Source organism: Candidatus Nitrospira neomarina (genome assembly GCF_032051675.1).
Lineage (GTDB): Bacteria > Nitrospirota > Nitrospiria > Nitrospirales > UBA8639 > Nitrospira_E > Nitrospira_E neomarina.
Genome location: NZ_CP116968.1, coordinates 3,286,089 through 3,401,431 on the forward strand (window position 1 = coordinate 3,286,089; position 115,343 = coordinate 3,401,431).

The 115,343-nt window shown below is 49.5% G+C and carries 97 protein-coding genes and 3 tRNA genes (2 of these 100 cut by a window edge); 48 read left to right on the plus strand and 52 right to left on the minus strand.

Features of this window, described 5'->3' with window-relative positions:
* Both glgP and PQG83_RS14105 read right to left on the minus strand, forming a co-directional pair.
* Positions 1-1,525: the 5' portion of an alpha-glucan family phosphorylase gene (gene glgP, locus PQG83_RS14100; protein ID WP_312742274.1), read on the minus strand. The gene continues 629 nt to the left of window position 1, outside the view; the window shows 1,525 of its 2,154 coding nt (coding positions 1-1,525); it begins with the start codon at positions 1,523-1,525; its stop codon lies beyond the left edge, outside the window.
* 118 nt (positions 1,526-1,643) lie between these two features.
* Positions 1,644-2,504, minus strand: coding sequence for a hypothetical protein (locus PQG83_RS14105; RefSeq protein WP_312742276.1), 861 nt, complete (start codon positions 2,502-2,504; stop codon positions 1,644-1,646).
* A 165-nt stretch (positions 2,505-2,669) separates the two neighbouring features.
* On the opposite strand from PQG83_RS14105, the gene PQG83_RS14110 reads away from it, so the two are divergent.
* The 8 genes from PQG83_RS14110 to PQG83_RS14145 all read left to right on the plus strand — a co-directional run bounded on the left by PQG83_RS14110 (position 2,670) and on the right by PQG83_RS14145 (position 10,901).
* Complete coding sequence (locus PQG83_RS14110; RefSeq protein WP_312742278.1) at positions 2,670-4,682, plus strand: ATP-dependent helicase; 2,013 nt, start codon at positions 2,670-2,672, stop codon at positions 4,680-4,682.
* 4 nt (positions 4,683-4,686) lie between these two features.
* A complete protein-coding gene (locus tag PQG83_RS14115) occupies positions 4,687-5,595 on the plus strand; it encodes a hypothetical protein (protein ID WP_312742279.1) in 909 nt (302 codons plus the stop codon).
* Between the two features lie 149 nt (positions 5,596-5,744).
* A tRNA-Arg gene (locus PQG83_RS14120) sits at positions 5,745-5,820 on the plus strand.
* Between the two features lie 217 nt (positions 5,821-6,037).
* Positions 6,038-6,113, plus strand: a tRNA-Lys gene (locus PQG83_RS14125).
* A 568-nt stretch (positions 6,114-6,681) separates the two neighbouring features.
* Positions 6,682-7,935 carry a glycosyltransferase gene (locus PQG83_RS21170; protein ID WP_502572808.1) on the plus strand — a complete coding sequence of 418 codons (1,254 nt, stop codon included), beginning with the start codon at positions 6,682-6,684 and terminating at the stop codon, positions 7,933-7,935.
* 165 nt (positions 7,936-8,100) lie between these two features.
* A complete protein-coding gene (locus tag PQG83_RS14135) occupies positions 8,101-9,264 on the plus strand; it encodes an SGNH/GDSL hydrolase family protein (RefSeq protein WP_312742284.1) in 1,164 nt (387 codons plus the stop codon).
* A gap of 56 nt (positions 9,265-9,320) precedes the next feature.
* The gene (locus PQG83_RS14140) at positions 9,321-9,695 is read left to right on the plus strand and encodes a UDP-N-acetylglucosamine 2-epimerase (protein WP_312742287.1); all 375 of its coding nucleotides are present in this window, start codon (positions 9,321-9,323) and stop codon (positions 9,693-9,695) included.
* Positions 9,696-9,872: 177 nt separating this feature from the next.
* Entirely contained in the window at positions 9,873-10,901 is a 1,029-nt protein-coding gene (locus PQG83_RS14145; protein ID WP_312742290.1) for a glycosyltransferase family 2 protein, read from the plus strand.
* A gap of 60 nt (positions 10,902-10,961) precedes the next feature.
* Here the strand turns inward: PQG83_RS14145 and PQG83_RS14150 are convergent, their stop codons facing one another.
* Complete coding sequence (locus PQG83_RS14150; protein WP_312742292.1) at positions 10,962-11,660, minus strand: sterol desaturase family protein; 699 nt, start codon at positions 11,658-11,660, stop codon at positions 10,962-10,964.
* Between the two features lie 724 nt (positions 11,661-12,384).
* On the opposite strand from PQG83_RS14150, the gene PQG83_RS14155 reads away from it, so the two are divergent.
* Together PQG83_RS14155 and PQG83_RS14160 are read left to right on the plus strand one after the other, a co-directional pair.
* Positions 12,385-13,200 carry a hypothetical protein gene (locus PQG83_RS14155; RefSeq protein ID WP_312742293.1) on the plus strand — a complete coding sequence of 272 codons (816 nt, stop codon included), beginning with the start codon at positions 12,385-12,387 and terminating at the stop codon, positions 13,198-13,200.
* A gap of 232 nt (positions 13,201-13,432) precedes the next feature.
* Positions 13,433-14,248, plus strand: a complete 816-nt coding sequence (locus PQG83_RS14160; RefSeq protein WP_312742294.1) for a CPBP family intramembrane glutamic endopeptidase — start codon at positions 13,433-13,435, stop codon at positions 14,246-14,248.
* Here the strand turns inward: PQG83_RS14160 and PQG83_RS14165 are convergent.
* Positions 14,245-14,907, minus strand: coding sequence for a CPBP family intramembrane glutamic endopeptidase (locus PQG83_RS14165; protein ID WP_312742296.1), 663 nt, complete (start codon positions 14,905-14,907; stop codon positions 14,245-14,247). The two genes, PQG83_RS14160 and PQG83_RS14165, sit on opposite strands and share 4 nt — an antisense overlap.
* Before the next feature lie 337 nt (positions 14,908-15,244).
* Between PQG83_RS14165 and PQG83_RS14170 the strand changes: the two genes are divergently transcribed.
* On the plus strand, positions 15,245-16,288 hold the full coding sequence (locus tag PQG83_RS14170; RefSeq protein ID WP_312742298.1) for a hypothetical protein: 1,044 nt from the start codon (positions 15,245-15,247) through the stop codon (positions 16,286-16,288).
* Positions 16,289-16,417: 129 nt separating this feature from the next.
* Positions 16,418-16,567 (plus strand): hypothetical protein, encoded by a 150-nt coding sequence (locus tag PQG83_RS14175; protein ID WP_312742301.1) that lies wholly within the window; start codon positions 16,418-16,420, stop codon positions 16,565-16,567.
* Here the strand turns inward: PQG83_RS14175 and PQG83_RS14180 are convergent.
* The 4 genes from PQG83_RS14180 to PQG83_RS14195 form a co-directional block, all read right to left on the minus strand.
* A complete protein-coding gene (locus PQG83_RS14180; RefSeq protein ID WP_312742303.1) occupies positions 16,559-16,858 on the minus strand; it encodes a hypothetical protein in 300 nt (99 codons plus the stop codon). The genes PQG83_RS14175 and PQG83_RS14180 overlap by 9 nt on opposite strands.
* Positions 16,830-17,711, minus strand: coding sequence for a hypothetical protein (locus tag PQG83_RS14185; protein ID WP_312742306.1), 882 nt, complete (start codon positions 17,709-17,711; stop codon positions 16,830-16,832). Before PQG83_RS14185 ends, PQG83_RS14180 begins: the two co-directional genes overlap by 29 nt.
* A gap of 562 nt (positions 17,712-18,273) precedes the next feature.
* Positions 18,274-19,005 carry a hypothetical protein gene (locus tag PQG83_RS14190; protein WP_312742308.1) on the minus strand — a complete coding sequence of 244 codons (732 nt, stop codon included), beginning with the start codon at positions 19,003-19,005 and terminating at the stop codon, positions 18,274-18,276.
* 305 nt (positions 19,006-19,310) lie between these two features.
* The gene (locus tag PQG83_RS14195; protein WP_312742310.1) at positions 19,311-20,978 is read right to left on the minus strand and encodes a hypothetical protein; all 1,668 of its coding nucleotides are present in this window, start codon (positions 20,976-20,978) and stop codon (positions 19,311-19,313) included.
* 1,091 nt (positions 20,979-22,069) lie between these two features.
* On the opposite strand from PQG83_RS14195, the gene PQG83_RS14200 reads away from it, so the two are divergent.
* The 3 genes from PQG83_RS14200 to PQG83_RS14210 all read left to right on the plus strand — a co-directional run bounded on the left by PQG83_RS14200 (position 22,070) and on the right by PQG83_RS14210 (position 28,974).
* On the plus strand, positions 22,070-25,501 hold the full coding sequence (locus tag PQG83_RS14200) for a GH36-type glycosyl hydrolase domain-containing protein (RefSeq protein ID WP_312742312.1): 3,432 nt from the start codon (positions 22,070-22,072) through the stop codon (positions 25,499-25,501).
* Positions 25,502-26,261: 760 nt separating this feature from the next.
* Entirely contained in the window at positions 26,262-27,818 is a 1,557-nt protein-coding gene (locus tag PQG83_RS14205; RefSeq protein WP_312742314.1) for a HEAT repeat domain-containing protein, read from the plus strand.
* A gap of 763 nt (positions 27,819-28,581) precedes the next feature.
* Positions 28,582-28,974 carry a hypothetical protein gene (locus tag PQG83_RS14210; RefSeq protein ID WP_312742316.1) on the plus strand — a complete coding sequence of 131 codons (393 nt, stop codon included), beginning with the start codon at positions 28,582-28,584 and terminating at the stop codon, positions 28,972-28,974.
* A gap of 84 nt (positions 28,975-29,058) precedes the next feature.
* On the opposite strand, the gene PQG83_RS14215 is transcribed toward PQG83_RS14210, so the two are convergent.
* The gene (locus PQG83_RS14215; protein WP_312742319.1) at positions 29,059-29,193 is read right to left on the minus strand and encodes a hypothetical protein; all 135 of its coding nucleotides are present in this window, start codon (positions 29,191-29,193) and stop codon (positions 29,059-29,061) included.
* Positions 29,194-29,240: 47 nt separating this feature from the next.
* Between PQG83_RS14215 and PQG83_RS14220 the strand changes: the two genes are divergently transcribed.
* Positions 29,241-30,104: a glycosyltransferase family 2 protein gene (locus PQG83_RS14220; RefSeq protein ID WP_312742322.1), complete on the plus strand. Its 864-nt coding sequence runs from the start codon at positions 29,241-29,243 to the stop codon at positions 30,102-30,104.
* 411 nt (positions 30,105-30,515) lie between these two features.
* Complete coding sequence (locus tag PQG83_RS14225) at positions 30,516-31,535, plus strand: adenosine deaminase (RefSeq protein ID WP_312742324.1); 1,020 nt, start codon at positions 30,516-30,518, stop codon at positions 31,533-31,535.
* Positions 31,536-31,838: 303 nt separating this feature from the next.
* Here the strand turns inward: PQG83_RS14225 and hpt are convergent, their stop codons facing one another.
* On the minus strand, positions 31,839-32,387 hold the full coding sequence (gene hpt, locus PQG83_RS14230; RefSeq protein ID WP_312742326.1) for a hypoxanthine phosphoribosyltransferase: 549 nt from the start codon (positions 32,385-32,387) through the stop codon (positions 31,839-31,841).
* Between the two features lie 684 nt (positions 32,388-33,071).
* Between hpt and PQG83_RS14235 the strand changes: the two genes are divergently transcribed.
* Positions 33,072-33,698, plus strand: a complete 627-nt coding sequence (locus PQG83_RS14235; protein WP_312742328.1) for a transglycosylase SLT domain-containing protein — start codon at positions 33,072-33,074, stop codon at positions 33,696-33,698.
* Positions 33,699-33,752: 54 nt separating this feature from the next.
* On the opposite strand, the gene PQG83_RS14240 is transcribed toward PQG83_RS14235, so the two are convergent.
* The 4 genes from PQG83_RS14240 to PQG83_RS14255 form a co-directional block, all read right to left on the minus strand.
* Positions 33,753-34,790, minus strand: coding sequence for a GAF domain-containing protein (locus tag PQG83_RS14240; RefSeq protein WP_312742330.1), 1,038 nt, complete (start codon positions 34,788-34,790; stop codon positions 33,753-33,755).
* 93 nt (positions 34,791-34,883) lie between these two features.
* Positions 34,884-36,584, minus strand: coding sequence for a SulP family inorganic anion transporter (locus PQG83_RS14245; protein WP_312742333.1), 1,701 nt, complete (start codon positions 36,582-36,584; stop codon positions 34,884-34,886).
* Between the two features lie 620 nt (positions 36,585-37,204).
* Positions 37,205-37,987 carry a hypothetical protein gene (locus PQG83_RS14250; RefSeq protein ID WP_312742336.1) on the minus strand — a complete coding sequence of 261 codons (783 nt, stop codon included), beginning with the start codon at positions 37,985-37,987 and terminating at the stop codon, positions 37,205-37,207.
* A 294-nt stretch (positions 37,988-38,281) separates the two neighbouring features.
* On the minus strand, positions 38,282-40,084 hold the full coding sequence (locus tag PQG83_RS14255; protein WP_376753529.1) for a GAF domain-containing protein: 1,803 nt from the start codon (positions 40,082-40,084) through the stop codon (positions 38,282-38,284).
* A 540-nt stretch (positions 40,085-40,624) separates the two neighbouring features.
* Between PQG83_RS14255 and PQG83_RS14260 the strand changes: the two genes are divergently transcribed.
* Complete coding sequence (locus PQG83_RS14260; protein ID WP_312742338.1) at positions 40,625-40,996, plus strand: response regulator; 372 nt, start codon at positions 40,625-40,627, stop codon at positions 40,994-40,996.
* Between the two features lie 259 nt (positions 40,997-41,255).
* Here PQG83_RS14260 and PQG83_RS14265 read toward each other — a convergent pair whose 3' ends face one another.
* The 6 genes from PQG83_RS14265 to ppnN all read right to left on the minus strand — a co-directional run bounded on the left by PQG83_RS14265 (position 41,256) and on the right by ppnN (position 50,293).
* A complete protein-coding gene (locus tag PQG83_RS14265; protein WP_312742341.1) occupies positions 41,256-43,388 on the minus strand; it encodes a spermidine synthase in 2,133 nt (710 codons plus the stop codon).
* Between the two features lie 535 nt (positions 43,389-43,923).
* Entirely contained in the window at positions 43,924-44,247 is a 324-nt protein-coding gene (gene rbp / locus PQG83_RS14270; protein ID WP_312645020.1) for an RNA-binding regulator, read from the minus strand.
* A gap of 667 nt (positions 44,248-44,914) precedes the next feature.
* On the minus strand, positions 44,915-45,892 hold the full coding sequence (locus PQG83_RS14275) for a lipase family protein (protein ID WP_312742343.1): 978 nt from the start codon (positions 45,890-45,892) through the stop codon (positions 44,915-44,917).
* 780 nt (positions 45,893-46,672) lie between these two features.
* Positions 46,673-47,290: a hypothetical protein gene (locus tag PQG83_RS14280; protein WP_312742346.1), complete on the minus strand. Its 618-nt coding sequence runs from the start codon at positions 47,288-47,290 to the stop codon at positions 46,673-46,675.
* A gap of 126 nt (positions 47,291-47,416) precedes the next feature.
* The gene (locus PQG83_RS14285; RefSeq protein WP_312742348.1) at positions 47,417-47,824 is read right to left on the minus strand and encodes a DUF4168 domain-containing protein; all 408 of its coding nucleotides are present in this window, start codon (positions 47,822-47,824) and stop codon (positions 47,417-47,419) included.
* A gap of 1,059 nt (positions 47,825-48,883) precedes the next feature.
* On the minus strand, positions 48,884-50,293 hold the full coding sequence (gene ppnN / locus PQG83_RS14290; protein ID WP_376753530.1) for a nucleotide 5'-monophosphate nucleosidase PpnN: 1,410 nt from the start codon (positions 50,291-50,293) through the stop codon (positions 48,884-48,886).
* 463 nt (positions 50,294-50,756) lie between these two features.
* Between ppnN and PQG83_RS14295 the strand changes: the two genes are divergently transcribed.
* Positions 50,757-50,903: a globin family protein gene (locus tag PQG83_RS14295; protein WP_312742353.1), complete on the plus strand. Its 147-nt coding sequence runs from the start codon at positions 50,757-50,759 to the stop codon at positions 50,901-50,903.
* A 123-nt stretch (positions 50,904-51,026) separates the two neighbouring features.
* Here PQG83_RS14295 and PQG83_RS14300 read toward each other — a convergent pair whose 3' ends face one another.
* From PQG83_RS14300 to PQG83_RS14310, 3 genes are all read right to left on the minus strand, one after another.
* Positions 51,027-51,788 (minus strand): tetratricopeptide repeat protein, encoded by a 762-nt coding sequence (locus tag PQG83_RS14300; RefSeq protein WP_312742355.1) that lies wholly within the window; start codon positions 51,786-51,788, stop codon positions 51,027-51,029.
* Positions 51,789-51,917: 129 nt separating this feature from the next.
* The gene (locus PQG83_RS14305; RefSeq protein ID WP_312742357.1) at positions 51,918-52,106 is read right to left on the minus strand and encodes a hypothetical protein; all 189 of its coding nucleotides are present in this window, start codon (positions 52,104-52,106) and stop codon (positions 51,918-51,920) included.
* A 74-nt stretch (positions 52,107-52,180) separates the two neighbouring features.
* The gene (locus tag PQG83_RS14310) at positions 52,181-52,471 is read right to left on the minus strand and encodes an HU family DNA-binding protein (protein ID WP_312645035.1); all 291 of its coding nucleotides are present in this window, start codon (positions 52,469-52,471) and stop codon (positions 52,181-52,183) included.
* Between the two features lie 335 nt (positions 52,472-52,806).
* Between PQG83_RS14310 and PQG83_RS14315 the strand changes: the two genes are divergently transcribed.
* The gene (locus PQG83_RS14315) at positions 52,807-53,409 is read left to right on the plus strand and encodes a hypothetical protein (protein ID WP_312742360.1); all 603 of its coding nucleotides are present in this window, start codon (positions 52,807-52,809) and stop codon (positions 53,407-53,409) included.
* A gap of 31 nt (positions 53,410-53,440) precedes the next feature.
* Here the strand turns inward: PQG83_RS14315 and PQG83_RS14320 are convergent, their stop codons facing one another.
* Positions 53,441-54,748 (minus strand): metal-dependent hydrolase family protein, encoded by a 1,308-nt coding sequence (locus PQG83_RS14320; protein WP_312742363.1) that lies wholly within the window; start codon positions 54,746-54,748, stop codon positions 53,441-53,443.
* A 449-nt stretch (positions 54,749-55,197) separates the two neighbouring features.
* Between PQG83_RS14320 and gcvP the strand changes: the two genes are divergently transcribed.
* A complete protein-coding gene (gcvP, locus tag PQG83_RS14325; RefSeq protein ID WP_312742365.1) occupies positions 55,198-58,050 on the plus strand; it encodes an aminomethyl-transferring glycine dehydrogenase in 2,853 nt (950 codons plus the stop codon).
* Positions 58,051-58,123: 73 nt separating this feature from the next.
* Positions 58,124-59,383, plus strand: coding sequence for a dicarboxylate/amino acid:cation symporter (locus PQG83_RS14330; RefSeq protein WP_312742366.1), 1,260 nt, complete (start codon positions 58,124-58,126; stop codon positions 59,381-59,383).
* Between the two features lie 198 nt (positions 59,384-59,581).
* Here PQG83_RS14330 and PQG83_RS14335 read toward each other — a convergent pair whose 3' ends face one another.
* The 4 genes from PQG83_RS14335 to PQG83_RS14350 form a co-directional block, all read right to left on the minus strand.
* Positions 59,582-60,508: a tellurite resistance TerB family protein gene (locus PQG83_RS14335; RefSeq protein ID WP_312742367.1), complete on the minus strand. Its 927-nt coding sequence runs from the start codon at positions 60,506-60,508 to the stop codon at positions 59,582-59,584.
* Positions 60,509-60,705: 197 nt separating this feature from the next.
* On the minus strand, positions 60,706-61,113 hold the full coding sequence (locus tag PQG83_RS14340) for a CBS domain-containing protein (protein ID WP_312742368.1): 408 nt from the start codon (positions 61,111-61,113) through the stop codon (positions 60,706-60,708).
* Positions 61,114-61,568: 455 nt separating this feature from the next.
* A complete protein-coding gene (locus tag PQG83_RS14345; RefSeq protein ID WP_312742371.1) occupies positions 61,569-61,955 on the minus strand; it encodes a response regulator in 387 nt (128 codons plus the stop codon).
* Positions 61,956-62,081: 126 nt separating this feature from the next.
* Positions 62,082-62,453, minus strand: a complete 372-nt coding sequence (locus PQG83_RS14350) for a response regulator (protein ID WP_312742374.1) — start codon at positions 62,451-62,453, stop codon at positions 62,082-62,084.
* Positions 62,454-63,021: 568 nt separating this feature from the next.
* Here PQG83_RS14350 and PQG83_RS14355 point away from each other — a divergent pair.
* From PQG83_RS14355 to PQG83_RS14365, 3 genes are all read left to right on the plus strand, one after another.
* The gene (locus tag PQG83_RS14355) at positions 63,022-63,672 is read left to right on the plus strand and encodes a 2OG-Fe(II) oxygenase (RefSeq protein ID WP_312742377.1); all 651 of its coding nucleotides are present in this window, start codon (positions 63,022-63,024) and stop codon (positions 63,670-63,672) included.
* Positions 63,673-64,129: 457 nt separating this feature from the next.
* A complete protein-coding gene (locus tag PQG83_RS14360; protein WP_312742379.1) occupies positions 64,130-64,699 on the plus strand; it encodes a 2OG-Fe(II) oxygenase in 570 nt (189 codons plus the stop codon).
* 5 nt (positions 64,700-64,704) lie between these two features.
* Complete coding sequence (locus PQG83_RS14365) at positions 64,705-65,598, plus strand: SDR family oxidoreductase (protein WP_312742381.1); 894 nt, start codon at positions 64,705-64,707, stop codon at positions 65,596-65,598.
* Between the two features lie 224 nt (positions 65,599-65,822).
* Here the strand turns inward: PQG83_RS14365 and PQG83_RS14370 are convergent, their stop codons facing one another.
* The 7 genes from PQG83_RS14370 to PQG83_RS14400 all read right to left on the minus strand — a co-directional run bounded on the left by PQG83_RS14370 (position 65,823) and on the right by PQG83_RS14400 (position 71,706).
* Positions 65,823-66,347, minus strand: coding sequence for an NUDIX hydrolase (locus PQG83_RS14370; protein ID WP_312742384.1), 525 nt, complete (start codon positions 66,345-66,347; stop codon positions 65,823-65,825).
* 41 nt (positions 66,348-66,388) lie between these two features.
* On the minus strand, positions 66,389-67,486 hold the full coding sequence (gene gcvT / locus PQG83_RS14375) for a glycine cleavage system aminomethyltransferase GcvT (RefSeq protein WP_312742385.1): 1,098 nt from the start codon (positions 67,484-67,486) through the stop codon (positions 66,389-66,391).
* Positions 67,486-67,824 (minus strand): FKBP-type peptidyl-prolyl cis-trans isomerase, encoded by a 339-nt coding sequence (locus tag PQG83_RS14380; protein ID WP_376753596.1) that lies wholly within the window; start codon positions 67,822-67,824, stop codon positions 67,486-67,488. Before PQG83_RS14380 ends, gcvT begins: the two co-directional genes overlap by 1 nt.
* Before the next feature lie 119 nt (positions 67,825-67,943).
* Positions 67,944-69,185 (minus strand): FIST signal transduction protein, encoded by a 1,242-nt coding sequence (locus PQG83_RS14385; protein ID WP_312742389.1) that lies wholly within the window; start codon positions 69,183-69,185, stop codon positions 67,944-67,946.
* 129 nt (positions 69,186-69,314) lie between these two features.
* The gene (locus PQG83_RS14390) at positions 69,315-70,604 is read right to left on the minus strand and encodes a DmpA family aminopeptidase (RefSeq protein WP_312742391.1); all 1,290 of its coding nucleotides are present in this window, start codon (positions 70,602-70,604) and stop codon (positions 69,315-69,317) included.
* A 66-nt stretch (positions 70,605-70,670) separates the two neighbouring features.
* Positions 70,671-71,177, minus strand: coding sequence for a GNAT family N-acetyltransferase (locus tag PQG83_RS14395; protein WP_312742394.1), 507 nt, complete (start codon positions 71,175-71,177; stop codon positions 70,671-70,673).
* Between the two features lie 7 nt (positions 71,178-71,184).
* Complete coding sequence (locus tag PQG83_RS14400; protein WP_312742397.1) at positions 71,185-71,706, minus strand: DUF502 domain-containing protein; 522 nt, start codon at positions 71,704-71,706, stop codon at positions 71,185-71,187.
* Between the two features lie 315 nt (positions 71,707-72,021).
* On the opposite strand from PQG83_RS14400, the gene PQG83_RS14405 reads away from it, so the two are divergent.
* Complete coding sequence (locus PQG83_RS14405; protein WP_312742400.1) at positions 72,022-72,327, plus strand: Trm112 family protein; 306 nt, start codon at positions 72,022-72,024, stop codon at positions 72,325-72,327.
* A 61-nt stretch (positions 72,328-72,388) separates the two neighbouring features.
* On the opposite strand, the gene PQG83_RS14410 is transcribed toward PQG83_RS14405, so the two are convergent.
* The 11 genes from PQG83_RS14410 to PQG83_RS14460 all read right to left on the minus strand — a co-directional run bounded on the left by PQG83_RS14410 (position 72,389) and on the right by PQG83_RS14460 (position 84,920).
* Positions 72,389-72,619, minus strand: coding sequence for a hypothetical protein (locus PQG83_RS14410; protein ID WP_312742402.1), 231 nt, complete (start codon positions 72,617-72,619; stop codon positions 72,389-72,391).
* A gap of 76 nt (positions 72,620-72,695) precedes the next feature.
* Complete coding sequence (locus tag PQG83_RS14415) at positions 72,696-73,064, minus strand: hypothetical protein (protein WP_312645104.1); 369 nt, start codon at positions 73,062-73,064, stop codon at positions 72,696-72,698.
* Between the two features lie 126 nt (positions 73,065-73,190).
* Positions 73,191-73,526, minus strand: a complete 336-nt coding sequence (locus PQG83_RS14420; protein WP_312742405.1) for a fibroblast growth factor — start codon at positions 73,524-73,526, stop codon at positions 73,191-73,193.
* A gap of 450 nt (positions 73,527-73,976) precedes the next feature.
* On the minus strand, positions 73,977-74,978 hold the full coding sequence (locus PQG83_RS14425; protein WP_312742408.1) for a 4Fe-4S dicluster domain-containing protein: 1,002 nt from the start codon (positions 74,976-74,978) through the stop codon (positions 73,977-73,979).
* A gap of 379 nt (positions 74,979-75,357) precedes the next feature.
* Positions 75,358-78,795 carry a molybdopterin-dependent oxidoreductase gene (locus tag PQG83_RS14430; RefSeq protein WP_312742411.1) on the minus strand — a complete coding sequence of 1,146 codons (3,438 nt, stop codon included), beginning with the start codon at positions 78,793-78,795 and terminating at the stop codon, positions 75,358-75,360.
* Between the two features lie 628 nt (positions 78,796-79,423).
* Positions 79,424-80,080, minus strand: coding sequence for an endonuclease III domain-containing protein (locus PQG83_RS14435; RefSeq protein WP_312742414.1), 657 nt, complete (start codon positions 80,078-80,080; stop codon positions 79,424-79,426).
* 76 nt (positions 80,081-80,156) lie between these two features.
* On the minus strand, positions 80,157-80,351 hold the full coding sequence (gene rpsU / locus PQG83_RS14440) for a 30S ribosomal protein S21 (RefSeq protein ID WP_312645163.1): 195 nt from the start codon (positions 80,349-80,351) through the stop codon (positions 80,157-80,159).
* Positions 80,352-80,526: 175 nt separating this feature from the next.
* A complete protein-coding gene (locus tag PQG83_RS14445; RefSeq protein ID WP_312742416.1) occupies positions 80,527-81,918 on the minus strand; it encodes an NAD(P)(+) transhydrogenase (Re/Si-specific) subunit beta in 1,392 nt (463 codons plus the stop codon).
* Positions 81,919-81,923: 5 nt separating this feature from the next.
* Entirely contained in the window at positions 81,924-82,202 is a 279-nt protein-coding gene (locus PQG83_RS14450) for a proton-translocating transhydrogenase family protein (RefSeq protein WP_312742417.1), read from the minus strand.
* A 25-nt stretch (positions 82,203-82,227) separates the two neighbouring features.
* Positions 82,228-83,385 carry an NAD(P) transhydrogenase subunit alpha gene (locus PQG83_RS14455; RefSeq protein WP_312742419.1) on the minus strand — a complete coding sequence of 386 codons (1,158 nt, stop codon included), beginning with the start codon at positions 83,383-83,385 and terminating at the stop codon, positions 82,228-82,230.
* Between the two features lie 263 nt (positions 83,386-83,648).
* Entirely contained in the window at positions 83,649-84,920 is a 1,272-nt protein-coding gene (locus tag PQG83_RS14460; protein WP_312742421.1) for a hypothetical protein, read from the minus strand.
* Between the two features lie 264 nt (positions 84,921-85,184).
* Between PQG83_RS14460 and PQG83_RS14465 the strand changes: the two genes are divergently transcribed.
* Genes PQG83_RS14465 through PQG83_RS14475 form a run of 3 tightly spaced genes read left to right on the plus strand, consistent with a single transcriptional unit; the run spans position 85,185 to position 88,105 of the window.
* Positions 85,185-86,240 (plus strand): alkaline phosphatase family protein, encoded by a 1,056-nt coding sequence (locus tag PQG83_RS14465; RefSeq protein WP_312742423.1) that lies wholly within the window; start codon positions 85,185-85,187, stop codon positions 86,238-86,240.
* 19 nt (positions 86,241-86,259) lie between these two features.
* Positions 86,260-86,691 (plus strand): hypothetical protein, encoded by a 432-nt coding sequence (locus tag PQG83_RS14470; protein WP_312742425.1) that lies wholly within the window; start codon positions 86,260-86,262, stop codon positions 86,689-86,691.
* Positions 86,692-86,716: 25 nt separating this feature from the next.
* Positions 86,717-88,105, plus strand: a complete 1,389-nt coding sequence (locus PQG83_RS14475) for a HEAT repeat domain-containing protein (protein WP_312742428.1) — start codon at positions 86,717-86,719, stop codon at positions 88,103-88,105.
* A 63-nt stretch (positions 88,106-88,168) separates the two neighbouring features.
* Here the strand turns inward: PQG83_RS14475 and PQG83_RS14480 are convergent, their stop codons facing one another.
* On the minus strand, positions 88,169-89,851 hold the full coding sequence (locus tag PQG83_RS14480; RefSeq protein WP_312742430.1) for a glycine/sarcosine N-methyltransferase: 1,683 nt from the start codon (positions 89,849-89,851) through the stop codon (positions 88,169-88,171).
* Between the two features lie 473 nt (positions 89,852-90,324).
* Here PQG83_RS14480 and PQG83_RS14485 point away from each other — a divergent pair, with 473 nt between their 5' ends.
* From PQG83_RS14485 to PQG83_RS14515, 7 genes are all read left to right on the plus strand, one after another.
* A complete protein-coding gene (locus tag PQG83_RS14485) occupies positions 90,325-91,803 on the plus strand; it encodes a glycine betaine uptake BCCT transporter (protein WP_376753597.1) in 1,479 nt (492 codons plus the stop codon).
* A 121-nt stretch (positions 91,804-91,924) separates the two neighbouring features.
* Positions 91,925-92,374, plus strand: coding sequence for a hypothetical protein (locus PQG83_RS14490; RefSeq protein WP_312742434.1), 450 nt, complete (start codon positions 91,925-91,927; stop codon positions 92,372-92,374).
* 653 nt (positions 92,375-93,027) lie between these two features.
* Complete coding sequence (locus PQG83_RS14495) at positions 93,028-93,393, plus strand: hypothetical protein (RefSeq protein ID WP_312742437.1); 366 nt, start codon at positions 93,028-93,030, stop codon at positions 93,391-93,393.
* A gap of 139 nt (positions 93,394-93,532) precedes the next feature.
* The gene (locus PQG83_RS14500) at positions 93,533-94,630 is read left to right on the plus strand and encodes a HEAT repeat domain-containing protein (RefSeq protein ID WP_312742439.1); all 1,098 of its coding nucleotides are present in this window, start codon (positions 93,533-93,535) and stop codon (positions 94,628-94,630) included.
* Positions 94,631-94,645: 15 nt separating this feature from the next.
* Positions 94,646-95,737, plus strand: a complete 1,092-nt coding sequence (locus PQG83_RS14505) for a HEAT repeat domain-containing protein (protein ID WP_312742442.1) — start codon at positions 94,646-94,648, stop codon at positions 95,735-95,737.
* Between the two features lie 14 nt (positions 95,738-95,751).
* The gene (locus tag PQG83_RS14510; protein WP_312742443.1) at positions 95,752-96,522 is read left to right on the plus strand and encodes a HEAT repeat domain-containing protein; all 771 of its coding nucleotides are present in this window, start codon (positions 95,752-95,754) and stop codon (positions 96,520-96,522) included.
* Between the two features lie 61 nt (positions 96,523-96,583).
* A complete protein-coding gene (locus tag PQG83_RS14515) occupies positions 96,584-97,252 on the plus strand; it encodes a HEAT repeat domain-containing protein (RefSeq protein ID WP_312742444.1) in 669 nt (222 codons plus the stop codon).
* A 152-nt stretch (positions 97,253-97,404) separates the two neighbouring features.
* On the opposite strand, the gene PQG83_RS14520 is transcribed toward PQG83_RS14515, so the two are convergent.
* Positions 97,405-98,736 (minus strand): UDP-glucose dehydrogenase family protein, encoded by a 1,332-nt coding sequence (locus PQG83_RS14520; protein WP_312742447.1) that lies wholly within the window; start codon positions 98,734-98,736, stop codon positions 97,405-97,407.
* 152 nt (positions 98,737-98,888) lie between these two features.
* Here PQG83_RS14520 and PQG83_RS14525 point away from each other — a divergent pair.
* Positions 98,889-98,963 (plus strand) — tRNA-Gly (locus tag PQG83_RS14525).
* 48 nt (positions 98,964-99,011) lie between these two features.
* Here PQG83_RS14525 and PQG83_RS14530 read toward each other — a convergent pair.
* Positions 99,012-99,164, minus strand: coding sequence for a hypothetical protein (locus PQG83_RS14530; RefSeq protein ID WP_312742450.1), 153 nt, complete (start codon positions 99,162-99,164; stop codon positions 99,012-99,014).
* 121 nt (positions 99,165-99,285) lie between these two features.
* A complete protein-coding gene (locus PQG83_RS14535; RefSeq protein WP_312742453.1) occupies positions 99,286-100,593 on the minus strand; it encodes a hypothetical protein in 1,308 nt (435 codons plus the stop codon).
* Positions 100,594-101,022: 429 nt separating this feature from the next.
* On the opposite strand from PQG83_RS14535, the gene PQG83_RS14540 reads away from it, so the two are divergent.
* From PQG83_RS14540 to PQG83_RS14550, 3 genes are all read left to right on the plus strand, one after another.
* Positions 101,023-101,922 carry a ChaN family lipoprotein gene (locus PQG83_RS14540; RefSeq protein ID WP_312742456.1) on the plus strand — a complete coding sequence of 300 codons (900 nt, stop codon included), beginning with the start codon at positions 101,023-101,025 and terminating at the stop codon, positions 101,920-101,922.
* Positions 101,923-101,969: 47 nt separating this feature from the next.
* Complete coding sequence (locus tag PQG83_RS14545; protein WP_312742458.1) at positions 101,970-102,215, plus strand: CDGSH iron-sulfur domain-containing protein; 246 nt, start codon at positions 101,970-101,972, stop codon at positions 102,213-102,215.
* Between the two features lie 239 nt (positions 102,216-102,454).
* Positions 102,455-102,622, plus strand: a complete 168-nt coding sequence (locus PQG83_RS14550) for a hypothetical protein (protein ID WP_312742459.1) — start codon at positions 102,455-102,457, stop codon at positions 102,620-102,622.
* A 77-nt stretch (positions 102,623-102,699) separates the two neighbouring features.
* Here PQG83_RS14550 and PQG83_RS14555 read toward each other — a convergent pair whose 3' ends face one another.
* Entirely contained in the window at positions 102,700-103,362 is a 663-nt protein-coding gene (locus PQG83_RS14555) for an arylesterase (protein ID WP_312742462.1), read from the minus strand.
* 251 nt (positions 103,363-103,613) lie between these two features.
* Here PQG83_RS14555 and PQG83_RS14560 point away from each other — a divergent pair, with 251 nt between their 5' ends.
* The 3 genes from PQG83_RS14560 (at position 103,614) to PQG83_RS14570 (ending at position 107,934) form a co-directional block, all read left to right on the plus strand.
* Positions 103,614-104,288 (plus strand): ABC transporter ATP-binding protein, encoded by a 675-nt coding sequence (locus PQG83_RS14560; protein ID WP_312742464.1) that lies wholly within the window; start codon positions 103,614-103,616, stop codon positions 104,286-104,288.
* A complete protein-coding gene (locus PQG83_RS14565; RefSeq protein WP_312742467.1) occupies positions 104,285-106,942 on the plus strand; it encodes an ABC transporter permease in 2,658 nt (885 codons plus the stop codon). Before PQG83_RS14560 ends, PQG83_RS14565 begins: the two co-directional genes overlap by 4 nt.
* A gap of 554 nt (positions 106,943-107,496) precedes the next feature.
* Positions 107,497-107,934, plus strand: coding sequence for a response regulator (locus tag PQG83_RS14570; RefSeq protein ID WP_312742469.1), 438 nt, complete (start codon positions 107,497-107,499; stop codon positions 107,932-107,934).
* Positions 107,935-107,980: 46 nt separating this feature from the next.
* On the opposite strand, the gene PQG83_RS14575 is transcribed toward PQG83_RS14570, so the two are convergent.
* Positions 107,981-109,846 (minus strand): AsmA family protein, encoded by a 1,866-nt coding sequence (locus PQG83_RS14575; RefSeq protein ID WP_312742472.1) that lies wholly within the window; start codon positions 109,844-109,846, stop codon positions 107,981-107,983.
* 149 nt (positions 109,847-109,995) lie between these two features.
* Between PQG83_RS14575 and polA the strand changes: the two genes are divergently transcribed.
* The 4 genes from polA to PQG83_RS14595 all read left to right on the plus strand — a co-directional run.
* Positions 109,996-112,854, plus strand: a complete 2,859-nt coding sequence (gene polA, locus PQG83_RS14580) for a DNA polymerase I (protein ID WP_312742475.1) — start codon at positions 109,996-109,998, stop codon at positions 112,852-112,854.
* Between the two features lie 41 nt (positions 112,855-112,895).
* On the plus strand, positions 112,896-113,183 hold the full coding sequence (locus PQG83_RS14585; RefSeq protein ID WP_312742478.1) for a hypothetical protein: 288 nt from the start codon (positions 112,896-112,898) through the stop codon (positions 113,181-113,183).
* 462 nt (positions 113,184-113,645) lie between these two features.
* Complete coding sequence (gene xth / locus PQG83_RS14590) at positions 113,646-114,413, plus strand: exodeoxyribonuclease III (RefSeq protein WP_312742480.1); 768 nt, start codon at positions 113,646-113,648, stop codon at positions 114,411-114,413.
* 274 nt (positions 114,414-114,687) lie between these two features.
* On the plus strand, positions 114,688-115,343 hold the start of the coding sequence (locus PQG83_RS14595) for a phosphoglucomutase/phosphomannomutase family protein (RefSeq protein ID WP_312742482.1). 772 nt of this gene lie beyond the right edge of the window; 656 of the gene's 1,428 nt are visible here — the first part of the coding sequence; it begins with the start codon at positions 114,688-114,690; the stop codon falls past the right edge of the window.

Genomic DNA, 115,343 nt, shown 5'->3' on the forward strand with positions numbered 1-115,343 from the left:
ACAACGTGGCCCGCTTATAGGAGGCAAATCGCCTGGCAAAGCCCAGCGTCATCGAATGCGGTTCAAGAAATGCCCCGCTCGCCAACACCTGGATAGGCTCCATCGTCCCATCCATCCATCCCATCCGGGCGCGCTGACGGATAAACGTCAACAGCTTTCGTTTCAAAAATTGCCGGACTTCCCAAATTTCCCCATCCGGCACTTCTTGCATGCCCTGCCACATGCTCGGATCGTCACACCGTTCACGCCAATCAGAGCCAAGATATTTTTGATACAACACATCCATTTCCTGGGCAATCCACGTGGGGACATGCACCCCATTGGTGACACTGTAAATAGGCACCTCCTGCAGTGGGCGTTCCGGCCACAGAATATGAAACATTTTTTTTGAAACCTGTTCGTGTTCCTTGCTCACGCCATTAATGAACGACGCCAGGCGGATAGGTAATGTCGTCATATGGAATTGATCCGCTGATAATTCCGGATGACGCCCCAACGCCATAAAATCTTCCTGCGTGAGCCCTACCTCCTCCCACCACCATTGACAATGCTCACGAATAAGGTCTCCCGAAAAGACATCGTGCCCGGCCGGGACAGGCGTATGGGTCGTAAACACGGTGCTCTGGCGAACCTGAGCGGCCGCCTCCGACAGGGACAGCCCCTGTTGAAGTTGTTCCCGCATCCGTTCGACCAGAAAAAAAGCCGGATGTCCTTCATTGGCATGCCACACATCGGGATCACGCCCCACCGCACGAAGGGCCCGTACACCACCAATGCCCAACAACAACTCCTGACAAAGCCGTGTGCGATGATCTCCACCATAAAGCCGGGCAGTCAGATGACGATCCTCTGGTGAATTTTCCGGTGTATCGGTATCCAAGAGATACAGCGAAACCCGGCCCACCTGGATTTGCCAGACCACACATGCGACCATTCGAGAACCCAATTGGACTTGAACCTTTGCCAAATCCCCTGCCGGTGTCCGTGCCAACTCAATCGGCATCATCATCGGGTCGACGGAATCATACACGGCTTCCTGCCAACCGTTGGTATCCACGACCTGACGAAAATAGGCCTGGCTATACATAAATCCGACAGCCACCAGCGGCACTCCCAGATCACTGGCTTCTTTAAGATGATCACCAGCCAGAATCCCTAATCCCCCGCTATACAAGGGAACGGAACGATGCAAACCAAATTCTGCGGAAAAATAGGCAATTGTGCGATCCTGCCACTGAGGATACGTTCGCCCAAACCAGTGGTCCTTGGCTTCCATATAGACATGAAACGCCTTCATCGCCTCGCGATACAGGGAAAGAAACACGACATCCTGTCCGAGAGCCTCCAACCGATCAGAGGCAATCTTCTGCAACTGCTTAATGGGATCGTGATACGTCAATCGCCAGAGGGTGGGATCAATATACGAAAAGACGGCCCGGCCTTCAGGAGACCAACTCCACCACACATTTTGAGCTAACTCAGAAAGATTACGAAATTCTTCCGTCAACGTACGAGTTTGATTCATAGGATATACTCACAAAAAAATGGCCTCATCCAATGGTAAACAGTGAAGGATCTTCACCAACCCTGGACACATGTTGAAGTGGTCAAAGAGAACACGCAGAAGAGTCAGTTAGAGAGGGTTAGGCATTCCCAACAGGTTGATTTGGATTTGTCCCCGCTTGCGCCAATGAAGCCACAACCGCAAACCGCTCGCCAACGATACGGGTCGCCCGGTTCATGTGCTTGGCCAATTCCTTGGCTTCATCAGGGGGAAGGTCGCGGCGAAATTGTGGATGAAGCCCCCACCAGGATTCGACTTCCTCACCCTGTGCGCGAGACACCACGCTGATTAATTTGATCAGATTTTTCCCCGCTGTCTCCGGACCACCGGATTGTGTCGAAGGGCTGCCTTTTTCATCAGCCGCAGACGGCGCCGGTTGGACTTTGGGTTTAGTCGCATCTTCAAAGAGGCTTTTGAGAGCCGGGACAACCGCGCTTCCACACAGAAATGCCGCAGCGGTAATTTCCTGCTTGCCCGGGGCTCCGGCTTTAGAGGCAATGCGTTCCGAAAAAAACTGGAAATATTGATCCCGCTCTTTGGTTTGATCTGTGACCACAAACTTAAATTTTTCATAGGTTTTTCGACTATCCGCCACCACCTGGCCAACGGACAGCGTCACTTCCATGTCATCGACTTCACTTGAACTCAATGAGGGGGCCAGGACCGTTTTTAATTGGTGGGCCACAGAATCTTCCAAACTGTTCATAAAGTCTTTTTGGCCCTGAATCGGGATATAAAATCCAGACAGGCGATCCACCAGATTGAACAGCATACGCAGAAATTCCAAATAAATTTCCCATTCCTGCTTCCGCTGCAGCTTCATGGCTAGCTTTTGATCAGACCGTTTGATCAGGCCGACCGATTCCCGGGCCACACTCATCATGGTATGAGCAAGATCCTTCAGCACACTCTCGTAATTTTCTGCAGATTGTTTGGCCATTTTCAACTCCGTAATTGTGTTAAAGTATAACCGAGGGCCCGCGACCTGTCCAAGCCTAATATCGCCCGCGTTGCAACCCACCACCACGTATGCTATACACGGCCAAAGGTCTTCGAAAGACGAAACTCGGGTGCATATCTCCCCTTAATTCCTGCCCATGGATTCATGGATTCCACGTCGCCATCATCTAAAGTTTATGTCCTGAAACGTCCCCTGGAGGAGTCCACTCCGCCGAAATTATCGCGTAATTACGCGGAAGAATTGAACCCCCAACAACTCGCCGCCGTGGAAGCCGTGCAAGGCCCGGCCCTTGTCATCGCCGGGGCGGGCAGCGGGAAAACACGCACCCTCGTGTACCGGGTCGCCAGGCTCATCGACCTGGGCATTGTCCCCAGCTCAATTTTACTTCTGACCTTTACCCGAAAAGCCTCACAGGAAATGCTCAGCCGGGTCGGACTCCTCATCGGACTCCGCGCCCAGCAGGTCGGCGGTGGAACCTTTCATTCGATGGCTAATATCCTCCTGCGGCGTTATGGCCGCCCCGTCGGACTGGAACCAGGGTTTACGATACTCGATCGGGGAGATTCCGAAGATCTGTTGAGCCTCCTCCGTGGTCAATTGGGGCTGAACGACACCGGCAAACGGTTCCCCCGCAAACATACCCTGGCCGAAATATTCGGCAAAACGGCCAACACCTTGGAAAGCCTGGAAGACATTGTCATCAATGAATACAGCCACTTCGGGGAGTATCTGGGAGAACTTCAGAAACTCCAGGCCGCCTATGACGCAGCCAAGCGCCAACGGCAACTGGTCGATTATGACGACCTCTTAGTCAAACTCCTTGAACTCCTGGTCATCGACCAACAGGCCCGGGAAACCATTAGTCAGATCTTTCGCTATATTCTGGTGGATGAATATCAAGACACCAATCGCCTGCAAGCCTCACTGGTCCGCAATCTGGCGGCTACCCATGACAATGTCATGGTGGTGGGCGACGATTCGCAATCCATCTATGCCTTTCGTGGCGCCACCTTCCGCAATATCATGGAATTTCCCGACCTCTTCCCGGGTGCGACCATTTACAAATTGGAGGAAAACTACCGGAGCACGCAACCGATTCTCCAACTGGCAAACAAGCTCATTGAAGCGGCACCCGAAAAATACAGCAAAACGCTCTTCACACGAAAAGGAGAGGGACCATTACCCACCGTCGTGGAGGCCATGGGAGAGAACGCCCAATCGCGATTCATCGCTCAAAAAATTCTGGAATTACGGGAAGAAGGTATCCCCTTACATGAGATCGCCGTGCTGTTCCGATCCAGCTTTCATGCCTTTGACCTCGAATTGGAACTCACCCGGCGAAACCTCCCCTTCATAAAGCGAGGCGGGTTCAAATTTATCGAAACCGCCCATGTCAAAGACCTCATGGCCCACTTGCGGATCATTCACAATCCTTTGGACACCGTCAGCTGGAACCGGCTCCTCTTGCTCCTCGAAGGGGTCGGCCCCAAAAAAGCCAAAGATCTGATCGCATCCATTCTCCAGGCCCATGGCCAGTATGAGATCTTGAAACATAGCACCGGCCGCTCCGCCTCCGGATTGCGTCACCTGGCCGCCACACTGGACCAATTAACGGAAAATCCCCTCACCCCTGCCGTACTGCTCGGGGAAATGATGGAATACTATGTCCCTCTCCTCAAAGATCAGTATGACGATTACCCCAAACGGATTCGAGACCTGGAACATTTATCCGTCATGGCGGAACGTTACGAAAGTCTCAACGACTTCCTGGCCGATCTCACGCTTGAGCCCCCCAATGAAAGTGTGGTGGACGTCGAAGCACCCGATCGGGACGACGAGCGGCTGATTCTTTCCACCATTCACTCGGCCAAGGGATTAGAATGGCAATGCGTCTTTGTCATCTGGCTTGTGGACGGACGGTTTCCCTCAGCCTACTCCTTTATGGGCCCCGAAGAACTGGAAGAAGAGCGCCGACTGCTCTACGTCGCGGTCACCAGAGCCAAACATCACCTCTTCCTCACCTACCCCATCAATGTATACGATAAAATGACAGGGTCGGTCCTCACGAAACCCTCACGGTATCTGGATCACATCCCGCCATCCTATTTCGACACCTGGAGTTTAGTTGAAGAAGATCAAACCTATTCCTGGAGGTAAGAAAGTGTCATATTTCGGTCGGACGTTGGGCCTGGCCATTCTGGTCAGTCTGATAAGTGTGAACATGCCAAGCCAAGCCTGGTCTGCTGAGGACACCAATTCAAATCGTCCTAATCCTCGTCATCCGTGGCCTGCCCTCCTGCAGCAAGCCGACACCCTGGGGCTGCCAACGGGGTTCCTCAAACACATCGACCCCAAATTTGTCACCGTACACTTTGAAGACCTCCGCACATACGCCGCAGAATATCACCCACACGATCACACCATGATTCTCAACCTGCGGCTGTCCTTTAATGAGGCCGGCGGCGCGTTGGCCGACCTGGCCAGGATGACCCATCATGATATTGCCCTTCTCTATCATGAACTCCTGCATGCCTATCTGGATTACCTCTATGCCACCGACCATGGACAAGCGCTGACTGCGGAGGACCAGCAGGTCTTGGATGTAGCCAACAACCAGATGGCCTGTCATTACCGCTTTGTCCGGATCAATCCTATTCGCCAGCTCAAAGGGGCCACCGAACTGCGATTTCTCTCGGATCAGGATGCGTGGGAAGTCATGAATGAAACCTGGGCGGTCTTTGTCGGCTGGGTGCTATGGACCAAATTGGAACTCTTCCAGGATCACCTGAGCACAAAAAGCTGGACTCCGGCACTCATTGAGCAATGGACCCAACGATTAACAGATGCGGTGAACTCCGGTGAATTATTGGGCTACTACGAACCCGATGATCCGGAAGAACGCCAGGTCGCCCGTAAACGCTTCATTGCCCCTTCCAATGGCCTCACCCCGCAAGATGTCGAACTATTATTAACCACCGTCCTAGGAGAACCACCCGAACTGGTCCAAGCCTCCACCGCGGTGTTTGAGCAGTATCAAACCACCATGGAACCGGCTCCCTCTTGCGACTAAATTCAGGGCCTCCGGCAGGTAGACATCACCTAAACATCCATGCTAGCTTCAGAACTTTTCCGGGGCAGTTGCCCTCTGTTTTTCCTCTCCCAGGGCGGAGACGCCACAAGAACTAGAGGCCGGATGTAATTGCACATGAACACAATCTTGCGCCTGTAGCTCAGTGGATAGAGCACTTGCCTCCGGAGCAAGGGGCCACAGGTTCAAATCCTGTCAGGCGCACCATGCACATAGGTCATTCGACTTTCCCCTTTCTTTAAAGGAAAGGGCCTAAAAAAGGTAGTTTCGAAATTCTTTCTCCTTATGTAAGTTGGGCAAGGGAAAAGAGTTCAAAATCCCCCTCCTTTGTAAGGAGGGTCTAGGGGAGGTAGAATTCTTCGATATCCAGCCGTGGTTCTGGAAAAACCGTAAATACTTTCATAAAATATCCTGCATCTCGGTGGGGCCGTTAGCTCAGTTGGTAGAGCAGCTGACTCTTAATCAGCGGGCCGTAGGTTCGACCCCTACACGGCCCACCATATTTCTCTTCACGAAAAAATAGCTTATACATAAATTTCTTTGAGAATATATTCTCAAGAAAAATTTGTAGGCATAGAGTAGGCTTTGATGAAAAGCCCAAAAATCAATAAAAACTCACACTTACCAAATAGAATCTTCACCAACCAACTTCTGGTTACACACCCTTTTCTTCCCTCCCTAATGTGAAGTCCTTTGATTCAGAAATGGCTAGTCTTTATTCCCTAGTCTGATTTCTCCTCGGCATAAGGCGAAGCAATTGCGTGGTGCTAACTCCCTTGAGTAGCTTGCCCTACTGGATTTCCATCTTCATCAGATCCAGAAGGACGGCCAGTCTGTCCGGGGCGTAGCCAACGTGTCTCCACGACAGCGTTTGGCGGAAGACGCTATGTTTAGGTTCACGTGTATCTTGGGTCTCAGGTTCAGAACGCGCCGGGGTGATACTCCGCCCACTGAAGGGTGGATGAAGTGTATGGTTCTGAACCGAATGGTAAACTTTGGCATCCCAAAGTCCGAGAGAATGTTATAAAGCGACAAACCTTCCAGGAATCCTGTCTGGGTGTTTGAATGATGCAACAACGCCCATTAAATAAGCACGTCCTCATTGTCTCGTACGATTTTCTTCCCTGTCCTGCAATAGGAGCGGCAGTACGCTCGAGCAAGTTTGCGCATTATCTTCCAGAATTCGGCTGGCGCACTACAGTCATAGCACGATTACAATCTGAGTCTCCCAATGACGCCAAAACCGAAAATGTGGTCCGCATATCGGCACCGAAGTTCCCCTTATCTTACCAGCTAACCGCTTGGCTCTGGACAATCAAAGCATGGTTTAGATTGAAGGACATGATCCGGGAAAAAGACTTTCACTTACTGTACATTAGTTGCCCACCTTTTCCCCTGGGTGTGCTTGGTATCGCACTTGCTAGAAAAGCGTCACTGCCTTTGGTAGTCGACTTTAGGGATCCCTGGTCACTGGACCCTTACAGGCCAAGATGTCGTGTGAAGGCTAGGCTGAAAAGCTTACTTTGTAAATGGCTGTGGCCCTGCGTTGAAGAAAAGATTCTAGCGACGACTGACTGTTTTCTGGTGACTACTAAAAGTGTGAGAGATGCATATAAACCCCATGTCCCCGCCGGCACAAGAGGCCCGGTTTTACTACCAAACGGCTTTGACGAGAGCGACTTCAAACCCGTTGACAGCTCACAAACAGGGAGCGTTCACCGAGTGCCACATCCCTATCTGGACTTGTTGTATTGTGGCCGTTTTGCGGGAGTGGGAGATCGCTCCCCTGCATGGTTTTTCCGTTCGCTGCGGTCTTTAAACGACGAAGGCAAGTCTGTGCATTTAAGAATTATTGGTGACGATTCGAGAGAAATTAAACGTTTAATTCGGGAAACCGATACTGAGGATATTATCTCAGCACTCCCCATGATCGACCACCAATCTGCAATTGAAAATATGAGAGATTGTGATGCGCTTTTGGTTTATCAAGAGGCAACCAGTGCTGAGCTTTCTTCAGTGGCCGGAAAGACTTATGAATATCTCAGAAGTGGAAAACCCATATTAGCAGTCGCACCTCAGGGAGATAACATCGAACTCATTGAGAGTTTCGGGGGATATTTTATTGCCTGTACTGAGCACAACCATGAGGCGATCATGGGAGCTCTTCGAACACTTCATAGTAGATGGCAGAGTCAATCTCTACCTACATTTTCATTTCCCAAAGCAGAATATCTTAATCAATATAATCGCCGCGCATTGACCGGTAGACTCGCCGAGATTTTCGATGAAGTACTACAGGCACGTCAAAAGATGTCGAATTGAAGCCGGGCCTAAGATGGTTGGAGCAATCAGCATTCAATGATCTACTGGACTTTCTATTAACCTGGGGCGTCCCGACGAAATGTCGCTCCATAAGCCTACCTTCTCTTACCGAACGAGCTTCACCAAAAATTATGCAAGCCAAAGGCAATCCTGACAGGCGAGTCGATGAGGATAGACCATACCCACTACAATAAAAAGATAGGGAGTCTATTGAATGTTTTACTTGCCTTTACCTCCATACTGGTCACGTACTCAATTCTAGAACTCGCCTTACGGATTGTTGGATTTGAGCCGCTTGCTCAATTCATGGATGGGCGCGAGTTGATCATAAAGCCCTCTGATATTGACGAGAGACCATATATATTGAATCCGAATACAGAGGGAAACGCATGGGGTACTTACATCAAGGTGAATTCGCATGGTTTTCGAGATCGTGAGTTTAAGGTCGAAAAGGAGCCCGACGTCTATAGGATCATCACCCTCGGGGATTCAATCACATTCGGTAAATCATTGGCGGTTGAAAAGACCTTTCCCAAACAACTCGAAGGGCTGCTCAACGAGAAGGGCAATCGAGTCGAAGTGCTCAATTTGGGTCACGGCGGTTACAACACGTTGCAGGAAGTCGCCACCTTGGAGCAAATTGGGATTAAATTCAAACCGAATTTGGTCATTCTCGGCTATTGCATCAATGACCTGTGGGACATCTCTCCCAGCGCCGAATACATTAAGAAGGTAGAAACATATCGTTCGTCTTTCATATACCACTCGAGGTTAGCTCAGCTTATTAGAGTAAAGATCGATAGGATTCAGACGGCCCTGCTCAACACCCGCATCAATACTGAACCAGCCTTTGTCGGGAACAATAAACCGTATATCGTAGACGTATCTAGAGATCAGGCTCTACGGAGTCTGATGGCCAACTTGGGGCAGTTAATGCCTGCCGATGGAAGCGGCGGCTTCCAGCAGTATGTAGGAATGTACGCCTCGCTCCCGTACATAGGACGACTGAGGTATGCTTTCGAACGTCTAAAAGAGTTAGAGCGAGAACACGGGTTTGAAGTTATTGTGGTACTGATTCCATATCTCCTGGAGACCTCTGAGACCAAAGATGCCTATCACGCAGTTTACAAAATTGTAGAGCACGAGCTGTCGAGACTAGATTTTCGGAGTATTCCTGTTTACGCTAAGTTTGAATCAGTCGGTTTCAAAAATCTCCTAATGAACGAGAAAGATGGCATACACCCCAATGCTCTAGGCCATAGATTAATTGCGACACGTGTAACCGAGGAACTCACCATCCCTTCGCTTGCTGGATCGGATCGCCGCTGAACGGCGGTGAGTCTTTGACGAAAATAGTTCTTGTCGCTGGGGCACGACCGAATTTTATGAAAAATGCTCCACGCATGGAGGAAATGGAAAATTCTTCACTGATTTCTTCTTTCCTCGGGCACACCGGCCAACCTTATAATGCAAAAATGTCCCAGTATTTTTTCGATGACCTGGGCATTCCCAAGCCAGACATGAATTTAGAAGTTGGCTCAGAACCTCCTATTGAGCAAATGGCAACCTTTATGCGGCGGTTCGAATCTGTTGTTCTTAGGGAAAAAACAGACATGGTCTTGGTCGTTGGAGATGTGAATCCACCCTCGTTTGTCGAAGTTATGCTCGCTCGATGCCACAAGAAATCAATCGTGTCTTCACTAATTGGGTTTCAGATTATTTATTCATTACCGAAGAAAGTGCAAAGGAGAATCTTCTGAGCAAGGGTATTGTCTAGCGACATTACACAGACCAGGGAATGGTGACACCTGAGCACCCTCTTATCATCTCCCATGGAACGAATAAGCTTATTGGAAATAGTAAGGACGATATTATTCGAGAAGCCCTTTCTCACACCAAAGGTAATGGAAATGATCAAGTGACCACACCGTTATGAGATGACAAAGCAACTGAGAAAATCTTGCAGGTTCTTTGTCAGAAATAACAAAACGAATAAAGGTTCTATCGACACCCTTCTAAAAAGTGCCTCAGTGGAAACCAATTTTCCCAGTTTTTCCATCTTTATAGAAACCGCCAATCTGCGTCTTGCCAAGGTGGGACGGCTTCGGACTGCACTCGAATCAATTTCCAAACAGAAACCATCGCCACATTGCGCGGATCAAGTCGCGTTGCTTGAAGATGGCAACCTGCCGGAGGGGGTTCTTGAAGAACTATGTAGGGAATTCTCCTGGCTGAAGATCTATAGAATTCCTGAGGGCCAAACCTATGGCGATCAGAAAGCTTTGGGTGCCAACAATCTGGAGTCTGAGGTCATCGTTTTTGCAGACCCTGATTGCATATATCGACAAGACTGGCTTTTCTCCCTTCTTCGGACCTTTGTAGAGTACCCCGAGGTTGGAGCCGTTGCAGGAGAGACAACGATCCCAATAACCGGACCGTTTACATTTTCAGCTGCGCTTTTTTACTTTTTCCCAAGGTTTTCGAACGATCGTGATCCTGCCCCAGCACGTGGGATGTACTTCAACAATGTGGCTATTCGCCGGCAAACCCTTGCCACCTGTCCTATCAATATGGGCTTGCAGCTTCGCGGAGGCCAGAACGTTATTTACTCGCGTCAATTAATGACAGCTCACATTCCGATACTGCGTCAGCCCCTAGCCCAATGCGAGCACGCACCGCCGGAAAGTGTCTGGATGGCCATGAAAATTTTGTACTGGACCGGGCGTGATACCGCACGATTCGATAACATCATTCTAGCTCACATTCCCTTTGCCGGTGATTATGAACCTTATCATTATCCTGGCGGGCGTCTAACGAAGCTTATTTTAAGATTAAAGGACATATCACGACACGAGTCGGCCATGCTGCTATGGTTCCCAATGGCCGTGCCGATCCTTGGTCTTGTTTTTGGCGCATTCTTCGCCGGGAGATCTGTTGAGCGATTACTCAAACTAACCGGCAAGTGACATCTAACTCTGACGAATGGCTGGTTTTTTTTAAGATTCTGTTGGCAGGGTTATGAAATCTCAATACGCGGTTCTATACGCTGCTACCAACTTTCGAAAAGGATAAACATACTGGCGGACCACCTGGCGAAATAAAGCTAACGGATGTGCCGATGTTTCTTTGGGATAATCTGGATCGGGAATTCCTGTTGATGGGTAAAGATCATTACGGGGACACCAGGTACCGAACATTTGATCCCAAATCACCAACCTTGCTGAGAAATTACAGTCATAATATTCCGGGTCCACAGAATGATGGATGCGATGATATTGTGGGCTAACTACAACACGGCCGATCGGGCCAAAATTCCAATGGATGTTTGAATGAATCAGGTGGGACCATAACCAATTGAAACCACGAACTGCGACCCACGTTGAGTAACCCACTCCGAGGATAGCCAGAGGGAGAAACTGGATTCCATCCTCGATGAAATCTTCGATAAAGTGAGTACGATGTGTTGTGAGTGGGTTTATGTTTTTTTGGCTGTGATGGACGGCATGGAAGTACCACAATGGCTTGACTTTATGCATCATCACGTGGGTTGCAAAGACCATAAAATCACCCGCCAAGTAGCCTACAACAAGCTGCACACCCAACGGCCACTCTCGTGCAAGATTCCACGTTTCTGGTGGGAACAGTATTTCGTAGAAATCCTTGTATAAGGCGGCATACACGAGGAAGGCCGGCAAAAACACCCACCGTTTGAACACCGCAAACACGAAATCCTCTGCCAATTCCCTGGTAAGCAGTGGCCTCTTATATACGTAGAAGGCATATTCAAGGACAAGGCAAATACCCAGGACTGCGTAGGCCTTCCAACTAAGGAGGTAGGTGGGCAGCAGGTCTATGTACATCTGGATGAATTCCATCGGGAGGGTATTATACAGCTACTTGACACTGGGGCAAGTAATTCAAAATGGCTATAACACAGTTCTCACACAGTAATAACGATGGGGTAAGCGGGCATGCGACGAGCGCTCGAACCAACAACTCTGACACATTACGGGAACGGTTGTAACGAAAGTTACTCTTCCGCACGTGCTATCCGTATGGCCAAAATCACCGAATGTAATGCATCCAAAATTTGACCTCCTATCCAGACTCCATTTCCCACAAAACCTGTTTTTGATCTGTTTTCTGAAAATGAGGCGATGGCATCATTGAGGCATTAAATTCTCGTGTCCAGCATGCCGGATTTATTCGATAGGATCCTGTCGATCCCTTCTGGGAGTGTTGATTAATAAAGATGTTCAATGGCAAATTTGCTCAGAATTAGATAACTCATCAAAGGCTCCGGGTCGGTTAAAAAAAAGCATGCCCTGGGTCTTCCCGAAGGGTCAGTCCAGTCCTGCCCTGAGTCATGTCCAAGGGAAGGCCGCGCATGGGTTAGCGTATCCCGCAGGGGACCTCCCTTGCTTTACGCACGGAGCGTACGCTTAGTAAGTGATCACGGAAAATGGCGACCTGCCTGCGCGAAGCCGCTCCGGCGAAGGCAGGGAACGCCGCTGGCGGCTTTTTCAACCGACCCCTCTGCCCGGCTTGCCCTCAGGATTTTACATCTCTATCCTTTTCCTTCCCATGGGATCTGAATTGAACAGCTCTGCATCCGATCATTCGAACACATCTCCGCTTGGGGGAGTTCTCTCAGCTATCCTTCCAGGACTTGGACTCCTGGTCCGGGGATATCCCGTTCAGATGATCTGGGTGCTGATAGTGGGAGGGCTGCTCGGGGTCGTCACGTGGGCTCTGGGAGCCGTCGGGGGGCCGGGAGCGGGTTTGTTCTTTAGCATGTTAATAATCTTGCCGTGGTGGTGCCTGCAAGCCTATCAAGCCTATCTCCCAGCTCCCCAAGGTCAATTGGCCACATTACGCCATGCCTGGAAACGTGGTCACGACATCCGATTTCTTGGCGGGTTATTTCTGTGGACAGCCCTCATGGACCTGTACATTATTGTGGCGAACCCTGAATACCACCTGTCCGTCTTTTGCACCAAACCTACCGGCATCTTAGGTCTGTTATTCAAAGTGCAATCACCCACGCTGCATGTTGCCATCGGGTATGGCTTTCTCAAACTGCGTCGTTGGGCCTTGTTTGTCTACCTGGCCTATGCCGGATTCGGCATTCTCAATGCCACCTCCAATTTCGCCTGCTTTGGATACGGACGCATTCGCACCGTGTTCTTCATTTCACTCCTGGCCTTTACGGCATACGTCATTTGGCGTCGAGACTGTTTGGTGACACGATCCCGACGATCGTAGAAATGGGAGTTGGATCACAAACGTTCGCCCAAGCTTCTGGCTAGACTTTCTGCGTTTCTCCATCTCACGTCCCCTTGGCTCGTATGGTGCTATTCAGATGAGTCCACTAAATCGGAGATAAACCAAACTCACTCTCATCTAACCGGTAAGGGTTCCCCAAACCCCGTTTTCAATCTTCCTGGGAAGGTTTGTAAGAACTTCATTAAAAGAAGACAAATACCGACACGAGGGTATGGCTCACTCCTCTGCCTTAGAGTCTTCTACCTCGCCCTTTTCTTCCACTGAACCCAATCCCTGGTTCGGAGCCAAGGGGGCGTTTCTCGTTTTATTAGGATTTATTCTCACCCGTGAGCTTCTACAAGTTTCTTTAGATTTTAGTTTAGGGTTTTTCGTTGGATTCGGCGAAGGGATCGTCGGCACATTTTCTGATGCTTTTTTGATTGAATTGAACCTATGGACGGCTCCCTTTTTGGCCATAGTGAGTATGGTAGGGGGAGCTTGGGCAGGATTTTGGATTATTTATAAGCGGACAAAAAACCAAAGTTTATTTCAATGGTTCATAAAAATGGTATGGAAGCCAAATCATGATTCGTTTTTCATGTGGCCATTTTTTATAGGGTTAAGCCTCAGTCTTGGCTGGGGCTTGTGTTTTTTCTATTGGTTTTCTCCAACCCAGACTTTACCCAGGCCCTTCACTTCCCAAATGCTGAACGCTCCCTTTATTCCGCAATTATTCTGGATCATATTATTCGTGGTAATCGCTCCCTTCATAGAAGAATGTTTATTTAGAGGTATCCTGTATACCGGATTTTCACAAACATGGGGCCCCCTTCTGGGAGGTATAATAGTTACCGGCATGTATGTGGCACTGCATTTTCCCAAAATCTACGTTTATCCCCCTGCAGCTTTAGCCATTCTCTGCTTGGGCCTTGCCACACTTTTGTTACGCTTGAGAACCCACGCTCTTACATCAGGGATGGTTTGTCATATGTCCTATAATGCTTTTTGTGTTATGGGAATGTTCTTGTTTCATTCTTCTGTAGATTAACGCGACAGCAACACGGCCATTGTATTATTAAAAATATGTAAGAGAATAGACACGCTTAATCGACTGTTCATATAGGCCAAGGTAAATACGCCTGCTAAGAAAAAATGCCAAAAGATATAGAACCAGGTGATATCCGAGTGCCAGTGTAAAAGGGTGCCGATACAGACGGTAACGACTAAGGCTGCCGTCCGCGAGTATAAAGTAGCGAGCATTTCGTAAAAGTATCGCCGAAGAAAGACTTCCTCTAGCAAAGGCCCAAAGAGAGTCAGCGCCAAAACAATAAATCCATACTGGTACCCCGTGAGAATTTGCCAGTCAGGGTCTGCCTTGATTCCCTCACGCCCTATAATTAATCCAAATGCCCAAAATATGATCAGTAACCCTATGGCTAAAACGGCATAATCCTTACCACGAGGTACAAATTCTGACCATTTGATAGGCCCATATTGTTTAAGGCAATAAAGGACTAATAAAAGGTTTGCAAGTAACACCTCTCGCCGGTCAAACTCCTCAAGAGAAAGCAGGAGATTGGTGCCCTCAAGCACAATCGACATAAAAACTGAAGTAACCAAGCAAAGGACAAATAAGGAAAGAAAGGCCACTAGAATGAACCAAGGTTCCCACGCATTGACTGAATGAATTTTTATCCGTTCTTCCATATGTGTTTTCGAATATCCTCTGCGTTCAATCTTTTTTATTTCTTTTCGGTTATTTGGAAAGGAAATAAAAGCAAGGAGAACTTGGCCTTGAAAACCGGGATTAACTGACATTGAATATGGGAAGAACAAAATGAATTGTAAGGCAAGATTGAGGAGTCCCTGGTCAAATTATGATTCGGTCCCCGCCTCAAAATCACTTCCTCTACTTACAAACCCTCCCACATGACTTGCATTGTCTGTAGGACCTGTCAAACGGATTACGAGAGGCCAACGCCTATTATGGAAGCTAGAAACCTGAACCGTGTTTCACATAGATTCTGGTCGGAAGGCTGACGACATGGACCTTTATCGTGTATTCCTCATCGCGCTGTTGTGGTGTGGGTTGGGCGGACTCGTCCACCCACCACAAGGGAAGGCGGGTGATATCCCAACGACCGTGGGGCTGGATCTGGACACCATGTACTTAGATGTGGTCTCCCCTCCTGAACTGAAAGATCGTTTAGTGGTCCAAGCGCGTGACCTTTTTACTCAGTATGAATTCTCTCCGCTTGCGGGGAAACCGCTGGGTCACCACCGATCAACGTTGCAGCTTCACCTGATGGCGGAACCAATCGGAGCGTTATGTCCTGACGCGTTGTTTTATGAACCCATGATAACGTTGACTTCGGCGGTTTTGTTGGAGAGGAAGCCCCGTCCCATTCAAGTTCAGGCTCTAACCTGGTCCATGGAGGCACCAGCTCATACCATAGAAAAGAGCAATGCCCTCAAAGTGATAGAGGCGGATGGGAAAGAATTCATCGAAAAGTTTATTGGGTATAATCGGCTCAGTCGTGCCGCCTACCCGGATTATTACACAAAGCCTCCCACCGTACCCTTAGCGGGAGAAAATGAATCATCCTCTCCTAATCTACCGGTCCCAACCGAACAGGCTATTTTAGAAGGGCTGGAACTTGATCAACTGGAGTTTACTGTGGGGGGTCATGGTCCGTTAGAAGCGTTTAGTATGGATCGTGCTAAATATGCAGCATGGACAGAACAATACAAAAGGAAATTTAAGAGTTTTGTTCAAAGTCAGAATCAGGACTCCGGATTGTCCTTGAGCCAGAGCCATTCAGGGACCATAAACAAACGACTGCTTTTGAGTTTGGAAATGTGGCCCGCGCAAACTGCGTGTCCTCATCTCCGCATCTATGAAGCCTCCATGCGATTATCGGAACCGGTGCAGATCAAAAGAAATGGGCTGTCATTTACGACGGATACATGGATCCGAAGAAAGGTGTCGGTGGTCAGAGAGGTAGACAGTAAACAATTGAGTGCTGAGGCCGATGCCTTAATGGCCGAATTTATTTCAGACCACAAGGCTGCTAATCGAAAACCTTAATCATTCTGGCTTGGGTGCAAGTGTCTGAAGACGACAAATATTTATCTTGTCTTACGTTTTATCCCTGTGGAAACTCACATCCATGATTTTGCACTCATACTTAGTCTTGCTTTGGGTAGGGGGTAGATAATGCCACATCAGGCAACGCATCAGCGGCAGAGCGCACGCGTGGTGAGTGGTTTTCCAGACTGCATGCGCTTGTTGGTCCACACCTCGCTCTACGTCACGAATCTTGCCGGTGTCACCGGCCTTCGTCCACGGCCACAGCGATTACGATAAGAACCGCATAGTCTTGCTTCTTGCAGCCCTCCACTGAAGGCATCGCCCCACCTGGAGTGCAGGAAACGCAGCCTTCTGCACGTTTGCCGGAGAACACGAACCCTCACTGCTCGTCGGTGTATAGCGCGCGGAGCGGCACCTCAGATGCGTCACGTCATAGAGCGTCGCCTGTGCATTGAGCTCCCAGCGGCTATTTCCATCCTTGTCGGGGGGATGAATGGTCAGCACGGTCGTGACCTCGCGGTCCCCCTTGACGCTGGCATCAATTCGTTGATGGAAAGTAGGACGCATACTCGCTGTACTGGACAAAACCGGTATCCTTGGTCGCCAGAATTGCATTGGCCACGGCCGTGGGGATCGGGGTCCAATAGGCAGGCATGTATGCCGCGATTTCTGGTTTCAAGGTGTAGAGCAGGGCGAAGTTGGTCAGCCAGAGAGCAGGCGCCATTGACATCCCTACCTGCGTGCTTACGTCATCTTTGGTGTTGGTCACAAGTTGCCACGGGTCCGAGATGGTTTGGGCATGGTTGCCGTACAAGGCTTCCGCCGTGTAGGCCGAACTGTAGAGCTGGACCAGGGAATCCTTCGCGTCATTGGCGAGGAACCAGGTATTGATGTAGCCACACAGGGGCTTCTCAGGGCAGGCAGCGGCCGGCGTCAATAAGACGTTCGCTATTCGTGTCGGTGCGATTTGGTTGGCCAAGCTCATTAGTAGACCATCTTTGTTCACGAAGAGCCCGTAACTGGCGAGCACCGATTGCGTTGGGACGCCGTTGACATTGGAAGTCAGCGGGCGCCCATTCGTATTGGTGAAGATTTGGACGCTCCTGTCCGCCAAAGCCGCGCCCTCCTTGCTGCCCTGGTTGCCCCCGCCCGTGATGAAGTCGCGAAACTGCTCGTCGGTGAGAACATCCTCTCTCTTCAGACCCAACCACCGCGCAATCTCATCGGCGCGCCGTAGCCCGATTGGCACGTTGATCTGACTTGAATCAGTGGCTTTCGTGGGTGCCAAGTACTCGTAGGGTTCCGGTCCAGAAAACGGTTTCGAAAACCCGGTGTCCGTCAAGTTCGGGGGCGCAGTCGACGCACACCCCACAGCGACCAAGCAGATCAGCAGTCCGGCAGCAACACCGAATCGTGTCATGAACGTTTCTCCATCTCTCCGTTGAGGAATAGGCATTATAAAGGATTTTTTTGACTGGGCCGGAAAGTACCAAAGACCTTATGAGGAATCAATCCCGTATGGTCAAACAATGATCTGCCCTTACATCTCATTTCAATCCCGGCCCGTTCCACCAGGTTCTAATACTAATTTCACGACGTTGGCCAACGAAACAAACCCTTCACCGGTAGGGACTTTTCCTGCACAGGCCCACTGACTGTGAAACAGCTGCTCTCTTCTTTGCCTCGGGAAGGACCATTCGTTCATATTCGAAATGATGGCCTAAATTGACCTCCGGTCAGGAGCAGCAGGGATAGGATAGGGAGGGAAACCTACAGTTTTTGTAGCTTCACATCCTGCCTGGGTAATAGGTCGGCATGAAAAATATTGCCCTCACGGCTTACACATCCCCCTACTTTGGGTTGGGAGTGGTTCAGGCCATACCACCCAATGCATCAGTCTCAGACCGAAAGCGTAGTAAGTGGTTTGCCGGACTGCATGCGCTTGTTTGGCGACATCTCGCTATACGTTACGAATTTCGGCATCACCGGCCTTCGTCTTCCACGGCCACAGCAATCACGATGAGAACCGCATAGTCCTGCTTCTTACAGCCCTTGACTGGCGGCATCGTCCCGCCTGGAGTGACAGGAAACGCAGCCTTCTGCACGTTTACCGGAGAACACGAACCCTCACCGGTCGTCGGTGTATAGCGCGCGGAGCGGCACCTCAGGTGCGTCACGTCATAGAGCGTCGCCTGATCATCAAGCTCCCAGCGACTATTACCATCCTTGTCAGCGGGATGAATGGTTAGCACGGTCGTGACCTCGCGATCACCCGTGACCAGGTATTTGCCGGAAGGGACCGGAAATGTCGGCTGCTCCATGATGAGGCCGTGTTCCTCCAGCCACCAGTCTGTATGGTCGAATTTCCAGCGTGCCGGGGCGACGCCACCCGCTTCCTCCAACTCTTCCAAGCGGCTCAACCGCACCCCCCGTGGGCCCGGATCCAGCGGCCAGAGGCCCCACGACTCCGCGCCATTCCCGGAGGTTGCATCCGGATCACCTAATGCTGCGATGTACTGCGTCGAAATGCGTTGAAACTTCGGCTGACCTCCGCCTGCGGCATAAACCGATTGACCTAAGCCGGCCATCATCACGAGCATTGCCGTCGCAAGGCATGCGCGACCAATCAGGAGCATCGTTCCGAGAGTCGGCAACCAAAGAGTACTTTGCTGTAAAGGGGTTCGCACTCTGAGTATCCTGGTACTTGAAATCATAAATTGACTTTCCTCCTTGGATGGGAAGGAACTCCCCGAATAGGTTAGGCTATATAGCCTAACGCCAACTATAACGAACCGACAAACTTGTGCTGCGAGTTTGTCAGTCCGGGTTGATTATTTTGTTATGCGGTCCTCTCGGCTTTATACCGCCCACCATTTAAATTAACCATTTATATCATCCTAACTGAAGCGTGCTAGAAAGGTCGCATTAAATCCAGTCTGACCCTATTTTTGTAATCTGTACTGGAGCATTTATTAAGGCAAATCCTGCCTGTCTTCTACCCGTGGATTAAATACCTTATTTACGCACAATGGATCTCGGAATTTCTATACCGGTTTAAGTTCGAGGATATTTGCCGCTGTATACTGCCACTATTCGACCAATGCGCCTGATCCAGTAGTTTTTTGGCATACATAGAATCACCGTGTCTAGCCAACGCCCTTAATACATATTGTTCGTATGGGCTGGCGCGCTCTTTGTGTAACTCATTTGATGTGATCAAAGGCCGTAACACTGAAAGAATGTCCTCGCTCCAACGTAGTTCCGCTCGGCACAGTCCTTTGATTTGGGCTGCCGTATATTGTCCGGGGTTCTGTAAATTTATTGAGCCAAGAATCGGGATTGGATTTATACCGATCTTTCCAACCACATAGAGCAATTGTTCACGGGTTTCTCCAGGACGTGATTGCATGAGCTGAAGAATCCGATTGGCATGAGGTGCTAGTAAATCCGCGTTGAGATACTTGAGTGCAAACCCTCCCTTGTATGCCGCATTTTGTTGACGATCGATCCCTTTGGCCTCAATCGTGTCCAGCACATCAGGAAGGAGCGCTTTTGTGACCTCTTTATGCCGTCGAAAGATTGTATCGAAATTGGACGCAAATGTGAGACGGGGGTCGCGAATAATCTTGCGAAGAAACGCAATACGTTCTGGCGTCCATTCTTCATACCCACTCGCCCGTGCAATCCAGTCACTAATGACCCGGCTTTGCTCTTGGTTGAAGGGTTCATGGCCTGGCTGCTCTAATATCCACAGTACAAGCTGGCGTTGTTCCTCGGTCGGAGGTCCTTTCAAGTCTTCAGAAGTTTGTCGCTTGGTCTTGCCTTTTTCGATACCTGACAGATCATAACCAAGATCCTTCAAGATCGCGCCTAAATTGATGGCATTATAATGTTTTCCGATCGACCACATGACTGTTGTGCCGGCGCTGCTCGTTCCCGAGCCTTCCGGCTGAAACACCAAAGGCCTGAAAATCGTTTGAATCGTCGATTCAGATTGGCGAAATACTTCTTGGTACGCATTGTCTTGACGATTCTGTATGCTCACCATTCTCCACCTCACGGGCTTGATCAGCCAAAACGCATCAGGTTCAAAAGGGAAAGTTCTCTTCATGTCATGGAAGAGGATTTGGATATCCGCGACCAAATGGGGATCTTTCACTAGCCGTATACAGTGTTGTTCGGCTTGAACCGGAAGACCGGGAATTTGACAATGGTAGCCCTTCACAGGCTCGAAGTAGGAAGTCTTTTGAACCTCTCCAATCTTTGATGGGGTTAAACCATCTTGATGTGTAGAAAACCGTATCCAATCGACTTGTCCGCTTATAAGGAGCGTTTCCCACACTTCTCCCCAAGAGTCTTTCGCAAACGGTCGCCAGGCGACCTGAGGTGTGTAGTCGCTCTCACGGATGATCTCTAGACTCCGTCCCGTAACGGGAGCAGTGGCACGAAAATCATTCACCGTAATGCGTTCGGTCATCCACGCTGCTCGCTTTTCAGATAACCAGCTTGGAAGAAACGCCACCGCTGTGCATAAGACTAGTGAAAAGAGAACCCCTGGCCATAGCAGGCGTTCTTTGTTCCAACACACGACTAGCGGAGCTAGGCAAGCAAGATAGACGAAAATCGTGGCAGAATATAACAGAGGGACAATGAGTGGACCGACGATGAAGATGCTCCATGCGAGCATTATGGCCACATCTTTGATACTCAGTACTACAGCCAAAACCCCAAAGATGAAGAGGCTGATGAAATAGATACGCAATGAGATCTCCCAGATTTTTCCAAACTATTTCCTACCGACATACTTGACAGCTCTCCTTGACCTATTTTCTAGGCCGTAAACCACAGTGACCGCTATCCATGGAAATCTGTTCCGATGATCCGACCAATGTTCATCCCTGGGAATTGTTCCAAGCCACCGCTGCAGGCCATTCTTTCACGTTGTTCACCAAGTCCAGGTGATGAGACCAAGCCCCAAGATCTGGCGGATTCCTTCGACTAGCCTTCTAATATAGGTAAAAATTTCAATTGATCGGTAAAGGCCATCAAGGCGGCCAGCATGGCTAGACTACCAATCAGCTGTGATAGCTCCCAGATTAAGGAATTTAGGAGGAAAAAGCTTACATGGTTCGGAGTTCGATCATAAAAAATCCTTCACCCTTACCCTGCTTCTGATGACTTTGCTATCGAAAAATAAAGAAGACAAAGGATTCTTTAAAAATCCTTTACTTTTTCGGTTCAAACTCAAGGTGGATTAAGGATAAAACGTTTGGTCGGAGATGGGGCACACGTTCGGACAAGGCTCTTATATTTGAAACAGGAGGGTTATTAAGGAAACAGCACACCAATTCGACCGACCCTCCTTGTCTAGGTGAAGAGGTCGGAACCGTCTCATCCCAAAAATGGTTCCAGAAGGAGTGTTTCCAAACTCGTATCGGAAATGAGCATCCAAAATACTGGATTTATGCGGACTTGGAATGAAGGAATTTGGTGTTCATTAACCGGATGGTTTTGGTGGTGGAGAGGAAATAGATGTAAAGTTGCCAAAAGAATCACCTTGGATACTAGCCGCAGTGTAATCGGTAAAGAATTGGGCTTTTAAGGCAACGGCATTCAATAAATGAGTGCTAGCGAGGATCAAGAAGCAGATGAAGATGTTGGTGTGAGACAAGTCATCTCATGCTGAGATATTCTACGCCTTCGCTGCCTATTCATTAGAATCAGTGCGATCCTTTTCGTCTCGAACGCTTGTTTGCGTCAGAACCATCGGGAGACAATATGTCGACATTTCGATCACGAAACGAGCTTGAAACGATTGAGCTAGCCAACTCAAGCGGCCTTGTCTTTGAATTTTTTCAGAATGGCGGGTTATTCCGGGCCATGTGTCATGAGGTGATGATTAATCAGATACTGGGCAACCCGCTTGAAGGATCATTGAACAATATCTATTTACGCCTCCGTACGGTTGATTCAATCACGTTCGTCCCGCTGATCGGACCCTCGTCACCCAGTGCGTTCGCGTACGCACCACACCAAGCCAGATGGCAAGGGAACTGGCAGGATCTGGCTTATACGTGTTCACTGACGATCCACCCGGAGGCCACGCTGTGGTTTTGGACTATCGACATTCGCAACACCGCCTCGACGGATCGTCTTTGCGATGTGATCTATACCCAGGATATCGGCCTGGCCCACGAAGGGGCGGTCCGAAACAATGAAGCGTATTGCAGCCACTACATTGACCACCATGTTCTGACCCACGACAAATACGGTCCTGTCGTCTGTTCACGCCAGAATCAAGCCTGCGGAGATCACCATCCCTGGTTGATTCAGGGGAGTACCACCCATACCAGAGGCTTCGTGACCGATGGTCTGGCCTTTTATGGATTGGCGTATAAACACACCAATACCCCGGTTGGACTCACACAGGATTGTCTCGTGAGTGTCAAACAACAATATGAAATGGCCTTCTGCGGTTTGCAATCCGATATCCTCCGGATTGCTCCTGGTGAGTCCCGATCGGTCACGTTTTATGCCGAATATGTGCCGCACCATCCGGAGCCCAGCCAGGCCGCTGATGCCGATCGTATTCGGCCCACGATAAATCGTATCGAACAATTACAAGAACAACCACCCGATCGCGTTTTCACGCCGCAACCAGCCGCCGACTCGATCTTGCACAACCTTCAGATGCTGACCGGACAGGATGTAACCGAGGACGAGGTCCAAGCCCTATACATGGATCGGCGACGCCATGAGGAAGGCCAGGATGGAACATTGTTGTCGTTTTTTTATGCGGATGCCACCCACGTGGTATTAAAAGCCAAAGAGCGGCTCGTCGAACGCCCCCACGGCCATATTTTGCGCAGTGGGAGCGCCAGAATTCCGCAGGACGATGGGCTGAGTTCCACCACGCATATGGCCGGCGTCTTTCACTCTCATCTCACCATTGGCAACACGTCGTTCAACAAACTGTTATCGATCACCAGAACTCCATTCAACATCTTCAAAACGAGCGGCCTGCGCATTTTCATCAAGCGAGGCGCCACGTATCATATTCTCGGGATGCCGTCGTGTTATGAAATCGGCTTGCACTCCTGCCGATGGCGTTACAAGACCGATCAGGGATGGATTGTGGTCGATGCCTGGGTCAGCCCCGAAGACGCCGCAGCGTTTGTGAATATCGAGTCCGATCAGGCCAATACCTTCGTCATCCTCGGCAATCTGGTTCTGGGTAACCATGAACTGGATCATCAAGGCCAAATCGATATTGATGCCCGGACAGCCACCGCCACCTTGAGGCCACATGCCAGTACGGAGATGGCCCAACGATATCCGGATTCCGTGTTCTTTCTCACCACGTCAGAGCCGGCCAAGGTCGAGCACATCGGGACAGATGAAGAATTGTTTTCCGATCACCAGTCCCGTGAACTTCCCTATCTCACATTTCGTACAAAACCGGTGCAGACGTTTTCTTTGGCGATCACCGGTTCAATCGTCAACGCGGATCACGCCAAAACCCTATGCAAGAAATATCAGACTCAGTCGGCAAATCTGAAGCTAGACCAACAAGCCGGCTGGTCATTTTGGCAATCACTTGGAAGACAATTTCACCTATCCCTCACCAGGACGAATCCGCTGTGTGACAAACTCAATGACATCTTTTACTGGTACGTCCACAATGCCATGGTGCACTACACGACCCCCCATGGCCTTGAACAATTTTCCGGTGCGGCATGGGGTGTCCGCGATGTCTGCCAAGGCCCGATCGAACTCCTGTTAGCCACCCAACACCATCCTGAAGCGAAACAGATCCTGTTAACGGTCTTTGCCCAGCAATATGAGAAGACGGCTGATTGGCCACAGTGGTTTATGTTTGACCGGTTCGCCAACATCCAGCACCCAGAGAGCCATGGGGACATCATCCTTTGGCCCTTGAAAGCGTTGGCGATGTATCTCGAAGCCAGCAATGATTTCAGTATCCTGGAAATTGAGTTGCCCTATACCGACATAGCAACGTTTGTTCGCAGTCCCACCAGTTCGACTCTATTACGCCATGTTCGGCGCACGATTGACGCCATCGAATCCCGCTTTATCCCGGGTACGGCGTTATCAGCCTACGGCGCCGGGGATTGGGACGATACCCTTCAACCGGCTCAATCCGCTATGCGCGAGCATATGGTCAGCACCTGGACGGTCGCCTTAACCTATCAAGTTTTCCAACAATTGGGTACCGCCTTTAAGCAGGCCGGGCTCCATACAGATGAACAACGGCTGCTCCAGTTAGCCGGGCGCATCAAAGCAGACTTTAATCAGCATCTTCTACCGGATGAAGTTGTCAGCGGATTTGGCTATCGTCACCCCGATGGGCGGATAGAACCCATCATTCACCCAAGCGATACGCGCACGAAGATTCACTACCGGCTGCTGCCGATGACCCGCAGCATGATTGGCGAGTTATTTACTCCTGAGCAAGTGCAAGCTCACCTGCAGCTCATCGAATCTCATTTACGGTTCCCGGACGGTGTCCGCCTCATGAACACACCCGTGTCCTATCAAGGCGGGGTGCGGGTGCTATTCCGTCGGGCCGAAGAGTCGGCTCATTTCGGGCGTGAGATCGGTTTGCAATATGTCCACGCCCACATCCGCTATATCGAAGCGATGTGTAAAATCGGCCAAGCCGAAAAAGCCTACGATGGGATCCTGCAGATTTTACCGATTACGATTCAGGATCAGGTCTCCAATGCGGTCACACGGCAAAGCAATGCCTATTTCAGTAGCTCGGATGCGGATGTGCGTGATCGTGATGAGGCCGAACAGCTTTGGGATGCGCTGCGGGCAGGTCACGTTCGGGTGAAAGGGGGTTGGCGCATCTACTCCAGTGGACCCGGCATCTTGATCAATCAAGTCGTCAGCAATTTTTTGGGCTTGAGACTGTCGTATGACGATGTCGTCATCGATCCCGTCCTGCCGAAACAACTAGATGGATTACGCTTTACCTTTGTCATCGATGGAAAACCCATCACTGTGATCTTCTCCATTGCCGGTGATGCACCAGCGATGGTGCAAACCGTGACCATCAATGGAACCGAAATGGGATTTAGACGCGATCACAATCCCTACCGCCCAGGCGGGGTCCGGATACCCGGCGCGAACGTTTACCCCCTTCTGACCGACGGCCCCAACCGCATTCTCATCAGCGTAGCCTAAAGCGATTTCCGGCGAAAGACTTCCGGCGATGGGGTTTTCGGAATGGCGGAGTCCACCGATTGTTTTTTTTTAATCCAATCTTTACTAACCAAAAACAGGCTCAGTTTCCCAATTCGTCCCTACGTTCATGACCCAATCTCATTTTTTGGGTAGGGTGGGTGCCTACGGAAACGAAGCAAGTCCATGTGCGACTTAGCATAGAACAACAGACGTAATCTCTAATTTGGATTTTTACAAAACAGCCGGATTTCAAGTTCGGGCATCATGCGAAAAGATATGATGCCTAATTTGAGCCGATTGGGATCCGTTTGTTGTTTGTCGCTTTTGAGCCCGCTAAGGATCAAGTCTTTCTCCAATATTGCGATCTTTCTTGCATCTCACACCCAAAGACTAACTATTTTTCGGCGCCGATGGACACAAATCTTTCGACATTTTAGTTTAGATATTCATTGTCTGATGGAAGATTTTTTCATGCCTGTTTCAAAGACTCGACTGAAGAAACGTGAGATATGTCTTTTAACAAATGTATCCTTTTGTGACTTAATCGTATCTCATTAGATAATCTCCCCCCCTTTCCATTTCTGGTTATACGAGATCGCTATTCTTCAAAAAATTAAATGAAATGCCTAGATAACCTCAAGAATTAGGTACCGAGAAAGAGGCACAGAGCTTGCGTGACCATAAAGCGTATCTCAATGCTAACAGGGAGGTTGTCATGAAAATGATTACATCAAAGCTTCTAAGGTGGCATTTTGTTCTTATGATAATGGTGAGTTTTACGGGTCTTACCCAGGTTGGTGCAGAGCCCCTGTCCCCTCAATCTTATCAACCCACGTACTTAGTGATTCTCCAACCTGATACGCCGGAAGAAGAATTTGAACAGTGGCTCCAAAAGGAAGTCTTCCCCAAACTTGAAATTTTTCAACGGAATGTTTATGGCGTAACCCACGAACTGTTTAAAACCAAGGGCCAGGAAGGGAACCCTCGCTACCTCTGGAGACCGAACATTCAATTTATTGGAACACCCACACATGATTTGTATGACCGATTGTCTGCAGAAATGACCAAGTTGTTAGGTGAAAAAGCCCACATTCTGCCAAAGTTCTCCTTCGTATCGGATCAACCAGGAAATGGAGAAGGAAAAGATCATACGCACCTGGTAGTCAGGAAAACACCGTATTACCTAACCAGTCCTCAGCAAGGCCTGCCTCCTGATGGTGAATGGGAACCTGGAACACAAGTGGCACTCCTGGAGGAGGAGTCAGGTAGTTTTCATCTCGTGCGTGGCAAAGATGGGGTTCAAGGCTTTGTCCAGGCAGATGATATTCAGCCACTTGGGACACACGGGCCTCAAGTTTCTGCCCATATGAACGCGCTACAAGAACAAGACGTCCCCTCACGAATACGCGCGGCCCAAGCCTTGGGCGGAATCGGCCACCCTGCGACTCCAGCCGTTCCCCTATTACAGAAAGTTGCAGAAAAGGATGTTGATGAATATGTTCGCCACTTTGCTAAAGAGGCTGTGGGCATGATTCAACAACCCAATCCTTTAGAACTCGGCATCCACGGTATGTTAGTGGTGAGTCATCGTTCCCCAGAAGCGACCTCCCCAATTTATCTTAGTCATCTACCAATGTATGTGGCCCCTCATCGATTCCAGGGTATTTGGGAAGTATCCTTAGACAAAGAAGGTGAAGACAGCTATCGCCATGCCCAGATGTTAGATAATCGAGGAGGAAAGCCTCTCTACCCCTATTTCACCCTGGTGCCAACCGAACGATTTGCCTTACGGGAATTAAACAATACTCGCACAACCTTTCAAGCCAAATTATTTGGGGGACATTTTGAACGGTCATCTGGCAAGTTTCTGAAAGTCGTAGACGTGACGATTAAAAATCCGGTGTATTGGAGCAAACTACATCCAAAGGGAAAACGGCCCTCTTCCTCAGAGTTTATCGCATTTGGTCAACAGTCAGACGATGAGAATAATCCTGTAGGAACCGCTTTTTTTTCCCATAAAATTACCATTCCAGAAAATTATGACCAAATTTTGAATGTGCGCGTGATGACTGCCCCAAGTTCACTGCCGATTAACCCGGTCTTACAAGATGGGACAATCGTCACGGCCAAAGGACGCGATGATACTAAAGCACGTAAGTTTGCTTCGAGTGACAAACATTCACCTGCATTTACCAAACACATTTCCGCAGGTTCATCAGATACGGAAGCCCATCAATATGTCTTAGGCATACTAGGTCAGTACTACTTAGAAGAAGAGGAATTACGTGAAAATCATCTGGCCGAAAATATGCCATAAGGGATACAAGCCGGAAAAAAAATAGGAGAAGCCGGGTGAATCTCTAAGGTAGAGGGGTCACCCATGAGCAGCCTCTGTCAAGTCGGCGCACTCCTCCGTTGTTGGTCATTCATTTTTTCAGCCTTCTTTTCTTCTCTCTCTGCGATCATGAACCTGATTCGCACCTGGGCCAACATTGGATTCAGTGTCGCCTTCGTGGCCTGAGGCGCACCAGTCACCCATCAGGATTAAGGCCATGGAAGCCGGGTCATATGACTCGGCCGGTGGCCCTTGGCACGTTCGTGCCCCAGAAAACCGTCAGTGCCCGACGAGTGTCTATTCCAAAGGATCACAAATCGTCTGGTTTACCGTGCCAGCGGTGTGGCTTCTCGGCCCCTAACCCCTTCGTGGCTCATCGTCGAGGCGACTCAGGGCCTCCCTGCCGCGGGAGAAAACCAGGGGTGCGAACGTGGCCAATCAAATCTGATGGTTCCAAGCCAATCCCTATTCAAGCTCACGTTCACCAGACTCGTTGCATCTTTGATGGGCAACACATAATGGGTCAGACAAAGCTACTAGACGTGGTGCAGAACTGACGGGTCCAACAACCGGCATGCCGTCGTTTCATGCCGTTGACTTCACCTCTTTCTGTATGCGAATTTTTTAGTGGGTCGCACGCAAATCGTTTCGGAAGAACCATTTTTAACCTTATTGATTGAGGAACATCATGGTGGTGAAAAGATTTCTCCGGTCTTTCTCCTTGGCGAGGGCAGCTTCTATCATAATGACGTGGGTCTTGTTGCTCTATGGGAGCGGTGGACAAGCGGCAGGCGCGGCCTCTCCCGCCACGCAACAAGCCCCCGTAGTATTCCCGCCGGGCTATTCCCCTCCCGGCTATAATCCGCCTCAGCCAGGATACGAATACGTTCCCAACCCGCAGCACAATTTCTACAGACCCTTTGAAGAAAATTATGGAGGGCCGACCTACCTTCAACGGAAAGCTCAAGCTCCCTACGTGACACAATATGGGGAACCCGTTCTGGAGGAATGGCAGTATTCCGGTGGCTACCAGGGAGCATTAGACCGTGGAGAAATCCACTATCAACCCGGGACCGGGTACAACCCCCCACTCAAGTCAGGGGGCAATGAACGGGCAGGTGTTGTCGAACACTCGTAATGAGGATCAACAAACCCGTTCAGTCTTCCCATCTACTACCCCTTCTTTCAAAAATTCATGACTTCATGGCCAGGATGAAACCGTTCAAGGATCTGCAATGTCGGTGGCTACTACAGAAGATGCGGCTGGATGTGGATCGGGCATAAGACGTTTATTATTCGTTTGGCCTTCGACATCAGGAAGGGAGATGTCGATGGCTGTGAATACATCTTTGATCACTAGACAGCACCGTTATTTCCTTTTACCTGTCAGGTCATTGGCAAATTATGATCAAGGTTTCTGTCATCGTTCCTTTTTATAATTCAGAGCGGTATATCAAGGGATGTATCGAAGGGTTGCTTCAGCAAAGCTATCCTCGGGAACAATATGAAATTCTCATGATCGATAATAATTCTACGGACACCTCCGCTGAAACCGTGCGACAATATCCCGGCATTCAATTGCTGCACGAAACGATGCAGGGCTCGTATGCCGCGAGGAATCGCGGGCTTCGGGAAGCGAAAGGCGAAGTTATGGCCTTTATTGATGCGGATTGTGTCCCCTCCCATGATTGGTTGCACGAAATCATGCTGGCCATGGAGAAGCCGGATCTCAGTATTGTTCTTGGTCGAAGGACATTTGCGGGAGACTCTATTCTTCTGTCTCTGTTTGCAGACTATGAGGATGAAAAGCACAAATATGTGTTTACTAGCGACAAGCAAGAAATCTATTACGGGCATACGAATAACATGGCGGTGAAGAAACAACTCTTTGATGAACTCGGTCTTTTCGTGGAGCGGCTACGGGGAAGCGATACGATCTTTGTTCGACACGCTGTCAATACCTATTCCTGTGAAGTCGTTCGATATTGTCCGCGGATTCAAGTCCGGCATTTGGAAATTGAGAATCTCCAGCAATTGTTCCAAAAATTTTCCATATACGGGCGTACAAACATTGGCACTAGACATGTCGTGTGTCAAAAAACGTTAACCGCTAAGGAAAAATTTCATGTGTTTCGCAACGTCGTTCGCCATCAAGAGTACTCATGGAAAGAATCCATCGTCCTCATGGGAGTTCTGGGGATGGGTGTTGTTTACTGGGTCTTGGGGAAGATCAAACTCTCCGGACGTGAGCGAGATTCAGTAGAATAAAGAAAATTGGATCTCTGACAATGGCGAAAAGGCCTGATTCCCCGTGAGGGCCATATTTTCGATTCCTACAAATTTCACCAATCTTTCAAGGACTCTGTAAAAGTGTTAGCCTGGTAGTTCCTGAGGATCTGATATTTTGTGATAATCCCTCCTGTAAGCTTGCAGAGGAATGATGGGTACACCGATGGATCGGGATCGAGGGCCGACACCATCGTCTTCACACCTTCTTTACATCTACCGCCGTTTGCACTAATCGGGCGGCAACGGTGGAATTGCCAAATGGGTTCTACACGGATACATAACTCAGTATTCTTTCAGCATTCTTGTTGCTGGCATAAAATAAAACATCTGCTCAATTCGTTTTGGGAAGATCATGTCAGGACGGACCAATCCCCAATTACCGGTTAGCCTATGAATCAGAACGAACTCGAACAATGGATTCTTCAACTTCCCAAAGTAGAACTTCACCTTCATATCGAAGGGACCCTCGAACCGGAGTTGATGTTCGATCTCGCGAAGCGTAACGGCCTCTCTCTTCCCTTTGCGACAAGTGAGGAGCTGAAGCGGGCTTACAACTTTCAAGATCTCCAGTCCTTCTTAAATCTTTACTATGAAGGCTCACAGGTTTTACGACATGAACGGGATTTCTTTGATCTGACCTGGGCCTACCTGAAACGCGTGGAGAAGGAACATGTCCGCCACGTGGAAATCTTTTTTGACCCCCAGGCGCATATGAACCGTGGGGTAGACTTTCACACCGTCATTTCAGGAATTCACGCCGCACTCGAACAAGCTCGCACCGAGCTGAAAATCACTTCCAAGCTGATTCCCTGTTTCCTTCGCGATCTCCCTCCCGATTCTGCCAGGCAGACGCTGGATATGATCCTGGAATATCGCGACTGGGTATGTGCGGTGGGGCTCGATTCTTCCGAGAAGGGACGTCCCCCGGAGCTTTTTCTGGATGTCTTCGACCGCGCACGGACCGAAGGATTGCTGACCGTGGCTCATGCCGGGGAGGAAGGCCCTCCGGAATATATTTGGCAGGCCCTCGAGCTACTCAAGGTCGTCCGCATCGATCACGGAATCCGTTGTCTGGAGGATGAATCCCTGGTCCGGCATCTGGCTCACACCCAAATTCCTCTTACGGTTTGTCCACTCTCCAATGTGAAACTCAAAGTGTTCCGCTCACTGGATCACCATAATTTAAAGGTGCTTCTCCAACGAGGTTTATGCGTGTCGATCCACTCCGATGACCCTGCCTACTTTGGGGGGTACATTACCGACAATTATCTCGCCGCCCAGCGCGCGCTCAATCTCCAGCCCACCGACATCGTTCAATTGGCCAAGAATGGCGTGAAGGCCAGTTTCCTGTCAGACACAGAAAAGGAAAAACTCATTGGTGAAATTCAGGACCATGCCGGAAGACTGTAGCATTGGGAGTTTTTAGATCGTACAGAATATAGGGTCTCCGTCCTACAGCCCCCATCATTCTGAGCAGATGAATCCTGATGGAGTCCATTAAACGTCTGATAATGACAAAAAATCGGTGGGAGACACCCTCAACAAAATGGTCATGCTGAGCCCCTCAATTCCGTTCAGGGCAGACGCCCGAAGCATTTGGCTGAGACATGGCGTGGTTGGGCTGGGCTCAGATCCTTCGTTGCTCTCAGGATGACAAGGAGTGGCACAGAGAAGGGCTCGAACTATAATTTCCGTATGATCCTTCTCAACACCCTATTTGTGGCCTTCCTGGCCCTCCCGCTCAACTGCCGCTAAATAGGGTAATGCCCGTCCCTCACCTCCTAAATCCAAACCATACCCAATGATCCAGACATCCGGAATCTCAAATCCGACGTAGTCGGCCCTGAGAGCCACCTGATGGCGGTTTGGCTTATCCAAGAGGGTACAGAAACGCACCCAGGCCGGTTTCTGTTGCTTCAGATGTTCATTGACCGCGAGCAATGAGAACCCCGAATCGAAAATATCATCGACGACCACTACCACTTCATCTGTGATATGAGGGAGCTCCTCCTTCAGAAAGCTGACTGACCCGCTGGCCTCACTGGTGCCACCATAGTGCGAAACTTTTATGAATTCGACTTGGGGCTCGATACCATGGTGGGAAAGGTGTCGCACGAGATCAGCCAGGAAAACAAAGCTTCCGGTCAACAATCCAAGCAGGATGGGTTGTCGGGACGGCAAATCGGTTGCGATCAGTTTGGCTAATTCGCCAACCCGCGCCTCAATGGTTTTCTCATCAATCAGGACTGAATGAGGAAGCACGAAGTCCCTTCTATCCATTCGTGTGTCATGTAATTCTTTGACTATTATACATAGCCACCGCTAGACAAGGAGACAAAAAAAGTCCCCATGCTTAGAAAGGCATACCCTTAGGATCTGTCTGAAACAATACAGGCTCTTAATATGGCTGGGCTTAATCTGAATGTGAGAATGTGCCATCACGAAACCGGAGCAAAACCATACGGTTTATTCGCGCCAAACACATCAATCAGGCTCAGCTTCTCGAAAACTGCCCACTAAGCCTTCGGACGCTCTCCACGTGTCTTTCCTTCACAGGCCGGTTCCTAAAACTTCACTCCAAAAGGAGAAGGATTGCCAGGGTAGTAAAAATTACTGGAGGGTACATACAAGGAAGGAAGATATAGAACCACGCAATCTCGCCGTCGAAAAAATATTCGCACCATTGATATACTGACGATCGTGAGCCCCATGCGTTTAAAGACCATGCGAGGGTCAGATGAAGGACGCTGAACCTGACGATGTCGTTGAGGGGCGCCATTGTTGGAAAGGACTTTTGCTACCGACAAAGCTGGCACTGACAATCGTCAGCGTTTTTGATTGTGCACCCATGCCGAGGAATCGCCCGACTGACTCGTCGAATGCCCTGTGGCGTTCGAATTGCACTTACACAAGATATCCATTTTAATCCAAATTCCAGGCAACCATATGAATTCAACGCGGATGATTCCTTGTCTTCTTGCAATGGCCATCGCACTCTTGGCGGGATGCGCGGCCATGCCCCCTAAACATCAGGAGAATCTGTGCACCATTTTCGATCAATACCCCGAGTGGTACGATGCGGCCAAAGAATCCCAGGAAAAATGGGGCACACCACCCCATATTCTCATGGCTTTCGTCAAACAGGAGTCGGCGTTTCACCACGACGCCACGCCCCCATGGGATTGGTTCCTGTTTATTCCCCTCGGACCCCTATCGTCGGCGGAGGGCTATGCCCAGGCTAAGGACGAGACCTGGGAGGAGTATGAGGAGGAGGCCGGGGATTTTTTCAATAGCCGCTCATCCATGGAGGACGCCCTGGACTTCATCGGCTGGTACAACCATAAAAGCAACAGAGAGCTCGGCATTTCCAAATGGGATCCCAAGCGCCTGTATCTCGCTTATCATGAAGGTCGCGGGGGCTATCGGCGTGGGAGCTACAAGAGGAAGCCGAAGATCGTGCGTATCGCGAATCGTGTGGATTGGCAAGCCAGGGAATATGGGGCACAGCTGCGCCAATGCGAACATCGGTTTAGATGTCGACACTGGTATCAATTCTGGCCGTTTTGCAGCTGATAATCCAGCTTCTGTTCAGGGCAGGGTATTATAACGGGGACATTTAGAATCGAGTTATCGTAATTCGTCATGAATGCCTTCGGCGGTTCTCTTGTGATCACCCGGCACGTTTTCGAGTTCCCGCACCGCTTTGATCCGGCCGTAGAGACGTCTCAAGTGGTCCTCATATTCGCCTCGTTTGAGACCGGCGTGATCTCGTTCAAAGATACGACCCAACAGGTAGCCGATGATTTCCATGACGTCCAGAAGCTTGCCGTCCGGCTCCATCGCTTCTTCCGAGAAAAACTCCATCACCGCCACCACCTTCGGTCCAATAAGGATGGGAAAGGCAAAGCCGGCCTTCACGCCTATTTCCTTGGCAAGGCGGGCGCGAGGGAAATTGGGATCCTTCGTCACATTTTTAATCCAGGCCACCTTTCCACTGGCCAACACCCGACCTGGCAACCCCTCTCCAGGAGCAAATTTCGTCGATTCTGTCACCTGTCGAAACGTCTCGAATTTCCCCCAGTCCCTCAAAATCCAAATTTTGCTTGGATTCAAGAGGTCCTTATCGCCGTCACGAATATAGAGATGGGCGACCGGCCACCCCGTATAGTCGCAAATGATTTTCATGGCACCTTTTAACGCATCCTCTACCGGGTCATTGGTATTAGATAAGACAGCAATCTCCTGATTTAGTTTCAGAAAAGTCGTTTCCTGTTTCAAGAGTTCATAGGCCATTTTCATTTTTTCCGATTCCTTCTGCTCTTCGATAAACCGCAATTGTCCTAGGGCAAACACGGCGACCAGCCAGATGACAAAGATAGAAAGCGCCCGATTGATTTCTGCCATCCATAAGGCCACGCCAGGATCGGAAATAAACGCCCCTTCTAAGGTCAGAATCGTCCCGGCAATTGCCCCGCCATAGATCAACCGCTTGTCTTTTGCCATGAAGCCCATTAAGACCAAAATGGTATAGGCTTCGCCAATTGACACACCCAACGGCAACATGCCATCCACGAGAGAAATGACCAGGGAAACGCCGACCATCAGAACGACATAGCCAACGATCGGGATCGAAAAACCGGAAAAGTTTAAAAAGGGTTTTAGCATAGGGTACCTGCGATCCTTACAAAATGCGGTTGTGGTTCGTGAGCGTTGTCATTTCCTTGCCGACACCTTCATTTTGGAATCGACTCCCTAGAATTAAATCACCCGTGGATTCAAGGTCGTTTTGTCTGAGACAAACTCTTCCTCCAGCCATCGTACGCAATCAAAAATATCTTCAAAAATATGGTGTTCCGGAACGATTCTTGGCGTCAGATCAACCGCGCGGAGCATCTCTAATGGTTGAGGGTTAATGTTGGCCAACAGGACTCGAATACCCCGCTTTTGCATGTATTCAAAGACTAATTCCAGGGCATGTGCGGCTGATTGGTCGAGATACGGTACGCGATTCATCTCAAAAATCAGAATGTTGACCGTGGGTAATTGTTTAACATTATCGATTAAAAAATGAGAAAAGCCGAAGAAAACCGGACCGGTAAATGTTTTGATATACACGGTATCTAAATAATCCTGTGGTAAGACAAACTCTTCCCTCAGGTCGCAAGGTTTTCGAATTTTTAGCGACCGAAGGGGAAACAGGACAATTTTTTCTTCTCCGATGTCCCCCATTTTTTTCATGAACACAAAGACGGAGAGAGTCATCCCTGCTCCGACGGCTGTGATCAAATCGACAAACACGGTCAGAAACAACACGATGAAGAGGATGGCGCTTTCAGCCCGGTCCACTTTCACCACTTCCTTGAGCCCCTTATAGTCGATAATGTCCAAACCGACAGTAATGAGTATGGCCGCCAGAACGGGAATGGGCACAAATTGAACATATGCACCCAGGCCTAAGAGCACAGTCAGCAGAAAAAGACTGGAAACCACCCCGGCGAGCCGTGTACGACCTCCAGCCTTTACATTGACGATCGACGACATGGTCGTTCCCGCACCGGGTAATCCACCAAAGAGCGCCGATGCCACATTGCCCATACCCTGACCAATTAATTCCCGGTTACTCTGATGCTTGGTTTCGGTAATTTTGTCGACAATGACGGCGGTCAAGAGGGTGTCGATGCATCCCAAGGCTCCAAGGGTCAGCGCGGCGGTGATGATAAATGACGGTTGGGAAACGTCCACATTCAATAACCGTTCAAATTGAAAGGAAGGCAAGCCCTGGGACACCTCCCCAATCAGTGGAACAGACAAACCGGTCGCCAGTGCCAGGAAGGTTCCAACCAACAAGGCCATCAGCGCAGCCGGAATGGTGGTACTGACCTTAGGGGCCGCATACAGAATCACCAGGGTCAGGCCCCCCAACGCAAGCGCTTGGATATTCATGTCGCGTAAAGCCTGCGCCGCCCCCGTAAACACTCCATAGATGGTGGAGGGCGCCGACAAGCCCATTAACGGAAACACTTCAAATAAGATCAGAATAATCCCAATGCCGGTCATAAATCCGGAAAGGACCGGATAGGGAATATATTTGATATTGCCGCCAATTTTGAGAAGTCCGAAGACGATTTGCACCACACCCGCTAAGATGAATATTCCGATGATCGTCCCAAGGGCCAATTCCAAGCTCCCGGCGATACTGATGGCTTGAGACACAGTCAACGCGGCGACCACCGTCATGGGGCCGGTTGGAGTACTGATGAGCGTGCGCGTGCCGCCAAAAAGAATGGCAATGGCCCCCAGCAGAATTGCACAATACAGCCCGGAAACCGCTCCCAGTCCGGATTGAAGGCCAAAGGCCAGGGCCAAGGGTAAGGTCACCACTCCAGCGGTCAACCCACCGAGAACATCTCCCTTGACATGATGGAAATTAAATTGTGATTCCTGCGCGGCGTATGTCATAGGAAATTGGGGGTCACCTGTTCAGAATTTCAACCCTTCACCCGTGCATTGTGTGTAAACGCCGTCCGGAGCCTTGCCGGCTAATGAATGTGTGTTTCGCGCTACACCAGCTAAAGACGAGATAGTATAGGCTATGAGCCAAATGTTTTAAACCCAAAGCTGGCTTGCTGGAAGGTGCGAACGATGTCCGATCTCAGGGAACACGATGGAGGGAGGACAATATGACAAATCGGGCTCGCTTGGCCCCCTTCTCGGAACAATATTCAGGAGGCTTTTTCGCTAGGAAGAAATGAAAGATTGCGCATGTTTTCGGGATACAATCGTGTCCTCAAAAAGACATCCTCCGCGTTAAAACATTTGGCTTTTCTCAATAATCCCGGCGGCCTTTACCTTAATATTCCTTACTTCAATGGGCCGCGAATACCCTTCTGGTGAAATTCCATATGAGCCAACAACTCCTTCTTGAAAATTCCCTCTGCAGCCACAGCTTTGAATTTTGACCCGGTCGTGGAGGAGCCAATAGCCAGACTCGGATACCGTCAATAATCTCCTCTGACCTTTTAAGGGAAAATCGTCGGATGAAAGGCCTGTTCAATTTTCGTGAGGTTGACAATACCGTGCTATGGTCTATGCGCGGCCACATCGACTTCTTTCAACGTCCAGCCGAGCTTGGCAACTGTTTCTCTATTCAGCTTCCCCTCCCGGGTCAGGATGCCATTGGAGATCAATAGCATTCTCATAGTCTTAATCGTGAGATCATCTTTCTTCGCATAGGCGTCTTCAAAATCCGCTGCTCGTTTCTGGTCTGCAGTGAGGTGGGTGTTCGGCTGGATTGGCGCATGCCCTTCAAAACCGCCCCGCTTAGCCGTGATGAAATAATCGAACTCATAGGTGCTTGTTACTCCTTTGAGCTCCCGCACTTCAATGTGTTCTTTTGTTACGCCAATCGCAGCAAGGCCAAACGTGTCCGTGGAGCGTGGCGTGAACTGCACCGTGATATCTTCATCCTTACCGGCCACAACTCGAAAGTGTTCAGGCGTCTCGATGGTAGCGCGTCCATCGACCAGCCTAGCCTTACCTCTCAGAAAGACGGCATGCTCGGGACCCTCGAAAAAGGCATAGACCACTTCTTTGGCGGGATCGGATGGATGTGGCTGGACAAATGCACCTGACCCTTTGGTGAGACTACCTGTGATATTGACATCCCCGTTAAAAGTAAGGTCATTGGATGAGAAATCGCCGTCAATGAGGGGACTCGTGGTTTGAGAATTATTAATATAGAGCTTGTTGGAACCGGTCGCGGTATACCCTGCCCGATAGCCATTAAAGACATTGGAACTCCCCCACTGATTGGTGTAGCCGACATAATCTCCCATGAAGGTATTGTAAATTCCGGTGGACATGTTGTAGCCAGTCCCGTATCCAAGGAAAATGTTGAGGGCACCAGCGGTGTTATTGAAACCGGCATATCTTCCGACAAAGGTATTATAGGGACCTGACACTCTGTGATAAGATTGCTGGGCATTCTCAACTTAACTCAGATTTGGTTCCGGCAACGCCTGGAACTTGGATCCCGATCCCTGACCCATCAACAGATGATGTCCAGGCAAATTGTTCATTCGGAGTCGAATATTCGTTTACGTGACAATTCCCTCGCCTCTCTTATTTAAGCGTAGCCATTGGCTCTTTCGCTGGGTCTATTTCAGGCCCCTTAGAAGCTCCGTCTCAACCAATTTCCCCAGGTCTCTCAAGAGGTTGATCTTCCCGCCATCAAGATGGCGGGGGCGTGAGTCAATGAGGCAAAGGGTGCCAATCAGATATCCATCGGGTAGCCTGAGCGGACAACCGGCATAAAACCGAATACGCGGCTCGCCCGTCACCAAGGGGTTGTCGGCAAAACGCGTGTCGAGGAACGTATCGGGAACAATCAGCACTCGATTTTCTAAGATGGCATGAGCGCAGAACGCCATGTCGCGCGGGGTTTCTTTTACGTTGAGACCAATACACGCTTTGAACCACTGTCGGTCGCGATCAATGAGACTGACAAGGGCGATTGGAACATTGAACGCTTCAGAAGCTATTCGGGCTATTCGATCAAACCGTTCTTCCGGCTCGGTATCCAGAATCTTCAGTTTTACCAGAGCGGCTAGTCGGGCTTCTTCATTTTCCGGCCACTGCGCTCTAATCCATCGACAGGTGGTTCGCAAAATCCATGCACGTATCCGTGTACGGGCATACGGCTGTGAAAAAGGTCTTAGCATCCAGTCTGTAGCAAAATCAGCTAAGGCCGAGGCTGTATTTTCCCTGTCAGCCACCACCACAATAGGTGCTTGGGGAGTCACGCGCGTGCCTAATGCTTTCACCCTTCGACATACAGCAAGTGCATCACCTCCTACCGATTGCTCGTCCACGATGACCAGCGATGGTGGCTCTGCTTCTATGGTTTGTATTGCGTTTTGAGTACGTGTCGCTGAAATCAAACGCACATCTTCAGCTTCTGCAGCACCCTTAATCACCTCAGCGGTTTGAGCGTCCGTCGCGCCTAAAAAGATCAAACTTTCTGAAAGAACTGGCGCAATTGGGGTAACAGCTGAAAATTCTTTGGTGCCCTTCGTTGTCTCTCTGTCGGCTCTGGATTTTAGTTTAATGGTCTCCCCTTCTGCAGCCGCGAACACATGAAGAGGCTTGTTCGTCAATTTCAATCTAGCCCTCATCGCATGGACAATCTGATCCAGACTTTCGTCATCGCGCGTCGGATCATGATGGGTCAACGCTAATTGCTTGACCTCGGCGGCATGACATAATTCAATCGCATACTCAGCCGGACTGTGGCCCCAACCGATCTTCTCGGCATATTCCAAAGCGATATATTGGGCGTCGTGAATGACCAGATCAGCTCCCCGCATGAACTCTGCATGTTGACGGTCCTGCTCGCCGACCTCGATCCGGTCAGTCGATGACTTGCGGGAAAAGGGTTCGTGATCGCATGCGTACACAATCGAAACACCGTCAGCGTCAAGTCGGTAGCCTAGCGTCAAAGCCGGGTGATTGAGATAGCGAGACCGAACGGTGATGTCACCGACCTCGAACATGCCCTCCACCAGGTCGTGATAGGTAATGCTTGCGCCAAGCGCTTCAATGGTCATCGGAAAGTAGGTGTACTGCATCTGTCCAGCAAGCGTATCTCGAATCGACTCCCTCAGGCTGTGGGGTGCATATATGTCCCACTCATTACCGGATGCGAACAACGGCGCGAAGAAAGGAATGCCCTGAATGTGGTCCCAATGCGTGTGGCTGATTAGCAGATGACCGCGTAGGGGTTGTATGACCTCGGCCACCAGCGATTGGCCAAGACCATGGGCCCCTGTTCCGCAATCGATGACGACCAGCGTTCCTGAGTCGGAGCGCACCTCAACACAGGACGTATTGCCGCCGTAACGAACGGTGCTTGGACCCGCTTTGGCTATGGAGCCTCGTGTGCCCCAGAATCGAACGCGCATGGTTCATTGAACTCCATGACGTCGGATTAACAGAGGGGTGAGCTTAGCCCTTATAGTGGCGATAAGAAAAATGAACGCCATTTTTGGACAAACAGATCATCTTGAAAACAACAATCTTCCCAACCACATTCGACCTAGGGAAGATGTGAAATACTACTCCTTCCAGCTTAATAATCAACATCTTCTCAAGAAATCGGGAGAGAAAATCGAATGGGAATAAAACGAAAAAGACAGGTTTGTTCATCCGACCTTCTCAGAGACGAATGGGGACCTGGCATTTAACGTTTATGAGTCATGCCAAAAGTCACAATATTACAACATGTTATTGCGCTGAGAGCCAGGTTTGGACACTTATCCCATCTGCGGGAAGTCTGCATGTGTTAAAGCTGCCATACTCCGCCCTCACAGCTCCTTTGAAATTATTGAAAGAAGAGAATACAGTAATCCCGTTCCGGTAAAGCTCACTCCGATCGGGGAGATTCGGTCTTTGCTTCATTAAGGATAGAAAGGTCTTCACCTTTCTGGAACAGGTCGTCCCTCATGAAACGCATTCTTCTTGTCGATGATCATGAGATGGCCAGGAAAGCCATGAAGCATTTTCTTGAGCATCATGGGTATGCCTGCGAGGAAGCCGAACACGGAGCCGTCGCCCTAGCTAAATTGGAGCAAGGACCGAGCATAGATCTCATCGTTTCCGATAACCACATGCCGGTCATGACCGGCATGGATTTACTCCTCCAGGTAAAGGGCAACCCAAATTTTGGCCTTATCCCTTTCATTCTGTATTCGGGAAATGTCACCGACGAGATGTACCAACAGGCCAATGAGGCGGGAGCTCTGGCTGTACTCAACAAACCGTACAATTTTTCAGATTTTGTCGGGATGGTTAATAATGCTCTTCAAACGCCGTAAATCGTAGAGAGGGCACTCCCGGCATTCCTCATCTCCAAAAGATTGTGATAGTTGAGCTTGTCCGTGAGCTGACAGGTTTCACAGAGAAGCAATATTCAGCCTGGAAACCGGGCTCTTTGAAGTAGGGAGAGGAGAGTACAGTCAAAAAGAATTTGATCGAAGCACCAATACGGTATTGGAAGGGATCTGTGAACCATGCTCTGACATGATCAATCACCCGCAATCATGAGGCAAATGGAAAATCCTGCCAGAGGACAGGTCAAGGCGCTACTACTTGAAAAAGATTACTGTAGTCGTCTGTCCAGAGGATTTCTTCGAGTGATCGCCAGGGTGCAATCCGGAAGTTGACGAAGGGGTCTTTTACAAACGCCTGGTTGTTCGTGACCAGGATCCAATCACTATAGCTATTCCCTTTCTCAGGGTCGGCCACGTCCTTGATCCAGAGCGCCTGTTTGCCGAACTCTCGGGCCAGGGCCCGGACCACGGGGCTGAAGTCAAAGTGGCGATTCGAGACATGGAGGGCGAGAATCCCGTCGGGTTGTAAATGCTCCCAGTAGAGAGCAAAGGCCTCCCTCGTCAGCAGGTGAACCGGAATGCCGTCCCCACTGAAAGCATCCACCGCTAAAATATCGAACTGTTGTCGATGTCCGTTCTCCAATTCCCGCTCGAGAGAAATTCGTCCATCTCCAAGGACAATCTGCTGGGATCCCTTGGCATCTTTGAGAAACGTGAAGTACTCCCTGGCCATTTGATCCACCTCAGGATTGATTTCATAAAATCGATACATATCGCCGGGCCGGGCATACACTGTGGTGGTTCCAACCCCCAACCCGATGTTCCCAACCCGCAAGCCCCCTTGCCCTTTTCTGTCCTTGAGCGTGTTCAACTTCAGTTGTTGAGGATGACGGCTGATGGCTAAGCTGATTCCACTGAAAGGCCCGTAATAGGCAGTGGGATACGAGTGCCGGGAGGGAGTCAGGAATTGCCGGCCATGGTTGATGCGACCGTGATAGAGGAAACGGCTGGCGGACTTCGTCCCTTGGTCCGTCTCCTTTATTCGCAGGACACCATAAAAATTACGCGATGTCAGGATAGTACTCGCTTGCTGCTCGTGAATATGCAGTGCCAGAAAACCTATAAGAGTGGCAATTCCCCCAACAAACACAACTCTTTCTGACCAGAAGATGAGTGGCGATCTGAGTGGATCCTTCGTCCGAAACAGGCAGATTCCCAGAAGCATCATCGTGGCCACCAGCCCAAAATGAAATTCCCAGTATCCTTGAAAAAGAACGGGTGCGACCAGGTTGACAAACACCCCACCCAACGCTCCCCCTAACGCGACCATGAGATAGAAGGATGTGAGAAATCTGGCGGGAGGCTTCAAGCGAACCAGTTCGCCATGGCACACCATGCAACAGGCAAAAAGGACCGCCGAATAGATGAAAATCTGGAGGTAGATATTGATCTCCGTTTCCGCATATTCCTGATGCAGCAGGTAGACAACCCCGGAGAGCAATACCAGCAACACGGGTACCCAGATTCGTCGGTGGTACCATCGCGGGTGATCGAAACAAAGAATGAAAGAAATAAGGTAGAGACCCAGCGGGAGAACCCAAAGAAAAGGGATAACCGCGATATCCCGGCAAATCTGATTCGTGCTTGCGAGGAGGACCACTGATCCGCAAGCTGCAAGAGCGAGGGTCAGAAGGCTCTCAGGCAAACCCGGCTTCTTGGCCGGTCCATACTCAAGATTTTCTGAGAATCCGCTCTTTGTGGCTAATCGAAACAGCGGCCTGGCACCCCACGCACATATGACCGCATATAGGCCGTACCCGCCCGACCAGAAGAGGGTCTGCGTATGCAAACCCAGTTGCGGCTCGATAAAAAAAGGATAGGAGACCAATCCCAAAAGTGAGCCAAGATTCGATAAGGCGAAAAGTCGATACGGAGAGACAGTGGGATGGACTCGATTAAACCAATGTTGCAGGAGAGGGCCCGAAGCCGAGATGAGGAGAAACGGCACCCCAATGGTCACCAGGAGAAGAAAAAGAATCGCCAGCATCGGATTTTGTGTGCCATCCGGCTTCCATCCCTCCCCTGGGGTGATAGGGAGAAAGACCAGAGAACACACCACCAGACTCAGGTGAACCAGCGCCTGGTGCCGGGGGGAGAGGTGGCTTGCGAGAAGATGGGCATAGGCATACCCGACCAAAAGACAGACCTGAAAGAAGAGCATGCACGTCGTCCAGACCGCCGGGGTGCCTCCAAACCAGGGAAGAATATACCGGGCGATAATGGGCTCTACTTGAAACAGCAGAAAGGCACTGAGAAAGATCGCAACGGCATACGGGAGGACAAACACCCGTGGCATTTTTGATGGGAAAGAAGTCATGACCTTCATGTTGACAGACGGTGGCGATGGGGCATTGTTCATACATGCAACCGATTTGGCATGGTCATTGAGAGATGAGTACTATCCTGGCTCGAATACGGCCTGGTATCAACTCTTTATTCAGTTCATATCCATGCACTCGATCCAAGCCCTGTCCTATAAATGAAGTGTTGAATAATAAAGATTTTCAAGGGAAAATTTGCCCAGGATTAGATTACTCATCAAAGGCTCCGGGTCGGTTCAAAAAAGTCCGTCCAGCAAGGCCGCAGCCGTTTTTACGCACGGAGCGTACGCTGCTTAGTACGTGAGCACGGAAAAATGGCGAGAACGCCGCTGGCGGCTTTTTTCAACAGACCCATAAAACAAGTGGCCTAAATGTCGGGCATCATACTATTCTTTTTCTAGACGATCCACGCTCCCCAGGTCCAATGTGGCATATTTGGATTTGACCATACATTCAAACTGCTGAATTTTGACAAAAAAAGGGAGAGATCGTATTGACCTCTCCCTTTTATGAAACGTATTGGTGGTCTGGTTAGAACCGGCTGCGACGTTTATCGCCGCCAAAATCTCCACCGCCGCCGCCATACCCTCCACCACCCGTTCGTGGAGCTTGGGGTTTAGCTTCGTTGACCGTCAATGTGCGGCCACCAAACTCGGTAGAATTCAGGGCTGAAATCGCGGCTTGCGCTTCCTCTCCCGAAGACATTTCGACAAATCCGAACCCGCGCGATTGGCCGGTAAACTTGTCGCTGATGACATTGGCTGACTCGACGGTGCCGTGTGCCGAAAACAAGTCGGTTAATTCTGCTTGAGTCGCGGAATACGGCAAACCACCTACATACAATTTTGAACCCATGGGGGTCCTCCTTTTGAAAAATGATATTGTCTTAGGCTCGAGAAAGGGTAAAACCTGGAGAAGGAGTAGGCCGCGGACGCTGCATTCATGCGACAGTGGACAGACACTTTTCGAGTAATCTCTCGGGCAAAACAACACCGGTTACGGGCTTTGGTAATTTGATTGCTCATCGCCAAGCCCTAGGCGTTAAGTTCATTCAAACTAGCACAAGAGAAGGGAAGAAGATAGCCAATTCCAGGAAGAGGGAACGGAAAATTTGACTAAAGATAAGCCTGGCTCTGAGGCAATTGAGGCGAGAAGGTCTTTTTCTTTAGCATTTTCAGGGTTCTGCAAGAAAGCCATCCCTTCCTGGCATGAAAGTACAGTGTCGAAAACACGCTGGAAATACAGTATCCAAATCCGAATTTCCCCTCGGCTTCCACACTTATTCTTCGCGGAATTCCCAAACGGTCAGGCTGTGGCTGGCCAAATGAATGGATTTCCCCTCAGCCACCCTGACTTGGATAGCCGATTTGTCGTCGTGAAGAGAGAGGCATAGGTTTCATTTATAACGAAACGAGAAATATAAATATCCAACAGGAGTGACTGACCCATTCAATGTGCTTCCCATGATGGAATAAAGTTACAGATACCGCATTCACGTTGGAACCCTGGTGGAAATTGACTCCTAGCCACCTTGGAGTTCCTGCTCATAACAATTCCATATACGAAGGGCATAATACAGGGGAGCATGATCATTGAAACAATCAATGGGTATGTCACTAAACTCGCCATTGGACCATTGACTCATCACCTCACGAAGAAGTTGAACCTGGCCTCCCACACCACGCTGTACCCTTTCCAACATAGAGGGATTATCGAAAAGCTTACCAGTTTCATCGATGTATTTAAGGAGACCGACATGTTCATAACGACCCCACTTCATCAGGTTCAACGCATTGGGACCCCAGAGTGGTATTCGAGCAACCACATCATTATTGTTCACAAAGCGATACCCACTGACATAGAAATCCCTCGCAAAACTCTCATCCCCTACCAACGGAGACCCAAAGGTGTAGACCCCTTGCACATCACCATAGCGGTCGGCAGCTAATGTCGCCAGAGCCGCGCCAAGACTATGGCCGGTAAACCAAAAAGTTCGAGTTGGCTTTTCCTCTTTCAATCCATGTAAATACGCCTTGAGAGGGTCCCACACTTCGTCCAATGCCTTTTTAAAACCCTCATGCACAGACCCACCTTGACCAGATACGATTAACAGAAATTTCCCGTCCGTCCACAAATCCTTGACTACCTGACGCCAGATCTCACCAGGGAGCTTACCTCCTACCGGCTTCAGCACCTGCGTGCCGCGAAATGCCACAATCACAATATCCTGTGTATGGGCCACATAGCACTGGGTACTTCCACCATTGCTAAAGGGCTGATTGCCTTCCACGATTAAGCCGGCTTTAGTGTATTGAGGAATAGCAAATTCATTTTCGGCATACGCCAGTAAGGCGGCTTCCGCCAACCACCACGCATTCACCAATTGAAAATTTTGGGACCTAAATCGGAATGGATGTTGGCTGGCCTCGGCGAAGTATGTATGGTTCAAATTGGGAGGTAACACCACCTCTATGTTGGGTCCAGGAATAATCTTTGGCATGAGCTGAGACTTGTTATGGACTGAACCTATGTCGCCATGTGACTGAAAACAGGTCCATCGCCACAGAATGATCCCAAACGATGACGTTTACAATTTGCCTGTAAAAGGCGTCGATGGAGGGGAAGGCGAATCCTACGATGCATCCTTTATCGAGGAGAAGGAACGCTCTTTGAAGTTTGACCACAGACATCGCGATTGCTGGATTCTAATGAGAAAAAAAAGTGTTGAATCCTCATTTTCCCGGCGGCTTGTGGCGGAAATCCTTTATTTGAACTGTGCCAAAATTGCCAATTAAAAGCTAGCAGCCTGCTAAAACTCAAAAACCTGCAAAGGTCTATATTGACTCAACACTTCAGAGACTTTAGCCACCAACGGCAGGATGTTCAAACGGGCCCGTCCAGCAAGGCCCCAGGCATTTTGGCGGGCTGAGCGTACAAAGGAATACGTGAGCACGACGCAGAGCCGACCGGCTTGCGCGTAGCCACTCCGGCGAAGGCAGGGAACGCAGCTGGCCAACTTTCAACACCCTGTTAGACATGAAACGGGGAGGAATCCTGGATTAGAGAGACCATCACAACGCGAAGATGTCATTCATCAACAGGACAGGAATGGGTCGGTCACGAAAGGTTTAGTGGCTAAACGAAATAGCGATCCCACACTCATCTACCGTCGCTCTGGAGGAACTCAACCACAGAGACAATTTAAAACCCATGTTGGCCCTCAACCTCCATACAGGTCCGCCTTCTCATTTTTCAAACAGGCGTCAATGGGGCATTCCCCTCAGCCCTTCGACACATCCTTCCCGGAATAGGCTGACTCCTGAAATACGACCCTCTTACCCAAAGGCAAATCAAACGTGCCCGTGGCTGAAATCTGTCCCCCTTCGCTGCTTTCCGTCACAAATTGAAACGTTCCGGTAATATTACTATCACCGGGACCGGAACTGTTGGGAGCGAAATCCTCTAGAGTAATGGTCCCCTCGGTATTGGATTGGTATGAAATGGATCTTCCCTCTTCTACCATTTCAACCTGCACCTCAAAATTTTCACCCACCCTCAACGGATCGGGTGTCACCAAATCATAATCGCCGGGCTGTGCCTCACCAGGGACTCGAAAAATTATGAGAAACTCTCTTTTGTCATTCCTATCTGAATTGAGATTCGCAACCAAAAAGTAACCGGGGCGCACTCCAGTCACGGGGTCTCCTTCCTTGGGGGGCAGGTAGGTCACCACACCTGCCCCCGACACTTCACCACTCACAGATCCGGATAGGCTTGCGGTAAATCCTGACTGATCCACCTTAGGCTCTTGGGAAGCAGGGTCAGTGGATGAGTCCGAACATCCACTGCTGACAAGCAACATAATCAAGGCCGCTGTTTGTGCAAGAATCTGATACATTGCTGACATTTGCTCCCTCCCCAATTGCCCCTTTGGCCTCTCCCACTCTGAGAAACCGGATTGTATGTCGTTTGAGATATTATTCTTTATTAAAAAATCGAGTAGAGCGGGGATTAGGACATTCTTTTATTGCGTTCGATTCAGTACCATCATGAATTCTTCCTTGAGGGCCGGGTCATTTTGAATTGATTGAAAAATTGTATTGTAGTCCTTGATGGTCAATCCATGATCTGTCACGGCCTGACTCATCTTCCGGTTGGCCTCTTCTTGAAGAGCTTCACTTTTGGTGGGGTCACCTGCCTGGATGATTCGCTCCTTGTAGGACGTATGGATCTGGGAAATTTCCTTGTAGGCTCCAGCAAAGGGTTCAAGATTCGGCCCAATCAATTCCTTCTGCATATGTTGGGATTCAACTTTCTGAGGTTGGGCATTAACATTTTGCGCATGTACCACAGAAAAAAGTCCCAAGCCACATAGACTCGGAATCACTAGCAGCACACTCAATTTCTGTAAACTCGTTGCCATGGAATTCATACCAGCTCTCCTTTGTTAGTTTGAATAAATATTCCCCAGCAAGCTGAGATCGAGTAACCGTTCATTCCTGTCAGGTCTTTTTATCTTTTAAAAACGGGAACGCCGCAAACTCAAGTAGGGGTCTCCCGAAAAATCATTTCCTCTTCTATAGCAATGAATGAGATAATAGGAACATGAAACCCATTCATAACCATATTTTCCATCCCATACTGTTTCCTATAAGGCAAAAGCCAGGCCAAAATCAGCGGGCGGAGTAGGGAAGTATCGTTTTCTAGGGCATAACTTAAGTCAAGAACGCAAATTCCGCCTCGAGGGTTTATTTTTTGTTGATCCTGTTTTTTCCAGGCGTAGCGTAGGGAAGACCCTACGAAAGCACATGAAAATCCCTACAGTTTCAAACGAAAATAAACTGGGAAAACGTGAATAGTCATTGGGCTTGTCCGCATTTAGAATCCATATTTTATCCATTGACATGGTATTTTTTTCTTTCGTACAGAGATCACTTTTGCATGCATTCCGTTGAAAAGAATTCTTCGTCCTATTCACAAAGGGAAAGCCCAAGAAGAAGTAGATGTATCTCAAAGGGAATACGAGAATGGAGGAACCATACTCGATCAATGACGCTAGGCAGATTATCAAATGATATGAGATAGACTGAACCACATGCCCTAAAAGCCTCTCTTAATAAATGACCCGGATGATTCTCGACATATAGGCATTTCCTCTCATATCTCTCGCCAACCTCTTGGCATGGATTATTTGACCAATAGCGTCATCACAGAAAAGTATGGGAAGGGCGGGCGATTTGACTACCGAGTATCTCTTTTCGCAAGAAAACCACGACTGCATGCTATTTGGGAATACCTGGCATGATTGAGGGGGATAATCGGGAAAACCAGGAAAATGGTGAGGAGCATTCGTCAACCCAGTATGAGTCCAAATGCGATAAATCCTTCTCTGCAATTCCTTCCTGGATCTGCCTGCAAATAACGGGGGAACGCTCTACTTCAATTTCAGAGACCACTTACCATTCGAACAGCGAATCATGCCACGCGACGACTACGCGATAATTTCATAACACGGCTTGAAGTTCTGTTGATCAATTTTCATGCGATGCTGATTGACGAAGGATTGCAGGAGTTCATCCATGAGTTTCATAATCATTGAATCCCCGTGTATGGTAAATGGCCCATTTTTTTCAATAGCATTGAGCACTTGGGACTTCACATGGCCGGCGACAATTCCTGAAAATGCCCGACGCAAATTCGCGGCCAACATATGGATGGGTTGGTCGACATGGAGATTCAATTGCGCCATCGACTCATGTGTGGGCTCAAACGGTTTTTGAAATTCATGGTCGATGGTTAGATGCCAGTTGAAATAGAAGGCGTCATGGGTCCGTTTTCGAAATTCCCGTACGCGTTGTATGCCTGTTGTCATTTCATAGGCCCCACGCTGAGGATCGTCAATGATAATTTGATATCGTTGCGCGGCTTGAGGTCCGAGCGTTTGCTTGATAAAGGTATCAATCGTTCCAAAATAGCTGGCACTGCCTTTGGGGCCGGTAAAGATAAGCGGAAAGGGCACCTCATTATTGTTTGGGTGCAACAGAACGCCGAGGAGGTACAGAATCTCTTCCAAGGTCCCCGCCCCGCCGGGAAATACGATAAACCCATGTCCGACACGCACAAACGCTTCAAGGCGTTTTTCAATATCCGGCATGATAACCAGTTCATTCACAATGGGGTTCGGGGCTTCAGCCGTAATGATGCCCGGTTCCGTAATGCCCAAATATCGCCCGTTTTTGATACGTTGTTTCGCGTGAGCGATCGTGGCTCCCTTCATCGGTCCCTTCATCGCCCCTGGCCCACAACCCGTGCAAATATCCATGGAACGCAAACCTAGTTGATGTCCCACTTCTTTCGTGTAACGATATTCCACCTCGCTGATCGAATGGCCTCCCCAGCACACCACCAAATGTGGATCATCAACAGAATGAATGATCTCGGCGTTCCGTAAGATATGGAAAATCGCATTGGTGATCCCATTGGATGTTGTTAAATCAAATTTTTTATTGTGATGGATTTCGTTATGGACATAGATGATGTCACGTAGCACCGAAAAGAGATGCTCTTTGATCCCTTGAATAATCTTCCCATCCACAAACGCACTGGCCGGAGCATTGATGAGCTCAAGCTTCACTCCGCGATCCCGTTGCTCCAAGGCAATGTCGAAATCTGCATAGCGCGCGAAAAATGCTTTCGTGTCGTCCGTATCATTGCCACTCGTCAGAACCGCTAAGGCACTGCTTCTGAAAATTTCATGAAGGCCGCCCTCACTGGTCTCCCTGAGCTTCTCAACTTCATGCTGCGATAGCATGTGCATTGAGGTATCCGGAGTGATGCTCACACTCACGCCCTGACCTGAGGATGTGCGCTTCGACGTTATGTACTCTCGATTGTTTTCCATTCTTGCGCCCTAACTCTTAGTCAAATGAGAGCCATTTTTGTGTGAACGTTGCCCAATGCTGGCCACGAGGAAGAGGTCAATTTATCATACCAACGTGTTCAGGCTCCATGGGCGGTGTCAGAACACGCTCTATTGCGCAATGAAATGGGAACACATCCTGCAAAATATACCGTGCCACGATTATGTAGAGGATCTGGAAAATCCGTTGAGTTATTCAGCATCTCAGTTTTGCCAATACAGAAAAATCCCTATTTGACCGTCTGGGAGGCAATGATGCCATCTCCGCCGTCATTGATGTTCTTTTGATAAAGGCTTGGGACGACCCGGTGGTCGGTCGGTTTTTTGTGGGAATGGGAACTGACATCCGGAATCAATTACGCCAAAAAAGTTAACACCTCTTGTGCTTTCACAAGGGGAACCCTGCCAGAAGATCATTCGACCACTAGAACCGACCCATAAGGGTTTGAGAATCACCAACACGGAGTTCGATATCCTGGTTAACCATTCGGCTGCGACACTCAAAGAATTTAAAGTGCCTGAACGGGAACATAACGTGGTGATGGTCAAAATCGGCAATCTGCGATCCTATTTTGTTGAACGGAAAAGTTAAAAAGCATATCGGGGTATCCGGGTCATGTCATGTCCTGCCTTTGAGGCCCGCGCTCATGGCGTGCAAGTTCAGATCCTCATACACCTTCCAACAATATGGAGAGCTTTTTTTCCGTGAGTCTGCTTAGGAACTACGCAACCAGGTTAATCGTTGGCGATCATCCTCATACTGTGGGAGCCGATAGGTCAGATCGATTTGCACGACACGCTCCATGCAGCGAATCGCCGAGAAGTGATCATTTCGCTCAATGTAGACGGCAGCCAGTAGACGCAAGGCTCCTGCCTCCCCCGTACTATGTCCCAGCTTGATGAAATGTTCAGTCGCATTATTGAGACAGGCCTCGGCCCGTGTAAGATTGCCCAGATGAAAAAATGTTTTTCCAAGTTGCCCATAGGTGGTAGCCAGGCCGTCTTCATTTCCGACTTTGCGGTGGTAGTCTAAGGCCGTATGAAAGGCTTGAATGGCAGGTTCGGACCGATGTAACTTCAATTCTTGCAGGGCCAGATTGCTATATAAAATTCCCAACGCCCGGTCATGGCCTAAAGGGGTCAAATAATCTATAGCTTCCAAATAGAACGCGTGAGCCGTTTCCGGTTCACCCCTATCGGCTTTGAGACTTCCTAAATTCACCAGGGTTTCCCCGATCGCATGCCCTTCTTGCAAGGTTCGTTGAATTTCCAGGACTTCTCGATAACAGGCCTCGGCTTGTTCATAGAGTCCTAACAAGGCGCTGACATTTCCCAGATTACCCAAAGCATCTGACAAAGCCTTGGGTGATTCCAGCCGTCTTGCCTCTGCGGTAGCCTGTTCATAGCACTCGCGCGCTTTTGACAGATCGCCACGATGGAGGAAAATTTCGCCGAGACGAGAAGCAGAGCTGGCCATGATAGCAATGAAAATCCCGTAACAATTGTTCAGTTCTCAAACGAAAGCCGGTTAAACATACATCCTGACCGACTCTCTAGGCTTGTCCCTGCCTGAAAACCTATGACCGGTAAACGCGCCTTAGCAAGATTACACCATTTCTCTGACAAGGATCAGAAAGACCTCATCGGATCGAAAGGCTGTTGCGACATTCAGTCTGAACAGCGTCCCATTCACATTGGTCTGTCCGGAGCCCACTCGGCCTAAAAACACAACAGCCGAGTCCAGACATCTGGACTCGGCTGTTGAGAGAAATTCAAAATAAAAAGGCAGGGCCACGCCTTTTCATTCATTCAAACCAACCGGCTTAGAGAGGGGAAAGCCGACAGGATCATGCCTTGAGAAGGGTAACGTTACTTTTTAACCCCCAAGATCGCATCTTTAGCCGCCTTGGCTACGCGGAACTTCACGACACGTTTGGCTGGGATTTTAATCGCAGCTCCAGTTTGGGGATTTCTGCCCATTCTGGCTTTTCGGTGTGCAAGGACCAACTTGCCGATTCCAGGTACCACAAACGCATTTTTGGCTTCCTTGTAAGCCAACGCAGCAAAATCATCAAGAATTTGCGTGGCAATTTTCTTGGTAACATCCGCTTTTTTAGCCAGGTGATCGGCAATCTGCGACTTTGTCATGGCCTTTCCCATACACATTTCCTCCTCATTTGAATTGTTTTAGTAAGAGACACCATTTGTTGATTCTAAAATTCCAAGGAAGGGTTGCCTTGTCTGTCATTTTGGAAGAAGGGTTTAACGCGGGAACACCTCTCCCTTCTGTCACAACGGCGGCAGAGTCTACCGAATGCCTCAAAAACTGTCAACAAAAAACAAGCCCAGTGCGGCGAATATTCTTTTGTCATAAGTTTCCCAATGACTTTTCTGTCTTGCTGCCTCGGCTTTTGTCACGGTAAAGTAGCCGAAAGACCCATTTTACATACTTTAATCATTCGTGCAATTGGCACAACACACACGAGGCATCGATCATGGCAAAAGAATTACCTGTTATCCCATTCCCCAAACAATCAGAATCCTCAGAACAAGAAGAACTGATATATTCCAGGGTGTTTTGCACGCGGGAGGATAGCCCACCCCTGAAGTTGCTTCTGGACTTTCTCAAATCCAAAAATCAGGTTCCACTCATTCCCAAAATGGACCCGGCCGCCCTGGAAGATTGGGACTGGCTCCATGTATCCCTTGGGTATAGCCGGGAGAGAAAGCCCATCCGCTTATTTTGCTTGCGTGACCGGGGTACCTATCAGGACGTGTTTGAGGGAGAAAAAACCTCATTTTTCAACCGCATATCTGTCTTTGATGATATCGAAGCCGGGATTGCCCGGGAATGTATTTCAAAAGCCCGCTTCATTGCCACCACTCAATTGGTGAAAAAAGATATGACTGATGAGGGCTATGATTTTAACGGATGGATTCTGGAATTTTTTCAAGAAAACTGCAATGGCATTGTGCAAATCGACGGACAGGGATTTTATTCTCCGAAGGGCGAACTCATTGTGGACATGGAAGAAGTCGCTGAAACTGGGGATGATATAGCGCCTACACCCAAGACTGATACCGAATCATTGGCCTAAGACACGTTCAATCCTGCTCTGAAGAAGAGCCTCACGAAGAGCTTGACTCGAGGGCCAACTCCACGCAATCCGGAAAGGTCCGTTGCCTCATACCCGAAAGTCCATTGCGATAACCCCAGCCATCTTTTAACACCTCAAGAAGGGCTCCGTATTCAAATCGTGACGGATCCTCCACCACATCTTCCCTGCAGATCAAAATATCGGCGCGTTTCCCTTCCAATAGTGTTCCTGTATCGGTTTGTCCAAGTTGATCCGCCGCCAACCCCGTCGCTCCGAACCATGCCGCCAGAGGCGGTATGCCCTCTGCGATCAATGCCACCAACTCCATGTAATTCCGGCCATGCATATCGGGTAATACCGGATCAGTGCCAGCCAACAATTTGAGCCCGCTAGCTTGCGCAGATTTGACTGCCTGAGCATGGCTCTCGGCCACCTGCTGAACTTTGGCGCGAATGAAGGCATTGAACCCCTCTGACTGAGCCAATTTTTGCCCTACCCATGCAGTCGGAGTCACCACACACCCCTTCGCATAGGCCAATTCGGCCAGGTCCTCATTCATAAATGAAATGTGTTGGATATCCTTCACTCCAGCCTGAATGGCCAACTTGATGCCATTTCGACTATGGGCATGGGCCGCCACATACATCCCCCGCCCAGCCGCTTCGTCACAGATCGCTTCCATTTCCTCAAGAGTAAAATCCCGATGTTCCAAATGGTCGGTAGGAGACACCACACCCGGGCTGGCACAAATTTTCACAAGATCGCCCCCGCAGGCGGCAATCTCTCTTACCCGCTTTCGGCATTCCCACGGCCCATCGACGATACTGGACGGACGACCGGGACCAGCAGGCCACAAACGGGAAAGCTCCCCACAGCACCGGTCCGGCCCTCGAAAATCCGCATGCCCTCCAGTAGTGGAGAGCATGCAAATGGCCAACTTGAGACGTGGACCCAACATCACCCCCTGATCCACGAGTCGTTTCAGAACAGAGGTGGCTCCACCCACATCACGCAGGGTCGTCACGCCTCCCTGAACGAGGGTGCGATATAAGATACGTTCAGCCCAAAACGGGGCTTCCGGTGAATTCATTCGGTCCAGTTCAGCACTTCCCACTCCCCAAAGTGTCACATGCCCATGACAGTCGATAAGTCCTGGAGTGACGGTATAGGTTGCACAGTCGATCCGGTGGACATCAGATCCCTGAGGACGAGCGGGGTTATGAGGAGAAACGGCCTTGATGGTTCCATCATCTATCCACACATCAACTCGTTCGTGAATAGACCTGGATGTTGCGGACGTCCCATCATAGAGTTTGTGTATATTTGAGAGAACAATCATCACATTCCTCTCTTCAAGATATAAATCTTATGAATCCTCCACTTTGTCTTTACCGTATGTCCGTCAATATCTGCAACACATTCGATCAGGCTCCTTCCTGGACGACTCCTCCGGACAAGCAGGGGATGTTTGGCGCCCCTTTCTGAGCGTCCCTTATTCTGGTCGCGTTCATTTTTTAACACCTGGTAATCAATCACATCAATAACATTTGGTGGCATTGAAATTTTGCGGATTCATCATAAACATGATAATCTTCGAAGATATTGACTTATCTCTTTCTCTATTCATGAGAGACACATTTGTCAGTTATGTTTTCTTTCGGAATACCTCTCGAAGTTTTTCACCATTGGTCTAAAACTAGAAATCATCATTTCCTCAATACGGTTATCGCAACGAATTTCCCATCCGCTTGAGGGATAACCTTCACATCACATGAGGTGTAGCCAGGCATGACCACGTTCGCCCACCGCCATATCGGATCAAGTGAGAGCCAAATTCAAGAAATGTTGGGAGCGTTGGGGCTCTCTTCACTCAATGCCCTAATGCAAGCCACGGTTCCGCAGGAAATTCGCCTCGCCCGATCTTTGGATTTGCCCGCAGCACAATCGGAAGAAGAGGTGCTTGCTGAACTCCGCCACCTCAGCGCACGTAATCAGGTCTATCGATCATTTCTCGGCATGGGTTATTACGATTGTCTGACCCCCCCGGTGATTGGACGGAATATTCTGGAAAATCCCGCCTGGTATACCCAATATACGCCTTATCAAGCGGAAATTGCCCAGGGACGATTGGAGGCATTACTCAATTTCCAAACCATGGTCGCCGATCTGACTGCGCTTCCCCTGGCAAATGCCTCACTGCTAGACGAAGCCACGGCCGCGGCGGAAGCCATGAGTATGTGTCGGGCACTCAGCACCCTGCAGGGACGTACATTTTTCGTCGCGGAGGATTGTCACCCGCAAATCATTGGCGTCCTACAGACTCGGGCCAAGCCATTGAATATCTCAATTACCATAGGAAATCCAGATACCTTAGATTTTTCAAACGACGAGACCTTCGGCATTCTCCTCTCCTATCCGTCCACTGACGGCACGCTTCGCTCCTATGAAGCCCTGGTCCAGAAGGCGCATGAAGCCGGGGCACTCGTCGTGGTCAGTACGGATCTTCTCGCCCTTACCCTCTTAGTGCCACCCGGAGAATGGGGAGCGGATATCGCGGTGGGGTCATCGCAACGATTTGGGGTTCCGCTGGGCTATGGCGGTCCCCATGCGGCATTTCTGGCCACAAAAGATTCTTTTAAACGAAACATCCCAGGCCGGATGGTGGGAGTATCCAAGGACGCTCATGGCCAAACGGCATATCGCTTGGCCCTCCAAACCCGGGAGCAACATATCCGGCGCGATCGAGCAACGAGTAACATTTGTACCGCACAAGTGCTGCTGGCAAATATTGCCGGCATGTATGCGGTCTACCATGGGCCAGAAGGATTAAAAAACATCGCCACCAATGTTCATCACCTCACTGCGCTCACAGCCGAAGGACTTCGTCGCCTGGGATGTCAACTCGACTCCAATGCCTTTTTTGATACCCTCCGGGTTCGGTGCCCGCACCTGAGCCCGTCCCAAATCATGAAGAAGGGTCAGCAGAGTTTCATCAATCTTCGACAATTTCCAGATGGGTCCTTTGGCATCGCGTTGGACGAAGCGACCACCATCACAGACGTGAGTCAGCTCCTGACCCTTTTCACCGACAATACCTCACTTCCCTTCTCCTTAAACGATCTGGCGGAACAACTCGGTTCCTCCATCCCAAATACCTTTCATCGCCATTCTCCTTTTCTCACACACCCTGTTTTTCACGACTACCATTCCGAGCACGAATTGCTCAGGTATATGTATCGGCTCCAATCGAAGGACCTCTCCCTTGTCCACTCCATGATTCCATTGGGATCATGCACCATGAAGCTCAATGCGACAACGGAGATGGTTCCCGTGACATGGCCGGAATTCAGTCGGATGCACCCCTTTGCCCCCAGTGACCAAGCGCAAGGGTATCAATTGTTGTTTCGGCAATTGGAGGCCTGGCTCGCCGAGATCACCGGGTTTGAGGCTGTTTCACTTCAACCCAATGCCGGCTCTCAAGGAGAATATACCGGATTGATGGTCATTCGGGCCTATCATGAGGAGCGAGGGCAAAAAGGACGGAATATCTGCCTTATTCCGGTTTCCGCGCACGGGACCAACCCCGCCAGTGCGGTCATCGCCGGATTGAAGGTTGTTCCTGTCGCCTGTGATAACCATGGAAACATCGATATTAAGGATTTAGAAGCCAAGTCAGCCCAATACCATGACACCCTCTCCTGTTTAATGGTGACCTACCCATCTACCCATGGCGTATTCGAAGAAGGTATCCGCAAGGTTTGTGAAATCGTGCACACGCATGGAGGCCAAGTGTATTTGGATGGCGCCAATATGAATGCCATGGTTGGCTTGGTGCATCCGGCTGCATTCGGGGCGGATGTGTGCCATCTCAACCTGCACAAAACTTTTTGTATCCCCCACGGTGGCGGAGGCCCAGGGATGGGCCCCATTGCCGTCGCATCGCACCTGGCACCCTTTCTACCAGGTCATCCCCTGGTACAGGTGGGAGGACCAAAAGGTATCGGCCCCATCGCCGCTGCCCCGTATGGCAGCCCGAATATTCTTCCCATCTCTTGGGTCTTCATTAAACTCATGGGCGGAGAGGGACTCACCAAAGCCTCACAAGTGGCCATCCTCAATGCCAACTATATGGCCAACAAATTGGATAAATATTATTCGATGCTCTTTGCCGGTAAAAACGGTATGGCGGCCCACGAATTTATTTTAGATCTTCGCCCTTTCAAAAAATCAGCGGACATTGAAGTGGAAGATGTGGCCAAACGGCTCATGGATTTCGGATTCCATGCTCCCACGATTTCATGGCCGGTCCCCGGCACCATGATGATCGAGCCAACCGAAAGTGAATCCAAGGCCGAGTTAGACCGGTATTGCGATGCGCTCATCCTGATCCGCCAGGAAATTGCCGAAATTGAAGCAGGTCGTCTCCCCCGTGACAATAATCCTTTAAAACATGCGCCCCATACTATTGAGACCATCGCCCAATCCGACTGGCCGCACCCCTATTCCCGTGAAACTGCGGCATTTCCAGCCCCCTGGTTACGGCAGCATAAATTCTGGCCATCTGTTTCGAGGATTGATAATGTTTACGGAGACCGGAACCTGATATGCACCTGTCCACCCATGGACACCTATTCATCCTAGACTTCCTCTAGGCTTTTCATCGACCATTGGATAGCCCGTTCCTATTCGTGATGGGGAAACAGCATCCAACCACATGAAAGCCTCCAGCCCGCACCATCTGCTCATTGGCATGCTTTCGGGCATTGTCGTCGGCATTCTCCTGGGTGGGCTTGCACCATCCATCGGATTGAGCCTCGCCTTTATCGGTGACCTGTTTTTACAAGCCTTGTTCGCGCTCGTCGTCCCCTTGGTCATGAGCTCAATGATTGTCGGCATTGCCAGCTTAGGCGATGTGCGGCAACTCGGATCTATTGGCCTTCGCACCATCCTATTTTTCATGACCACGACTGGACTGGCGGTGTTGGTCGGCCTGATCTTGGTCATCGTCATTCACCCTGGAACCCCAACCGAACAAGCCGGCCCTGAGACACCAACGGAACAGACCACAAGCCTGTCAGAACGCATAGAAGACAAACCCACGACCCTGAGTGATTTGTTTAAATCCATCCTCTCGAGCTTAGTCCCCAAAAATTTATTCGCAGCCATGGCCGAAACACAAATCTTGCCGTTGATTGTTTTTGCCTTAGTCTTTGGTGGCGTCCTCACCACCATTGGCGAAAAAGGCACGTTAGTCATTCGGGTCTTTGAGGGTATCAACGAGGCTATGATGGCTATCGTCCACCTGCTCATGTGGATCGCCCCGGTAGGCATCGGCGCCTTGTTAGCGGGGCGGTTAGGGGAGGCCGGAGGGTTCACAGGATTCGGGCCCCAATTAGCGAGTTTAGGAACCTATGTAGGTACAGTGCTTCTTGCCTTAGCCATTCATGGCTTGGTCACACTTCCTTTATCTTTACGATTTCTCGGTCAACGTTCCGTTCCAGCTTATGCCAAAGCCATGAGTACCCCACTGATGACCGCCTTCTCAACCAGCTCCAGTTCGGCCACCCTACCCCTCACGATGGAACGCCTGATTGAGGAAGCAAAGGTTTCTCGACGGGTCGTGAGTTTCGTCGTTCCCCTAGGAGCCACCATCAACATGAATGGGACCGCACTCTATGAAGCGGTAGCCGCCATGTTTATCGCACAAACCTATGGAATTGAAATGGGTGTAGGGGAAACCATTGTGGTGTTGCTCACGGCCACCCTCTCTGCGATAGGCGCTGCAGGTATCCCAGAGGCCGGACTCGTAACGATGGTCATTGTGCTCAAAGCCGTGGACCTGCCAATTGAAGGCATTTCCCTGATCTTGGTGGTGGATTGGTTTTTAGATCGTTGCAGGACCACCGTCAACGTCTGGGGCGATGCCGTCGGGGCAGCCGTCATTGATCGCTGGGAATCTGGTACTAAGGAATAATTCCCTCTCCTCCCCCAAACCCCATTTTTGCTAGAACTTCGCTAGAGAAATGCCCCCGAGAACAAGATTTTGCTCCCTTTTTCCGGGTTGACGCATGCCGCTTTTCGGCCCGGCATCACCAATAATCGATAGGACATTATAAAAGACAAGATGGATTCCCGATAAAAACTGTGAATGACAGCGGAGGAAAGATATTGTCTAGAGTCCCTTGCGATCTTCTCGCGGAATAGTCAGCTTGGCATCAAGAAAATCCTGGTGACTGAGATCCATGCCTTTCGCAATGCTTCGAATTTCCTCAATCTCCTCAAAAGAAGTCTGTTCGGCCGCATTGGCCACTTCAAATAAACAATGGAGAAACTCTTTCCGTTCAGTCCTCGTCGTTAATTCCTTAAAACGTTTCACCAATCGTACGCTATCCAACCCCCGGAAAATCCGGTGATGACTAATTTCCGCCACCAGTTGCGCCTGTTCGTCTGTTAATGCCCAATGACGTTTAAGTACGGCACTCATGGCCGTGGTTTCTACTGAATCCACCACATGATCAACGCCGGCTACTCGTGCCATCAATCCTGCCGCCAGACACAGCTTGCGAATCTCAGTATCAGGGAGATCAAAGGTGATGCCCCGATCACGCAATTCCATCGTGACCTGGAAATAAATGGTGTTTTTAATGAAATCTTCCAATCGACTTTCACGATCATGCTCGTCGGTATAACGCTGCCCCCGCAGATTCAATATTTGCCGAAATGGTCGTCGAAGATGTTCTAAAAACCCGCTACTCCCCTCCTCAAGATCGGCCCTAAGCTGTTGGACCACTTCTGTTTGTTGATCCCCACCGGATGTTTCTGAGGACAGAAGCTTTCCAAGCGTCGCTAAAGCCAGAGCTTTATCCTCTGCCGATCCCATACGTCCTAGCACCCGATGTAAAAGACGTTGCCGTTCTTCCTCGCTCACCGGGGAAACCATATACAGCTCCAATTCCATCCATTCCTCTCCGGAAATATCCGGCAATTGAAACAAGAGTTCTTTTAATCCGTTCACTTCGGTGGACGACAGTTTCCCATCAGCCCATGCGGCACCGATCAAAAGTTTGCCAAGTTCAAGAATAAAGCTTTTATCGACCATCCCTATCCTCCCTTTCTGTAGACTCTAGGCTTAACATACCTGTAATTCACCAGGCTCGCCTGCCTCGTCAACAAGATTCATAATGATATGGGAAATTCTAGGGTCAGTATACCGAAGGGAATCCAGAGGCTAAAGAACCCGGTGAAATGAGGAACAAGCGGCACCCCCGCCACCGACCGAAACCGACGCGAAGATACTTATGAATTACCGGTGAAACCATGGGAATCCAGAATTGCTCTCAACACATCTTTCCACGTGACAACACCCAAAACTTCTCCACCAATGGTCGTGATGGGGAGGCAAGAGACCCCTCGGGCTAACATTAGTTCGGCCGCTTCCTGCAAAGAGCAGGATGAACGAACCGTCACCGGATGATGCGACATAATTTGATGGACACGTTTATTGAGGGTCGCTCGATCCCGGGTGGTTTCCGACATCGTTCCGACAAACGGACTGACGGCTTTCAACATATCCCGGTCGGAAATTATTCCCACTAGCTTGTCATTGTCCACGACGAGTAGATGATGAAAGGGGACTTTCTTGAAGATATCCTTGACCACCTCAAGTGGATCATCCATCTCAACGGTCACAACTCTGGACGTCATAATTCTGCCGATTACCCTGGTTCTCGTCTCTGACTCCACCTTACGAAGTCCTCATGGTATAGGGTGACTGAAATCAGTCCTTTCCACAATACTTGGCCGTCAGCTGCAATAGCCGTCACCCTTCCTATTCGGCATCCTAGAAATAAAAGTTTACAGGTGGGTTTGTACTTCGTCCCATCAACATTGCAATGGGCAAGGGGGCGTCAATCATTGGGAAAGCCCTTCTGTCCGCAGGATTCCACAGAGCAGTCCTTGGAAGAATCCCGGGCCAAGACTGCGAATACCTACTTCACTTGTTACACAATTTCAGCATTCGCCTACTAGGCTCATTGCCCTGTTCACCTCAGGAAGGGGGCCTTCCTCGCTCTCGTCTTCATACCACAGTACGTGAGATCATCTTGTTGCAGATTCATGGGATCTTTGCACCCGTCGCTCGTCGGAGTTGAACAAAAGATTCATGTCGATGAATGGGGCAGGGTACTCAGCAGTTCTTTCACAAGGCTCACCAGATCACTCAGGAGAAAGGGTTTAGGGAGTGTGCGGGTTGCACCAAACTCAGCCGCCTCTACCAAAAATTCTAAATCACGGTTCCCACCCCCCGACATGGCAATTATCAATGGAGGTGAAGGTGTCCCAGCAAGTTCCCGTATTACTTCTAGCCCGTCCATTTCAGGCATGAGCACATCTGTAATGACCAGATCAACAGGACTCTCATGATAGAGCCTCAATCCTAGTCGGCCATTGGAGGCCGTCCGAACGTCATACCCTTCCATTACCAACCGATCTCTCAAAGCTGAACATAATTCGGAGTTATCGTCTAGAAGTAAAATTTTCGCTTTCACATATCCACCTCACCAGGGTCTCGATACCGTTCCTCCCGACGTAACATTGTATATTTTTTGTGGGTGTTGTCGGATTTCATGGTCAAGAAATTAATGCCATTTCCTCACAAAAGGCCTTTGAGAAGTCTATTGTTTACCTGCCCGGGACACCAACGCCAGAAGCTCTTGAAAATCAAATGGTTTTGACAGAAGAGCAAAAGCCCCTGCTTGTTTTGCTTCCTTTTCAATTTCCTTTGTCATATTACCACTCACGAGAATGACTCGCACATCCTGTCCCTTCACACGATAGGACAGGGCTTTGAGAAAATCGATCCCATTGATAACGGGCATATGATAATCTGATATGATGATATCCACGTCGAGCCCTCCATCCAACAAGACTAAGGCCTCCCGACCATCCTCGGCTTCCTTAGCTGTAAAGCCGTGACTCTCCAAATACAGACGCAAGGCCTGCCTGTAAGGCCGGTCGTCTTCAATTAATAGAATTGGTTTTTTCATATGGTACGCCCATGGAATAGCCACATAGGTGTCGGAGATCACTCCTTGGCCTGCGACCTCGCCTATCGTTCCCAGGTTCATGAATCGCTACCTGATAAAAAGTTTATCAATCAATTGGTCCCAGTTCCGCCCAACTTCCTATATAAGCAAAAGTATTGCCAAGCTCTTCCTGCCATAGCTTTCAATAAATTATTTGAAGTAACATCTTGAAATTAAAAGTAAAATTTTCTTAGCGCTCTACCCGTTATCTATTAGGAGTGAGGAAAGTCCCAATTCAGTTATCTAAATGGATAAGGGGCGTATCCCTTGTGATGCTTGTAGAACAAGGCATTTAGAAGATGCCTAAGGAAATATTTATCATCCTTCCTACAACCTCCTGGTTTTCTCAAGAAACGAGAAAACGTCTCTAGCGATGAGACGGGGGCACAATCTCTTCACCCAGAGCCTTTAAAGGGCTTCTTATGCCGAACATGCCTCTCATTTCTCATTTGATACCCTATGAGAAACTTGCTAAAAGAAATCTCCAAGTTTTCTTCATCCACTCCTAACTTTTGATTGCCCCTGAAGTATGAAATCCAATTTCTCTCAATTTCATCCTGACCGATTTTCGTTTGCCGAGGATCCGGTGTTGATCCTGGAAGATTTTTGGAGTCAGGAAGAACGGAAGGTTGTTCGGGAAGCCATGGCACAATCAAAATGGATTGCCCTGGCCGATATGCCACCCGTGGCTCAAGCCTTTCCCAATTGCGGAAATTGGCAGAAATCGGACATTGGCCACTCTGAGGCTACTTACTTCATCCAACGGGTCGGAATGTCCTGCATTGCCGCCTATGTTGAATCCTTCCCACACATCAAAAAGCGACATGTTAATTTTAACTATTATTCGTATGGCGCGGGTGATTGTCTCCCAACCCACGACGATACCGACGACCTCTATACCTATGCCGAGGGTCGTCGACCGCCAACTCGTCGTCTCGCCTTGGTCACCTATTTCCATGAGGAGTGGCATCCGGACTGGGGAGGGGAACTTATCTTGTATGGTCCTCCCACGAACTCTAAAAAGAATACGTCATTACAGGTGACACATTGCATTCCTCCATTGCCGGGATCATTGGTCATTTTCGCGGTGCCTCGACAACATCGGGTCTGCCGGGTAGACATTCTTGCAGGAGACCATACACGCCTTTCCATCGCCGGATGGTTCATGACGGAGCATTGAAACACTTCACACCACCCGAACATATTTCAATCCTATCATTTCTACTCCGGAAGAGATCCCAGTTCTAAAGGCTGGGATGCAGCAAAGCTTCCCAGCTTAAAGTTCCATAATGTGAAGGTTCACAAAGTGCCTCAGTTGGGTGAGACGTTGCCAAACCCTAGCGAGCTGTTGAAAAATTCAAACTTTCTCTGAGAGCTTTTTAGGATCAAAAACTTCACGACCTTCCATGAGCAAAGCAGGATGGCCAAAAAGGCCCATCCAGCAAGGCCGGCAGGATCACATTTATATGGATGGAAATCTGAGGACTGGCCACACAGTCCATTAGGGGATTACAATCGTATTAGGACTTCATTGGGCCAAAGGGATTGGAAATACTGATTACGGAATTAAGTGCAGATGTTGCCATTTCAAGCTTCCGCTGGCGGCGTCAGACATTTGAATTTCAAGGAGAGGGGCAATGGATAAGGTATCGGATTATATTTTTGTGACCAACGTGATTCCTCAACATGTCTGCCAGGAAGTTCTAGAGGAAATTAAAAACAAGGAATGGAAGCCCCATACCTGGTATAACTATTCAGCCGATAATTTTAAATCCGAGCCTGAAAAAGAATTAGATACCCTCAATACAACCCAAGCCCTACAGGATACGTTAGCCCCGTTTATTTGCCAATCCGTCGAAGAATATATGATGAAGTTTGCGAGACAAGAAGATGAACGCATCAAAAGTTTTATCCAAACCTTCACGCCCATACGGTTTAACCGGTACCGCACCGGGACCATGATGAGGAAACATTACGATCATATCCATTCGATTTTTGACGGGAAATATAAAGGCATCCCCATCTTGTCCTTTTTAGGGGTGCTGAACGAGGGTTATGAAGGGGGCGAATTTTTATTCTCTTCCGACTATGAGGTGAAACTCAAAGCCGGGGATATGCTCGTCTTTCCCTCGAACTTTATGTATCCACATGAGGTCAAAGAAGTCACGAAAGGGGAACGATACACGTTTGTGGGTTGGGCATTTTAAATTGTGTGGCTTCCGGAGATCGCAACAGTCCTGATTTATCCTATGGCCTCAAAAACTCGGTGCAGATGACCCATTCCACGCTCCTCTTCGGCGCGACCTCCATTCTTGGTTTCAACCTGGCCAGATTATTTCCGGGAACCATTCTGCCCTTTATCTCCCCTGGCAATTCTTCGAAATCAGTTAGTGAGTGGCCGGTCCTCCAATTGGAAAATCCAGATTGGGTGGAACGCACCTTGGCTCAGTATCAGCCGAAAGTCCTGTTGTATTGCCATGCGGTGTGTGATGTGCCGAAGTGTGAAGCCGACCCCGATTGGGCTCATGAAATGAATGTCCAACATCTCCGCCGGGTGGTGGAGAAACTACCAGCCCATGTCCGATTGGTGTATGTGTCCTCGGATCATGTTTTTGGCGGGGATGGGGAGTACCATGAATATTCTCCCCCATGTCCCATTAGTGTGTACGGTCAGACCCGTGTCAACGCAGAAAAGCTGGTCTTGAATCGACACGAGTCTCTGGTCATTCGAACGGGTCTGGCGATTGGCCCTTCCCCGAACGGGCGCACAGGGCATTTGGATTGGCTTCGTTACCGCACTCAACAGCATCTACCCATTACCATTGTTGAGGATGAATCTCGCTCAGTTGTATGGGTGACGGATCTGGCCAGACGCGTTATGAAATTCGCACAAAGCACTGAGACAGGCATCCGGCATATTTCCGCCACTCGGGCTGTATCGAGAGTGGAATTGGCCAATCATCTGATGTCGATTTTGGGAGAACCTCCCACTTTCCGTTGCGAGAGCCGTCATCAACGGCCGGCCCCCCATTTGGGCCGGGTGGAATTAACCAGCGCCTATGAAGATAGCCTTTCTCGGCCCTTGGCAAGCGTCCTGGATGGATAAATACTCTAATCCTCAAAGACGCCATCCTGTAGATTGCCTCACAGTTTGAGCCCCTGACACTCCTAATCCCCCTGCTTGATTAAAAATCAGAACAACGCCCAGACACCTGGCTTTTGAAAAATTGGACTGTGGGATTCAACTGCGTTCCGGAATTTTCTTCCTAATTGTGTGGTGGGTGTACCCAATGCGAGGAGTCTTGACGCTTTCGATCAATCTGTAACCGGTTAGACGGATGAAGGATGGGAGGCTAGATATACGAGCTGCAACCCGATGATGGTTTTGGCATCGCGAATAGTGCCGTCCTGAATACCGGCCAACGCCTTTTCAAGCGGCCATTCCACCACTTCCAACACTTCATCGTGGTCCAAATTCTGGCGTCCTTCCTTCAGATCCGTTCCCCGATAGATATGGATGACTTCATCCGTAAATCCTGGAGCGGTCCAAATACTGGTGAGCAACTCCAACCGACCGGCCTGATAGCCAATCTCTTCCTCCAGTTCGCGTGCTGCACAGATGAGCGGGTCTTCCTGGGGATGTAGTTTTCCCGCGGGGATTTCATAAATAAATCCTCCCGCTGCATGGCGAAATTGCCGAATGAGGATAACCGTACCGTCACCTTTGACCGGCACAACAGCCGAGGCACCTGGATGGCGAATGACTTCCAATTGGGTGGATTGCCCATTGGGCAATTTCACCGTTTCGCGGTTGAGAATTAAGACTTTTCCGGCGTAGATATGTTCGATCGACAAGGAGTTCTCGTTTCAGTCAGAATGATGTATACAATGGCGCTTTAAGATTTTGGACGTTTGTAAAACGGAGGCGTGACAATCCTGGCCTGTACCCGTTTGCCACGAATGTCGATGTCAAGCGACATGCCTTCCTTGCACAGTGCAGGGGGCACATATCCTAAGCCGATCCCTTTTTGCAGAATAGGCGAAAAATTTCCACTGGTGACTTTACCCAACAATTGTCCATTGCTGAAAATAGCCATGTCGTGGCGGGGAATACCGCGTTCCACCATTTCAAAGGCAGCAAGCTGACGAGTGAGACCATCCTTCTGTTGTTTGCGTAGCGCAGGGTGCCCTTGAAACTCGCCTTTATCCCAGGCCACTACCCACTCGGCATTGGCTTCCAGCGGGGATGTGTTCTCATCCATATCGTTGCCATACAGCAAGTAGCCCACGTCCAACCGCAAAAGATCCCGCGCCCCTAGCCCTGCGGGCTTGGCTTCGAATTCGGCTCCGGCCTTCAATAGTCGATCCCACGCGGAGGCCGCGTGCGCCGCAGGCACATACCACTCATATCCAAGCTCTCCGGTATATCCGGTTCGACTAAGCAAGCCGGAAAACTCCGTGCCCTCCAGCGCCAAACAATCCCTGGGCTTCAGGGTTCCGATTTGCATCCCCATGAGGTTTTGCATGATGGCTTTTGATGCGGGCCCTTGAATGGCAATTTGGGCCAACTCTGTTGATTGATCACAAATCATCGCCCGCGGAAATTTTTCCGACTGATGCTTCAAGAACCATTGAAGCATCTTTTCCCGATTGGAGGCATTGACGCAAACCAAAAACGTGGAGGACCCGGTTCTATAAACAAACACGTCATCGAGAATGCCTCCAGAAGGTTTGCAGACCATGCCATATTGAGCCTGCCCTTTCTGGAGGCGACTGACGTCATTGGTACTGACCCATTGAAGAAACGCTTCTGCCTGGTCTCCTGATACTTCGATGCGTCCCATGTGACTGACATCGAAGAAACCAGCCGATTTCCTGACCGCAAAATATTCCTCAAGAACACCAGTATATTGAATAGGCATGAGCCAGCCGGCGAAATCCACCAGCTTGGCATTGAGCGCACGATGGGCGGAAACGAGAGGGGTTTCGTTCATCAACGCAGATCGAGCAATTCGACTTCAAAGATGAGAGTGGCATTGGGGGGAACCGCGGCTCCGGCCCCACGGGAACCGTATCCCAATTGAGGCGGGATGACCAATTTGCGGATACCGCCGATTTTCATCCCTTCGACGCCCTCGTCCCAACCCTTAATCACCTGGCCCGCCCCTAATCGAAAGGAAAAAGGTGAATTACGATCTTTAGAGCTATCGAATTTTTTTCCGTCGGTGAGTGTCCCCGTATAATGGACGATGGCGGTTTCTCCCGCATGGGCTTCACGCCCGGAACCAATGGCGAGATCGACATACTGCAATCCAGAAGGCGTGGTCACCATCGCTTCTTCCGCAGCCTTCCCAGACAGAGGATTTAATACAAATATAATGAGGAGGAGGATCCAAGATCCTATAATAAATACGGGTAATCGAAGACCTGATTGTACCATCATACCGTTTTTCATGAACCTCTCTCTTTGCTAGTGTGCGTATCCGATACCATACCCATTTTTGATGAACGAGGCATTTCTTCATAAAACAGCGCCATACTGGCCGTATAGCCATGCAAAAAATTCTTCCCGCTCACGGGGCCAATTTCTCCACCCGCAAAGAACCCCGCTATCGGCATGGTCCCCATTTGTTGTTGCAGAGTAGATACATCATGGTGAGGAGTTTCGAAAAATCGCCGCCCACGGCCATTACAACTAAATAACAACGCGCCCTTAGGCAGACTGTCCGGATGGGTCACTCGCTCCTTGGATAAGAGTAAATGAAAATCTTCACTCGCGGCATGAGCATCCCGAACATGGAACTGAATCGTCTGGCCCTCCTGGACAAAATCCGCGATGGCGAGACTCCCAGATTGTCGATCGGCCCCTAACAGCCCGCGGATCAAAAAGTCCCCTTGGCCGAATTCTGGGCGATGCTCATCCATAGCAATGCCCACTTGCAGCCCGTGCGCCGCTTGTTGTTGTTCGTGTTCATCCAACGCTTTCAAGGTGGTTTCCAACCGTTCCAACGGCGGGATTCCCCCAAGCTCCTGAATGACATTCCGATCGACCTTGGTCACAACATACCGTTCACCAATAGGTTGACACCCTTGAGACACCACCGTCCGGATTTCCAATCCACCCTTAACCGCCACACCTACGACCCCGGATCCAATAATGTCCCGATTAAAGACCAGGCGGCTTTCCCCGACATCCATGCCTCCACTGGCAATTCCTCCAATAGCGGACGAGCCGGGAGCATGCTCCTCCAACAGGGACAATAATTCATCTATGGGGGTAGAAAACGGATCGGCAAAGAGGAAAAAAGTGTAAGGATGGGTGATGGCTTCTAATGCCACCGGCCAGCCATCTAGTGACGCTTCTTCACCCTCTGAGTTTGGCGTTAACTTGAAGGGCACCACTCGCATATCAGTGCTTCTCAGGCCCCAGAGTACCAGACCAGGATGTTCTTCAATTTCCTGGTCGCCTCCAATTACCCCTTGCCCCATACACCCCACCAGTGCCTGAGGACGAAGGTTATCATGGATGATTTCGACCATGCGCTGAATGTCTGAGGAATAATGGGGAGAAAAAAAGACAAATGCGAGATGACACTCCGCTTGGCCTAATGCCTCATACACTGATGCGGCTACCGCCTGAGCGGCCACTTCCGGATGAGCTTCTTGGGAAAGGGCAACGTGACACTGCATCATAATTCAATTGTTTTGAAGTCTAGCAATCCCCGTCAAACGATGTCCATGAAAGAGATTTGGTGAATTTTGCCCTCTTTTCCTACCCCGTCCCGATACAACCGAAGTACATTCACCCTAGGCGTTAATTGCTTACTCAATTGGACGACCATAGGCATTTAAAATCGAACGGAGTCTTTCAATAGAGATTGCCTCAAAGCGTCGCCCATCCCTTCCTGTCACCGTTGTGGCTTGCAGCAGGGCGTTGAGAATGGCCTCTTCGGTGGCCTCCACCGTTGCTTGAAATAAAGGATTGATATGGGTATCGGCAAGATGAGCCATAAAAAATGTCCGGTGTTCCGGATAATGAGGAATAACATTGCCGGTAGAAAACGCCAGGACAAAATCTCCACTGCCGTGATGGGAGATGGACCCTGTTCGCGCCAATCCCAAGGTAGCCCGGCGGGAGAGTCTAGACAGTTGGCGTGCATCAAGCGGAGCATCCGTCGCAATAATGATGATAATGGACCCGCTGTCCTGCCGTCTTTGAGGGGGGACCTCTCCCGGAAGCTTGCCCAGAGCTGACACGGTCGATTCTTCGGAGTCTTTGTGTGAAACGTTTGGCAGGTCCGTATTATAAACTTGGCCCACCGGCACTCCTGCGATCGTCAGTTCATGACGACGGCCATGGTTAGCATTCACCAACACGCCGACACGATATCCTCCATCTTCAGATGGAAGCACTCGAGAGGCGGTACCAATGCCGCCTTTAAATTGATAGGACACCATCCCCGTCCCTGCCCCAATGGACCCCTCTGGAACAGGACCTCTTGTTGCCGTTTCCAGGGCGTGAACCACATCTTCCGGAGACACATGCCTTCCCTGACTATCATTCAGCCGGCTATCGTCGCATTCAGCCACCACAGGCGTAAGCGTATCATCAGTTATCCCAATGTCGGGATAGCGCTGAATCATCCAACTCATGACGCCATCTGCCACACGAGGGACATTCAATGTATTCGTTAACGCAATGGGATATTCTAAAAACCCTGATTCCGCGACCCAGGCCAACCCCGTCATTTCCCCTGTCCCATTTAGTACAAACGCTCCTGCTGGAACTTTATGATGCCAAACATCTTCACGCGGGATAATAACGGTCACACCGGTCCGAACCGGGCCTTGACCTACCAGCAAGGCCCCCTCGCCTTCATGAATGGTGACATGTCCCACTTTCACCCCTTGGACATCGGTGATGGCATTCATTTCCCCCTGAGCATACCGGCCTATGGTGATCCCAAGATCCTTCACACGGGGGCGGGATTCTACTAAATCATGGGTAGCAGAGGTATTGGCCAATACTGCAGAGGCAGTCCATGCCAAGCCAATTCCTAACATGCTAACGAGATAGGCCTGAATGCCTTGTTTCAATTTGGGAAAACGCATATTGTCAGTCCTACCTGTCCTCCAGCCCATCCACCCATAGCAGAGACGAAAAATTTACACGATTGATTAGGGAAAGGACGGGGATGTCCAGGAAAACTCTTTTTCATACATATGGTAGGCGGTTTCTTGAAATCCTAGATTGGCATAAGCCTTCTGGGCCTGATGATTGTTCTCTTCCACATAGAGGCGATATCCACAAACGGGTTCCTTGTTCAAATAGGCTTGGCTTTGCACATACTCATAAAGCTGCCGAAAGATTTGCTGTTGACGCTGATCTGGATGCACGTACACACTTTGAAGCCACCAAAAATTCCCGTTTCGCCAATCGCTCCACTCAAAGGTGACCAGTATCTGCCCAACCAGTATAAGTTCGCCACCATTAAGAGACTTTTCTGCAACTGCATACCATCCCTTACCAGAATCCTTGAGCAGGGCCTCTATACCAGACTCAAGAATCCGCACATCTAATGCCCGATTTTCAGTTTCCCTGGCTAAAGACATATTGAAACCTACAATAGTATTCAGATCAGAGATGGTTGCCCGTCTGATTTTCACCCGGGATGACATAGCCATTCCAAAATCAACTATCCTTCGTCGGAACATTTGCTGGTGACAACCATCCCGGTCGAGGGCGGTAGAGTCCGGCTGAAAACTCCATTTTCATTGCCTCTTCTGGTGGTAACTGAATTCGATTCACACTTTCCTCTGGGACAAAGGCCAGATAGCCGGTAAACGGATGGATGGCTGTCGGAACAAAGACCATCATGAGAGGTCCTTCGGGGGCAACTTGCAGCCTAGGTGGAGGTAATCCCATGTCAAACCCTAAAGCCCAAAGCCCCTCACGAGGAAACGGAAATGCGACGACTTTGCTTTGACCAAATCGATCGCGGAACTTGAGGACATCCGCCATACTTTTAAGGGTATAGTAAATACTACGCACAAAGGGAATACGCTCCAAAGAATCTTCCAATTTTCGATGGATTTGCTGCCCAAGTAAATGGGTTGTTCCCATGCCCACCCAGAGGACAAGAAGACAAAAAAAGGTGATCCCTGAGCCGGGAATCCTTACGCCATATAACGCCCACACAATGTCTACCGTCATATGCTCTATAGCTTCGAGTAGCGTATAGAGGATCAATAAAGTCCCCCAGGCTGGAATAATAAGAAATAACCCAGTCAGGAAATACCGTTTGAAAGTATGGTCAGAAAGGGCATGCATAAGACATAAAATAGGTGAAGCTAGGAAATGGGAGCAGTCTACCAAAAACCTACTCACTCCGCAGCATCAGAGACACGATGAGGTATGTGCTTACAAATCCGGATTTTCTGAAATTTTCTTGCTACAAAAGAAGGTCAGTGTTACTCTTCATTGGGAGAAGAGTTCGTCTAGTTGCTGGCATGTATTGAAAGGAGTCAGATGGTGCGCCCTGAGGATACAACGAAAGGAAAAGGTGAGATTGCTGCTGACCTATTGGCAATACTCTGTTGTCCGGAGACAAAGCAAGAGGTGGGTTTATTGGACCAAACTGTTGTTCAACGACTGAATCAAAAAATCTCAAAAAGAGAATTGAAAACGAAAGGAGGTCAGTTGGTCACTGAACAAATTGATGGAGGACTCCTTCGAAAAGACAATACTGTGGTCTACCCCATTCGTGATCAAATTCCCATTATGCTTATTGAAGAAGGCATTCCCATAGAAAAATCCGATCTCTCATCAATGTAAGGCTTTAGCCTCACCGTTTTCTGAGAATAAAGCGGTAATTATTTTTTTGGGAATAAACTTTTTATAAACCTTGGGTACTCCGACCTCCTTTTTTAAACCACCATAGTGATCGACCAATCTGGACTACCACATAGATAAAGACTCCAAAAAAAATCCCATAATATCCATACGACTCAATCGGCCAATCTTGTCCACCATGCAGAAGAAATCCTAATGCCACATGGGCCCCCAACCCTAAACATAAGGCTAGGATAATCCACTCACGGACCATTGTTTTTCGAGACAACCCCATGTTAGTTCCGAGTACTCAGTACAAAGAGCAGAGCTTGGACCATTCCTGGAATGGCCCAACACTGATGGGTAGGCAATTATACAGGGCTTTTCGTTGATTCGATTTCCGTGGCAGTGATTAAACTGACGAGGTAATCAGTTACAAAAATTAGGGCTTCTTCTCTCCCATCCGCGCGACGCCCTTTTTCCCTACGTTGTATGGAGAGTTCATGCTCCAGATCTGACTTAACGTCCCCCAATAACTTCTGAAGGGAGGCTGTCGTCAGGTTCATATCCACATCCTCTAATTCTTGACAGCGGTCTAAAACCCAGTTGAGCCCTTCTACCCGGCCAAAATACCGTTCTTGTTCAGCCGCATCAATTCGGGCCATGGTTGAGGCAAATGCTTGTCCTTCATAAATCAGGTTGTAAAAACTCGCCACGGCACGATGTAAAATTGAATTCATTATCCGTTCCTCACAAAAAAAATTATTGTACTCTCTCTTGGATTATATACTGCTACTCAGAATCCTTCTAGGACTTTTTCATTATAATTGTACAACAAGGTTGCCTTTTTTATTGCTCTGGGGACCTCAGGTAAATAATAAAGGATGAAATTCGGCCATAAACCCATAATACAAGGGTGCAAATTGCTTCAGGCTATTGGGACTATTTTCTTTAAGCCGTTTAAAAAAGAAGACCTGGTGAGTTGGATCCATTTTCTCCAAAAGTTTCCCTAACTCCGACATTGAGAATTTGCCTTGCGGAACACTTAAAATATAGTGAACCAAACGTTCCACAAATTGATGCATAACATATTCACTGTCCAAATATTGTTTTGGAATTTCGCCATTTTTAATGATTTCGGCAAAGGATACAGCTTGAGCCGAAAACGGAAGATCGTCTATTGTTTTCGTAAGTTTCGTCACGCTTCTCTACAACTCCACATTGGCCTCATCGCCCAAGAAATCAACATTTTCAAATAGTTAATATGTAATTGTATCAGGGGTTCCCTGTATATCAAAACATTTGTACCGATTTTTTTACCACAATTTTTGAAAAAATTCTCTGAAAGTCAAAATAATTGAAAATTTTTCAACCCACTCCAACCACCCAATTCCGTTCTAAATCAATTTTTATCTATTAACTAGGTAAGCCCAAAATTTTATATATTGCCAATACATAAATTTTTCCGGCCAACCTAATAGAAACCGCGTACCTCATCTCCTAATCAAGTCAGTTTCAATTCAAAACATCTCAGTTCATTTATAAATTTCGAGATCTTCTCTGAAAAAATTGATCGGCATCCCCCCAAAAAAAAGAGCAGGGAGTGACGACTGTCACCCCCTGCTCTTCGGGTTCCCCTCTGGGCTACCTGCTTACAGCCAGTTCACCCGCTCCGCCGGGCGGATATAAATCGGCTCTTCCACTTGCTGCCGTACCGCTTCCTTGCCCGATTTGTTGAACCCCAACACCGTGTCGTTGTACATCTCAAACTTCCGCCCATGGATTTGGGTTTCAAACACTTTCGGCCCAGGAATCACGTCATACCGGAAGATGATCTGTTGGCTCGCCCGCCACAACTGCAGCACCGCCAACAACTCCCGGCTCGGCACCAGATACTTCTCAATCGCATTATCCACCCCCGGCCCGAACATCTGCCGGATGTAGCCTCGCGGCGCCTGCCGCGGGGGGATGTAAAACCCGTTGGGCTCCGTGCCCCATTGCGGATACAACGGCAACGCCACTTGTTCCACCCGGATGGCATAGTACAACGGATTCCAGCGATCTTCCGCCCAGAGCCCGTCATCGCCCACCTTCACCAACCCTTGCAGCCGGATTTTGCCCACGCACGCCGCCATACACCGCGTCTCCATCGGCTCGCCCCCCGTTAAGGGGTCTTTGCCTTCCACCCGCGGATAGCACGCAATACACTTCTCACTCACCCGCGTCGTGCCCCGGTACATGGGCTTCTTATAGGGGCATTGCTCCACACACTTCTTGTACCCCCGGCACCGGTTCTGGTCGATCAACACAATCCCGTCTTCCGGCCGCTTGTAGATGGCCTTCCGCGGACACGCCGCCAGACACCCCGGATACGTACAGTGGTTACAGATACGTTGCAGATAGAAGAAGTACGTCTCATGCTCCGGCAAGCTGCTGCCTTGCATTTTCCACGGCTCTTCTTTCGTAAACCCCGTCTTATCGACCCCTTCCACGATCGCCCGCATCGAGGTCGCCGTATCTTCATAAATATTCACAAACCGCCATTCCTGGTCGGTCGGGATATAGCCAATGGCCGCCTGCCCGATCTTGGCCCCTGAATCAAAGATCGTCATCCCTTCAAACACCCCGTACGGCGCATGGTGTTTGCGGCCCACCCGCACGTTCCACACCTGCCCGCCCGGATTGACCTGCTCAATCAACTGCGTGATCTTGACATCGTAGAACTGCGGATAGCCCCCGTACGGCTTCGTCTCCACGTTGTTCCACCACATGTATTCCTGCCCTTTGCTGAACAGCCACGTCGACTTGTCCGCCATCGAGCAGGTTTGACACGCCAAACACCGGTTGATGTTAAAGACAAACGCAAACTGCCATTTCGGATGCCGCTCCTCATACGGATACAGCATCTTTCGTCCTAACTGCCAGTTATACACTTCAGGCATTGTCGTCCTCCGTTTCTATTGTTTGAATTACCGAGTGAACGAGAGGGGAACCCAAAGACATAATTTTCGTTGGGTTCCCCTAAACCCGTTCCTACACCTTAATCTTAATATGGTCACCCTTCAGCCATTTAATCATAAACTCATTCTCCTGGCCTGGGGTGAACCCGGTCCGAACCGGTTCCCACGGCCCACGTCCGCCAATGCCGCCGTCTTCCGCCTTGGTAATGCGGATGAGACATTCTTTCGGCACCGTGTTGACCGCATGGTTGTCCACCTGGTAACCAAACTTAAACTTCCAACCGACGGCATGTTTGCCGGGCAGCGAATCTAACTGCTGCATGGGCATTAACCAGTCACGGGTAAAGGACTGTTGCGCCCCATACCGGAAGTTCGATTGATAGCCGGTATCCAGTGCAATCGCCCGCCCGTCAGGCCGGGTTTCATGCCCCTTCACCGACTTCGCCGTCGACACGTACGGCGCATGTTTGGCCATCGTGACATGGTAGGGGAAGGCCGGGTTGTACTTCGCCCGGATCATCAACCGTGCCACTTTGTAATAGGGGTCACTGGGTTTCCACCCACGATACGGCCGGTCCACCGGGTTCCCATCGACGTAGACATAGTCCCCATCGTTGATCCCACGATCTTTGGCCGCTTGCGGGTTGATATGAATTTGATGTTCACCCACCCCTGGCGTCCGCTTATCCATTCGATAGGCATCGCCAAAGTTGGATTCATACATTTGGACCCAGTCATTCACCGACCATTGGCTATGCACCCGATGCCGGGTCTTCGGCGTTACGCAATAGAACTGATACCCCTTCTCCCAGAGTGGATTGGAGTACCGTTTAATTTCCGCCCAAGGCAACTTGATGTTACGGACGGTTTTGTCGTCATGATGTTGCGCCGTGATCGGAATCCCATAGTCATCCGGCCTGACATACGGATTGGACGACATGATCGCATTGGGCAAGTATGGAGTGGCCTCCGTCCCTTCACGATGCGAGATAAAGTTTTCCCCATACTCAATGGCTTCTGGTTCCACGCGATAATTCTCATACCGGCCTGTGCGTGTCCATTGCGGTTTCGACTCGTTAGTCTCTTCCCAGAACGGGTGCCGTGGATAGGTTCGGCACATCACCATCCAGCCCTTTTCTGACTTCAACATCGTGTCCACATTATAGCCATAGGCCGTGCTACTGGCATCCAGCAACCGTTGGAGATACACGTCCACGCGATTGTCATAGACAAATTTGAAGTAATCGCGGAACCGGCCATCACCCGTCATTTCGCTGAGTTTGGCCGCCACGCCCGCCACCGTATCCAAATCGTTCCGGGTGTCATACAATGGCCTGATTCCACCCTTCCATACTTGGAACCACGGATTCGACACCGTCGCCGTATGCTCTGGATACGTAAATTCCATCCAGGTATTGACGGCAAACGAGACGTCGTTATGGTTGACATCTGACGTCATCTCCACATCCTGATTGACCAATGTTTCGATGTGCGGATCGACGTTTTTCACCATGTCATAATGGTGCTTGGCGTTGTTTAACACGTTCACGTTGGCTACCCACCGGAATTTACTGGGGGTTGGCATATGCGTTTTCCCCGTAAACACCCGCCGACCATACTTCGGCGTATTCACAATCAACGCCGTATCGCCGTGATTCCAGTAGGCCACTTCTTCCCCGTAGTAATACCCTTTGACATGAATTTCTTTGCCATGAGCATTCGGGTCCAATGTGATTTTGAACGGGTTTTCACCGGTGTGGGTTCCTAAACCGCCGCCGCCCCAGGGGGTAGCATTCCAAATTCCGGCCTTATAGTTCCCGGCCCAAGTATGTTGGCCGGTCCCAAACTTCCCGACGTTGCCCGTTACAATCAATACCATCGCCGCGCCGCGTGCAATGATGGTTTGATGAAAGTAATGGTTCGTCCCTTCACCGTTGTGAATGGCCGCCGGTTTAATCGTCCCTGAATCCCGCGCCCACCGTACAATCAAGTCCTTCGGACATCGATTGATTTGATGGACGGTATCCAAATCATAGTCCTGCAGATGGACTTGATACATTTGGAAAATCGGCATGACGTCCACTTCACGGCCACTGAGTAGGGTCACACGATAGGTCCCCGTCAAGGCCGAATCAATCCCACTCTTTCGATAATGCCAGCCCACCAATTCCCGATGAAGGGGCACGGCTTGGTTCTTATTAAGATCCCACACCATAAAACCGCCCAAACGCGCAATGACATCAGGCTTCATGGTTTGCACTTTGCCAGAATACGAATTGGCAAAATCCGGGAACGCATAATCCTTAATCACTTCGCGGGGATCCAGGTATTGGAGGGTATCCGTCCGAACCAAAATGGGCATGTCTGTATACGATTGACAGAAATCATAATCGTACATGTTCTCGTCAAAAATGATTTTCAATGCACCTAAGAATAACGCTCCATCAGTTGCTGGTCGCACCGGCATCCAATAGTCAGCCCTATAGGCTGTGGGGTTATATTCCGGAGTGATGACCACCAACCGGGCTCCCCGCTCAATACTCTCCAGCTTCCAATGCGCTTCCGGCATCTTATTTTCCACGAAGTTCTTACCCCAACTCGTGTTCAATTTCGAAAACCGCATGTCGTTCATGTCGACATCTGAAGCCTGAACACCATTCCAGAACGGATGAGCAGGATTTTGGTCACCGTGCCAGGTATAGTTCGACCAGTATCGGCCACCTTGCGCCTGATCCGGCTGAACCTTTCGAATGTAGGTGTCCAATAATGCCCCGCAGCCCCCATTCATCCGGGTAATGCCCATTTTTCCGATAACCCCAAGAATGGGCATACCGGCTCTGAATTTAAATGCGCGAATAGCTGACCCTTTGGTCATTTCGATCATCTCCGGCGGATAGCCCTGCTCCCGTAATCTCCGAGCACCCGCTTCTCCGCTATACCGCTCTGCAATGATGATCATAGCTTTCGCCAAATAGGTAAAGGCGGTATCCCAGGAGACCCGCAACATATCATCCAAGTAGCGGGCGTTGAATTTATATTTGCTCATGATAGAGGGGGTAAATTCTGGGCTTCCGTCATCCATCCAGGCTTTCCATCCCCGCCGCATCAAGGGACCTTTCAGCCTGTAGGGGCCATATACCCGCCGATGCATCGTATAGCCCTTCAAGCACATACGCGGATTATGCGCAAACGTCCCACGGTTGCCATAGAGGTCTTCATAGGTTTGATGATCGTAATTTTGCTCCACGCGCATGACGACCCCGTTCCGGACAAAGGCCCGGATACGACACGCATGCGTGTCATTCGGAGAACAACACCACGTGAAGGAACTGTCATATCGATATTGATCATGATAGACACGTTCCCATGACCGGTCTGGGTATTCCCCGAGAGGATTTCCAACTTCGATGACCGGCTGTAACGCCGTTAGGGCCAAGGCCTTATCGGCCAGTGCCACCGCTGCGACTGTTCCTGCTGAAACTTTCAAGAATTGCCGTCTAGAAAGAAACATTGCTTACACCTCCTAAGTGAGTGCAGGACATTAAGTCCATGATTTAATTCACCAATTCATACTTAAAACTCGTATCACCTCCTTTACAAAAATTAAGATTTTGGTCAATTTTATTATTTAATTGATGGAATTCATTGCAAAAATGAAAATTTGCAAGATTTGAACCTTTTTCCATTACCATGAAAATATCGTAAGTCATTGTATAAATTATAAAAAATTTAATTACGATCTTTTACAAAAAATTAAATGATTCTGAATGGTAACGGCATCATTTATTTTCCAATGCCAAAATTTAACTTAAAGCATAATAAAAATACATAAGTTATTGAAAAATATAGTTAAATAAAAAATTACACATCGTGCTATCACGAGACGATACCAATTAGTAACAATGCATTAAACGGTAACACCACCTAGCGAAACACTATTCATCAGTAATAACCATGATAACCACAGGCACAAGCATGAGATTGATTCCCTCTTTTGCTCAATTGCTCCTAATTATTTATGGTTTAATTTTTTAGATATCCAAACTTGGTCACCTTGATAACCCTGAGCTCCATACAACAATTAGGTCCACGTAGAACCATGCAAATAGTTCACCTTCCAAAGAAATATCAAAATTTCATTACCGTATAGATAAAACACCATTTTTGGGACAACATTGACCCAGAATACAAACACTGCACCTAGGCGAAACCGGCGTGCATATATTTTGACCAAACGGGACCAACATCCCATTGAGCGGAATCCACCACCTTCGAGGAAGCTTCCCACGAAGTGCTTGCTCTGTTTCATCAGGGGTAGCGGTAAAGACAAAACCCCATCGATTGCAAATCCGATGGACATGTGTATCTACGCATATTCCTGGCTTTTTATAGGCTAAAGTAACCACCAGATTAGCAGTTTTACGCCCAACCCCTGGCAATGATAACAGGGCATCAATAGTATCAGGAGCTTTCCCGTGAAAATCATTGCAGATTTTTTGACTTATTCCCTTAATTTGCCTAGCTTTTATGCGGAAAAACGCGACAGGGAAAATTGTTTTCTCTATTTTTTTCACCTGCATTTTAGCCATTGAAAATGGGTCAGATGAAATTGCAAATAACCTCTGGCTAGCCTCGGCGGTCACTTGATCACGAGTTCGCAAGCTCAAAACACAGGCAATCAGGATTTTAAATGGGTCACTGCCTTGTTCGGCAAGGTGACTAAGGATTGGGGTAGGAAATGCCCTTATAGCCTTTTTAACCAGGCTGAGGAAGACAAGATTGTCATCCTCATTCATATTTTCCTTTAATTAGACTTGGAGAGAAAAATCGAGGAGAAATTGTAATGTTGGGGGGCAGGTAGTTACTAGAAGACTAAAACATTCTATTCTTTGAAAGCCATTTTTGGCGACGACGTGCGGCTTCACGCTCTTTACCCTTTTTCTTAACGCTAGGTTTTTCATAAAATCTGCGCCGTTTTAATTCACGAAATAAACCCTCTGCCGCTAACTTTTTCTTAGCGACTTTCAATGCTTTTTCAACGTTGTTATTGATAACTCGTACTTCCACGTTTCCCTCAACCTAAAGATTAAATCAACATTTTACAATTGTACGCTCTGCTTCCAAGTCTGCCACTTTATCACGAGTGGTAAGCCTATGCAAGACGATATTAATTCCTTATTTTGTAAATTTACCTTTAAAATCAAAGAAAAGTTTTTATATATGATACTTTAAAATGATCACACTATGAGTCTTTCAATGCGGCAACCATATCCAATACCATCTTTTTGCCATCTCCAAATAACATCAATGAATTATCCAAGGCGAATAACGGATTGGGGATTCCAGCAAAACCAGGGCTTAAACTGCGTTTTATTACCACAACGATTTTTGCCTTATCGACATCAATGATGGGCATTCCAGCAATTGGACTACTTGGATCAGTCCTGGCCAAGGGGTTCACCACGTCGTTGGCACCAATAACTAGGACAACATCCACCTGATCAATCGTTTGGTTGATCTCATCCATATCTTTCAGCGCATCATAGGGAACATCCGCCTCAGCCATAAGGACATTCATATGGCCTGGCATTCTTCCTGCCACAGGATGGATACCATATTCTACGGTGGTCCCACGGCTCTCCAGAAGAGCGGCCAGGGTGGCGACCGGATGTTGAGCTTGGGATACGGCCATTCCATAGCCTGGAACAATTACCACTCGCCGCGCCGCATCAAACAGCAACGCAACTTCCTCAGGAGATGCCGACTTAACTTTTCCCCCATACACTTCATCTGCGGTTTGGCCACCCTCACCTGAAGGCCCCATCACTCCAAACAAGACATTGGTCAATGAACGGTTCATGGCTTTACACATAATATGGGTCAGAATGATCCCGGACGCACCAACCAATGAACCGGTGATGATGAGGACATTATTGGAAAGCACAAAACCTGTTGCCGCGGCAGCTAACCCCGAATAGGAATTCAATAACGCCACCACCACAGGCATATCCGCACCACCAATAGGAAGCACCAGCAAAACTCCTAACACAGATGCCACACCCACCAACATCCAATACAGCGAGAAATTCTCAGGACTTAATACCACCCCTATGCTTAACCCAAGGACCAATATGGCCAAAATAGAATTAATCACTTGTTGACCGGAAAACAAAATCGCATTTTCCGAAATCAGCCCCTTCAGTTTTCCAAAGGCTACCAGGCTACCCCAAAACGTAACGGCCCCGATTAATCCTGAGGCAGCGGTGGCAATCGTTAATTGAAACATAGGTGAATCCGTTAACGAAGAACCTTCAATCAAAGCGGCCCCAGCCACAAAGATTGAGGCAGCGCCACCAAATCCATTCAAAAGCGCGACCATCTCTGGCATAGAGGTCATCTCTATGCGAATGGCCAACACCGCGCCAATGGCACCACCCACTACCATTCCCAAAATAATGTACTCATAACTGACAATGTGTCGATCCGTGAGGGTCACGACCACGGCCAGCAGCATTCCACAGGCACCCAGAAAATTCCCGCGAACTGCCGTTCGAGGATGGGTAAGGCCCTTCAGGCCAAAAATGAACAGGACGGACGCAACGAGGTAAGAAAAATTTATAATGAAATCGTACATATGTTTCAGGTCTTCTTTTTGAACATGGCCAACATTCGGTTCGTCACCATAAATCCACCAATCACATTAATAGACGCCAAGACCACAGAAAGAAAACCCAGAACGGTGGTAACCCACAGCTCTGTGCCTGTAGAAACAATGGCCCCTACTAAGGTGATCCCTGAAATGGCGTTAGAACCTGACATCAAGGGAGTATGAAGAGTGGGCGGTATTTTCGTGATGACCTCGAAGCCCACGAAGATCGCGAGGACAAAAACCGTAAAGGACATAAGAAACATTTCCATAACAATTCCCTCGTTCTTGCGCCGATTAAGCAGGAAGTCCCAATACTTCCCGAATGCGCGGCTGAACAACTTCCCCATTTCTGGTCAACATGGTTTCTTTCGTAATTTCGTCGTTCATATCAATTTGAATTTCCCCTTTTTTCACTATATGGAGGAGAAAGGTCGCCACATTTTTGGCATACATTTGACTGGCATGAAACGGCACGGTTGAGGACAAGTTTTCAGGACCATGAATAGTCACACCGTGCATGACAATAGTTTGGCCAGACTTGGTCAGCTCACAGTTTCCGCCCCGTTCTGCAGCCAAATCTACAATCACAGACCCTGGGGCCATAGCCCCAACCATATCGGCCGTAATAAGAATAGGTGCTTTTTTCCCAGGCACAGCCGCCGTGGAAATCACCACATCGCTCGTAGCAATGACTTTTCCTAACAACTCTCGCTGTTTCTTGTAAAAGGTTTCATCTTGGGCTTTGGCATACCCCCCTTTATCTTCCGCAGCAGCTGTCTCCAAAGGCAGTTCGACAAACTTGGCGCCTAAACTTAAAATCTGTTCTTTGACCGCAGGGCGAATATCATACGCCTCAACAGCAGCCCCTAATCGCTTAGCCACAGAAATGGCTTGCAATCCTGCAACCCCGGCGCCGATGATTAAGACCTTCGCAGGAGTGACCGTTCCGGCCGCTGTCATGAGCATTGGAAACATTTTTGGCAGCGAACTGGCCGCAATCAGTACCGCCTTGTAACCAGCCACCGTCCCCATGGAGGAAAGGATATCCATGCTTTGGGCACGGGTAATGCGAGGCATCAATTCTAAAGCAAAGGCCATGACCTCACGAGAAGCCAGGTCTTGAACCGATTGAGGGGCAGTCAAAGCTTCGGCCATTCCAACCAGCATCTGTCCTTTGCGAAAGCCTGTTAAGTCTGCTTGACCTTCGGTAAGGTTTGCTCCCAACAACCGCACTTGAACAACGCAATCAGCTTTCTCGAACACTTGTGCCCGAGATGAGGCAATGGTTGCGCCTTTTTCGACATACGCGGAATCAGGATAACCCGCTTGTTCTCCAGCCTTGGATTCCACCATGACATCCATTCCCCCTTTTTTCAGCGAGGGAAGCACAGCTGGAACTAGAGCCACTCGGTGTTCACCAGGATACGTTTCTCGTAAGACGCCAACAATCATAAGGGTCTATCTCTTCAATATAAGGGTTGTAAGAACTTTACAATTTCATTAAGTCATCAGGGACTTTTTAAACCCCTTGGCAAGCCCTGTGTTGATATCATAGGGATTCAAAGAGAATCAATGTGTCTTTGGATCTATAAAGAAGTGCGCCTAACGGCCCAGAGCGAAAGACGAAACGGAGGCAACACGCCTCATGGCCCATCGAATGAAAAATCCCAGAACCTCACCGCCGGCTCTGGGACCAAAATGATTTTTTCACTCAATCAATGACTCTTCGGGGAATAAAATGCCTGTACGATTTCGGTCGCTAGAAATAACATGGCCCGGCTGTGGGTATAACATGCATGGCCGAATAAGTGCTGTCGAGGAGACTCCTCCGCCTGAACTCCATATTCCACCAACAGACATTGTCCGTCATTGGCACACCGAGTCCCACGCCGAGTACATTCCAGCCACCGCTCAAAGCCGTCATAGGGTTCAAAAATTTCTCTGAAATCAACATTAGCCTGCTCAGCTTCCGGATTATTCGGAACCATATCCGTGCCAGCCACAGCCAATTGTTGTACGTAATCCCCACCAGTTTGATAGGGCATTTCCCACGCAATTTGAGGTAATTCAATTTTCGCCAACCAACGCTTGCCATCAGTTCGAATCTCACGATGATTCACGACATGCAGCAGATGACCAATTCCATCGGTATCCCAGCCGTAGCGAACCGGAGTTCCCAACGTCACGACATCGATCGTTGCGCCTTTTAACGCCGTTTGATCCATGACAAGACCATACAAGCGTTCGAGCTGTTCTACGCACCGATCGGCTGAAGAACTCGCTTGCCAGTATTTAGCCAAAATCTCAAAAACGCGCGCCCTCACTTCCGATTCCCCCCTGCCTAGAATATTCGACAATAAAGCCAGGACCTGACCCGCATGTCCATGGCCAACGAGAAGAACCCGGTCATCTTTTGTTAGATCAAGCTCAGAAACCCAATCTCGAAGATACATCAAAAGATGCATGGCGGCTTCCACGCGGCCAACGTGATGATTCATTGAAGACCAAAGGTATCGACGACAAGGAATTGATTGGCCGCTCCCCTGAGTCAGGGCGAGTTCAAATTTCCCTACATACGATGAAGAAAAATTTCCTGCATCCTGAGCGAGCCGGTCTACCTTCCCGTAAGTTGGTTCATCGTTCGTTACAGGAGGGTGAATGGGATCATCTGGAAGACAAATACCGTTTGTAGTAGGGCGAAAGAGGGCCAGCAACGATTCAAGGCCAGATATTCCTCGGGAATATCCTCGTTTTAACCCTCCCACCTCATCCAATCTGGCCACACCAAAGAGATCCATAAATGGCAGACCATTGAGGAAGAGTATCCCCTTTACTCGGGATTGGGCCATCCGTTCGCCAGCACCAACCATCCCCTGGCCCCACGAAGGCGAATCTACCTTTCCAGGTTGAAAGGTTCGATAGCCAACCCGAACTCCAGGGTCCGACTTCGTATAATTAGCATGTTGGAAATTATTTTCGTGGGGCATTGGGAATCATCTGAATGTGAGGCCCCATTCATAATGGATCACCTCCACCCAGGGCAAGAGATGCTTGAAAATTTTTGGTCCGCTAATTCTCATCGGAAGAAAATCCTGGCCTTCTCAGTTGGTTGACCGCCTGAAAATCTGCATGATAAGTTCAGTTTCGATCACGTGCCTTATAATTGAAGGTGAATTCTCCTTAATGATATATAATAAAAGTTCCATCCCAATTTCATCTTTATTTTCTTGTCGTGGAGCAGGGCAGAAATTATGAGTACTTCACAAAAACGTCCTCAACAACATCGTCGTGGTAAACTCTTGCCGTGTTTTTTCCTAACATGGAGTGTGGTCTGGCTTGCGCTATTCGGTGGAACCGCCTCGATTGCTTCCGCCGCACAAGCCGAACATATTATTCTAGTCGTCTTGGAAGGGATCAAATCATCATCCATTCAAGGCGGCATGACTCCAAACCTAGCTCAATTAGCCAAGGATGGAGCTGTGACCTGGTCCGCTCAATCCATTACCCCTCCTCTCACCGTTCCGGCGATGGCTTCTCTGCTCACGGGCCTTCAAGTCGAAAAACATCGGGTATCCGCCGCATGGGAAACGTACGATTTTGCACGTTCATTTATGCGCTCACCCACGGTCTTTGACTACATGGATCTGGCTGGCGGGAAAGATACCGGCGTCTTTCTTATGGACGAACGACTCTATCAATTAGTTCGACCGGAAATTTATGTCGACTCCCAAGTCTGTGGCTACACCAAACCCCAATGCACGCCCGAAAGAGCATCGGCATATATCAAAGACTTTTTAAAAAAAGTTACCAGTGAGAAAGGCTATGGCTTCCGGCTTTTTGGAGTGCCAAACCTCTTATTAGTACATCTGCCTACGGCGGTGAAGGTCGGGCAGAAATACGGATGGGATTCCGAAAGATATTCGGCTGCCTTACTGTCTATTGATACCGCCGTGGAACAAATCATCCAAACGTATAAAGAACTTGGAGTTTTGGACAAAACCATGGTGATTATTACTGGCCTGAATAGCGGGCCTCTTTCGCCCCCAACAGGGGGAGGTCAAACAGTCCCGACCAGCCTTACGACCTCAGAGCTAGATGCCACAATTCCCTGGATTGCCTGGGGCGCGAATATTAAAAGGAACCATCCCATCACCCAATCGGTCTCTTTATTAGATACCGGAGCGACTATCATGTATGCCCTGGGGCTTGATACGTATACTGAATGGGACAGCCATGCGATTGGTGATATTTTCCAAGCTGTTCCAGAAAGACGGACCACCGACAATGAACCACAAACAAAACAATAAGATCAGGATTCGAACACACGTGCCTCGTCAAATCCGACATGGGATTTTCTGCCTGTTTCTGATAGGCATTTCTCCTCTGCTTGTTCACCACGGGCAGGCAGCAGACCCTACCAATCCTCTGTTACGAGAGTTTCCTATTACCGTAAATCCGAATGCACTCACTCCTCCAACCTGGTGGCATGTACCGGGCATCACTCCGTTGATTTGGACAAAAGATCCCATCAATATGGACGCATACAAAACCTCGGAATCCAGGACCTTAAACCTCAAGCCGGGAGATTATCGGTTTGGGACCTTTACGTTTGATTTTTTATTCAAGGTAACCTTATCCGGAACCTTGGAATACTCGCCAACCCTTGATCAATGTGTAGATGGACGAGGAACACAGGTCCTGACAATTCGTTGTAGCCATACGCAACCCTATCCACAAGAACCCGACTACCCGAAGTAAGTCGGAAGGGATAAGAAGGAAGATCATGCCGAATTCTGTGCAAGACTGGATTGATGCCCTCGAAGATGCCGATGATGCCACTCGCGAAGAGGCCGCCAAAGCCCTTGCTGAAAAGGGTGACCCGAAAACGTTAGAACCCCTTCTGAACGCCCTTGAAGACGACTATTGGTCGGTTCGAACGTATGTCGGTTGGGCGTTAGCCAAAATTGGCGGAGAGAAGGCCGTTGAAGGTCTCATTACGCTTTTCAATGACAATATGATGGAAGTGCAAGCTGAAGCAGTAAAAGCCATGGCCTCCATGGGAAAATGCGTCATCCCACAATTACTGACTTGCCTGAAAGACAAGCGGTGGCGGGTGCGAGAACAAGCCGCTAAAACGTTAGGTGAATTGCGTGACCCTCAGGCCGTACCGGGATTGAACCTGGTGTGTCGCGATCGGGATGGTGCAGTCAAGAGTGCCGCAGCCGAAGCCTTAGGAAAAATTGGAGACCCAAAAGCCATTCCAACCCTGATTAAGTTATTTAAAGACACCTCGAAGATCGTGCGGGAAACTGCCGGAACCGCATTGATGTATATTGGAAAAGAATCAGTTGATGCTCTATTGGAGTCGCTCAAGGATCCTCATTTCGTTGTGCGTTGTCACGCCGTTCGGGCACTAGGAGGCATGACGACCGACTATCAAATGGGACGGGTGTGGGTTCGTGAAGCTCGTGTCGTCGATGCCCTGATCGACATGGTAAAAGACCCGGATCGAGCGGTTCGCGAAGATGCTACGATTGCCTTGGGCAATATAGGCGATGCCCGTGCAGTAGATGCCCTCATGGAAGCCATGAAAGACGGTACAGTTAAACGCCATGCCATTGCTTCCCTCGGCATGATCGGAGATCCTCGCGCTTATCCTCCCGTCCTGGACGCGTTAAAGGGTAAGGGCATACATCAAGAGGGGAAGCCAACCCCTGGCTGCATTATTAGCGAAGACCTCTTAATTAAAGAAGCGGCTGCTACAGCACTTGGTCATTTCCGCCATCCCAAAGTCATTCCGGACTTAGTGTTGTTACTTAAAGACCTGGTCCTTCGTGATTATGCCGCCAATTCCTTGGTGTTGATTGGAGATGCAGCGATTGAGCCACTCGTATGGTTCCTCCATGACCCGGATCTGTCTAAAGTTCAGCAAGAAAGCGAGCGAGTTTTGGCTTTTGCGACCACTCGAATGACGGCAGGTGGTGCCCTTAAAAAAACAGTCTTAGATACCCTTGATAAACTCGGCTGGAAACCAACCGAAGGCATCAGCAAAGAGAACAGAGAGATTGAATATACCGACACCACTAATGTGTTAGGTGAGGGAGGAGAAGGCCGCTTTGGCAAGAGTGGTGACTTCGCTATGCCGGCCAAACCACCAAAAATCGAAAGGTAATATACACCATTCGCGTATTGTATTGGGGAATGGCGCGTACGCTGGCGGAAGTTCTTTCCTCTGTTAGTCTCGCTGAAAGTGCAAAATTCCCCAACTGAGATGGCCACTTTTCCCAGCCTGAACCCAATGCTGAAGTCCCACCTTCATAGAAGCCAGATATTCTTCCGTACAAACCTGAATGAGCGCATGGTGTTGTGCCGTTAATTCCTGAAGTACTCGTCCATAATGCGCGGCAAGATTTTCTGAAAGATCCTCAATTCGAATTTCTTGAAATCCTAATTGGACGGCCAGTTGCCGATAATATTCAATCGACCCCAGCGAATCCAAATGGATACGATCTAAAATCGGTTGCAGCACATCCGGGGGACAGGTCGCACTCTTCATCGGATCGGTAAAAATAAATTGTCCGCCCTTGGCCAACACCCGATGAACCTCTTGAAACACCTTTTCCCGATTTCCGCTATGCAATATGGCATCCTGCGACCACACCACATCAACGCTCCCATCCGGCATGGGAATCGACTCAAAGTTCCCGTCAATGACATTAATCGCTAAACTAATATTCTCTTTCTGATTCAGTGCCCGATTTCGTTTATTTTGGACTTCACTCAAATTCAGGCATCCAACCTGGCATCCGTATTGTCTCACGAGATGACGCGCTGAACCTCCGTACCCCGACCCAATGTCCAACACCCGTGTCGTTGAATCAAGATCCTTGATAGAAGCCGCCATTTTCTCCACGGTACGTCTGCTGGCATCGAAAATCGAATCATTGTCGGATACGTACAATCCAATATGGATATCCTCTCCGCCCCAGATCGTGGCATAAAACCGGTCAGCATCCGAACTGTTGTAATAATCTCGTGCCGTATCCACAGTGGTGGAATAATTCAGATTCCCAAATTTGCTCATGATCGTGGTGGGGCGTTCCTCATTTTTATAGAGTTTTTCCGCCACATGCACATAAAAATCAGGGTCCTCAACTTTATGCGTTTCTTGAAAATCCGCATAGGTTTTTACCTGCTGAAAGCCAACCTCATTCATGAGCCGACGCGTATATTCTTTTCTTAGCGGATACATATTCAAATGAAAAGTTGCTCCATCGGGAAAGGTATATTTGAACCGTGCGAGTCCTTCATCAACATGTTCCGGCTCCGCACTCACATTGTCTCCGCAATAGTAATACACATGCTTCGACGTAAACCCCTCATCTAAAATCCCATCGTAATTCCTTTGGTCCAGAATCAACACTCCATCGTGCTTCAGGGCGGTGTAAAATTCAGCCAAGGCTTTTCTCCGATCCTGTTCGGAAAAGAGATGAGTCAGAGAGTTTCCCAGGCAAATCACCGCATCGTATTTATTGTGGATATCCCGGCTTAACCAGCGCCAATCAGCATGAATTGTTCGCATGATATACCCGGCTCGTCGGGCATTTTCAAATGCCTGCGCTAACATTTCAGGACTGCCGTCCGCACTCGTGACTTCGAACCCGGCACGCAAGAGCCGAATAGAATGAAATCCCGTGCCCGTCGCGACATCCAATACGCGCTTGACGCCCCGTTCCTTTAAAATCCGGATAAAAAAGTCCCCTTCACTCGAGGCCCTGGCCTCCCAATCAATCAAGGCGTCCCATTTTTGCACAAAACTCTGCACATATTCCTGTTTGTATAAATCTGTTTTTCGTTGGGCTATGGGATTTTCGCCATACATTTGCTTCGTACCGGGCATCGTCGCTTTCTGAATCATTAGAGAAACACCTCCTAGAGGGCTGTTGCCCTCACCACCTTTAGAATAATGGGTGCAAGTGAATATAGGTCTGGCGATTTTCTCTTTACAGTATGCAATTGCCAGAACCCGCACGGACAAAACCGTAGTCTGTCTCAACGGACAAGAAAGAAAAAAAGGCCTCCGAACTTCTCCTGCGAGCGTAAGGTAGGCCCGACTGTTACGTGTGAGGCTTACAATCTAACCGGTTAGCCTCTTCTTCGCAACCCCTTTTGACAACGTCCCCATTTTTTATCAAATCCAAAAATGGCCAATACCACAGACAGTCGTAAAATCTTCATGTAGAAAAAGGGGATTTTCCCTTACCAATTTCGATATATGTCCATTCATTGTCAACATATTTGGTTTATCATGATCCGAGTTTTCTTGTTCACCAGAGCCAAATATGGTAAGGCGTACCCTTCCTCATTCAATTCTATTACTCCATGAATCCACTGAAATCGACCACACTTGTCTTCAACATCTCTTGCGCCATGGCCTTTCTTTTCCTCCTTTGGGGAGCCATGGCCCCGAAACATTTAGCGAAAATAACCGGGACATTCCAAACAGCACTTCTTGATTCGTTTGGCTGGTTATATGTTCTGGCAGCAACAGGTTTTCTTGTTTGTGCGTTCTGTCTGATCTTTTCTCGATGGGGTGATATTCCGCTTGGGCCGGATGGAGCCAAGGCTGAATTTCCTCTCCACACCTGGTTTGCCATGCTGTTTTGCGCAGGCATGGGCATTGGGCTCGTATTCTGGGGAGTTGCCGAACCCACGTCCCATTTTCATGATCCGCCCGTCGGCGAGGGAGGAACTCCGCAAGCTGCCCGCTTGGCACTGCAATATTCCTTTTTCCATTGGGGCCTTCATCCATGGGGCATTTACACCATGGTGGGCATGGCCCTGGCCTATTTCCAATTTCGAAAAGGCACACCAGGACTGTTTAGCTCAGGTTGCCAGCCGGTTCTCGGCAGGCATGCCACTGGACTGCTGGGAACCACCGTGGATGTCATCGCCGTCTTTGCCACGGTCTTCGGTGTGGCAACCTCACTGGGGTTTGGAGCGGTGCAAATCAGTGGTGGATTATCCTATGTTTTTGACATGCCGAATACCCTCACGACTCAATTAGCCGTCATCGCCATTGTGACCGTGCTCTTTATGCTCTCCGCTCAAACGGGACTCCAACGGGGCATCAAATACCTTAGTAATTTAAATATGATATTGGCGCTGTCTCTCCTGTTATTCCTGCTTTTTCTCGGCCCGACCCACTTCATTATGACGGTGTTCCCCTCGACATTCGGAAACTACATCCAAAATCTCCCAACGATGAGCTTGAACCTCGCTCCCTTCCGAGATTCGACCTGGATTCACAACTGGACATTATTTTATTGGGCATGGTGGATCGCATGGGCCCCATTTGTGGGCACCTTCATCGCGAGAATTTCAAAAGGGCGGACTGTGCGTCAATTCGTGTTGGGTGTATTGCTTGTTCCGTCACTCTTTTGTGCATTTTGGTTCACAGTGTTTGGCGGAACCGGTATCGCCTTAGAACTGTTCCAGGACACGCCCCTGAAAGCCATCATGGAAACGGAGGGCATCGAGGTCCTGCTATTTACGGTATTAGAACAATATCCAATGGGCACGGTCATGTCGCTCATCGCCATTTTTTTGATTGGCACCTTTTTCATCACCTCAGCGGATTCGGCCACCTTTGTGCTAGGGACACTCACCACCAACGGTAGCCTCAACCCACCCAACCGGATCAAATTCACCTGGGGAATTATTCAGTCTCTGTCGGCCGCCATCCTCCTGTGGTCCGGCGGCCTCAAAGGCCTGCAAACCGGCGCTATTCTCGCCGCCTTTCCGTTTGTTTTTGTCATCATTATCCTCATCATCTCCCTTCTCAAATCCTTCAAGGAGGAAACGAGGTAGGCTCGACGGAACGCATACTAGCATCTCTCAATGGTTGATTTGATCCAAAAAAATCGCTATTACTGCTATTCTCTTCAACCAAAAAAATATTCCTGCCACGGAATTATTAGAGAGGAATCAAATGAAGTTAGATTCGCTTCCAAAAGAGTTTACACCCTACAAACAGTTGGAAATTGCTACGAACAAAATAATAGATGGCGTGGCATTGGTATCAGTAAATGGGTTTATTCCAGTTTTAATTGGAAAAGGAGAAACTCCGGAGATTTGGGTGACCATTCCTGCGGACCAAAAAGGAACAGAATGGCGACCCATAGTCAGTAAAAACGAATCATTGCTTGATGTGATTACGGTCAGAACCAAGGAAAAAGTGATCCAGATAGCCATGTCGGACAGCATTGTTCTTGAAGTCAAAGAAATCACAACCGAGAATGCAGAAATCACTCAATGTAACCTTCGGCCATTTGGCATAAATGTGTTTTTAGAAGATGACTGTCTGAAAGTCATGACGAACCGGTATTCAGGTAACACCATTACCGGGGCAAAAATATTTATTGATGTTGGAAAAGGATAACCACCGCAACATTAATCAAGATGACCTCGAAGGACCGCACATATTTTTATGGTCAAGGCTCATCGTGAACCAAAACTCATTGATGGGGCTACTGGATTCCTTTTGTGATCAGGCGGCCTCAAAGACCTGCAAGCCGGCGCTATCCTGACCGCTTTTCCTACTTGTCCTTTCCTCATTTTTCTTATGATCTCCCACTCCGATCTTTCCATGTAGAAACCCGTAGTTGGCCAACGCTTAACCTGCACGATCTGGGGTTTCAAATTATTTCCGTGCATAGTTTCTTGCCTTCCGCCTTGAGGACATAGGGCTTTTCCCTCCACAACCATGAAGGCGCCCTTGGTGGCGCGGCAAGCATTACTGCGCCTGCCTGGGCGAAACCCGCCAACACAAAAAATCTCGTAGGCAGCACGAGGTGGGACCACAAATGCAATGGATTCTCAGGACAGCTCTTTTTTTCTGGCAAACCTCAAGGTGGATTCCCGATCCACATGGAAACTCTGTAAGTCCAGAAACAAAATTTCTCAATGATCCACTTCTCATTCCGGACTTGCACCATCTCCGCTTTATTGACAGAATGACCCTGGAACGCCCCTAGAAGGGACCAATGAATTCTCCTTGACTCAAGGAAGCGGCCAAATCTGAAAGGAACAATCATGACTGAACTGGACACAAATCTCCCACATATCACCACAACCGAAACCTTGGTAAGATTTTATGTCCTCCTCTCCCAATACATCGATCGTTGCCTGGATGAGGCCACTAAACGCTCACTCCCGGAAGGAGAATTTCAAAAACATCTGGCGGAGACTCACACTCAGGTAACGGAGCTTCTCACCACCAACCGGGTGGTCAAAAACAAAGCGGAGACAGAGTTTCAACGGATCACAACCCTCTGTGAACAATTTTTGAAAACCCCGAACGATCCGACCCTTAAAAGTAGTTTGCACCACGAGCATGACGTTCTGAGAATAAAAATGTTAGCGTTGAGCGACCTCCTAGCGGTGTTTCGATCGGTGTAGCCTATACCACCACCCGCAACAGATGACCTTTTTCCTGCCTCATTGACCGCCCAAAAAATCGTGTGGTAACGTCGACCTTCGGGTTTTCCCTAATGGTAGGGGAACAGGTAAAGTCCAGATTTCTCCAATTGGAACAGACATGGTCGACTCAGTCGCTGAACATATTTCTGCCCTGGACGACGAAGATTGGGGGGTGCGGGAAGACGCCGCGGTAGCCCTCGGACGTCTTGGCGATCCCCGCAGCGTTCAACCATTGATTCGGACGCTTCGTGACTCGGATCGGGCCGTGCGGGAGGCCGCAACTGCAGCCCTCAAAGCGCTTGGCGAACCGGCCATTCTCTCATTAGGTTTTTGCCTTCAGGATCTGAATCCTCAGGTTCAGGAGTCGGCCGCATGCATCCTGGCCGATATTGCCAACGAACAGGTCTTAGATCCCTTGTTGTCCGCCGCATTAAATCCTAACTGGATTGTGCGCATGTCGGCAGCCAAAGGCCTTAGTCGCATTCAGAACTCTCAAGCCATTGATACCTTAATTTTGCTTCTCCAGGATAAAGTGCCGGCCGTGCGAGAGGAAGCGGGACGGGCCATACAGACCATCGGCAATACAAGCATTCCAAAATTGTTGGAAAAATTAAAGGATCAAAATTGGAAAATCCGTTTGCGGGCTGTGGAAGCGTTAACCCTGTTGAAACCCCTGGAAGCGGTAGGACATCTGATGATTCTGGTTCTCGAAGATTCCGATACAGCCGTGCGCCAGGACGCCGTGCGAGCACTCGGACAAATAGGCGATACCCGTGCCATTCCTTTATTGCTATCGTCCCTTGCTCTCGAAACGCCATCACTCAAATTACCCTCGATTGAAGCACTTGGCCAGCTCAGATCCACCGAAGCCATTCCCATGTTAATCGCCTTGGTCAACTCGCTACCCAAGGAAGCCTACGAAGATCGCATAGAAGGATGCACCGACCCTCAATATAAAGAAGATCTCCCTCCCCTGGAAGCCGCCATCAGGGCCCTGGGAAAGATTCGTGATCCACAGGCTATTCCCGCCCTTATTCAAGCGTTGCAGAGTACGCTCTTGCGGACAGAAGCCGCCGAGGCCCTCACGCAGTTTGGCCAAACAGCCGTGAATCCATTGTTAAATCTCTTAAAAACGACCAAGAATGACAATCTCCGTCGTCATGTGTTGGAATCCCTTTCTCACCTTGGCTGGAGGCCGGGACAAATACGCATCTAACTGAAAGACCTGACGATGCCGAAGGAAACATTCGAAACCATCATTTCTGAACTGGATCATGAGGAAGATTGGCGCCGAATGCGGGCCACCTCCACCTGCATGAAAGGTGGGCCCAAGGCCGTTGAGGCCATAATTCACGCCATGGCCACAGGCTCTTCTCATTACAAGGTGGAAGCAGCAAAAATGTTAGCCCGCCTACGGGATCCCCGTGCCGGTCAGGCCCTCGCTCATGTCCTGAAGGATGAGGATGAACAGGTGAAACAGGCAGCCGTAGATGCGTTGGAACATATGGCTGGCATTTTGGATGAAGCCACCGCCTCTGCACTTTTAGAGTATTTACGCGACGATACCCTCCAGGAAAAAGTCACGGCCCTACTCGGTGTGATTCCCACTTCCATCGGCCCTCTGTCGGAACGGCTCAAAGATCCCGATCCGGCTATCCGTCTCCGGGCCGCAGAGATTCTCGCCCACCTCCTTGATCCTCGATCCGCAAATGCGTTTGTTGATGCCATGTCCGACCCCGATCTTCGTGACCTGGCCACCGATACCTTGCGCAAATTGGGTGCGATTCGGGACCGTGTCGATCAAACGATGGACGACCTGCGGGCGGTGGACGAATCCGAGTTGAAAGAAGGCGTCCGGCAGGAAGCGGTTATTCAATTGCATCGTATCGGACGGCCAATCGTTGAAATTCTGATTGAATACCTGGAGGACGATGACTGGGTGGTTCGGGAAGCCGCCGCTGACACCCTTGGCAAAATTGGCGATATTCGCGCAGTGGAACCGCTCATGATCCGGCTCCGGTCGGACAAAGACACGGGGGTGAAAGAACATGCGCTGAAATCCCTTGGGCTCATCGGCGATCCACGGCCGGTAGAATTATTCATTGAATCAATTCCCATTCGCCCTCTTCGCATCCTCGCTGTCGAAGCTCTGGAGAAAGTGAAAGATATCGAAGTCCTGAGACCCCATATGGAATTATTTGCCCGATTAAAAACCGACCGGGACGGCTTGATTTCCTATAATTCCGGGGTCATCCTTGACAAACTCGAGGCTGCCACTGCACAAATGAACATGGCTGAAGAGACCTGGGCCGCAAAGGAATAAAGGAGTGATGACCCATGACGGAAGGTAACCACGTAGACCCCTTATTGTCGGCGCTTCGCGATGACAATGAAGCCCTTCGAAATCATGCCGCTTCTAGACTCGGAGAAGCCGGGTCAGAAGCCATTCCCAAGCTGATTAATATGTTCCTGGAAGACGATTGTGTGGTGCGTGAGGCAGCCACGAGCGCGTTGGTTCAAATTGGGGAACCGGCCGTTGATCCCCTGATCGAGGCGTTAAACGATGATGAAGAATGGTCTGTTCGGGAACAGGCAGCCACCGCTCTCGGGAAACTCCGTGCAATTAAATCCGTGGAACCTTTGATACAAGCCCTCCGCCTTGACAAGGATGGAGGCGTGCGCACCGCCGCCATCTGGGCATTAGAACGCATTGGTCATCCTGATGCCGTTCCCGCCTTGGTGGATGCCTTGATGGACGCGACTCTCCGTGAGGACGCCGCAAGAGTGTTAAAAAAATTGGGAGATTCCCGCGCGACTGATGCTCTGGTGGAGGGCTTACAGGCCTCAAACTGGATTGTGCGCCGGCACGCGGCAGAGGCGTTAGGGAAAATTGGCGATCCTCGCAGCTTAGATCCTTTAATTCATGCTCTGGCCGATGAGGATTGGTTGGTTCGTCGGAATGCCGCAGAATCACTGGCTCGCTTCAAGGATAGTCGGGCCATCGATCCCTTGGTCCCCTTGCTCGAAGATGAAAATGAAATGGTTCGGGACACAGCCGAAGGTGCCCTGGCAAGCTTGGGATGGACACCCGGTTCTTCCCATTCATAGTAAATTGCAATCAATGCTCTTATGGCTTTCTTTTAACTCTCACTAAGGACACTGACACATTATGGCTAATGAAGCACCCGCAAAACTCATTTCGATCGGGCCCAAGAGTGGCACGAAAAAAGATGGGTTTAATCTTGTGACCGAAAACGTCACCGCGATCAACCTTGAGACAAATCAAATTGAGGTCGAACTCCTGGCGTACGATGGGAAGACCGTTCTTATGGATGTCAGCGAAGAGGCTGCCGAAGACCTTAAAAAGATCAAAATCGGTGACGGAGCGACTCTTCGCGTCGTGGAAGAAGATGGCAAACGAATCGTCAAAAGTTTTCGTATCCGCTCTAAAGACCCCAATATTCAACGAGCCGATGCTGCGCTGCAGGATCTTACCGATACGCACTGGCTCAATCGCAAGCATGCCATTGAAGTCCTTGGCGAACTTCGGGTGGAGGCAGCCGTGAAACCGTTGGTGGAAATGCTCAGCGATGAAGTCGGTGACGTTCGGCAGCGTGCTTATGAGGCCTTGATCAAAATAGGAGCACCATGTGTCCCTGATGTCATACCACTTTTGGTCTCCGAAGATGATGACCTTCGACAATCGGCAACCGAAATTCTTCGAAAGATTGGAAAACCCGCGGTGGAGCCTTTGGCTCTGGCATTAGGCGAGGCTGATGAAAAACTTCAAAAACGCATTATGAAGGTGTTGGACCGCATGGGCTATAAACGCAAATAGGGTACTCGGCAGGGTATACCAAAGCCGACCATCCGCTCGCGTACACTACCCAAAAGGCAACTAAACGCGCGTTTTGCGGTAATCCTGACTGTTTCTTTGTACAGGCTCGTTCACAAAGTAGGCTTCGAGCAAGAACCGTATCTTGCGCTCCCTTAGCTATTTTGGGAAGGATGGGTTCCAACCGTTTTTCGACCCACCGAAAGATAATAAAACCCCTGATCTTCCATCCGTTGCGGTTCATAGACATTGCGAAGATCAATGAAAATCCTGGAGTTTACCGCGGCCCCAACCCGATCAAAATCCAAATTTCTAAATTGGTTCCATTCCGTGACTAATACCACGGCATCCGCCCCTTCCATCGTGTGATAGGCATCCTGACAGGGGACCATGGTCGGCAACACCTTCATCGATATTTCCAAGGCCTCCGGATCGTAGGTCCGCACGGTCCCGCCCGCTTTCATGATCTGCTCTGCAAGGAACAGGGCCGGTGAATCCCGAATATCGTCCGTGTTGGGTTTAAAGGCCAATCCGAGTATGGCAATGGTTTTTCCGCGTAACTCTCCGACGGCTTCTCGAATTTTCTCCATCATCCGGACTCGCTGATCGTCGTTCACTCGTTTGGTGGCCTTCGCTATGGTCATTTCGTAATCATTTTCGTTTCCGATATTGATCAGTGCGGCAGTATCTTTTCCAAAACACGACCCTCCATACCCTGGACCCGCATGCAGAAATTTCGACCCGATTCGTTTGTCCAATCCCATCCCTTTGGCCACCATTTGCACATCGGCTCCCACCCGTTCACAGAGGTTGGCCATTTCATTAATAAATGAGATTTTTGTGGCCAAAAACACATTCGAAGCGTATTTGATCATTTCAGCGGTTGGAATATCGGTAATCACAATAGGCGTTTCAAGGATATACAAGGGACGGTACAAATCTTTCATAATCGCCACCGATTCAGGACTGTCGGCCCCAATCACCACCCGATTGGGCCGCATGAAATCCTCAATCGCCGATCCTTCCCGAAGAAATTCAGGATTCGAGACCACGCCAAAACTGGAGGGGGTTTCCTGGTTCGCCTGAATAATCGATCGAATACGTTTGGCCGTTCCGACGGGCACGGTGGACTTGGTCACCACGACCTTATATCCCGTCATCCGGGTTCCCACATTTTTGGCCACTTCATCGATAAATGACAGATCGGCAGACCCGTCCTCACGGGAAGGCGTTCCCACGGCAATAAAAATGACAAGGGCTTCATCGACGGCTTGGTGTAAATCGGTGGTAAATCGAAGACGGCCGGCCGTCAGATTTTTGGTCACGAGTTCGGAAAGGCCCGGCTCAAAAAATGGCACCTTGCCTTTTTCCAATGCCGTAATCCGTTTGGCATCCGTGTCCATACACAGCACGTTCAAGCCGAATTCCGCAAAACAAGCCCCTGTGACCAATCCAACGTACCCGGTTCCAATCACGCTGACATACATGAACATATCCTCCTTGATCTCAATATGATATTCCCATTTTACTCGGTTAAAATCTTATTGCACTTAAAAAAGAACGAATTAGTATACCCTATTCAATGTTGCTTGACAGCCTCCAGGGTGCCAACTAGAATCAGTTCAAAATTTCCAACAGAGCGGGAATAGCTCAGTGGTAGAGCATCGCCTTGCCAAGGCGAGGGTCGGGGGTTCAAATCCCCTTTCCCGCTCCAATTTCAAGCGGGTCCTTTCCGAATTAGAACTACCTCTCTCCTTCGCCCTTATTTGCCGGGCGGCGGTGGTTCAACTTTTATATTCATTCCGTCTAGGGGTTCCCATAGACCTTCCTCCTTGGTCGGCCCGGGAATTTTGACTAATATTTCTAAGTCATCATTCAAATCTTTGAGAAAATCTTTCATTTGCCCGACTGTCATAGATCATGCCTTTCTATAAAAATTGTTAATTTTTCCTGCCCTGTTGTCACTTCTATTCTTTCTTCTTCTACCTTAAATACTATGTAGGCCCTGATGGGTTTCATCATTGAATTTTTTCCATTCAGTCGGTCACCAAAATCACCCACCACGGCGTGGATTCTTCATGCATCCGGGAAAACTGCCGTGCCGTAAAACTGCTGGGAACGCCTTCCAACACTGCTCCACGTCGAATTTCCACATATCTTAACCGGCAAGACATCTGTCCATCTTCCTTTGTCGCACCCGCAAAAGGCATAAAATTGCGCAGATTGGCCAATTTGGATAAGTCTATTCTCTCCCCGACGGCCATGGTGGACAACTCCGCATATACTTCCCCAAAAATTTCCGGAAGGAGGGCTTTGGTAAAAATTTCATTGATTGGACGGAATCGATCATCGGCCAACAATTGACTGAGCACCTCCCAAAAGACCTCATCATCAATAGCCGAAAGAATACTTACACCACTTCGTTCGGCCATGAATCGTAACAGTGCCAGGGGACCCAGTATGTCAAATTTCCAATCGGGGAAGGTTAAGGTGCGTCCCTGGTGAGAGACCTCTAAAACGGGTTCACCTTCATAGCGACTCTGATGATAATTTCCCCGGCTGGATTGAAGATGCGCATGGATAATTTCAGGAGCCACGCGACTGGGTTCATAGGCAAAGGTGGGATTAGCCGGAGCATGGCAGGTACTGAGGGTGTATCGGGGCAACCGCCCCTTGCTCTTCGAAAATGTATCCAGGCCCATGCCTCCCCAAAATTTAAAACACAATTCTTCTGGCGGGAAGCTCTGTAAATATCGCTCACGATCCAGATTTTTGTGATAGACGCCGCCCACACGAGATCCCGGCACCAACCGATCAAACGCATGCAAGGTCAGCGAAGTACATTGCGTCCGTAAATACGGGATATAATGATCCACCAATTCCTGCTCAAAGGATAAATCTCCAGCTCCGACATCTAACAAAGAGGGTGTGGCCGTATGCTTTAGCGCGTCATAGGGATTTGAGGAATTCCGAATAATTTCCTCCCATTGAGTCCCGGACAGCCCTTCCGGTGTTTCCTTACTTCCGCCATCGACTAAGAGTCCCCACATCATGAGCGCACGCACGGCTTTTGAAGGGGGGAAGCCGGTCAATTCTTTGAGGATCTTGTTCCCCTCTTTGTTTCCAGTAGGTTTGGAGAATTGTTGCAGGGCATCGATTAGTCGATCGCGAAGTGATGAATCAAGAGAGGCCTTTTGTATATGTTGAAGAAGTGCGGGCAGCATAGTTTGTAAGGTTTCAGGAACCATACATTTCCTACTTGCCTCCCAATGGTGTGGAGAGGATTCCCGACTGATCTTGATTGTCTCCCGAAATGCCGCCAACCCGAGTTTCTGATCATCCATGACGTGTCATCCCTTATGGAAGTGTTGAAAAAGGTCGCCGGCGGCGTTCTCGCCACTTGGCCGTGCTCACGTACTCCTCCGTACGCTCCGCCCGTCCAAATGACTGCGGCCTTCCCTTCGGCATGACTCAGGGCAGGACTGGACGAACCTTTTTGAACACTCCATGATTTTCTTCCAGTGGGTCTCAGTCCTTACATGTTAATGAAAAGGCCAATATTTGAATCATTTAACCGCCCACTTCTGACATGACAGTCCCTTAATCCGATTCTTCACGAACCTTAGCCGCTCTGAATATTCTGAAACAACCGGATGGCGTCCGAAATATTGCCCAAAGGAGAGAACTGTGCTACACCTTGCCTCGTGATGTTCACACATTATTTTCCACCTGCGAAACACCACTTCCTCTCCCTAATCCTGGGAATCATGGTGATGAGCGCCAACACCGGATGTGCCACATCTCAAGTCAATCCCACATTTGAAGTCAACCACATCTACGACGTCTCCCGGCAAAAAGGCATCACATTCGACGATCTGCTCCCCCAACTATTATCCGCCGATGTGATCTATATCGGGGAAGAACATTATACCCCCTCACACCTTGAGGCAGCCCAGACTATCCTGAATGCCCTCCTTGCTCATGACCGGCACCCGGTGCTGGCCATGGAAATGTTTAGTTGGGATGGACAATCCGGGCTAGACCGGTACATTCAAGAATCCGAATTTCCGACAGAACAAATGATAAAAGAATCACAATGGAACACGAATTGGGGTGGGGAGTTTTCAGATTATCAACCGCTGGTGACCTTTGCTAAATCGCATAAACTCAAAATTTTTGGTCTTAACCCGCCACGTCCCCTTGTTCGCCTGGTCGCCACAAAGGGGTTAACCGAAGCCTTGCAAGATCCGGAAATGCGAAAATGGCCAATCCAAGAAATCGTGACCGATAATCCCGCATATGAGCAATTGATCTTTGAACAAATTGAGGCATGCCATCCTGGGTTGCCAAAGCACGTGTATCGCCGAATCTTCGAAGCATCCATCTTCCGGGATGAGGGCATGGCTCAGATTATCGCCAATTACCTCAACACGCGATCCGGGACTGACAGACCGCTGGTGAGTTACACAGGCGGCGGCCATATTCAGTATAAGATCCCTGTCCCTAAGCGAGTTGAACGAAAGCATCCTGGCGTCAAATCCATTACCATTTATCTTGAAGCATGGGATCCCTCCAAAGAACAGGAGGTTCGTTCGGAGATGCAAAACGGCATTGCCGATTTTCTCTGGCTTACCCCTTTGGGGCCCCAAGGCCTTCAGCCCCGTTGCGGCTAACTGTATGTATCACCTAATTATTTGAAAAATGAAGGAAAACCAAGCACATGGGCGACCCAATTATCATTGCACAACAAATCCCTTACGTCCTGGACATGGAACCGGGAACCTATTATTGGTGCCGCTGTGGGCGATCAAAAACCCAGCCGTTTTGTGATGGGTCTCACACCGGAACCGAATTTTCTCCAATCGAGGTGGAACTTAAAGAACCACAAAAGGTGGCTTGGTGTGGGTGCAAGCACAGCAAAAAATCCCCATTCTGCGACGGCACACATTCCAGACTGGAGTCGTAAAATACGGCCCTCGGCTCTTTGAATACTGCCAAAGATATTTTAAGCAATCGCGAGAATTTATGTATTATAAACTAGCATAAAAAATCTAATTATAATTTACTATTCAATGGCTTGCATCACGGAAATAAAATTTACTACAATCCTCAACGATTGTGGGTAGCTGAACTTGTGAGTGGAACGCTATCCCAAAAATAAATTTGTGTAAGAAATTTTCAATGTCCGAAAGTGAGGATTTTCGTATGAGGCGGATTACTAGCTTTCTGAGTGCTTTTCTTGTATTAGCCGCAAATCCAGTCTTTGCCAATGAACCAGGCGGAGGATACGAGGGGATTACGGCCATGTACTATGGAATGATCGGAGTTATCCTGGCTTACGGGGTCTATGACATTTTCTTCAAAAAGTCATAACGCCTCCCGCATTCCAAAACACACCATTTAGAAAATTCCCCTACTTACCCCTCCCCAATCACGGGGAGGGGTAGTAGCTATTCCTTGGCCGTATAACTCGATCCAGTTTTCAGTAAAGGCTCCAATGTTTGGAAAACATTCTGAGCCACTATGGTATAGCCTTCTGCCGTAGGATGAACTCCATCCGCCTGATTTAAGCCGGGTTGAGCGGCCACTCCTTCTAATAAAAATGGAATCAGTGGAAGACTCAATTCCTTGGCCAGCCGTTTATACATTTCAACAAACTCCCCCGTGTAAGCTTCACCATAATTTGGCGGAATGCGCATGCCCGCCAAAATGACCATCACCCCGGCATTCCGCAACCGGTCAATTATGCTACGAAGATTTGCGTAAGTCTGTTCCAGGGGTAAGCCCCGGAGTCCATCATTGACTCCCAATTCTAATATGACAACCGTGGGCCGACTTTTTAAAATCCACTCTACTCGTCGCAATCCTCCCGCTGAGGTTTCTCCGCTAACCCCGGCATTAACCACCTCATAGTGAAATCCACGTTCCTGTAAATGTTTTTCCAATTGAGCCGGATAGGATTCCTCCGATGACACGCCCAATCCCGCCGTTAAGCTATCACCAAAGGCTACGATTTTTGGAAGAGATTCCTCCTTTCGCACCATTGGTTCGGATAAAGATGGTTCGGCCGGGAATTGGGACTGAGAGCCTAACAAGTCGGAACTGCGATTCATGGACTCTGATAGACCGGGTGAAGGACTCTCCTCAGGGCCACACCCCCAGATTCCCAGACAGAAGAGCACGAGGACTGATAGGATGCATGTATGCATAATAGCTGGATAGGATCTCTTATCTCTATTATTCACCATTTGAACCCATTTGTGTAATCAACGTGAATGTTTTTTCATCGTCTACATCCTCTTCGCCCTCTTTGAACGCACAAACTCCAGCATCCCAGCTTCTCATTTCCGTCAATCAACTTGGTATGCAGCTTCAGGCGGGGAGCCATTCCGTCCAGATTTTACAGGACATTTCCTTCGAGGTCTTTACCAATCAGGTGGTTGCTATTGTCGGACCGTCCGGAAGCGGTAAATCAACTCTCCTGGGATTGCTTGCAGGCCTCGACCGACCAACACAGGGGTCTATCCACATTCATCAGACCGACATCACGACTTTAAGCGAGACCGAAATGGCGCACTTTCGACGCAAGCATATTGGCTATGTGTTTCAAGCGTTTCATCTCATTCCCACTCTGACTGCCCTGGAAAATGTGGCACTCCCTTTAGAATTGCAAGGAATATCCACGGGCAACTTACGAGCCAAAACACTGTTACAATCCGTCGGACTCGAACATCGTCTCCACCATTATCCCGTTCAACTCTCTGGTGGTGAACAGCAACGAGTGGCCTTGGCACGCGCCTTTATTGTCCGCCCTCCCCTCCTGCTTGCAGACGAACCCACCGGCAATCTGGATAGCTCAACCGGTGCAATGGTGATTGATCTGCTGTGGGAACTTCATCAACAACACGGCAGCACTCTCGTCTTAGTCACTCACGACATGTCATTGGCCGCTCGCGCACAACGTATCCTAACCTTGCGGGATGGAGCAATGGTGAACGAGACGGCCCCTCCGCTGTTATCCTCCGGCTCAGAGGCATGATCCCCGTTTCTGTCAAACTCGCCTGGCGGGAAATCCAGAGCGCCTGGTCTCGGTTTCTATTTTTATTTCTCTGCATTGCACTTGGTGTCGGCGCCATTGTGGCCGTGGACCTGTTTGCCGTGAATGTCGCACAAGTCATTCTTGGGGATACCCGTGCTCTATTGGGCGGTGATGTCGAGCTATCATGGCGGCGGGCGATTTCTGACAAGGGCCATAAAGTGCTGGACTCCCTCACCGACCGTGACATCGTTCTCTCACACGTGACTGAAATCGCCGCAATGGCGACGGTGAACAACCCTACTCCTCAAGCCGCCCTCCCGAACATGGCTTCTCAATTGGTGGAACTCAAGGCTATAGATTCCGCCTATCCTCTCTATGGGCGGTTGGTAGCGGAGCCTGATCTCCCGACAGCGCAACTGCTGGGTCCGCCTCAATCCGATTGTGGTCGATTGCCGTGCTATGGAGCACTTGTCCAGGAATCCTTGCTGATCCGGCTCAATTTGACCGTTGGCAGCGAGCTGCAGATTGGCCAAGGAAACTTCCTTATTACCGCCCTATTAAAAAAAGAACCCGACAAAATTGCCAATGGATTTAGTTTGGGGCCACGGGTCATGATTTCCCAGGAGGCGCTCAAGGCCACCGGATTGATCCAAACCGGAAGCCGAATTCAGGAACGATATCGTCTGTCCCTATCCAACTCCACCTCTCTTGAGCCTTTGATGGGTGAGTTACGCGGGCGTCTCAGCCAGGAAGGGGCCCGGGTCACCTCATTTCGCGATGCCCAGCCACGACTCCGCCGGTTCCTTGACCAATTAAATCTCTATCTGGGGCTTATCGGATTTACCATCTTATTGGTTGGTGGGATCGGAGTGGCTTGCACGATTCAAGGGTTCCTCACGCAAAAAATACCTATTATTGCCACGCTCAAAACCCTGGGAGCCGATTCTTCGCAAATCATTCGCCTCTACCTCACACAAAGCCTCATCCTGGGAGGGATTGGCAGTCTCCTTGGGATTATAGTGGGCGTAGTCCTCCACCGAGGCTTACCGCTATTGCTTCAAGGCATTATTCCTGAAACCATGCCCATGAATCTTACTGTCACTCCAATCCTTCGGGGGATCGTTCTTGGCATCCTCGCCACACTGGCCTTCTCACTCTGGCCTCTGTTGGCCATTCGTCATGTCTCTCCGGCATTGGTGTATCGACAAGCTGTGAACCACTCCCAGACTATAGCCAACACCCAATCCAGACTAACCCGATGGCGGACCATCCTTACGCATTGGTGGAATGACCGGGCGCAGGTCGTGGTCGGCACCACCATGATGGTGGGCGTGACAAGCCTGGCCGTGTGGCAAGCCCACTCACTGACCCTCGGTTTATTTTTTTCCGGTGCATGTGCGGTGGCCGTTCTTCTCCTCATAGGAGGCACTGGAGTGCTGTATAGCATTCTCCGGCATGTGCCGATTCCTCAGCGGTATTTGTTGCGTCATGCGGTGAGGAATCTTCAACGGCCTGGAAATTTTACCAAAGCCATGACGTTGGCCATTGGAATTGGTGTCATGCTTTTAACCACGCTAACCATTGTGCAACGGTCCTTACTTGATCTGATAGGAAACCAGATACCCTCTCAGGCTCCTTCATTTTTTTTCATAGACATCCAACCGGACCAACATTCCCAATTTGAGGACGTGCTACAACAACAATTCCCGGATTCACCCTATAATTTAGTTCCGGTTGTGAGGTCTCGTCTCACCGCCATCAACGGAAAACCCATCGATCCGGAAGAGCATAAAGGCCAACGAAACGGATGGTATTTCACCAGGGAATACGTCTTGACGACATCCCGGAATCTTCCAAAAGATAACGTCCTCACGGAGGGGCAATGGTGGGATCACACCAACCCATCAGACGCAGATGGTGCGATGAATACGCCCTCAGATTTCCCCTTGGTCTCCGTGGAGAAAGAGGCCGCCAAAAACCTGGGGCTCACCCTAGGCTCAACCCTGACGTTGGATATTCAAGGGGTACCACTTGTCGCAAAAGTGGGCAGTCTTCGACAGGTCGATTGGGGGAGCTTTTCCATAAATTTTTTCATGATTCTCCAGCCTGGCTCTTTTGACGGTGCCCCGTTCACCTACATCGCCACAACCAGAGTGCCACCAACTCTCGAGGTCCCCTTACAGCAAGCCATCGTCGCCGTCCTGCCTAATGTCACAGCCATCAAGGTGGGAGATGTGCTGGAGAGTATTGGTCGGATCTTTCACCAATTGGCCCTGGGGATCCAAGCCTTGGCTTTTCTATGTCTGGTCACCGGCGGCGTAGTCATGATTGCGGCGATTTCCATTAACCGGTACCGGCGTCTTCATGAATTGGCAATCGTGAAAGCCCTGGGAGCAAGTCGCGGGCTACTGGTATTTTCGCTGGGAGTTGAATTCGGTGTCATTGGAGCCTTTGCAGGCCTGGTTGGACTAGGATTGGGGTGTCTCCTCTCCTGGTCTCTCTTGTACTTCTTTTTTGACCTGACCTGGACCGTCGATCTCCTCGTATTGAGCACAGGCTTGCTTTTGACAATTTTACTATGCCTCGCGACGGGCTTTCTTGGAACATACCGGTTGCTGGGCTTCCCTCCTCTGTCCGTACTCCGTCAAGAATAAATCCCGTCCAAAAGATTGTGGTGTTCTTCCAAAACCACACCTGTGCCTGATGCTTTCCCACTTCTAGATAAACCTCTCCTACGAGTTATCCATTTAGATACAGACTGTATGGTGTTGAGTAACAACCTGTCCCACAACTGATGCCCTAATACCTCATCCTTTTTTCATTTTTTAAAGAATTTCAAAACCCATTATAAAAATTTTTCTCTCCATTCATCAGTATTTCAATGAGTTATATACATGATACCCTTAAACTGATCCCTCGTTTTCTCTTTGGGTACATTCTTTGCTTTGTAACATGGCAAACACAAAACATATGGGGGAAGCCATGGAAATTATTTTAGCCATCTGTGTCACAGGCCTTGGAATCTTCGGAGGAATGCTCGTCATTTGGAATGGTCAGAACTTTGTAACTTCTAAGGCACCTGGCAATTCCCACACACGGTAGAGAGATGAGCCTTCTTTGAGTGATTTCACCAACGGTGAACCAACCCTCAAGGGGCTCGATCCATCAGAATGGTGGATTCAGTCATAGGATAAAAAAGGAGATCTTGATGTCAAAAAACATACTCATTATTGATGACGATAATATGAGTCGCGGATTGCTCCGGATGGTCCTGGAATACGATGGATGTCATTGCGTGGAGGCCGAAAACGGAGCCAGAGGGTTATCACTGCTTGAATCAAAAGCTTTTGACATTGTGATTCTGGATAATGCGATGCCCGTCATGACCGGCATGGATTTTTTGGACCGGTTACAGCATCTCCCACGCAAACCGGACATCCCCATCATTATGGTGACCGGGTTCCTCAATCCCGTAGTCCGCGAAAACGCCACCCGCTTAGGAGCCTATGCGATTATCGGCAAACCGTATGACTTTGGGGAATTACGGGCCATTGTCACTCAATTATGTCCTTCAGCCGGTTCCAAACAATCCCATTCCTTCGTGGTGGCCAACATGTCCCAAACCTATAGCCCCCCTCCGGCTTGAGACAGAGATGAAGGAATCGTTCCTTCAAAAAAAGCGTACTTCTGGGCTATTGTCCAAATAACTGTTTCAGAACATCCGCTCCGTCTTGTAAGAGTTGTTGTAATTCCTGTTCATCCCCCTTCAGGGCTTTCTCAATCCTCCGCTCCACGTTCGTTTTGACCTGATGCCCAAAGGATTGCATATCCAATTGCAGTCGCGGTTTCTGAACGGTTCCCATAACGGTAAAAGGCAGCACCAACTTTCCCTGATGCCACGCAACTTTGGCCATCGGAAATCGCTGAATAATCCGGTCGCCGATCGTCCGAGAGACGGCCAGATTGCCTCGCAGACTCAACGATTCATCAAAGGCGAGACTTCCCACGCCTGTCATTGAGAAATCTGGTGCATCAACGGTCAAATGCCGAATCACCAGTCCCTTGTCTTCCAGTTCCACGTTGGTATCAATCAAGGAAAATTCTGTCGCACCGGTGGATTCCTCCAGAAGGTCCGGTAGCTGAAGGGCATCTTCAATCCCTTGCATGACATCAAATCCAACCCATTGCCCATCCCGGATCATCAATCGAACTGGTCCGGTCATCTTTGATGGCCCGGAGGGCGAATGCGCCGCTCGCGCGAGGCTCCAATGCAATTCTCCCACACCGGTCAACCGGAAGGAGGAAGACCGTAAAGCCTGCATCATTGGTTCAACCGCAAAATTCGTAAAGGTTCCCTGGAACGAGAGCAAGGGAACAGCTGGGGTCCCGTCCCACCTTCCCTGCGCCTCAAGATTTCCCCTAAACGCTTGGGCCTTGAGGAACACCAGGTCCACCCTTGTCCCTTGGATCACCGTTTCAAACCGAATCTGCTCCAGTGAAAACGGGCGTTGTACGGAAAGCGCCCAGGGAAAATCTTCTGAGGACAGAGTAGAGGTCTCACCGGACAGAATCAGACGTCCAGGCGTACCTTGACCCGAAAGATGAATGGTCGCCCCACCCGCTTGGAGATCAACGGTCAACGGATCAATCCTCACTCCTGAAAAAGGTTCCGGTAACCGGTTGGGGATCAGAGATGCCATCAGATGAGCCTGAAGGTCCTTGACGAACACAGGTTTATCCAATGCTATATTCAGGGCCATGTCATCCGTCGATAGGTCTGGAATCTGCACGTCCAACTCAAGTCTTCCATCAATCACCTGACCCTTTGCGGTTCCCTCTACACGACCTATGCTGCCCGCGAGATCGATCATTGGAAGATCAAAAGTGGATTGAAGGGGGCCAAATCGCCCGGTCATTTCCAATGGGACCTGATTGGGCATCACCACGCCCTTCACGTGCAGACTCGCCGTCTGGCCAAATTGAACGGAATTCGTGACCAACTCCAGTTGCTCAAGGTGGTAGGAACCGAATGGTTCTTTGACACGATCCTCATACTGTAGGATTCCTCCACTCATAGATAACCGCTCCACCGCAAACACACCGAATAAGGGCTTGAGAGCATTGGCTGGATTCGAACCCGCCTTCTCAGGGGGCTGAAGAGCCGGATCGTTTCCGATGGTGGCCATATTCAACGCCCCATCATGCCTGCGGATGACGTGGACTCTCGGATCATGGAGACGCACATGTTCAACCTGAATGTACCGGCGCAACAGGGGGAGCCATTGAATCTCCACCTCAGCCGAAGGAATCGTGACAAACGCCTGAGGACTGAACGCCGGATCATCCCCTATTGTCAGATTTCGCACCCGAAAACCCAGTTTAGGCAAAACCGTTAAGCGGACATCCTGAACATCCACCGGTCGATGAAGGGCCTGCTCCAAAAAGGGGAGATACCGATCCCGATACCGATTCAAATCCAGCAAAACCGGAAGAAGCATGATGACCACAATAACCAGGCCAATGAGGATAGCGAGACCAACCATGATTTTACTCTTCACGAAGACATGCTCCCGTCATGAGCCAGAGGATTCGGTAGTTTACCATGTTCCATTTCTCTCCGTAGATAAACCATCCTATAGATATCGACACCTCAAGGACTATCAGGTATCTTCAAGGACCAACAATTACACAAAGAGGATATTTTCCTGTGAACACTGTGAGTGAACCGTCTTCCCCTCTTCCGATTCGTCATGTCGTGTTAGTCGACGCCTCAGGCTATATTTTCAGGGCCTTTCATGCCATCAAGATTTTGAACAGTCCGAATGGTACCCCCGTCAATGCCGTCTATGGATACATCACCATGCTGATGAAACTACTGGACGAGATGAAGCCCGATCATATTGCCGTTATTTTTGATTCCGCACGAAAAACCTTTCGAAACGATCTGGCCGCCAGCTACAAGGCCAATCGCAGCGAACCACCTGAGGAGTTGGTGCCTCAATTTTCTCTCGTCCGGGAGGCGACACGGGCTTTTAATTTTGATTGTATTGAACTGAATGGTTTCGAAGCCGACGATCTGATCGCTACCTACGCAAAACATGCCATGGAAGCCGGCGCGAATGTCACCATCGTGTCCTCCGACAAAGATCTTATGCAGTTAGTATCAGAACAGGTCAGTATGTTCGACCCTATCAAAAGCCGAAAGATCGGTCCCGAGCAAGTTCTGGAAAAATTTGGTGTGCCACCTGAGAAAGTTGTCGACGTGCAATCATTGGCGGGAGACTCCACAGACAATGTGCCCGGGGTCCCGGGTATCGGCATCAAAACAGCCGCACAACTCATTCAGGAATTTGGTGATCTGGATACTCTTTTGGCGCGCGCATCAGAAATTAAACAGAACAAGCGACGGGAAAGCCTCATTGAACATGCCGATAAGGCCCGCCTGTCCCGTGAATTAGTCCGGCTTCGTTCCGATGTCCCGTTGCCATTTCCGCTTGAACAATTGGAGCGACGACAGCCGAACATGGAATTATTGGTCAACTTCCTCAATGAACAAGGCTTCAAATCGATTCTGGCTCGCATACAAAGCCGCGCAAAGGGAGGACAGGAACCCGCGATCACTCCTTCTCCAGCACCTGCCAGCGATGCACCAACAACGAAAGATCCCGAACCAAGGCCGTTGCCTGCCAAGGCCCAGTACGAGTTAATTCAAACAGAGTCGGCCCTTCAAGGCTGGGTGGAGGAAGCGACTCGTCGTGGGATGGTGGCCGTCGACTGCGAAACCACCTCTCTCGATCAAACCAGAGCTGAGTTGGTTGGATTCTCTCTGAGCCTGGAACCCGGCCAGGCCTGTTATGTGCCTGTGGGTCATGTGGCTCCGGGATCCACGTCTCATCAGGATTTACTCTCACACGATACATCTGCTGTCTTACCGGAAAGACCGGAACAGATTCCCCTTCAACAGGCGCTCGACATCCTTGGGCCACTGCTGACAGACCCCGGTGTGCTCAAGATCGGGCACAATATTAAATACGACATGGTTGTGTTTCGCCGAAATGGCCTCAACGTGTCTCCCGTGGACGATACCATGCTGCTCTCATACGTCTTAGAAGGCGGCATGCATGGGCATGGCATGGACGAACTAGCCGAACATTTTTTGGGGCATACAACGATTAAATTTAAAGACGTCACGGGTACCGGAAAGTCTCAAATCACGTTTGATCAGGTTCCTTTAGAAAAAGCGTTGGAATACGCGGCGGAAGATGCCGAAGTGACCCTGCGGCTCCATCAGGTCCTCAAACCTCGTCTCATCAGTGAACACATGACCACCGTCTACGAAACGCTCGAGCGTCACTTAATTCCCGTGCTGGCGACCATGGAGCAAACAGGTATCAAAGTCGATGTGTCCCAACTCAAACAGGTCAGCCAGGAGTTTTCTCTTCGTCTACGGGAATTGGAACAAGAGATCCATCGCCTGGCCGGAAAGACCTTCAATGTTGGTTCCCCCAAACAACTCGGCGAAGTGATGTTTGACGACCTCGCCTTGGGAGGGGGTCAAAAAGGCAAAGCCGGCAGCTATAGCACCGGGGTCGATGTCCTCGAATCCTTAGCGGCCCAAGGCCATGAACTCCCGTCACGGGTCCTGGAATGGCGGCATTTGGAAAAACTGCGCAGCACATATGCCGATGCGCTCATCCGTCAAATCAATCCCGACACGAACCGCGTGCATACCTCCTATGCCATGGCATCTGCCGCAACGGGAAGACTCTCCTCCACAGACCCCAATCTCCAGAACATTCCTATTCGCACCGAAGAAGGTCGAAGAATCCGGCGCGCCTTTGTCGCGGAACCTGGTTGGACACTGCTTTCGCTGGATTATTCACAGATTGAACTGCGTCTGCTCGCCCACGTCGCGGATATTCCCGTACTCAAGAAAGCCTTTTGGGATGGCCACGATATTCATGCACTCACCGCCAGCCAGGTCTTCGGCATCCCCTTGGAACAGATGGATCCGGGAATTCGACGTAAAGCCAAGGCGATAAATTTCGGCATCATTTATGGAATCAGCGCCTTCGGATTGGCCCGCCAATTGAGCGTGGAGCCGGGCGAAGCCGCTGCCTACATCAAAACCTATTTCGAACAGTATCCCGGCATCCAGGATTACATGGAGCGCACCAAACAATTTTGCCGACAACATGGATACGTCCAGACATTGTTTGGACGTCGGTGCCATGTCCCTGGCATTCATGATAAAAATCCCGCCAGACGAAATTTCTCTGAACGAGCGGCCATCAATGCCCCATTGCAAGGCACGGCGGCAGACATCCTGAAGCGGGCCATGATCCGCGTACCCGCAACATTGGCACAGCATGGGCTATCCCCCAGGGCGAAAATGCTGTTAACCGTCCACGATGAGTTATTATTCGAGGTAGAAGAAGGGGCGGTCGAGCAAACCACTGCGGTCATCAAGCAGGTCATGGAAGGGGCCACACTGCCTGCCCTACAATTGTCGATCCCGCTAACGGTCGAAGCCGGACAGGGTCACTCCTGGGACAAAGCCCATTAAAAACAAAAAAAGTCGTATAGGAGAAAGGAAGTTTAGAAATAATGGAGATACCGACCTATAGTGAATTATTAAAACTTGTCTGGTTTCTGGTGTGGCGACACGTGGTGATTCTGATGTTTGTGAGTATGACGATCGGATGGGCGGTTCCTGTGATCTTCAATAGCACGATCTCTGCAGACTCTCAGTATATTTTAGAAATCTGTATTTATGGGGTGTTATTCTTCGGCATCACCCCGTTTATATTGAAGACCCTGTTTCAAAAACAATTTCAAGGTTTTCAAGTCATCTTCCAACGCGAACCCGACTCACCACCACTTTCCTCATCCTAAAATTGGGTCATTCAGCATATGATGATTTCGGTCTCCTTCAGGTGTGTCACTGAAATATTCGTCTCTCCTGGTCCGACGCCTGCCGTCTGGCCTAAAGGAGGGACGCTCTCATCCACCGGCGGGCCTTGTTTGAGCCCGGCGAGTTGGTCCGCCCTCATTAGATTCGCGTCCATCCGCTCTCATAAGGCCAGATGGGGCGTCACTGGTTTTGGGTCCTTTTGCCGAAACAAAAGGCCTGCCCTGAGCCAAGCCGAAGGGGCCTCGGCTGCCGGGCCGAAACCCGGCAATACGGGAAATGCCGTGGGGGCGGGATTTGGGAACACAAATAAAATCCCTTCACCTTCCAACAATTTTCTGAACCCCCCATGATGTTCCTTTGAATACAAACCATCACGAGATGACCCAAGAACCTTAAACTCACTATGATCAAAATTTTTCCTCAATACACATTCTGAAACTCATATGAAAATCGCCACCTGGAACGTCAACTCCATTAAAGTCCGGATCCCCCACTTGATGGAATGGGTCAAACAAGCCAACCCGGACATTGTCCTGCTGCAAGAACTCAAAACCACAGAGGACCAGTTCCCCAGAATGGCGATTGAGGAACTGGGCTATAATATGGCCATAGTTGGACAAAAAACCTACAACGGAGTCGCCATTCTCTCCAAAGCCCCGATCGAGATCGAACACACCGCACTGCCTGGCGCCCCTTCCGACGAACAAGCCCGCTACGTGGAAGCGGTGGTGGGGAACGTTCGAGTAGCTTCAATTTATTTACCCAATGGAAATCCACTGGGGACAGAAAAATTTTCATATAAGCTCGCCTGGTTAGATCGCCTGATCACGCATGCGCAATTGCTTTTAGCCCTGGAAGAAGCCGTGGTATTAGGGGGAGACTTTAACGTCTGTCCCACCGACCATGACGTCTATAATCCAATGGGATTTGCCGACGACGCCCTCTGTCGTCCTGAGTCACGTGCCCGTTTTCGGGCCCTCTGCCATCTCGGGTACACCGATGCCCTTCGAGCCCTGCACCCCGAATTGGGGCTCTACACCTATTGGGATTACCAGGCCGGCCGATGGAATCGGGACGAAGGGCTTCGCATCGACCACCTCCTGCTCTCTCCACAAGCGGCAGACCGGTTAGTCGCTGCAGATGTTGATCGGGGACCGCGCGGAATGGACAAACCTTCCGATCACACCCCCGTCTGGTGTGAACTGTCATAGTAAAAGGGATATCACCTGGCCATAGGCTGATCAATATAGAAAGTCCATATTTTCTTTGTTCCTTTCCGAACACTGTTTATCTTTCTTTCTAGCCCAGGTGATAGCCCGTTATGAAAATTTTCCAGACATCTAAAAAAAATCCCACGCTACCCGATTGGCAAATGAAGAAAAATCTTCTATTCTGTAACTCTTTTGGGAACAAACACCCAAAATACTGTAATGCTTATTTTCTGCTGAGAAATTCCTGCTCCAATCCGACGAGCATTCATCACGCATGGACTCCATTAAATTCGGGACTTCAGGGTGGCGGGCCATTATGGCCGAGGACTTTACGGTCCGGAACATCCGTATCGTGTGCCAGGGAATCGCTCAATTTCTCCGTCAACAGAAGCTGGGGCAACAAGGCATCCTTATTGGCTACGACGCACGATTTTTAGGGGAACATTTTGCCAAAGTGGCTGCAGAAGTCATGGCGGCCCATGGGATCCCTTGTCTGATTTGCGACCGGGACACCCCGACCCCGGCTATCTCCTACCACGTGGTCAGTCGCAAATTATCAGGAGCCATGAATATCTCAGCCAGCCACAATTCTCCTGAATGGAACGGGATCAAATTTACGCCGGACTGGGGAGGACCGGCGCTGCCTGAAACCACCAAGGCCATTGAACTGCGCATCCTACCGCTGTTGCATGGAGAACACATCAAATGGCTCCCCTGGGAGCGGGCGACACACGATGGCATGGTGCGGCATTTCGATCCGCAACCCGAATATTTGAAAGCTCTGGAATCGCTGGTGGATCGCGACCGGATCCGGAACGGCCGGATCCGGGTGATTTTTGATCCCCTCTATGGAACCTCCAGGCATTATCTGGATGAATTCCTCCGACAAGCCGGGGCAAAAATGGCCGTCTTACATCATTGGCGAGATCC

Coding starts and splice junctions, on each gene's coding strand:
- PQG83_RS14460 (WP_312742421.1), bottom strand. CDS start 84,920: ATGCCCCACGAAAATAATTTCCAACATGCTAATTATACGAAGTCGGAC.
- PQG83_RS14185 (WP_312742306.1), bottom strand. CDS start 17,711: ATGACACGATTCGGTGTTGCTGCCGGACTGCTGATCTGCTTGGTCGCT.
- PQG83_RS14405 (WP_312742400.1), top strand. CDS start 72,022: ATGGTGCGCCCTGAGGATACAACGAAAGGAAAAGGTGAGATTGCTGCT.
- PQG83_RS14490 (WP_312742434.1), top strand. CDS start 91,925: ATGAAGTTAGATTCGCTTCCAAAAGAGTTTACACCCTACAAACAGTTG.
- ppnN (WP_376753530.1), bottom strand. CDS start 50,293: ATGGAAAACAATCGAGAGTACATAACGTCGAAGCGCACATCCTCAGGT.
- PQG83_RS14165 (WP_312742296.1), bottom strand. CDS start 14,907: ATGGAAGAACGGATAAAAATTCATTCAGTCAATGCGTGGGAACCTTGG.
- PQG83_RS14170 (WP_312742298.1), top strand. CDS start 15,245: ATGGACCTTTATCGTGTATTCCTCATCGCGCTGTTGTGGTGTGGGTTG.
- gcvT (WP_312742385.1), bottom strand. CDS start 67,486: ATGAACGAAACCCCTCTCGTTTCCGCCCATCGTGCGCTCAATGCCAAG.
- PQG83_RS14240 (WP_312742330.1), bottom strand. CDS start 34,790: ATGCTAAAACCCTTTTTAAACTTTTCCGGTTTTTCGATCCCGATCGTT.
- PQG83_RS14265 (WP_312742341.1), bottom strand. CDS start 43,388: ATGACTTCTTTCCCATCAAAAATGCCACGGGTGTTTGTCCTCCCGTAT.
- PQG83_RS14540 (WP_312742456.1), top strand. CDS start 101,023: ATGAGCGCCAACACCGGATGTGCCACATCTCAAGTCAATCCCACATTT.
- PQG83_RS14480 (WP_312742430.1), bottom strand. CDS start 89,851: ATGATTCAGAAAGCGACGATGCCCGGTACGAAGCAAATGTATGGCGAA.
- PQG83_RS14340 (WP_312742368.1), bottom strand. CDS start 61,113: ATGACGTCCAGAGTTGTGACCGTTGAGATGGATGATCCACTTGAGGTG.
- gcvP (WP_312742365.1), top strand. CDS start 55,198: ATGACCACGTTCGCCCACCGCCATATCGGATCAAGTGAGAGCCAAATT.
- rbp (WP_312645020.1), bottom strand. CDS start 44,247: ATGGGTTCAAAATTGTATGTAGGTGGTTTGCCGTATTCCGCGACTCAA.
- PQG83_RS14435 (WP_312742414.1), bottom strand. CDS start 80,080: ATGAATGAGGATGACAATCTTGTCTTCCTCAGCCTGGTTAAAAAGGCT.
- PQG83_RS14145 (WP_312742290.1), top strand. CDS start 9,873: ATGACAAAGCAACTGAGAAAATCTTGCAGGTTCTTTGTCAGAAATAAC.
- PQG83_RS14255 (WP_376753529.1), bottom strand. CDS start 40,084: ATGCGCGTTCGATTCTGGGGCACACGAGGCTCCATAGCCAAAGCGGGT.
- PQG83_RS14585 (WP_312742478.1), top strand. CDS start 112,896: ATGGAGATACCGACCTATAGTGAATTATTAAAACTTGTCTGGTTTCTG.
- PQG83_RS14285 (WP_312742348.1), bottom strand. CDS start 47,824: ATGAATTCCATGGCAACGAGTTTACAGAAATTGAGTGTGCTGCTAGTG.
- PQG83_RS14380 (WP_376753596.1), bottom strand. CDS start 67,824: ATGGTGACCACGCCTTCTGGATTGCAGTATGTCGATCTCGCCATTGGT.
- PQG83_RS14560 (WP_312742464.1), top strand. CDS start 103,614: ATGCAGCTTCAGGCGGGGAGCCATTCCGTCCAGATTTTACAGGACATT.
- PQG83_RS14320 (WP_312742363.1), bottom strand. CDS start 54,748: ATGATTGTTCTCTCAAATATACACAAACTCTATGATGGGACGTCCGCA.
- PQG83_RS14315 (WP_312742360.1), top strand. CDS start 52,807: ATGGCAAAAGAATTACCTGTTATCCCATTCCCCAAACAATCAGAATCC.
- PQG83_RS14195 (WP_312742310.1), bottom strand. CDS start 20,978: ATGCTCGCATGGAGCATCTTCATCGTCGGTCCACTCATTGTCCCTCTG.
- PQG83_RS14515 (WP_312742444.1), top strand. CDS start 96,584: ATGGCTAATGAAGCACCCGCAAAACTCATTTCGATCGGGCCCAAGAGT.
- PQG83_RS14140 (WP_312742287.1), top strand. CDS start 9,321: ATGAAAAATGCTCCACGCATGGAGGAAATGGAAAATTCTTCACTGATT.
- PQG83_RS14180 (WP_312742303.1), bottom strand. CDS start 16,858: ATGCGTCCTACTTTCCATCAACGAATTGATGCCAGCGTCAAGGGGGAC.
- PQG83_RS14385 (WP_312742389.1), bottom strand. CDS start 69,185: ATGATGCAGTGTCACGTTGCCCTTTCCCAAGAAGCTCATCCGGAAGTG.
- PQG83_RS14335 (WP_312742367.1), bottom strand. CDS start 60,508: ATGGTCGATAAAAGCTTTATTCTTGAACTTGGCAAACTTTTGATCGGT.
- PQG83_RS14545 (WP_312742458.1), top strand. CDS start 101,970: ATGGGCGACCCAATTATCATTGCACAACAAATCCCTTACGTCCTGGAC.
- PQG83_RS14225 (WP_312742324.1), top strand. CDS start 30,516: ATGAATCAGAACGAACTCGAACAATGGATTCTTCAACTTCCCAAAGTA.
- PQG83_RS14355 (WP_312742377.1), top strand. CDS start 63,022: ATGAAATCCAATTTCTCTCAATTTCATCCTGACCGATTTTCGTTTGCC.
- PQG83_RS14415 (WP_312645104.1), bottom strand. CDS start 73,064: ATGAATTCAATTTTACATCGTGCCGTGGCGAGTTTTTACAACCTGATT.
- PQG83_RS14555 (WP_312742462.1), bottom strand. CDS start 103,362: ATGAATCGCAGTTCCGACTTGTTAGGCTCTCAGTCCCAATTCCCGGCC.
- PQG83_RS14430 (WP_312742411.1), bottom strand. CDS start 78,795: ATGTTTCTTTCTAGACGGCAATTCTTGAAAGTTTCAGCAGGAACAGTC.
- PQG83_RS14275 (WP_312742343.1), bottom strand. CDS start 45,892: ATGCCAAAGATTATTCCTGGACCCAACATAGAGGTGGTGTTACCTCCC.
- PQG83_RS14500 (WP_312742439.1), top strand. CDS start 93,533: ATGGTCGACTCAGTCGCTGAACATATTTCTGCCCTGGACGACGAAGAT.
- PQG83_RS14300 (WP_312742355.1), bottom strand. CDS start 51,788: ATGGCCAGCTCTGCTTCTCGTCTCGGCGAAATTTTCCTCCATCGTGGC.
- PQG83_RS14530 (WP_312742450.1), bottom strand. CDS start 99,164: ATGACAGTCGGGCAAATGAAAGATTTTCTCAAAGATTTGAATGATGAC.
- PQG83_RS14105 (WP_312742276.1), bottom strand. CDS start 2,504: ATGGCCAAACAATCTGCAGAAAATTACGAGAGTGTGCTGAAGGATCTT.
- PQG83_RS14280 (WP_312742346.1), bottom strand. CDS start 47,290: ATGTATCAGATTCTTGCACAAACAGCGGCCTTGATTATGTTGCTTGTC.
- PQG83_RS14310 (WP_312645035.1), bottom strand. CDS start 52,471: ATGGGAAAGGCCATGACAAAGTCGCAGATTGCCGATCACCTGGCTAAA.
- PQG83_RS14570 (WP_312742469.1), top strand. CDS start 107,497: ATGTCAAAAAACATACTCATTATTGATGACGATAATATGAGTCGCGGA.
- PQG83_RS14110 (WP_312742278.1), top strand. CDS start 2,670: ATGGATTCCACGTCGCCATCATCTAAAGTTTATGTCCTGAAACGTCCC.
- PQG83_RS14550 (WP_312742459.1), top strand. CDS start 102,455: ATGAGGCGGATTACTAGCTTTCTGAGTGCTTTTCTTGTATTAGCCGCA.
- PQG83_RS14390 (WP_312742391.1), bottom strand. CDS start 70,604: ATGCGTTTTCCCAAATTGAAACAAGGCATTCAGGCCTATCTCGTTAGC.
- PQG83_RS21170 (WP_502572808.1), top strand. CDS start 6,682: ATGCAACAACGCCCATTAAATAAGCACGTCCTCATTGTCTCGTACGAT.
- PQG83_RS14535 (WP_312742453.1), bottom strand. CDS start 100,593: ATGGATGATCAGAAACTCGGGTTGGCGGCATTTCGGGAGACAATCAAG.
- PQG83_RS14465 (WP_312742423.1), top strand. CDS start 85,185: ATGAGTACTTCACAAAAACGTCCTCAACAACATCGTCGTGGTAAACTC.
- PQG83_RS14220 (WP_312742322.1), top strand. CDS start 29,241: ATGATCAAGGTTTCTGTCATCGTTCCTTTTTATAATTCAGAGCGGTAT.
- PQG83_RS14350 (WP_312742374.1), bottom strand. CDS start 62,453: ATGAAAAAACCAATTCTATTAATTGAAGACGACCGGCCTTACAGGCAG.
- PQG83_RS14135 (WP_312742284.1), top strand. CDS start 8,101: ATGAGGATAGACCATACCCACTACAATAAAAAGATAGGGAGTCTATTG.
- PQG83_RS14205 (WP_312742314.1), top strand. CDS start 26,262: ATGATAATGGTGAGTTTTACGGGTCTTACCCAGGTTGGTGCAGAGCCC.
- PQG83_RS14455 (WP_312742419.1), bottom strand. CDS start 83,385: ATGATTGTTGGCGTCTTACGAGAAACGTATCCTGGTGAACACCGAGTG.
- PQG83_RS14330 (WP_312742366.1), top strand. CDS start 58,124: ATGAAAGCCTCCAGCCCGCACCATCTGCTCATTGGCATGCTTTCGGGC.
- xth (WP_312742480.1), top strand. CDS start 113,646: ATGAAAATCGCCACCTGGAACGTCAACTCCATTAAAGTCCGGATCCCC.
- PQG83_RS14505 (WP_312742442.1), top strand. CDS start 94,646: ATGCCGAAGGAAACATTCGAAACCATCATTTCTGAACTGGATCATGAG.
- PQG83_RS14450 (WP_312742417.1), bottom strand. CDS start 82,202: ATGGAAATGTTTCTTATGTCCTTTACGGTTTTTGTCCTCGCGATCTTC.
- PQG83_RS14210 (WP_312742316.1), top strand. CDS start 28,582: ATGACGTGGGTCTTGTTGCTCTATGGGAGCGGTGGACAAGCGGCAGGC.
- PQG83_RS14410 (WP_312742402.1), bottom strand. CDS start 72,619: ATGGGGTTGTCTCGAAAAACAATGGTCCGTGAGTGGATTATCCTAGCC.
- PQG83_RS14475 (WP_312742428.1), top strand. CDS start 86,717: ATGCCGAATTCTGTGCAAGACTGGATTGATGCCCTCGAAGATGCCGAT.
- PQG83_RS14190 (WP_312742308.1), bottom strand. CDS start 19,005: ATGATTTCAAGTACCAGGATACTCAGAGTGCGAACCCCTTTACAGCAA.
- PQG83_RS14175 (WP_312742301.1), top strand. CDS start 16,418: ATGCCACATCAGGCAACGCATCAGCGGCAGAGCGCACGCGTGGTGAGT.
- PQG83_RS14360 (WP_312742379.1), top strand. CDS start 64,130: ATGGATAAGGTATCGGATTATATTTTTGTGACCAACGTGATTCCTCAA.
- PQG83_RS14400 (WP_312742397.1), bottom strand. CDS start 71,706: ATGACGGTAGACATTGTGTGGGCGTTATATGGCGTAAGGATTCCCGGC.
- PQG83_RS14200 (WP_312742312.1), top strand. CDS start 22,070: ATGTCGACATTTCGATCACGAAACGAGCTTGAAACGATTGAGCTAGCC.
- PQG83_RS14565 (WP_312742467.1), top strand. CDS start 104,285: ATGATCCCCGTTTCTGTCAAACTCGCCTGGCGGGAAATCCAGAGCGCC.
- PQG83_RS14510 (WP_312742443.1), top strand. CDS start 95,752: ATGACGGAAGGTAACCACGTAGACCCCTTATTGTCGGCGCTTCGCGAT.
- PQG83_RS14260 (WP_312742338.1), top strand. CDS start 40,625: ATGAAACGCATTCTTCTTGTCGATGATCATGAGATGGCCAGGAAAGCC.
- PQG83_RS14520 (WP_312742447.1), bottom strand. CDS start 98,736: ATGTATGTCAGCGTGATTGGAACCGGGTACGTTGGATTGGTCACAGGG.
- PQG83_RS14445 (WP_312742416.1), bottom strand. CDS start 81,918: ATGTACGATTTCATTATAAATTTTTCTTACCTCGTTGCGTCCGTCCTG.
- PQG83_RS14160 (WP_312742294.1), top strand. CDS start 13,433: ATGGCTCACTCCTCTGCCTTAGAGTCTTCTACCTCGCCCTTTTCTTCC.
- PQG83_RS14250 (WP_312742336.1), bottom strand. CDS start 37,987: ATGTCCACCGGAATTTACAATACCTTCATGGGAGATTATGTCGGCTAC.
- PQG83_RS14395 (WP_312742394.1), bottom strand. CDS start 71,177: ATGGCTATGTCATCCCGGGTGAAAATCAGACGGGCAACCATCTCTGAT.
- PQG83_RS14495 (WP_312742437.1), top strand. CDS start 93,028: ATGACTGAACTGGACACAAATCTCCCACATATCACCACAACCGAAACC.
- PQG83_RS14245 (WP_312742333.1), bottom strand. CDS start 36,584: ATGACATACGCCGCGCAGGAATCACAATTTAATTTCCATCATGTCAAG.
- PQG83_RS14235 (WP_312742328.1), top strand. CDS start 33,072: ATGAATTCAACGCGGATGATTCCTTGTCTTCTTGCAATGGCCATCGCA.